This is a genomic window from Ensifer adhaerens (genome assembly GCF_028993555.1).
Lineage (GTDB): Bacteria > Pseudomonadota > Alphaproteobacteria > Rhizobiales > Rhizobiaceae > Ensifer > Ensifer adhaerens_I.
The window spans coordinates 1,124,151-1,239,493 of the sequence record NZ_CP118611.1 but is presented as its reverse complement, the minus strand read 5'-3'; the positions used below and the strand labels follow the sequence as shown (position 1 = coordinate 1,239,493).

Sequence of the window (115,343 nt, the reverse complement as noted above, 5' to 3'; positions counted from 1 at the left end):
CGTGATTGAGCTTCATAGCTGGGGCACGAAGCGCGAGCGGCTTGAAAAGCCGGACCGCATCGTCTTCGATCTCGATCCCGGCCAAGGCATCGCCTGGCGCGATGTGGTCGAGGCAGCCGTCCATATCCGTGGCGAGCTGGAAGCGCTCGGCCTCGTCCCCTTCGTCAAGACGTCCGGCGGCAGCGGCATCCATGTGGTCGTACCGGTGACGCCGAAACTCGACTGGAAGAAGACGCACCAGGCGACGGGCGCGATCGCGACGCAACTGGCGGCTAGCGCACCGCAGACCTTCACCACCACGATGGGCAAGGAAAACCGCATCAAGCGGATCTTCATCGACTTCCACCGCAATGCCCGCAGCCATACGGCGGCCGCGCCCTATTCGCTGCGTGCATTCACAAATCTGCCCGCCTCGACGCCGCTCAACTGGGCGGATCTGGAGACTATCGACGCTCCTGAGGATTTGAACTATTCTTCGCTGCCTGGACTTCTGGATACTTTCGGCGATCCCTGGGCGGATATCGACGACTTTGCCAAGGATTTGCCGCTTCTGTCCGAAACGAGGACGTAATGCGTTTGGCCGCGTAGGAGACAATCATGGCGCCCAGGGCAAGTTGGAAAGGTTATCTCAAACTCAGTCTCGTCAGTTGCCCCGTCAGGCTCTATCCGGCGACCAGCTCGAGCGAACGCATCAGCTTCAATCAGCTTCACAAGGACACCCACAACCGGATCAACATGAAGCCGGTCGACCCGGAGCTCGGCCTCGTCGAGCGCTCCGATCTGGTCAAGGGTTACGAATACGAAGACAAGAAATACATCATCATCGAGGACGCTGACCTCGAAAGCGTCAGGATCGAATCCAACCACACCATGAACATCGAAGCTTTCGTCGATGAAGGCTCCGTCGACGTGATCTACCAGGATGCGCCCTATTATCTGGCGCCCGATGGCGCGATGGCGGAGGAAACCTTCGTTGTCCTGCGCGAGGCGCTGAAGAAGAGCGGCAAGCTGGCGATCGCGCGGCTGGTGCTTTCGAGCCGCGAGCGAGTGGTGACGATCGGTTCGCGGGAAACAGGGATGTTCGTGTGTACTCTCAGGAACCCGAGCGAAGTGCGCGGGACCGCCGAGTATTTCGGCAATATCCCGCTCGGTCATCCCGACCCGGAAATGCTGCAGCTTGCCGAAGCGCTGATCCAGCAGAAGATGACGGTGTTTGATCCGAAGAACTATGAGGACCGTTACGAGATCGCGCTGATGAAGATGATCCGCGAGAAGCTTAAAGGTCATAAGCCGATCATTGCGGCAGCACCGGAGCGCGGCAACGTCATCAATCTCATGGATGCTTTGAAGGCAAGCCTGTCGCAATCCAAGCCACCGGCAAAGAGCAAGTCCAAAGCCGAGCCGGCTGTGAAGGAAACGGCCAAGGCAGCAACCCCGGCTGCGGCCAAGCGGACGGCGGCAAAACCGACGGCGAAGAAGAAAGCCTGATGGCGGTTGCAGGCCAGACATTCGGCATTGTTGGGGGGCTCTCGGCCTTCCCGCGGCGACTTGTGGCGCGGGAAGTGGAGCGACAGTTCGGCCACTTGCGGCGCGGCGTTACGCGCCAGACGACATATCTGGTGTTTGGCCGAGGCCTGCTTGCAAAGTCGAGCGAAGCTGAAATCGAGGCACGTTTCGACGCCGAACATGCGGCCGGACGATGGCTCGTAAGTGAGAACGGTTTCCTTCGCCTTCTCGGCCTCATGTCGGTGCCCGCGGCATCCGCACTCACGCGTCAGTCGCTGATCGATCAGGCCAGGCTTTCTCCTCGAACCTTCGATCTCCTGTCGCTGTTCGATGCTTTTGAGCATGACAGCGAGCCTTATTCGTTCCGTGACCTGATCCTCGCTAGAAAATATGCGGAACTGATTGGCAGCGGGGCGAGCTGGAGCGCCATCGCCCGGTCCGTTCATCGTTCCGGAGAGGTCGCCTCGTTGACGGCACTCTCTCTCCTACACGGCGGTACCGATACGATCTACGCCCGGAGCGCTGAGGGACTGAGCGAGCTGAACGGGCAACTGCTCTTCGATCTCGACACGCCCGATGATGCTGCCTTGGAAGACCTCTTCGATCTGGCGGAGGAGGCGGAGGCGAATGGCGACCACGAGGAGGCTGCCGCTTTCTATCAGCGCTATCTCGCCATGGATCGAACGGACTCTGTCGCGGCCTTCAACCGTGCCAATTGCCTGAAGGCCGCGGGGCGGGAGCTGGATGCGGCGCATGATTACGCCCGCGCCATCAAGCTCGATCCATCTTTCGTCGAGGCCTGGTTCAACCTCGCCGGGCTGATGAGCGAGCGAGGGCGGATCGATGCCGCGCGCCGGCATCTCGAGAAGGCAATCGAGCTCGACGGCGATTACGCCGACGCCGTCTTCAATCTCGCAAAGCTCGAATTCGATGCAGGCGACCTCGTTGAAGCCAGGCGCTGGTGGTGCCGCTATCTCGAACTCGATAGCGATAGCGAATGGGCGCGAACGGCAGAACGCGGCGTGCAATATGTCGATCTCCAGGGCCGCCCGAGGACAGCAGGCTGACATGAGTGAAAAATTCCTTTTCGACGGACCTGACGATGCGGCCGTCACAATTCTTCTTGCCCATGGCGCCGGCGCGCCGATGGATTCCGCATCAATGAGTGCGACGGCCAAGGCGCTTGCTGCCGCCGGTTTCCGCGTCGCCCGCTTCGAGTTCGGATACATGGCGGCGCGGCGAACGTCGGATGGGCGCAAACCCCCACCGCGCGCCGAGACGCTCAATCCGGAATACCTGGCCGCTATCGAGGCGCTCGGCGCGAAGGGACCGCTCATCATCGGCGGCAAATCGATGGGCGGGCGGGTTGCGAGCATGGTCGCCGACCAGCTGCACGCGGCTGGCAAGATCGTCGGCCTGCTCTGCCTCGGCTATCCCTTCCACCCGCCGGCAAAGCCCGAGCAGTTGCGCACCAAGCATCTGGCCGGGCTGAAGACGCCAACCCTGATTTGCCAGGGCACCCGCGACGAGTTCGGCACGCGTGAGGAGGTTCCGGGTTATGCCCTTTCCGACGCCATCGAAGTCTTGTGGCTCGAGGACGGCGATCATGACCTCAAGCCGCGCAAGAGCATTTCCGGCTTTTCGACGGCCGATCATTTGAAGACGGTGGCCGATGCGGTGGCAGCCCGGGCCGCCCGGCTGACGCGCTGATCTGTTCGCAGGGATGAAGATCGCCACCTACAACATCAACGGCATCAACAAGCGGCTCGAAAACCTGATCGCCTGGCTGGAGGAAACCACGCCAGATATCGTCTGCCTGCAGGAACTGAAAGCCACCGACCGGCAGTTTCCGCGTTCGGCGATCGAGGCCGCCGGCTATGGCGCTGTCTGGCAGGGACAATCCGCCTGGAATGGTGTGGCGATCCTCGCGCGCGACAACGAGCCGGTCCTGACCCGAGCCGGGCTCGACGGTGATCCCTCGGATAACCAGGCTCGCTACATAGAGGCTGCCGTCAGCGGCATTCTGATCGCCTGCCTCTATGCTCCCAACGGCAACCCGCGGCCCGGCCCCAAGTTTACCTACAAGCTTGCCTGGCACGAGCGCCTGGCCAAACACGCGGCCGAACTCTACGCCCTCGATCTGCCTGTAGTGCTTGCAGGCGACTACAACATCGTGCCGGAACCGCGCGACATCTACCCGACAGGTTCCTACGACGACAACGCTCTGGTTCAGCCGGAAAGTCGGGCCGCGTTCCGTACGCTTCTTGACCAGGGCTGGCTCGATGCGCTGCGCAAGGTCCATCCGAAGGGACAAATCTTCACCTTCTGGGACTATCGCCGGAACCGGTGGCAGCGCGACGCGGGGCTCCGGCTCGATCATATGCTGCTCAGCCGCAAGCTTTCCCGCAAACTTACCGGTGCTGGCATAAACCGCGAAGTGCGCGGCGTAGACGGTGCGAGCGATCACGCTCCGGTGTGGATCACGTTGCGGGATTGATCGCCTCAAATTGCGGCAACGAGGCTGCTAACCTATGCCCAGCGATGATACCGTTTCGCATCGCCCCCGGCTATTCGCGCCCCGCATCCGGGTTACACCCCGGTCCGGCAGATGGATGCGGCCAACCGTAACGTCCAAGCCGACCAAAACCAAGGAGGTGACATGAAAGAGGTCGCCCGCGGAGAGAACGGATCACTGAGATGCAGGTGATGATCGAGGGACAGTCACGCTTCCAGCCTTTCGGCTTATCCTGTTGGGGTTTTCGAGATCTCAACACGGGAGTTGGAAGCATGACTGCGTCCTATGAATACCATATCGGCGTCGACTACCACAAATCCTACAGCCACCTGGTGGTGCAGGATTCGGGCGGCAAGACGCTCAGATCCGGCCGGGTGAAGAACGACCGCCAGTCGCTGGGCAGCTTTCTCGAACGCTATCGCGAGAACAGCCATGCGGTTGTCGAGGCGACGCGCAACTGGATGGTGATCTACGACTGGCTCGACGACATATGTGATGATGTCGTTCTCGCCCATCCGTTGAAGGTCAAGGCGATCGCCGACGCCAAGATCAAGACCGACAAGATCGACGCCACCGTGCTGGCACACCTGCTCAGGGCCGACCTGGTGCCACAGGCCTGGGCACCGAGCGACAAGGCCCGCGAGTTGCGTGTCGCGCTGCGCGAGCGGATGTTTTACGTGCGGCTGCGCACGATGACGAAGAACCGCATAGTCACGGTGTTTGATCGTTATCCGGAACAGACGGCGCAGTTGAAGACGCTTGGGGACCTGTTTGGCAAGGCCGGCCGCAGCCAGCTGGCGCAGATTGAGGTCTCAGCGATCGACCGTATCCAGATCGACCGTGGCCTCGCCTTCATCGGCGACATTGACGTGCGGATCAAGCAGGCGGAAGCAACGATCCGGGCGATGACCAAGGGCAATGGCAATGTCAGGCTGTTGAAGACGATCCCCGGCATCGGCGAGTTCTTCGCCCGGCTGATCGATGCGGAGATCGACGATATCAGCCGGTTCCGCACCCCGAAGAAGCTGGCCGCCTATGCCGGCCTCGTGCCATCGACCTATTCCTCCGGCGGCAAGACCTACCACGGCAAGATCATCAAGCAGGGCAATAAATGGTTGCGCTGGGCGTTCGTCGAGGCGGTCACCCCCGCCATCGCCAGCGATCCTGAGCTGCGCGCCCAGTACGACCACTTGAAGTTCAGAGGAGTGAACAAGGCGCGTGTGGCGATCGCACGCAAGCTTTTGACGATCGCCTTCCAGATCCTGCGTGACCAGCGCGCCTACGAGCGGCGCGACACCAGCCCCATGGAAGGCGCGTCGACGATATCCCAGCTGTCCTGATCAGGTTCTAGCGAGCCCGGCAGGTCCGGGCTGCGCTCCTCAAGGAGAATGGGAAGCCGGGAGCCGAACGTCACTCTGTGACCGAAGCCAACGCATCAGGTCACGCATTGGAGATTGGTTCGAGAACCGAACGGCAGATGCCTGTCGCGCGGAAGGAAGACATTTAGCCGATCGGCGAAAATGCCGATCAATAACCAACCGAACCCAAGGAAAAGCCGCCAAATGGAGGTGTTTTGCCCCTTGCGTTCTTTCATTGGAGAACCGCATGAAAATCAGCGCACGCAATCGCCTCAAGGGCAGATCGTCGAAGTGATCAAGGGCGCAACCACCGCCCACGTTCGTATCGACGTCGGCGGCTCGATCGTGACCGCAGCAATCACCAACGAGTCGGTCGACGAGTTGGGTTTGAAGGTCGGCAGCGAGGCCTACGCGGTCATCAAGGCTTCTGATGTCATGGTCGGGATTGACTGACACGTCGACCGGAAGGGCGCGCGGATTTCCGTCGCGCCCATCCAACTCACGATCGTATCACGCTTTCTGGCAATGATGCGGGCCGCTGTCGCCGGTCTCGAAATCGCCGCGCTGCGGTGGCGCGATCGGCTTGAAGAGGGTTCGGTCCGGCTTGAGGTCGATGAGTGGCGTACCGTCGAGGCAGTCGAGACCGCGCACAAGCAGGGTCGAGCCTTCCACCGCTTCAAGCTTGACGATCGACGTGCCAATCGGATTGGGTCGCACTGGCGAGCGCAACGAAAACGTCCCATGCACTTCACCGTTGCTGGCGGGGCTTTGCAGCACCAGGTCGCGGCGTGAGCGGTCGAGCCAATAGAGGATCTCCAGGCGCTCGAAGACTTCCACACCCTTCAGGGCGAGAACCCAGGGAGCGAAGATTTCGATGCGGCAGACGGGACCGTCATGGCGGCCTTGACGCGGCGTTTCCATGCGCGAGGTCCAGGGTGTGGAGATGCGGCCGATGAAGACAAGGCCGGCATCGGTTGCCACTGGCGGCTCCACTGCCACCTCGTTCTCACGGATTTCGTTCTGGCGGACCATGGCCTGCTCCTTTGCTTGCAGAGGGGATGGCAAAGCGCGGCGCACACAGGCGGGCCGCACTGCCGTCGATCGAACCGATCACCACATCGATGTCGTAGAGTTGTTTCAGCGCCGCGGGCGTCAACACATCCTTGGGCGAACCGAGCGCGATGAGCTTGGAGGCATGGAGGAGGGCGACGCGATCGGCGACCAGAAAGGCATGATCCGGATTGTGCGTCGAGAGCACGACCGAGAGCCCGCGCGCCGCCAGTACCCTGATGTTAGAGAGCGCCCGCATCTGGTTCCCGTAATCGAGATTGGCAGTCGGTTCGTCCATGACGAGGATGGAGGGTTCCTGGGCAAGGGCGCGAGCAATCAGCGCCATCTGGCGCTCGCCGCCGCTGATCTCGGTATAGGGCTGCATCGCGAGGTGCGCCATGCCAAGGCCGGCCAGCGCCTCCATCGCGATCCGACGATCGCGGGAGCCAGGCGACGAGAACGGTGCGAGGTGAGGGGCTCGCCCCATCAGCACCACCTCCAGCACGGTGAACGGGAAAAGCGCCGCATGTGCCTGCGGCACATAAGCGATGTGCCTGGCGCGCTGGCGCCGCGACCAGACAGATAACGGTTTCTGGTCCAGAAGTATGTCGCCGGCCCTGACCGGTAGGAGACCAAGAACGGTCTTGAACAATGTGGTCTTGCCTGCGCCATTGGGACCAAGCAGCGCCAAGACCTCTCCGGCCGCAAGCGATAGGGAAATGTTCTCGCCCACAGTGCGCGCGCCATAACCAAAGGCGAGGCTCCGGATTTCCAGCGTCATTGCCAGGCCCTCCGGCCGGAGGCGAGCAGCCACAGAAAGAAAGGCGCGCCGACGGCAGCGGTCAGGATGCCGAGCGGCACTTCGATGAGGGCGATGCTGCGCGCCAGCATGTCGACGATCCGGAGATACGCGCCTCCGAAAATCATCGAGGCCGGCAGCAGACGGCGAAAGTCCGGACCGACCAGCATGCGCGCGATATGCGGTATCACGAGGCCAATCCAGCCGATGATCCCGCTAACGGAGACGACGGCCGCCGTGATCAGGGTTGCCGCAGCGATAAGCACTGCGCGGGTGAGGCGGGTGTCGATGCCCAAGGTCTGGGCTTCCTCGTCACCGAGCGTCATCAGGTTCATGCGTCAGCGATAAAGCACAAGCGGCACCAGCCCGATCAGCAGCGCCGGCAGGATAGACATCACGTCGAGACGGGTGATCGCGGTGAGGCTGCCGAGCAGCCAGTAAGTGATTGCCGGGAGCTGGTCGTAGGGATCGGCAAGAATCTTGACGAGCGATATGCCTGAGCCGACAAGGGCGCCGATGGCGATCCCCGCCAGCACCAGTGTCAGCGTCGGGTCGCGCCCGCGGATCGCCACCCCCACGGCATAGACCGCGGCGACTGCCAGCAGTCCTCCGACAAAACTCATCGCCTGGATTGCGAGGACCGGCAGGGAGAGAAAGATGCCAACGACTGCGCCGAGGCTCGCGCCGCCGGAAACGCCGAGAATATCGGGCGAGACGAGGGGATTGCGGAACAGTCCCTGATAGGTGGCACCGGCAGCGGCGAGCGCAGCGCCGATGAGCACTGCAGCCGCCACGCGCGGCAGACGGACGTTCCACAGCACAGTCGAAAGAACGGGATCGCCTGCTTCGCCGGAGACGGCCGCCCGCAGCGCATGCCAAATCTCCGACGGGCCGGCATATTTGCCGACCGACAGCGACGCCAAGGCGAGCAGGAAGAGAGCGCCGACGAGTAGCCAGAGCCGGCCCTTGCGCTCGGCCGCCATCAATTCCGGCGTTTCCTGTCTCCTGTTCATTTCGAAGGGGGCACCGCCCCGTTCAGGAGCGTGGCCACTTGTTCGTCCGTCAGATCGACCTGGTAGAACAGCCTGTAGAAATTGCGGGCCTCGGCAGCGAGATCACCATTAAAGCTAGCGGGATAGAACAGCTTCTGGAGCCATACCACTCCAATCAGTCGGTTGATGGCGGGCGGCGAATCGAACCAGCCGTAGGGTAGCGACGGCGCGGTGAAGACCCGGCCGTTGGTGACCGCCTTCACATCGGCCCAGAGCGGGTCCTTTCTTACCGAGGCCGCGAACTTTCCGCTTGCGGCGATGATGAAGTCCGGGTTCCAGGACAGGATCTGTTCTAGCGACACTTGGGTCAGGCTGCCCTTGCCGGCGGCAGCCGCCACGTTCGCGGCGCCGACGGCTTCGAGGATCTCGACATTGATGGACCCGGAAAGTCCCGTTTCCAACCCTTCCGGGCCGCGGCCATAATAGACGCGCGGCCGCTGATCCCTTGGGATCTTTGCAAGATTGTCGTTCAGATCCTTGATCCGCCGATCGGCGTAAGTCGCGAGTGTCTCGGCGCGTTCGGTCACGCCAAGCAGGGCGCCGACATCGCGCAGCGCCTTGCCGCTGTCGGCGAAGCGCCCGTCGATCAGGACGTAGGGGACGCCGGTCTGCGCCTGTACCTTGTCGGCAAGCGAGCGGTAGGTGTCGTTGACGGTGCCGACATCGAGAATGATATCGGGCTTTGCGGCAAGCACCGCCTCGACATTGGCGCTGCCTCCCTTGCCTGTGAGTTGGCCATAGGTCGGGAGATCACGGACTGACGGCACCAGATATGCCTTTTGCTCATCCGTCGGCTCGCGCACCCAACCGGCGAGCTTGTCCGGTGCCAGAACATAGGTCAGCACCGAAGCTGGCGGGCCGGCGGCAAGCACGCGCGTGATGGTATCGGGAACCTCGACCGTTCGCCCGGCGGCATCGATGATGGTACGCGCCTCGGCAGCGGCAGAAGCAAGGCCGAGCACGGCTGAGACGATTATCGCAAGAGATTTCAACATGGAGGCCACGATAGCGAGAGGGATCGGTCGGCGCGCACTATGGCACCACGTTATATCTCGTGGAATATATTGCCTGAAAAATCGCGGCGAACGAACGGAATGAAGCGGCGCAAGCGGTGCGCACCGCCGTATCCCCGCAAGCGAAGGGTGGTCGCCGCCATCCTCTTCTTTTCCCATCTCTTTTTGAGATGGCGCGATCGAATAAGTCTATTTGTCAAATCGGCGGACCATCGACATTGTCCCGGTCGAGGAGAAACTCTTTTAGGACATCGCCGTGGAATACAATCGCTTTGGCCAGACCGGCCTGAAGACGTCATCCCTTTGCCTTGGCACCATGGGTCTCGGTTCTTCCAAGTGGAAGGGCTGGGTTCTCGACGAAGGCCGCTCCGTGCCGGTCTTGAAGGCCGCGCTGGATGCGGGCATCAACTTCTTCGACATGGCCGACTGGTACTCGACCGGGCTCAACGAGCGCGTCGTCAGCCGCACGCTCCTGTCGTTGACCAGCCGCGAAAACCTGGTGCTCACCACCAAAGCCTTCTATCCGATGAGCGACAGCCCGAACGACAAGGGCCTTTCGCGCAAGCACCTGATGAAGTCGATCGACCGCTCGTTGGAGCAGATGGGCACCGACTACGTCGACATCTACATGATCCACGCTTTCGATCCGGAAACGCCGATCGAAGAGACCATGTCGGCGCTCCACGACATCGTCAAATCCGGCAAGGCCCGCTATCTTGGCGCATCGACGATGTATGCCTGGCAGTTCGCGAAGATGAACCACATCGCCGAAAAGAACGGCTGGACCCCCTTCATCAACATGCAATGCCAGTACTCGCTGCTCTACCGCGAGGAAGAGCGCGAGATGATGCCCTACTGCAAAGACGAGGGCATCGCAGTCACGACCTTTTCGCCGCTGGCGCGCGGCTATCTCGCAGGCGGTGGCTCAGCCCCGCGCATCGCGCATGATCTTTACCTCGATTGGTTTGGCGACGAGATCGACCAGGAGATCGCCCACCGGGTGAACGAGATCGCACGCAAATACGGCAAGACCGCCAGCCAGATCGCCCAGGCCTGGGTCATCGGTTCCGGCAACAGCACGGTGCCGATTTTCGGGGCCGAAAGTGCCGAGCAGGTCGAAGCAGCGCTCGAAGCGGCAAAGATCGAACTCGACGCCGGCGATCGTGCCTATCTCGAAGAACCCTACCGGCCACGTGACATGATCAACGATTACAACCCGGTCCGCCGCCCGCGCTCGCTTTCCGCGCCGGCTGCGCCCCTGGCCGTGGCGTCCTGATCGACTTCCTCATTCTGGAGAATACCCGTGCTTTATATCGGTGAAGGCTTCGAGGGCTCCGGCCCGAATGCTGCGCATATCAATCTCTACCTCGGTCCGAAGGATGGTCCGATCGCCGGTGCGCTGGCGACGGCGGCGGCCAGCCCCGGTCCCGGCCACTTGCCCTTCCAGGCAATCCTGAAACCGAACCTGCCGGCAAAGCCGGTGACGCTGTTCATCGCCAAGGCGGTGCTGCAGCCGGGTACGCATGAGACCATGACCTGGGGGCCGGCCCAGGCGGGCGTCGCCGCCGGCATCACCGAAGCGCTGCTCGATGGTACGCTGCCGGCTGAGGCCGAGGATGACTGGCTGGCGATCGCCGCGGTATGGGTCAACCCGACGGCCGATGATGCCGAAGCGGTTTACGCCCACAACAGGACGGCGACGCACATGGCAGCTAAGCGTGCGCTGACCCGCAACTGGCCGTCGCGTGACGAGTTGAAGCAGGGTCTACAGACCGTCGGCAATCCGTTCTTCACGCCGAAGGCTGCCTGATCCATGCAGCTTGTAGAACGCCAGGCCCTGGTGGGCGGAGAGTGGAAAGACGCCGCCTACGAGAAGCGCTTCTCCGTCCTTAATCCAGCCGATGGGAGCGAAATCACCCGCGTTGCCGATTGCGGTGCCACGGAAGCCCAACAAGCGCTCGATGCCGCGGAGCTCGCCTTTCGGAGCTGGCGGCAGACCACGGCCGCGCAGCGCTCCGAGGTGCTGCGGCGCTGGGCCGGGCTGATGCTCGCGAAGCAGGAGGAGCTTGCGCGGCTTCTCACTGCCGAGCAGGGCAAGCCGCTGGCGGAAGCCCGTGGTGAGGTCGCCTATGCCGCCGGGTTCCTGACCTGGTTTGCGGAGGAAGGCCGTCGCTCACATGGCGGCGTCGTGCCGCCGCACCGGAGCGACGCCCGTATCGTCGTGATGAAGGAGCCGGTTGGTGTCGTTGCGGCGGTCACGCCCTGGAATTTCCCGCTGGCGATGATCACCCGCAAGATTGGCCCGGCGCTTGCAGCCGGCTGTACGATCGTCATCAAGCCCGCCGAGGACACACCGCTGTCGGCACTGGCGCTCGCCCGCCTCGGCGAGGAGGCCGGCGTGCCAGCCGGCGTTGTGAGCATCGTTACGACGAAGTCTCCGGCTGACGTCGTCGGCGTCTGGATGGCGAGCCCGGTCGTTCGGAAGTTTTCCTTCACTGGCTCGACGGCGACCGGCAAGCTGCTGATGCGGCAGTGTGCAGACACGGTGAAGCGCGTCAGCCTCGAGCTCGGCGGCAACGCGCCTCTGATCGTGTTCGACGATGCCGACATAGAATTGGCGGTTCGCGGCACGATTGCCTCGAAGTTCCGCAACACTGGACAGACCTGCGTCTGCGCCAACCGCATCCTTGTCGAGGACGGCATCTACGACCGTTATGCGGCCGCCCTCAGCGAGGCGGTGTCTGCGCTCAAGGTGGCGGCTGGCGTGGAAGATGGCGCGGCCCAGGGGCCGCTCATCAATGCTGCGGCCCTGACCAAGGTCGAGCGGCACGTTGCCGATGCGATTTCGAAGGGCGCGAGCGTCCTGACGGGGGGCGCACGCCACGACCGCGGTGGGCTGTTTTACGCGCCGACGGTCCTCAAGGACGTCACGCCGGACATGGCGCTGGCGCAGGAAGAGACCTTCGGGCCTGTGGCAGGCCTCTTCCGCTTCCGTGGCGAAGACGAGGCGATCGCGCTTGCCAACGCCACGGAAACGGGTCTGTCCGCCTACTTCTTCACGCGCGATATCGGCCGCGCCTGGCGCGTTGCCGGGGCGCTCGAAGCGGGCATGGTGGGCATCAACGAAGGGGTGATTTCAACCGAAGTCGCACCCTTTGGCGGGATCAAGCAATCGGGTCTCGGTCGTGAAGGCGCGAGCGAAGGGCTCGATGAGTATTTGGAAAGCAAATACGTGCTCTTCGGAGGGCTCTCCGTACAATAAGAGACCGCCCCCGCCCCGAACAGAAAGGATCCGACCATGGATCGCCGTCGCCTTCCTCTCAATGCCCTGCGCGCCTTCGAAGCCGTGGCGCACTACAACAGCTTCACCGACGCTGCGAATGCTCTCAACATTTCGCAAAGCGCGCTCTCGCGTCATGTCATCGGGCTGGAGGAATCGATCGGCCACAAGCTGTTCGAGCGGGGCCACAAGTCGATCGCGCTGACGGTCGAAGGCCGGGCGCTACTGTCAGGCGTGGCCAAGGGTTTCGACCGGATCGAGCAGGCGCTCAGGGAGGTAGGGCAAAAGGACGGGCAGAAGCGCAAGCTGCGCATCAATCTGCCGCCGAGTTTCGCCATGAAGCTCACGGTGCCGCTGCTCACCGATTTCCGCCGCAGCTTCCCGGAGGTTTTGTTCGAAGTGTCGACGCCTTACGGCGGGCCGAACAGCGAGTTCGACCTCGCTGTCGTCTATTCGCGGCCGACGGTCGATGAATGGATCACCGACCTTCTTTGGGAGGAGCGCCCGACGATCCTTTGCCATCCGGACCTGGTGCGTAACGGCTTGCCCGAAATCGCCGCCTTCATCGCCGAGAACGAGATCGTTCATATCAAGATCGTCGATCTCGATCCGCACCATATGTGGCAGCGGTTCGTGCTGCAGAACGGTATCTCCGATGTCTCGACCGGTCGCGGCGTGACGTTCGACAGCGCCAGCCTCGCCGTCCAGTACGTGCTTTCTGGACACGGCATGGTGCTCGTCGATCCGGTGCTTTTCCGCGAAGAACTCGAAAGCGGTCGGCTCGTGACGCCCTTCGACGCCGACTACTACGAGGGCTTTGGCTACTACCTGAAAATCGATGCCGATGGACTGGCGGATCCGCTCATCGCCGGCTTCCGCTCGTGGCTTATCAGCCGCTTCAGAAACAATGGTCGGCCGAATGGCCACCGCAGAGGCCTGCGCGTGATCGGCGGGACCGACAGCGCCTGAAAACCAAACATAATCGAGGAGGAGGAAACATGAAGGATCTAAAGACAAACAGCGGTCAGCCGCTCCATTCGTCCGTCAAGGACCTGGTTGAGCAAGTCCGCTCCGGTGCGATCGACCGCCGCTCGTTCCTGCGCGCCAGCGCCTGGCTTGGCGTTTCCGTCGCATCCGCCAGCGCTTTTGCCGGCATGACGGGGAAGGCGCTCGCCCAGACAGAGACGCCCGTCGACGGCGGCAAGCTGCGGTTTGCCTGCCAGATCCAGGAACTGACCGATCCGATGCTTTCGAGCTGGATCGAGGCTTCCAACCTCTATCGCAACTGCCTCGAATTTCTGACCTACGTCGATGCCGACAACATCACCCATCCTTACCTTGCCAAGAGCTGGACGCCGTCCGAGGACCTGAAGGTCTGGGACTTTGAGCTGGATGAGCGCGCCAAGTGGTCGAATGGCGATGCTTTCACGCCCGAGGACGTGATCTTCAACATCGAGCGCTGGATCGCGCCGGACGCGCAATCGTCGAACAAGACGGCATTTTCCGCTGTGGAGAAGGTTGAGAAGACGGGTGATCACAGCGTGCGCATCACGCTGTCGCGCGGCGTGTCCTCGCTGCCAGAGCAGCTCTATTCCTACACCTGCCCGATGGTGCACCACAATTTCGTCAAGGACGGCAGCAATTGGCCGGCAAACCCGATCGGAACCGGTCCGTTCAAGCTCGCAAGCTTCGAGGTCGGCCGTCAGGCTGTGTTCACCAAGCGTGCGGACTATTGGGGAACGCCGGCGCATCTCGACGAGATCCACTACATCGATATGGGCACGGATGTGACGACGCATCTGGCGGCTCTCGCAAGCGGGCAGATCGACGTCATCTATCGCGCCAGCATCGCCGAATACGACCTGATGAAGTCGCTGCCGAACATCCAGGTGCTGAAGGCCAATCCGGCGCATACGCTGGTCATGCGCATGCAGGTGGACGCAAAGCCGTTCGACGATATCCGCGTTCGCAAGGCTATCCAGCTTGCCGCCGACAACAAGCAGATGCTCGACGTCGCCTATCGTGGCGAAGGTGTCATTGGCGCGAACGTGCATGTTTCGCCGACGCAGCCGGACTACTTCCCGCTGGAGCCTGTCACCCGTGATGTCGAGAAGGCCAAGGCCCTGCTTGCCGAGGCCGGCTACAAGGACGGCCTCGATATCGAGATCACGCTCGGCAACACTCAAGGCAAATGGGAACAGGACACCGTCCAGGTGCTGCAGCAGAACCTGGCGGAAGCCGGTATCCGGCTGAAGCTCAACGTGCTCCCCGCCTCGCAATACTGGCCGGTCTGGGACAAGGTTCCCTTTGGCCTGACCTATTGGGCGCACCGTCCACTCGGCTCGATGACGCTGGATCTTGCCTATCGTTCCGGCGGCGCCTGGAACGAGAGCCATTTCGCCAGCAAGGAGTTCGACGCAGCCCTCGACAAGGCGATGGCGGTGGTCGATCCGGCCAAGCGCAGCGAGGCGATGAAAGAGGTCGAACAGATCCTTCAGGACAATGCCGTCATGGTGCAGGCCTACTGGCCGAGCCGCTTCTGCGCAACATCCATGAAGGTCAGAAATTACAAGCTGCACCCGGCGGATTACTTCCGCATGGACGGCATCTGGCTCGCCCAGGCGTAATTTCACAAGGGGCCGCACATCCTGCGGCCCTATACCCACCCGGCAAGGAGTGGTTCCCCGTGACCCTGATCCTTTTTATCGTGCGCAAGCTCGGCGGCGCGGCGGTCGCCATGCTGACCGTGTCTTTCCTCGTGTACCTGGCGCTTGAGGTCAACGTTGAGGACGTTGCCGTCAAGGTGCTCGGCCAGTTCTCGACGGACGCTCAGCGCGCCGCCTGGCTGACGGCCAACGGCTATGACGATCCATTCTTCATCCGCTATGGCCGCTGGCTATGGTCCTTCGTGTCAGGAAACTGGGGTGAATCGACCTACTACCGTGCACCGGTGATCGATCTCGTTCCCGACCGGCTGGTCGCTTCCGGCCTGCTCGCCGGCGGGGCTTTGCTGGTCATGGTTCCAGTCGGTCTGCTCGCTGGTATCCTCGCCGGCATGCGGCCGGGCTCGCTCATCGATAGGGCCGTATCGCTGCTATCGATCGTTACCACATCGATCCCGGATTTCGCTTCGGCGGTGTTTCTTTCGGCGGTCTTCGTCTTCTGGCTCAATTGGCTTCCGGGAGCGAGCACGATGCTCTCGGGCTTCTCGCTGAGTGAAATGGTCCTGCCGGTCCTGGTGCTCGCCTTCTATTCGACCGGCTATCTTGCGCGGGTCACGCGGGCCTCGATGGTCGAAGTCATGGGCACGCACTACATCCGGACCGCCCGCCTGAAGGGCGCGAGCCCGGCCCGCATCGTCTGGCGCCATGCGCTCAGAAATGCGCTGATTACGCCCGTCACCGTCATCATGTTGCAACTGCCGTGGCTCTTGTCGGGCGTTATCGTCGTCGAGGTCTTCTATGCCTACAAGGGCTTCGGCACGCTGCTCTACGACGCCGCGCTCAACAGTGACATCCGCCTCGTCGAAGCCTGCGCCATGGTCAGCGTTCTCGTGGTGGTCGCCACCCAGATCCTTTCCGACATCGCATATGGCTGGCTCAATCCCCGCGTATCGCTTCTCGAAGCGGCGATGGGCAGCAAATAGGTCACCGACATGCGCAAATTTCTGTTTCCCTATCTTTCGAGCCCGATCACCGTCGTCGGCGGCCTGCTCAGTCTCGGCTGGCTGCTAACCGCGCTGCTGGCGCCGGTTCTCGCCCCCTTTGATCCGATCAAGACGCTGATGCCGCTCGCCAAACCCGGCGCGCTCAATCCGGCAGGCGGCACCTTCTGGCTCGGTACCGACATGCTCGGTCGCGACATCCTCTCGCGGCTGATCTATGGCGCCCGCACGGTCGTGGTCTTTGCGACGCTTGCGACGTTGACGGCCTATTTCGTCGGCGTGACGCTAGGTCTTGCCGCCGGCTACTGGCGCGGCCGCTTCGACGCGGTTTTGTCCTACTTCGCCAACGTCGTGCTCTCATTTCCGGTGCTGGTGCTCTACATCGTCATCATCGTGGTGATCGGCTCATCGCCGTTCAACATCATCCTGGCGGTGACCTTCGGCAGTGCGCCGGCGATCTTTCGTATCGTGCGTGGCATCACCATCGATGTGGCGAGCCGCGACTACGTTTCGGCTGCAATTACACAGGGCGAGAGCGCCTGGCGCATCATGCTTTTCGACATCCTGCCCAATGCCAGTGGCCCTCTCGCCGTCGATTTCTGTCTTCGTCTTGGCTACACCGCCATCACCATCGGCACGCTCGGCTTCCTCGGCCTGGGCCTGCCGCCGCCAACGCCCGACTGGGGCACCATGGTCAATGAGGGCCGCGGCATGGCGATTGCCTTTCCGCATCTCGTGATCTTTCCCTGTCTTGCAATCTCGTCACTGATGCTGGGCCTCAGCCTGCTTGCGGATGGATTGCGGGAAGTATCCGACGCACAAGGACGGCGCGCATGAGAACGGATGAAAGACAACCGATCCTCAAGGTCGAAAACCTGAGCGTCGCCTTGCCTAAGGGCGCCGATCGCCCGTTTGCGGTCAATGATGTCAGCTTTGATTTGAGGCCCGGCGAGATCCTCTGCGTCGTCGGCGAGTCCGGTTCAGGCAAGTCGGTACTGTCGAGTGCGCTGATGGGCGCAGTACCGGAGGGGCTGAAGCTTAGCGGCGGGCAGGTTCTACTTGAGGGCAAGGACCTGACGCGCCTGTCGGAGAAGGCGTTTCGTGCCATTCGCGGCCGTGACATCGCGATGATCTTCCAGGAGCCAATGGCCTCGCTCAATCCGGCAATGACGGTCGCGGCGCAGATCGAGGAAGTCTTCCTCCTTCATTCGGACTTCGATGCCGGCGAAAGGGCAAAACGGGCGCGGGCACTGGTGGAGGCGATGCGGCTCCCCAATCCGGACCGCATCCTCAAGGCCTATCCGCATCAGCTCTCCGGCGGTCAGTGCCAGCGCGTGGTGATCGCCATGGCGCTTGCCATGAACCCGCGCGTGCTCATTGCCGACGAGCCGACGACTGCGCTCGACGTGACCACCCAGGCACAGGTCCTGAAGCTGATCGGCGAACTCAGAGACGTCCATGGCCACGGCATCGTCTTCATCACCCATGATTTCGGCGTCGTCGCCGATATCGCTGACCGGGTCGCGGTGATGAAGCATGGCGAGATCGTCGAGATCGGCGTGGCGAAGCAGGTGCTGACAGCACCGCAACATCCCTATACCCAAGCTTTGATCGCAGCGGTTCCAAGCCTTAATCCGCACGATCGTCCGGCCGCGGCACAAGCGGACCCAGTGCTTGCCGTCCGCGGCTTGCAGCACTCCTATGGCGCGTTGGCCGTGTTGAGGGACATCGATCTCAGCCTTGCACCCGGACGGGTCGTCTCCATCGTCGGAGAATCCGGTTGCGGAAAGTCGACGCTTGCCAAGGCGATGATCCGGCTGATCGAGGCGAAGGGCGGGCGTGTCGAGGTGGCGGGCACCGACATTCTGGCCCTGCCGGGCAAGAAGCTCGAGAAGTATCGACGCACGATCCAGATGATCTTTCAGGATCCCTTCGGCTCGCTTAATCCGCGCCGCAGGGTCGGCCCGATGATCGCGCGCGCTGCACGCCTTGCGGGCGCAAATTCCACTGAGGCGCGGCGGCGGACGGAGGAGCTTCTCGATCTCGTTGGCCTGCACAAGGGCGCCTATTGGCGCAAGCCCGGCGCTTTTTCCGGCGGCCAGCGGCAGCGCATCGGCATTGCCCGGGCGCTTGCCATGCAGCCGGATGTGCTGATCGCCGACGAAAGCGTCTCGGCGCTTGATGTCTCGGTCCAGGCGCAGGTGCTGGCGCTGCTTCGCGATTTGCAGGAGAGGCTACAGCTCGCCATCGTGTTCATCACCCACGACCTGCGGGTCGCAGCCCAGATCAGCGATGAGATCGTGGTGATGCAGAAGGGCGAGATCGTCGAACGGGGGACGGCTGCAATGGTGCTGCAGGCGCCAAGCCATCCCTATACGAGAACCTTGCTGGAGGCTGCTCCGGGGCGAAGCACGTTCTGAGCTGATAGCATACGCTGCCTATCAATCGAGGCCGGGCCCGTCCTGGCCTCCTTTGTTTTGGTCCCTAGTGCCCGCCGGTTCGAGCGAACAACTGGCCGTAAGCGTGTATCGCGACGTGCCGCCACCCCGCAAGCACCGCGGCTGTTGCACTGAGATACAATTCTCCATCGATCGGAAACATCCGCGATACGCCACGATGGTCCTCTGCCGCACATATCAAGTGATCACTGCCTCGGGCATTGATCCAGTGCGGAGAGACGATGATGATCCTCTTTGTTGTAGCCTATCTTGCGGGCGTGCTGACCATCGTCAGTCCCTGTATCCTGCCGGTCTTGCCATTCGTGTTTGCCCGCGCCGGCCAACCCTTTTCCACCAGCATTCTTCCAATGCTACTTGCCAAGATCGTGACCTTTGCGGCGATCGCCTCGCTTGCAGCACTCGGCGGCAATTGGGCGGTTCAGGCGAACGCGTTTGGCCGCTATGCCGCGATCGCGCTGCTCGCCGTCTTCGGCGTAACGCTGCTCTCAACGCGGGCCTCGGCTTTCGTGACCGGCCCGCTCGTCGCACTCGGCAATCGGCTGTCGAGAAAGGCCACGACCGGGGAGAAGGGCAGCATCGGTGGGGCTATCCTGCTCGGTGTGGCGACCGGACTGCTCTGGGCGCCCTGCGCCGGGCCGGTGCTCGGCCTGGTGCTGACCGGCGCGGCGCTTAACGGTGCGAACGTGCAGACGACGCTGCTGCTTGTCGCCTATGCTGCCGGTGCCGCGACCTCGCTGGCGCTGGCCGTTCTTGCCGGCGCACGGGTGTTTGCGGCGATGAAGCGTTTCCTCGGCATCGGCGACCGGATCAGGCAGGGCCTTGGGATCGCAGTCCTTGCCGGCGTCGCGGCCATCGCCCTTGGCCTCGACACAGGCCTGCTGGCGCAGCTTTCCTATGCGAGTACGTCGGGCTTCGAACAGTCGATTCTCGATCGCCTGCGCAGCGATGCGTCACCTGTGGACGTCGCCAGCACGCGCATGACCGTTGCCGCGAAGGATACGCGACAGGCGGACTATCGCAGCGATCTGCCGGTCGAAGGGTCGTTCCCGTCGCTCGACGGCGCCGTTCAGTGGCTGAATTCCAAGCCGCTGACGCCGGCCGAGCTTCGCGGCAAGGTCGTCCTTGTCGATTTCTGGACCTACTCCTGCATCAACTGCATCCGCACCATCCCCTATGTCCGGGCCTGGGCGGAGAAGTACCGGGACCAGGGCCTGGTCGTGATCGGGGTGCACGCGCCGGAGTTTGCCTTCGAGAAGCAGATCGGCAACGTCGAGAAGGCGGTGCGGGACTTCAAGATCACCTACCCGGTGGCGATCGACAACGACTTCGCCATCTGGCGCGCCTTCTCCAACAGCTACTGGCCGGCCCACTACTTCATCGATGCCGAGGGGCAGATCCGCTACACGCATTTCGGCGAAGGCGACTATGAGGGTTCCGAGCGGGTGATCCAGGATTTGCTGGCGGAGGCCGCGGGAAAGCGGAAGGCCGAAGAAAACTACGTCAAACCGGATGCGAAAGGCGCAGAAGCCGCGCCCGACCTTTCCCGCCTCGGATCGAGCGAGACCTATGTCGGGTATGAGAGGGCCGCGAATTTCGTGTCTCCGGAAGGCGTCTCCGCAGACAGCGCCAAGCGGTACACGATCGATAGCCCGCGTCTCAACGAGTGGGGCCTCACCGGCAACTGGACAGTCGGAGCCCAGCAGGCGCGTGTCAACGAAGCGGGCGGCGGTATCACCTACCGGTTTCGCGCCCGCGATCTGCACTTGGTTCTGGGGCCTGGCGCCGGCGGCAAACCGATCCGGTTTCAGGTGACGGTGGATGGCGCGCCGCCCGCAGCAGACCGTGGCTCGGATATCGACGCGTCCGGAAGGGGGACGGTCACGGAGACGCGCCTCTATCAGCTTGTGCGCCAATCAGGCGCGGCGCGGGAACGGACGTTCGAGATCCGCTTTCTCGAGCCCGGCGCAGAAGCCTTCGTTTTCACATTTGGATGAGAGTTGAGAGATGGCCGACAAACAACAGCAGCACGGGCGCCGCATGCCCGCCCTTGGCCGACGTCTGCTCGTCGCACTGGCAATAGTCGGCGGCGGGCTGATCCTCGCCTTGGACGAGCAGACGGCGGCGCAGCAGGTCAAACCCATTCCCAAGGCGCTCCATGATGTCGCTTCAACGGAGGCAACGCAGACGGCCGTGCTCGCAGGCGGTTGCTTCTGGGGTGTGCAAGCCGTGTTTCAGCATGTGGTCGGCGTCACGGGCGTCAGGTCCGGTTATGCCGGCGGCAGCGCGGAGACGGCAACCTATGAACTGACGGAAACCGGAACCACCGGCCACGCCGAAGCGGTGGAGATCACTTTCGATCCCAAGAAGATCAGTTATGGGCGACTGCTCGAGATCTACTTCTCGGTCGCACATGATCCGACACAGGTCGACGGGCAGGGGCCGGACAGCGGACCGCAATACCGATCGGCGATCTTCCCGCGCGATGAAGCGCAGGCGAAGGTCGCCTCCGACTATATTGCGCAACTGACCGCGGCGGCCGTCTTTGCTCGGCCGCTTGCGACGACGGTCGAACCTGGAAAGGCTTTCTATCAAGCGGAGGCCTATCACCAGGATTACGTCTACAACAATCCAGGCCAGCCCTATGTGGTCATCTACGAGCAACCGAAGATCGGAGCGCTGCACCATCTGTTCCCGGACTTCTATCGCGAGAAGCCGGTGCTTGTCGCAGGCAGCGCGTCGTAGCTGGTCGCGAGCTTGCGGGAATCCTTAAGAACGACAGGGTGCGTCGACGAGCGCGTGCGCTGCACACGCGTATCGGGAGGGGCCGAGCCAGTCAGCCTTCTACATAAGGATACAGTTTCGCGGCTGCCTGCACACATCCGCGATACGCCCAAGGGACACTCTGTCTGCGAGCAAGGCTCGGGTCCTCGGTAACGGGCGAGCCGCAGCAGTCATGATCAACGGAAGGAGCCATCATGCGTATCTTCGCAACAGCTTTCGCCATCGCCGTCCTCGCGGCCGCACCATGCGCTTGGGATAGCGATCCGGGAGAGCCTTCGCTTCTTGCCGCGCTCGTCGCCGGTTCGACGTCCGCAACGGCCACCGTTCGGCCGCAGGTGGCCGCGTTTGAGGACGGAGGATTGCTGCAGGAAGCGCCGCATGAGGAGCATTCCAGCCCGTTCCTCGATTGACGATCACGCCGTGAAGACCGGCGGCACCAACCCTTGAAACCAATCAACACGGAGGAAAGTCACATGCTTGAGAAAGCAGGAGAGCGCCATACCGTCGCTGCTCGGACGGTATTCGTCAACGAGTTGACCAACGGGATACTCGACCCGGCGGAGCCGATGCTCGGCCCCGTCGCCGATGGCGGTGTCATTATCGCGAACACGGCGCCGGGATGTTGGGGGCCAATGATCACACCCGAAATCCGCGGCGGACATGAGGTCACGCGGCCGGTGGCCGTTGCGGGCGCCGAGGTCGGCGATGCGATCGCCATCCGGATCCGATCGCTGGTCGTCACCTCGGCGGCGACGGCCTCCGGAAACGACGAGGTGGTGGTGGGCCGCTTCAATGGTGATCCCTTCTGTGCCGCCGTTTGCCCGGGCTGCGGCACGCAATGGCCGCGCACGAGGGTGGAGGGCATCGGCCAGGCCGCGATCCGCTGCGAAAACTGCGGTGCGGACGCGACGCCGTTCATCTTCACCAATGGCTACACGATCGCCTTCGACGATGAGCGCCGGGTCGGCCTCACCGTCGGGAAATCCGTCGCGGAGGCCTTCGCCACAGATGCGGATCGCCTGATGGCCTTGCCTGACAGCTCGATCCAGCATCCGATCCTGACCTTCGCGCCGGCCGATCTCGTCGGTGTTGCCACACGGCTGCGGCCCTTCCTAGGCCAATTGGGCACCACGCCCTCGAAGGCGATGCCGGACTCACACAATGCCGGCGATTTCGGCCAGTTCCTGACCGATGCTCCGCATGCCTATTCCCTCACGGCGGAGGAACTCACCAAGCACAAGACCGACGGCCATCTGGACGTGAACACGGTGCGGGAAGGGGCGATCCTGATATGCCCGGTCAAAGTTCCGGGTGGCGGCGTCTATATGGGCGACATGCACGCAATGCAGGGAGACGGCGAAATCGCTGGCCATACCTGTGATGTCTCCGGGACAGTGACGCTGGAGGTTCACGTCATCAAGGGGCTCAAGATCGACGGACCGATCCTGCTGCCGGTTCTGGACGACGTGCCGTTTCTGGCGCGTCCGCTCGACGATGCAGAACGCACCCGGGTGGAAGCGCTTGCGCGTAAGCATGGTGTTCGCGACATCGAGGCCGATGCCCCGGTCACCTTCATCGGCACCGGTGCGAACCTGAATGAAGCAACCGAAAACGGGCTGGAACGCGCTGCGGAGCTCTTTGGTATCAGCGTTCCGGAAGTGATGAACCGCGCGACCATTGCCGGGGCCATCGAAATCGGCCGCCACCCGGGTGTGGCCCGTGTGACTTTCCGTGCTCCGCTCAGCCTCCTCGACGAAATAGGCATCGGCGCGTTTGCGCGCAGCCTCTACAATCTCTGACCCGTCGGTCCGCTGTGTTTTCCAGCGAAGCCGATCGGCGTGTGGATGTTCTGGAGCGGGGTCGACACTGCGTCGGCCCCGTTCGCTTTTGCAGACTCGCAAGGTGCCGCCGCGGAACCCCTGAGCATTGCGTATCGGTCTGCAGTCGCGCTCGCCCTTTTGAACATTGAGATACACAGACGCCGCTCCCGAACACATCTCGGATACACCGCGCACGCATGGTCACGGCGAAATTTGGTTCGCATCCGGCCCCATGCGGTCGTAGAAAGCCGGTGCGGGCGCAATGGCGTAAAGTGCTGGAATTATGACATTTGAGACGTCGACGTTTCACCCTAACATCGAGGCTCCAACCAAGGCAAAGGAGCTTGAAATGAGCAGAAATTCCAAAGGTACGGCACTCATCACCGGCGCATCATCCGGTATCGGTGCAATCTATGCCGATCGCCTGGCCCGCCGCGGCCTCGATCTGATCCTCGTTGCCCGCAACCGCGAGCGATTGAATGATCTCGCCAGCCGCCTGGCGGACGAGACGGGACGCGCCATCGAAGTCGTCGCTGCGGATCTCGGCAACAAGGACGATGTCCGGCGGGTCGAGAACATCCTCAAAAGTGACGCGAGCATCACGGTGCTGATCAACAACGCCGGGGTTGGTGCTACTGCGCCGCTGCTCGCGTCCGATGTCGACAAGATGGAGGAGATGATCACGCTCAATGTCAGCGCGCTGACGCGCCTGACCTATGCGGCCGCGCCCGGATTTGCTGCACGTGGCGCCGCCACGATCATCAACATCGCCTCGATCGTCGGCGTTGCGCCGGAGCTTCTGAACGGCGTCTACGGTGGCACGAAGGCCTTCGTGCTGGCCTTCACCTTGTCGCTTCAGAAGGAACTTGCCGACAAGAACATCCGCATCCAGGCCGTGCTGCCGGGGGCGACTGCGACCGATTTCTGGGGCATTGCCGGCACTCCGCTCGAACATGTTCCAAGCGAGATCGTCATGCGGGCCGAAGACATGGTTGATGCCGCACTTGCCGGTCTCGACCAAGGCGAGGTGATCACGATCCCGGCGCTGCCGGATGCCGCAGATTGGGCAACCTATGAGGCGGCCCGCCAAAAACTCATGCCGAACCTTTCCAGGAGCGCACCCGCCGCTCGCTACAACATCGGGGGATAGCCCCCGATCTGCTTCCGGGCTCCTCCCATCCCGGAATTACCTGGCGATGCCTCTGGCATCGCCTCAACTCGAACCAGGAGAATGATGATGTCCAGACGCTATTTGCCAACTGCCAAGAGCAGTCGCTTGGCCGCCTTCGCGCTGTCCGGAGCGATCGCGATCCTGCTTCCGCCGTTCGCCGCCCATGCCGCAGATGCCTCCTCGGTGGGCGGTGCCCAGATCACCGCTGCCGCAAAGCCTGCGGCAGACGAATCCATCCGCCCATTCCAGTTTCATGCCAGCGATGCGGCGCTTTCCGACCTTAAGCAGCGCATTCAGGCGACCAAGTGGCCCGACCGCGAATTGGTCAACGATGGCACCCAGGGCGTGCAACTCGCTACCATGCAAAAGCTCGCCGACTATTGGGCCACCAAGTACGATTGGCGCAGGGTCGAGAAGAAGCTCAACGGCCTGCCGCAGTTCGTGACCAACATCGACGGCGTCGACATCCATTTCATCCACGTGCGGTCGAAGCACAAGAACGCGATGCCTCTTATCGTGACCCATGGCTGGCCGGGCTCGATCATCGAACAGCTGAAAATCATCGATCCTCTCGTGAACCCGACGGCGCACGGCGGCAGCGAAGCCGATGCCTTCGACGTGGTCATTCCCTCGCTCCCGGGCTACGGCTTCTCCGGCAAGCCCACCGAACGCGGCTGGGATCCGGTGCGGATCGCGCGGGCCTGGGCGATCCTGATGCAACGGCTGGGTTATACCCACTATATCGCGCAGGGCGGTGACTGGGGCGATGCCGTCACGGAACAGATGGCCCTGCAGCAGCCGGCCGGATTGCTGGGCATCCACACAAACATGCCGGCGACCGTCCCGGCCGAGATCCAGAAGAGCCTCGACGCCGGTGGTCCAGCGCCATCCAATCTCTCGGCCGACGAGCGCCGTGCCTATGACCAGCTCGATTTCTTCTACAAGAACGGCCTGTCCTATGCGCAGGAGATGAGCAAGCGTCCGCAGACGCTTTATGGCATCGAGGACTCGCCGATCGGGCTTGCCAGCTGGATGCTGGACCATGACGCTCGTAGCTACGAACTGATCGCCCGCGTCTTCGACGGTCAGTCGGAGGGCCTGAGCCGCGATGATGTGCTCGACAACATCACGCTCTATTGGCTGACCAATACTGCCGTGTCATCGGCGCGTCTCTACTGGGAGAACAAGCTCGCGTTCTTCCAGCCGAAGGGCATCCAGATTCCCGTGGCTGTCAGCGCCTTCCCGGACGAACTTTATCAGGCGCCGAAGTCCTGGGCGGAGAAGGCGTTCCCGAAGCTTATCCATTATAATCGTCTCGCCAAGGGCGGACATTTTGCAGCCTGGGAACAGCCGGAAGCCCTGGTCGATGAATTGAGAGCTTCCTTCAAGTCACTGCGTCAACCGAGCTGACAGAAAGGGGCGTGCGAGAGCGCGCCCCGCTGTTGCAAGAAAGGAGAAGTGTCATGACAAGTGCAGGTAGCGAAAAGAGAGCGCAAACCGTCGACTTTAAGTTCGAAGTCGCGCTCATACCCGTTTCGGATGTTGACCGCGCCAGGGCCTTTTACGCCAATCTTGGTTGGCGGCTCGATGCGGATTTCCCGGTCGGCGATACGTTTCGGGTCGTCCAGTTCACGCCGCCCGGCTCGCCGGCGTCCATCCACTTCGGCACGGGGTTGACCTCGGCCCCTCCTGGATCGGCGAGCGGCCTCTATCTGGTCGTCTCTGATATCGAGGCGGCTCGTTCGCAACTCATCAAGGGCGGTGCGGAGGTCAGCGAAATCTTCCATCGCGAAGGTCCTGGGAAACCGGCGATCAGCGGCCGTGATCCGGCCCGTAGCAGCTACCGCTCCTATGCGACCTTCAGCGATCCCGATGGGAACGGCTGGCTGCTGCAGGAAGTGACCGAGCGCCTGCCTGGCCGCGTGGACGCCGATGCCACGGAATTCGCTTCGGTGGCCGATCTTGCGGCGGCGCTGCGTCGCGCCGCCGCCGCGCACGGCGAACACGAGAAGCGCCACGGTGGACAACACGACCACAACTGGCCGGATTGGTATGCCGCCCACATGGTCGCAGAGCATGCCGGAAAACCGTTGCCCGAATGAGGCAGTCCCAAGGCCGCCACATTCCCTTCATGGCGCAAATCTGCTATAAGCGATCATTCCGGACAGGAGTGGTATGACATGCACAGGATTGGCTACGTTGTCTTTCCAGGATTTCAGCTCATGGGGTTTGCGGCGGTCACTGCCTTCGAGGTCGCCAATCTGACGCTTGGGGAACAGGTCTACGAGATCGAATTGCTGTCCGAGGTCGGCGGCGAGATCAAGTCGTCCGCCGGTTTCGGCGTGCTGACGAAGGCCTTCGACTATACCGCCTACGAGACCGTCATGTTTGGAGCGGGCACCGAGATCGAACCGGTAACGTCAGGGTTGGTCGCGTTCGCGCGTCAGGCGCTCAAGGCCTCGCGGCGGGTGGCTGCGCCTTGTACCGGTGCATTCATCCTCGCTGAGTCCGGATTGCTGGACGGGCGCCGCGCCACGACTCATTGGGTGTTTGCGCGCCAGTTGCGGGAGCGTTTCCCGGAGGTGCGGGTCGAGGAGGATCGCATCTTCATCGTCGATGGCAGCGTGTGGACCTCGGCAGGCATGACGGCCAGCATCGATCTGGCGCTGGCGATGATCGAGAAGGACCATGGCGAGGATGTCGCGCGCCAGGTGGCGCGCAAGCTTGTCGTCTATCATCGGCGCGCCGGCGGCCAGTCACAGTTTTCCGCATTGCTCGAACTCGATCCGAAGTCGGACCGCATCCAGAAGTCGGTCAACTATGCCAAGGCGAACCTGCGCAGCGTCTTGTCGGTCGAGGAGCTCGCGGACGCCGCAGGCCTGAGTGCGCGGCAGTTCAGCCGTGCCTTCCGCTCGGAAACCGGGCAGTCGCCGGCGAAAGCGGTCGAGCATCTGCGCGTGGAAGCGGCGCGCCTGTTGATGGAGCAGGGACGCCACTCGATGGACGTGATTGCCGAGGAGACCGGTTTTGCCGACAGCGACCGCATGCGTCGGGCTTTTCTGCGCACGCTCGGACAGCCGCCACAGACGATCCGACGCAATGCGCGCGAAGGCATCGCCTGAACGGCACAGCGATTGGTCTCCTTCTGCCGAAATTTGTATCGCCGTGTATCCGCCGCTTGGTACTCTACACTTGCTTGCAATAGGAGCCGCAAAGCACACGACCGCGTTACACAGGTGCTCCATCTCTGATGACAGCTCAGTTCACCGGAGGCAGCCAATGTCGGACGAAATCAATCACCCACGCCGTCGTTTCCTCGGCGCACTCGCACTCTCGCTTGCGGCGACGCAGTTCGCATCAGTGAGCGTCGCGAGGGCGCAAGCAGCAAACGGCGAGGCGCCGCGCCTTCCGACCGTCACTCCCGGGACGAACAAATCCTTCGCGAGCCTCAAGCAGATCGATGCTGGCGTCTTGAACGTCGGCTACGCCGAACTTGGCGCAAGCGATGCGCCGGTCGTGATCCTGCTGCACGGCTGGCCCTATGACATCCACACCTATGTGGATGTGGCGCCGCTCCTGGCCGATGCCGGCTATCGTGTCATCGTTCCTTATCTGCGCGGCTACGGCACGACCCGGTTCCTCTCCGCCGACACACCGCGCAACGGCCAACAGGCGGCAATTGCCGCGGACATCATTGCCATGATGGATGCGCTCAAGATCGAGCAGGCGGTCATCGGCGGCTGCGACTGGGGTGCGCGCACCGCCAACATCATCGCCGCACTCTGGCCCGAGCGTTGCAAGGCGATGGTCTCGGTCAGCGGCTACCTGATCGGCAGCCAGGAGGTGAACAGGAAGCCGTTGTCACCGCAGGCCGAGCTTGCCTGGTGGTATCAGTTCTACTTCGCCACCGAGCGGGGGTATGAGGGCTACAAGCAGAACCACAAGGAGTTCGCCAGACTGATCTGGAAGCTCGCTTCGCCCAAGTGGGATTTCGACGATGCCACCTTCGACAGGAGCGCCGAGGCGCTCGAAAACCCTGATCATGTCGATGTCTCGATCCACAATTACCGCTGGCGGCTCAGTCTCGCCGAGGGCGAAGCAAAGTTTGACGATCTCGAAAGGCGGCTCGCGCAGTTCCCGACCATTACGGTGCCGACCATTACACTCGAGGGCGACGCCAACGGTGCTCCGCATCCGGACCCCGCAGCCTATGCCAAGCGCTTCTCCGGCAAGTACGAGCATCGGCTGGCCACCGGCGGCATCGGCCACAACCTGCCGCAGGAGGCGCCGTCCGCCTTCGCCCAAGCGATCATCGACGTCGACCGCTTCTAGTTTTTCTCCCGCTGATTGCGTGGAGGCGCGGGTTCCGGTTCACCGGGCCCGCGCTTTTTTGCGTGCCGATGCATATTGAAAACTGCCCGGCACGGAAAGACGCCGGGCCGAGCGCGTTTCACGCGCGCCGATCCGCATGCACCAGATGGCCGCCTTCGTATCAGCGTGTATCAGCTCCGGTACTTGGCAGACTTCCACACATTTCCGCTTGTCGCTGAAACATCCCATACACCTGTCGCGCGCCATCTGTGTCTCGACAGTCGCACGGGGCAATCGGGCCCGAAAGGAACACCTGTCGAAAGGAAGAGCACGATGAGTGAAGCTGAAAAGATACTCTACACCGGCAAGACCCACACAACCGGCGGCCGCGACGGCGCCTCCCAGAGCGACGACGGGCGTCTGGACGTCAAGCTCTCGACGCCCGGCAGCGCACGGCCAGGGACGAACCCGGAGCAGCTTTTCGCCGCCGGCTGGTCGGCTTGCTTCATCGGTGCAATCGGACTGGCGGCTGGCCAACGGAAGGTCGCGCTTCCGGCCGACCTTGCCGTCGATGCCGAGGTGGACCTGCGTAACCGCGACGGAGGCTATTTCCTGCAGGCGCGGCTGAATGTCAGCCTGCCGGGGATCGACGCCGATGTTGCGCGCCAGTTGGTCGATGCCGCGCACCAGACGTGCCCCTATTCCAAGGCGACGCGCGGCAACATCGATGTGACGATCAATCTCATCTAACGGGGATGCTGGTTGCGGCAACCTTCAGTAGCTTGATCCACGAAGGCGGCGGCCGATGAGGCCGCCGCTTTTTTTATTGGAGGATTGGTCGTTCCGAGAGCGGCTGAGGCGCAGGCATGTGAAGTCACCGCGCCTTGTTGTGCCTCATGCCGGAAGGCGACGAATGGCGAGTTCTGCAACCAATCCACCGCCGTCGCGGTTGGTCAGCTTCAGTGAGGCATCGATGGAGGCCGCAAGCTGTTGGGCAATGGCAAGGCCGAGGCCGGTTCCGCCGGTGTCGCGGTTGCGGGAATCCTCCAGCCGGACGAAGGGTTTGAGTACGGCATCCAGCTGGTCAGTGGGAATGCCGGGTCCGCGGTCGAGCACCTTGATGGTCACCGTGTCGTCCGCCAGCCGCCTGACTTCGATCTCCGCGCTGCCACCAAACTTGAGTGCGTTGTCGACCAGGTTGGTAAGGATGCGTCTCAGCGCCTGGGGCCGGGTGGTGATCGCGCCGCCATCGCCATCGTTTGTGCTAACCGCCTTGCCGGTGTCCTGATAGTCATAGACAAGGCTTTCGACAAAGGAGGCAAGATCGATGCGTGTCGCCTTTTCGACATTGCCGTGGGCGCTTCGAGCATAGGCGACACCTTCCTTGACCAGACTTTCGATCTGGCCGAGATCCTGGATCAGCTTCTCCCGGTCGGCGAAATCATCCGCCATTTCGGCGCGCAGCTTCATGCGTGTAATCGGCGTCTGCAGATCGTGGGAAATCGCAGCGAGGATCTGAACCCGCTCTTCGAGATACTGGGCAATGCGGTCGCGCATGGCATTGAACGCAGTCGCCGCGTAGGCGACCTCGGTGGGTCCGGTTTCGCTGAGGCGCGGCGTATTCCGGTTCGGGTCCAGCGTATCGGCAGCCGCGGCAAGGTTGACGAGCGGGCGCACCGCCTGACGCATGGCGAACCAACTGCACAGGAGCAGAAGCACGAGTTGGGCCACGAGCACGAAGGGCAACCAGTTTGCCAATGGCATGACACCCTTGGGAAAGACGTCGATCGTCAGCGGCGAACCGTCGCTCAATGTCAGATGCGCCTGCAGATGGCGACGTTCGCCCGGGATAGTTTCGACTTTGACCGGAAATTGAAGGCCGGTCGCCCGCTCGATCTTCGTCGCGATCTCCGTGGCGGCCGGGTCGAGCGACGGATTGCCCGCAACGCCAGGTCCGAGAAGGAAGCCGTAATTATCGCGGTCCAGGCGAGGGAGCCACGAGGCACGCTCGGGCGCGGGCAGACGATCGAGTATGGCGATAGACGTGGCGATTTCGTTTTCGAGCGTATCGAACATGACCGATCTCGCGGCCATGTAGCGCTCGAAGAACAGCACGGTGAACGACATGACATGCGCGATAGTCAGACCGGCCAGCAGGATAACAAAGAGCCGCGCCCTGAGCGTGCGCGGCCACAGTCGAATGCTTCCTGGGTTTGCGCTCGTCGTCATTCGCGCGCCTCCACGATTTCTATCGGGACCGAAAAGACATAACCTTCACTGCGCACCGTCTTGATGTAGGTCGGCTCGCGGGCATCATCGCCGAGCCGTTGGCGAACACGGCTGACGAGCAGATCGATCGAGCGATCGAAGAGATCGGCCTCGCGACCCTGGGTGAGGTTGAGAAGCTGGTCGCGGTTGAGCACGCGCTGGGGGTGATCGATGAAGACCTTCAGCAGCCGATATTCAGCGCCGCTCAGCGCAATTACCGTGCCGTCTGCATCGATCAGATGCCGGGCGGTCGTATCGAGTTTCCACTGACCGAAGCGCAGCAGTTGCCCAGCCTCCGAGATCTGGAGGTTTGGCGGCAGCATGCGCGCACGCCGGAGCACCGCCTTGATGCGGGCAAGCAGCTCGCGCGCGGAGAACGGCTTGGAGAGATAGTCATCGGCCCCCATCTCGAGCCCCAGGATCCGGTCCATCTCGTCGCTGCGGGCCGTCAGCATGATGATCGGGATCGCCTTGTGCTTGCCGGCCCGCAGCTCGCGGCTGAGCACGAGCCCGTCGTCGCCCGGCATCATCACGTCGAGCACGATGAGATCGACGGTATCGCCCTCGAGGAAGCTGCGCATCTGTCGCCCATCGGCGACGGCGGTTGCGCGCAGCCCGTTCTTCTTGAGGTAACCAGACACGAGTTCGCGGATCTCACGGTCGTCATCGACAATCAGCACATGGTCGATATGCTCCATCGAGCAAACTCCTCAAATCCGTTCTGGTCTTCGCGTCCTTGCGGCACCACCTGGGCAGGGCCGGGGAACATCCGCTCAGTCTCATTGGCGCCCAGGATATGTCCTCGGTGTGTTCGCGACATCCAGACTTGCATGCGAATGTAATGCAAGCACCTTCGGATACATTTCGACACAATTTCGCAAACGAAACCCGCCGCTTGCGGACAAGCGGCGGGTTGCAGGAACGTCTGATCGGCGGTGTCAGGCCTTTGCTTGAGCGGCCAGCAGGGCGCGATATTGCGCGGTCGGCAGACCGCCCCAGCCCCAATTGTCGAGCTCGACTTCCTCGATGACAACGTAGGTGGATTCCAGCGGCTTGTTGAGCACGTCGAGCAGGACCTGGCTCACGCCCTTGATGATTTCGGCCTTTTCCTCGGCCGTGACCGACTTGCGGTCTTGAGTGGTGCCTTCGCGGGTCACCTGAACTGTAACGATCGGCATTGCCGTCTCCTCTTCAGATCTGGATGTTGCCGGCACCATCAGGTGCCGTATCGTCTGCATTGTAAGGGGAGGGGGGAGCGGCCAGGATTAGGCAATGGTCGCTCCCGGACATCCCCTATGCTGTTACCAGCGCCCTGCGTTCTGACCGCCATCGACGTGCAGAATCTCACCCGTCACGAAACCGGCGTTCTCCAGATAAAGGACGGCGTCGACGATATCGCGGATATCGCCCATGCGGCCGACGGGGTGCAGCGTCGAGAGTGCCGCGTGCGTTTCCGGCGGGTGCATCGGGGTCTTGATGATGCCCGGCGAGACCGCGTTGACGCGGATGCCGGACTGGGCGAATTCGATCGCGAGCGCCTGGGTCACGGAATTCAGACCACCCTTGGTGATCGATGCCAGAGCAGCCGGAACACCGGCAATCGGCTGGTTCACGAGGCTGGTCGTGATGCTGACGATGTGACCGGAGCCCTGCTTCAGCATCTCGCGGGCGGCGTGCTGGGTGATATGGAAGAAACCGGCGACGTTGACCCCGAGGTTCAAATCATAGTCTTCCTGGGTGAACTCGGTGAACGGCTTGGCGGTGAAGACACCGGCGTTGTTGACCAGCGTGTCGATCCTGCCGAACCGTTCCAGAGCCTGGCGAATGACCCGCTCTGCGGTCTCCGGCTTGCTGATATCGCCGGCTACACTGAGAACGCCGGCATCCGAACTTTCCTGGATGGACCGGGACGTGGCGACGACACGATAGTTGCGATCGCGGTAGGCCTGGACCAGGGCGGCGCCGATACCCTGCGATGCACCGGTGATGATGGCGACCTTCTGTTCGTTGCTCATGGATATGATCCTTCTTCGATTGCAACGGGCGCTCTGTGCGGCCCGCCCTCCGCCCTCGGCGTTGGTGCAATCAGATTTAGACCTATCCGATGATTGGGAGAATTAGCGGCGTTCGGTAGTCAATCAACCGATAATTGGCATAATCAGGCGAGAGTGCCGGCTTCCGTTGCCATCCGCGAGAACTCAGTCCGCAGACGCGGCAGCGCGAAATCGGCAAAGGCGCGAACCTTCGGAACCGACATGCGGCCCTGCGGCGCAAGAAGGTGGACCGGCATCGGCGAATGCTCGGCGTCGGCCAGCACGATTTTCAGCCGCCCATCGCTGACGTAGCGCGCGACGTGGTAGGAGTAGAGCCGGGTCAGGCCGGTACCCGCGGCGGCAGAATCGACTGCAGCACGCACGCTGTTGACGATGCACCGCGGCGTGAACTGTACCGTGCGGGGGATCAAGGAGCCCTCGACTGGCGTGAACGTCCAGGAATCGAGACCGAAGTTGGTGAAGGCCACGATCTGGTGTTTGGCGAGATCGGCTGGCTCGTCGATCCGCGGGTGGTTGGCCAGATAGCGAGGCGAGCCGACGACGACGCGCCGGACATCGCCGCCGATCCGTGTTGAAATCAGCGAAGAGTCCGCGAGATGGCCGATTCGGAGCGCGATATCGACACCTTCGTCGACAAGGTTCACGAAGCGGTCGAGCAGGAGAAGCCGGGCCGAAACTGCAGGATATTGGTGGAGGAAGTCGTCGAGGATCGGGCGCAGGACCTCTTCGCCAACGATCGGTGGCGCGGAGATCGTCAGCGTGCCGCGAGGGGCTGCACGTTCGCCACCTGCGAGCATGTCGGCCTCTTCGAGATCGATCAGCACCCGCCGGCAGGCGGCTGCATAGCGCTGGCCGGCTTCGCTGAGCTTCAGCGATCGCGTCGTTCGATGCAGCAACTCCACCCCGACATGGGCTTCGAGCAGGTTCAGGGCGCGGCTGACCGCCGTCGGTGATCGTTTCAGCCGCCGGGCTGCGGCCGCAAGGCTGCCTTCGTCGACTGCTGTCACGAACACCTTCATTGCGTCGATACGATCCATTCTGCCGACTTTCGCGATGATCATTGCCAATCGCCTAGCATTCACCCACGTTTTGGCGGAAGTAAAGGGGAAGGCTCTATCCTGTCGTCAACGGCTTCGGAGGCACATTTCGAGCAACGGGCGATCAGTCGGCAAACAGCTTTTCGATCAGGTTGGCAGCTGAGCCTTGCCAAAGCTCTCCCTTGCCGGTTCCAGCCCAAAGGGAGAGGAAGTCCGACGATCCCTTTGCTGCCGACGCGCCTCTGATATCGCGCGTGAACTTGTTCTGAGCCGGGAAAGGCATGACGGCGGCGGCGTCCACCTCGTTCATGAAGCGGTTCTCGATGCCACGCGCAAACCGGCCGGAGAAGGAGCGCGTTGTCCGCGTCGTGCGTTCTGCACCCCGCAGCGCTGTCCGGTAGGGCGCCGAGGTTCCGGCTTCGGTGGTGGCGAGGAAAGCCGTGCCCATCTGCACGGCACTGGCGCCCATGGAAAGCGACGACCGGATGTCCGCAGCCGTCATGATGCCGCCTGCCGCGATCAGTGGCACCTTGGCCTTCGGAAGGGTTCGGGTCAGCAGGTCCCGAAGCCCGATTTCACTGTCCTTGGCCTCGGGATCGAAGATGCCGCGATGGCCGCCGGCTTCAAAACCCTGGAGGGTAATCGCATCCACGCCGCTTTCTTCGAGCGCCTCTGCTTCCTCCGGTGTCGTCGCGGTGCCGACGATCAGCATCCCGGCCCCGCGCGCGGCTCGCGTGTGTTCGGCAGGAAGTACGCCAAACACGAAACTGAGGACATCCGGCTTCGCCTTCAGCACCGCCTCGAACTGCTGATCGAAATCCTCTTCATAGGGCGCGGCGAATTGCGGCGTAGGCAGATCCAGTTCGTCTCGGTACCTCGCCGTTGCCGCCAGGGCCCGTTCGACCGTGGTTGCGTCGATCTGCGGCTGCGGGTGCTGAATGAAGAGATTGATCGCAAAAGGGCGGTCGGTACGTGCACGAACTTTGTCGACGAACTCGGTGATGGCCGCCGGGCTCGAATAGGCAGCACCGATCGACCCCAATGCTCCCGATGCCGATGATGCGATGACGAGTTCCGGCGACGAGGGGCCACCGGCCATCGGCGCGACGATCAGCGGGTGCTTCAGGCCAAGTTTCGCCAGGGGATCCTGCATGTTCGATATCCTCGTTGAATGCGTGTTCTTGTCTGCCGGCGGGTGCGGGCTGATGTGAAAGTCGACGAGCGGTCGCACTGATCGCCGGATTATCCCGGACCATAAAGGAAACCCGGAGCGGCCGGAGGTCAACTGTCCAATGTCGCACGGTTCGACGACGACGATGCCGGCGAGCAGTTGCGGTGAGATCGATTGGCTGGCACTGTTATCGGTGACGAGCCGTTCCCATGAGGACCCTGATGTCGCAACAGACGGACGAGCAAGATCCACCTCCGAGCCTTGTCGAACACTATCGGCCAGTGCAGCTCAAGGCCGTGCTTGCCGCCTGCGCGGTGAAGCATCGCGAACCTCCACCGCCTCCGCCGGAGGAGCGCTTCTATGGATCGCAATTGCCGGAGGGATTCCACCTCCCGCAATCGGTCTACGACGACTAGGCGCAGCGTTTGCGATCAGTTCGTTGCCAGCGTCCAGGCCATGCCGGCAAGCGCGCAGGCAAGCAGCGTTGCGATGACCGAAGCGTTGAAGCGGAAGATAGCCACGCCGGCGGCAACCGTCAGCAGGAACGATGGCAGCACCAGCGACCGCAATACCGGTATGTCGAGCGCGAACGGCCCGAAACGCCAGCTTACGAGTTCCCCAAACAGCGTGTGCAGCCCGAACCAGACGGCAAGGTTGAGGATCACCCCCACGACGGCGGCCGTGATCGCCGACATGGCGCCCGTCAGCGCGGCATTGTTCCGCAGCCGCTCGATGAAGGGTGCGCCGAGGAAGATCCAGAGGAAGCACGGGACGAATGTGACCCAGGTGGTCAGCATCGCCGCCAAAGTCGCCGCGATCATCGGGTGGAACGTCCCCGGGTCGCGATAGGCGCCCATGAAGCCGACGAATTGGACGACCATGATCAGCGGTCCCGGCGTCGTCTCGGCCATGCCGAGGCCGTCGAGCATCTCGCCGGGCTTCAGCCAGCCGTAGTGTTGGACGGCTTCCTGGGCGACGTAGGCGAGTACGGCATAGGCGCCGCCGAAAGTAACGACCGCCATCTGGCTGAAGAACAGGCCGATCTGGCTGAAGACGTTGTTCCAGCCAAGGACGATGACGAGCAGTGCCAGGGGGGCAAGCCAGAGCACAAGCAGGACGCCGGAAATCCGCAGCGACCATGCCAGGTTCGGGCGCGCATGCGCGGGTATTTCTTCGCCGAGCGCAGAGTCCTCGTCCTTCAGGACCGCGCCCGTACCAGCCTTGTGTCCGCCGCCGATGCGAAAGAGCGGCGAGCCGAAGCGGGCGCCGACATAGCCAAGTACACCGGCTGCAAGGATGATCAGCGGGAAGGGGATACGGAAAAAGAAGATGGCGACGAAGGCGGCCGCCGCGATGCCGATCATCATCCGGTTCTTGAGTGCCCGGCCGCCAATACGGAAGACCGCCTGGACGACCACCGCGAGCACGGCGGCCTTGAGGCCGAAGAAGAGACCTTCGACGACGGTGACATTGCCGAAGGCGGCGTAGATGTAGCTGAGGCCGAGAATCGCGAGGAACCCCGGTAGCACGAAGAGAAGGCCGGCAACGAGGCCGCCGGCGGTGCGGTGGAGGAGCCAGCCGATATAGACGGCAAGCTGCTGTGCCTCGGGGCCAGGAAGCAGCATGCAGTAGTTCAGCGCATGCAGGAAACGATGCTCGCCGATCCAGCGCTTCTCGTCGACAAGGATGCGGTGCATCACCGCGATCTGCCCGGCGGGGCCGCCGAAGCTCAAAGCCGCAATCCGGGCCCAAACCCGCACTGCTTCGCCGAACGGGATGCCGTGGCTTGGCCGTTGCCGCGCCACATCGGGCGCGGCCCTGTCAGTAATGTCGGTCATCTCAGGCGTCCTTCTTGGGCGAGGGCCAATTGTGCGTCTCGTTGGTCGCATCCCGGCACCAGCGATAGAAGGCGTCGTAGAGCAGCATTCCGGCTTCCAGTTGCTCCAGGTCGTCGGCATACATGCGCGAGAGACCGAGCGAGGCGGCAAGCAAGCCGGGCGCCTCGGGCGCGAGCGCGAGGCGGGCGGTGTCGGCGCCACGCACGATGGTCGCAAGCCGCAGAAGCGGGGCGGTTGCAAGGCCGAATTGCTCGACCATGACATCGAATGTGCAGAGCTCGCCGCGGTGGCTCCAGCGGATCGGAGCATCAATATCGAAGGGCGTTGCGCCGAAGCGCTCGCCGACCATCTCTACTTCTGACGGCGCCACATACAGGAACACCGCTTTCGGGTCGACGAAGCGACGGATCAGCCAAGGGCAGGCAATGCGGTCGATCTTCGGACGCGCCCGCGTAACCCAGACGGTCCGTCCCCCGGCGTTCCGTTCAGGTATCGCGGATACTGGCACAGACGGATGGTGGCCCTCCACCCAGGCCTCGAACCCGCCTTCCAGCACGTCGGCCGCAACACCGGCATTGCGAAGCCAGGCCGCAACACCATGGCTGAGCTTCTTGCCCTGCTGGCAGATGATGATTGCCGATGCCCGGTCGACATCCCCCATCCAGTCCTGCACCTGGCGATAGTCACGCCGGTGGGAGCCGGGGATGAGGCGGGGATCGGTTTCGAAATCGTCGTCGATCCTGACATCGATCAGTTCGGGACAGTTCGGCGTGCCGATGAGGCGAGAGAGTTTTTCCGAGGAGATTTCGAGAAATGACGACATGACGCGTCCTCCGGATGAGCGGTTCTATGGACGCGATGCTTCGGCTGGCGCCTCATGGGGTGATCGCACCCCCATGCCTGAAGTTTTCCGCTCTTTGAGCGGGCTGTCAAGTCGAGGACTTGGAATGGAACAACATCGTCAATACACCGTCCTGAGTGCGGAAGGGCGCCGCACTCAGGACGCAGACGCTCGGCGTGTTCGGGCTATTTACCGGCGTCCTTGGCCGCGGTCTCGATGACCTTGGCGACCTTTTCCGCTTGCGAGGCAAAGACGGCGTGGCTCGCCTTGATTTCGCTTACCTGGCTGCCGGCGCGCTTCGCCATGCTTCGTTCAAGGTCCGGATTGATGGCACGGTCTTCGGTCGCCACGATCGCCCAGCTTTTCTTCGTCCGCCAGGCGGGCTCGTCGGCCTTGGCAGTGAAAACCTCCTTGGCGGCAAAGACTTGTGACTTCGCCGCAAAGGCAGTCTCCGCCTTGGGGAGGTCGGCGGCAAAATCGGCGGCAAACGCCAACGGGTCGAGATAGAGGTACTTGCCATCAGCGGTTTCCTTGATGCTCATCGCCGCCGGCGGTTTCGAGCCGGCAAGCGTTGCCAGGTCCTCGCCTTTGTCGGGCTGAAACGCTGCGACGTAGACCAATCCCTCGACCTTCTGGTGATGCCCGGCTTCGCTGATCACCATGCCGCCGTAACTGTGACCGACGAGCAAGGTCGGCCCATCCTGCAGGTCCAGAACGCGCTTCGTCGCCTCGATGTCGGCGGCAAGGGACGTCAGCGGCTCCTGCACGACTGTCACCTTGAAGCCACGCCGCTCCAGGATGTCGCTTGCCTGGCGCCAGCCCGAACCATCGGCGAAAGCGCCGTGCACGATGACGATGTTCTTGATGTCTGCCGCCTGGGCGGCGAAAGCAACCACGCTCGTCGCAAAGGCTAGGGCAAGAGTAGGGATAATTCGGGAGCGCATGCGATCGTTCCTTTTCGAGGCCGTTGAGGTGACGAGCGCAATCTGGTTCGGCGAGGTATCCCGGTTATGTCGGCCACAGCCGGTGAATGTACCGCAATGTACGGGGCCGGGCTCAGGCCGCAGCGAAGGACTGCGGGTCGGGCGGCTCCGCCGGTGACGTCTGTCGGGCCTCAGGGACCGAATACGGGGGGAGTGTTCCCTATGACTCGACCAGGATCACGATTGATTCCGGCACGACGCCATCAAAGACCATCGCATCGGCAGCGGCCTGGGTCTGCATGGCCTTCGACAGGGCGTCCAGATCGGGGACATCCATGAGAATGGCCACCCGGGTCTGGTCCTGGGGATCGACGAAGGTTCGGATGTTGGTCACGCCGAGCGTGCCAAATACCTCTTTGCGCTTTGGCGACTTCAGCCAGTGTTCCGCACCCTTGGTGATCTTATGGTGGGCGATGATGGTTGGCATTGCATCCTCCCTGCCGTGGCATGGACGTCGGATTGTCGCAACTTTTCCTGTGCATCTGCGTTCCCTCACGGAAGGCCCGCTGGGGCCGGCTGTCAATTAGCCCGTCGGGAGTAGGGCGCCGTCGCCACGAGGACGCTTTTGATGCCGAAATTCGTGACCATTGGATATGGGGACCGTGCAGGCTACGACCGCACAGCGACGGACGTCCGGGATGCGGCGCACGCGCATGATGCGGAACTTCGTGCAAGAGGGGCCCTGATGGGGATCGCCGGAGCGCCTGTCCAGGTACGCAACGCCAACGCTGCACATATCGAGAAGCGAAGCGGTCCGTTCATGTCGTCGTCGCTTCCTGTGGCCGGCTTCGCGGTGATCGAGGCCGAAGACCTGGCCGAAGCGATCGATATAGTGTCACGCACCCCGTGCGCGGTCGCTCACGGGGTGGTCGAGGTCTGGCCGCTCGAGGATCCTTAGATCCGAAAACCGACTCTCCTTAAGAGGCCTGGGCGACCAATGTTGGTTCCTGTATCTCGATCGCGCGGCTCTCGACCTTCGCCTCCGCGGCCACGGCCGGCTGCCTGTTGTCCCTGAAGAGTTTCCACTTTGTCGGTCGGAAGGCGATGCGGCTGTGGTCACCGGCCGCGGCGCGTTCGGGGGAGAGTTCGATCTCGACATGGGGATGGTTGCGGCCGAGGTCGAGTTCGAGATGGCGGGTGCCGGCGACGCGGCGGCTGGCGGTGACGAGGCCGGCGAGACAGCCGCCGCAGCCGTCGATCAGCTCGATGTCGTGCGGGCGGAAGTAGAGATTGGCCGGGCCGTCCGGCTCGGATGGCGCGCGCAGGCCGATCGGCCGGTCCTCGAACCAGATCTCGCCGTTCTGCAGCGTGACGGCGAGGCAGTTCGACTGGCCGATGAAGCCGAAGACGAAGGGCGAGACCGGATGGTCGTAGATCTCGTCGGGGGTGCCAACCTGCTCGATCGCCCCCTTGCTCATGACGACGACGCGGTCGGCCAGTTCCAGCGCCTCCTCCTGGTCGTGGGTGACGAAGATGGTGGTGTGGCCGGTGCGGTCATGGATCTCGCGCAGCCACTTGCGCAGCTCTTTGCGCACCTGGGCGTCGAGCGCGCCGAAGGGTTCGTCGAGCAGAAGCACGTTCGGCTCGACCGCCATGGCGCGGGCCAGCGCCACGCGCTGGCGCTGGCCGCCCGACAGCTGCGCCGGATAACGCTTGTCGAGGCCGGAGAGCTGCACGAGGTCGAGCAGATCGAGCGCCCGCTTGCGGATCTCGGCGGCCGGCGGCCGGCGGCTCGACGGGCGCACCTTCAGCCCGAAGGCGACGTTGTCGAGCACCGTCATGTGGCGGAAGAGGGCATAGTGCTGGAAGACGAAGCCGATGTTGCGCTGCTGCACCGTCTTTTGCGAGGCATCCTCGTCGCCGAAGAAGATGGTGCCGCCGGTCGGGCTTTCGAGCCCGGCAACCAGGCGCAGCAATGTCGTCTTGCCGGAGCCGGAGGGGCCGAGCAGCGCGATCAGCTCACCGGAGCGGATGTCGAGCGAGACGTCGTCGAGCGCCGGGAAGCGGCCGAATTCCTTGCGGATGTTGTGAACGCGCACGTCCATGGCGATACCTTTCAAATGCCTGCGGCAGCTGGTCGAATGCGGGCTTTCCCGGTCAATGCTTGCACGGCGGTCAATGTCTGCGGCTGGCGGCGATCTCGGCGCTGTAGCGGATCTCCAGCGCCGTCTTCAGGATCAGGGTGATCAGCGCCAGCAGCGCCAGCAACGCCGCCACCGCGAAGGCGGCGACGAAGTTGTACTCATTATAGAGGATTTCGACCTGCAACGGCATGGTGTTGGTCTCACCGCGAATATGGCCGGAGACCACCGAGACGGCGCCGAACTCGCCCATGGCCCGGGCGTTGCAGAGGAGCACGCCGTAGAGCAGCCCCCATTTGATGTTGGGCAGCGTCACATGCCAGAAGGTCTGCCAGCCCGATGCGCCCAAGGAGAGTGCGGCCTCCTCGTCGCTGGAACCCTGTTCCTGCATCAACGGGATCAGCTCGCGGGCAACGAAGGGGAAGGTGACGAAGACGGTGGCCAGCACCAGCCCGGGCACGGCAAACAGGATCTGGATGCCGTGGCTCTGCAGCCACGGACCGATCAGGCTGTGCGAGCCGAACAGCAGCACGAAGACGAGGCCGGAGATCACCGGCGAGACCGAGAACGGCAGGTCGATCAGCGTCGTCAGGAACGCCTTGCCCTTGAACTCGAACTTGGCGATCGCCCAGGCGGCGGCGACGCCGAAGACGAGGTTGAGCGGCACGGCGATGGCAGCGACGGTGAGCGTCAGGCGGATCGCCGAGAAGGTCTCGGCATCGCCGAGGGCTGCAACAAACTCGCCGATGCCCTTGCGCAGCGCCTCGGTAAAGACGGCGGCGAGCGGCAACAGCAGGAACAGCGCGACGAAGGCAAGCGCCGTGATCGTCAGCGTCAGCCGGGCAAAGCGGCTTTCCGAGGTGGCGGCGGCCAGTTCCGGCAAGGCGGGCTGCGGGCCGGACGCCGGCAGCGGGCCGGATGCGGGCAGGGGGCTGGCGGTCAGATCATGCGACATAGACATATCTCCGCCGGCTCCAGGCCTGGATCGAGTTGATGAGCAGCAGCATGGCAAAGGAGATCGCCAGCATGACCGCGGCAATGGCGGTGGCGGCAGCGTAGTTAAACTCTTCGAGCCGGATGACGATCAGAAGCGGCGCGATCTCGGAGACATAAGGCAGGTTGCCGGCGATGAAGATCACCGAGCCGTATTCGCCGACGCCGCGGGCAAAGGCGAGCGCAAAGCCGGTGAGGCCGGCCGGCAGCAGCCCCGGCAACAGCACCCGGCTGATCGTCTGGAAGCGGCTGGCGCCGAGCGTGGCGGCGGCCTCCTCCACTTCCTTGTCGATCTCCTCCATGATCGGCTGCACGGTCCTGACGACGAAGGGCAGGCCGACGAAGATCAGGGCGATGACGATGCCGGCGGGGGTAAAGGCGATCTTGAGCCCGAGCGGCTCGATGAACTGGCCGATCCAGCCGTTCGGGGCATAAAGCGTCGTCAGCGCGATGCCGGCAACCGCGGTCGGCAGCGCGAACGGCAGGTCGACCATGGCGTCGATCACCCGTTTGCCGGGGAAACGATAGCGCACCAGCACCCAGGCGAGGATGACGCCGAAGACGAGGTTGATGATCGCGGCGAGAAACGCCGTGCCGAACGAGATCTTCAGCGCATTGAGCGTGCGCGGATCCAGCGCCAGTTCAAAGAACTTGGCCCAGCCGAGCCCGCTGGCCCGAAACACCAGGCCCGACAGCGGGATCAACACGATCAGCACCAGCCAGCTCAGCGTGATCCCGAGCGACAGCCCAAACCCGGGCAAAACACTCGGCTGGCGAAACCGCCAGCGGTTCCCATTGCGTCGCTCCGTCAACTTTCGGTCACCTTTTCAGCCCTGCAACCGTAAACGGTTGCGCCATCCCCTCATCCAAACCGATCATCAAGTCGCCGGTTGGCCGGCTTGTCAGAGCGCCGGTGTATTCGGCGCCAAACTAACAATTTCGCGGGCTCCAACAACGCAAATTTTTGACGCTGGGACGGGTCACAAGGAAACTGATTTCGCTTTTGAGCCGCGTCGATGGAAACACTCTACTGCGAATATTGTTCCATGCCGGATTGTCGATCACGCGGACGTAACTTCCGGATAAGAAAATAAATACTATCGAATTTATAGATATTAGGTGTTCCGTGCTTCTCCGCAGTCTGCCGCTTGCGCATAGTCGATCCAGAACCGGACCTGTTTGCAACGGGTCGTTGCAAGGCCCGGATCGTCTTCGCAAGAGATTGATGTCATGGCAAAAACACTGATCATTCCTGGATTGTTCGGGTCCGACGAGGGGCACTGGCAGCGCCACTGGCTGCGGGATCATCCGGATGCGGTTCTGGTCGAACAAAACGATTGGAACCGGCCAAGACTCGCTGATTGGCGCGATGCTCTCGAGCGCGAAATCCTTCGGCACGGGGTCGTCGACCTGGTCGCCCACAGTCTCGGCTCGGTTCTCGTTGCCAATCTGGCGCGACGCCCCTTGGCAAGACATGTGCGCAGCGCGCTGCTTGTCGCGCCCTGCGACCTTGGGCCAACCGAGCGCCTGCATCCCGCTGCCATCGATTTTGGCCCGATGCCCGATCTGCCGTTGCCCTTTTCCAGCCTCGTCGTCGGCAGCCTCAACGATCCCTACATGCCTTTCGATCGCTTGCGGCACTTTTCGACACGATGGGGCAGCCGCCTCGTCGACCTTGGCCATGCCGGCCATATCAATATCGCCAGTGGCTTCGGTCGCTGGTCGCACGGCTATGATCTGTTGCGTGTTTTGAACGGCATCGCGCGGCGCGAACAACCGCGTGCGCAATCGATGGAACTTGAGGGGATGGACCGCTCACCCGTGCCAAACGGTCTGGCCTGAAGCCTTTTGGAGGGCCGGTCCACAGGCTGTTTCACACAGCACTTGATGTTCGGATCGTTTCGCGCTCTAATAGAGCACTAACTTTATAGAGTATGCCGTCTAGGGATGACCATGCGCCAAAGTGCCAGGCCAACCGGAACAACGGATACGGGCTCGACCGCTGCCGCGGCGGGCGCTATGTTTTCCCGACCCCTCGACTTTTGCGCAGATCGACAATTGAGTAAGGCGGTCGGCAATTTTTCACTATTCGGTCGGTATCCGCGTTTCGAACCGAAACAGCCATGCATTTCAGACTTTGCCGGGTAGAACCGGCCATGGGAGAGTGCACATGACTGTCCATGGATTGTTTGCGAAGGTCGCTCCGGAGGGAGCCGGTGCGCGAACCAAGCCGCACATCGCCATCATCGGCCGCGGCTTTTCCGGCGTGATGATGGCCATTGCGCTGATGAAATCGGTGCGGACGGCGTTCCACGTGCACCTCTTCGATCCGCAGCCGACGATCAGCGGCGGTCAGGTGCTGGCCGCCGCCCAGAGCGGGGAGATCCTCAACAGCCGGGTGCGCGACCTTTCAGTCGCCGCCGGCCAGCCGGAGGACTTCAACGATTGGCTGCTGGCGAATGCCGAATTTCGCGCGGCCGTCTCTGCCGCGATCCCCGGCTTTCAGCAGATCTTCGTGCCGAAGAGCATCTTCAGCGACTATGTCTATCAGCGTTTTTCCGAAGCGCTGACGCGCCGGCCTGACATTTCGATGCAACTCTCCTGCCAGGCGGTCTTGGGGCTGCGCAAGCAAGCCAACGGCCGCTTCCTGGTGGTGCAGGAGGAAGCAACGGTGGAGTGCGATGCCGTCGTGCTGGCGACCGGCTTCGGCCTTCGCCATGGCGAGATGCAGATTGCCAAAGAGGAGAGGCCGCTGGTGCGCGCCCGCCGTCTGGTCGTCCCGCGCCATACGGTCCTGCTCGGCAGCGGCGTCAGGGTGGTCGACCGCCTGCTGCAGTTGCGCGACAATGGCTTTGCTGGCGAGATCACCATTCTTTCCCGACACGGCTTCCTGCCGCAGCCGCACACACGCCTTGCGGCCGCGCCAACCTTTCCGGTCGAACCGATGCCGACCCGGCTCGGCGATATCGTCCGCTTCGTCCGGCAGGCCTGTGCCCAGGCGGAAGCGGCCGGCCTTGGCTGGCAAGCGGCCATGAACGGTCTGCGCCGGCGCGCACGTTCCCTCTGGCAATCTTTGCCCGAAGAGGAAAAGCGTCGGTTCAACCGGCACCTGCGGTCGATCTATGACAGCCACCGCAACCGTTTGCCGGCGCCGCTCCATTTGCGTCTCCAGCAGGAGTTGGCCGGCGGGCAGACCAGCATCCGGAAGGGCTGGGCGGGTAAGCGCCGGCCCGACGGGTTGATGGTGCGCTGGGCGGCCGAAAGCGAGGAGACTCTGCTTTCGGCCGATCAGGTGATCGACTGTCGTTGTTCGGCGCCGGACCTTCGGGCGCAACTGATGCAGAGCCTCTTTGCCGGCGGCCTGGCCGAGCCGGACGAACTCAATCTCGGCATTGCCGTCAGCCCGGCTGGCGAAGTTCTGGCCGGCGGGCAAGCGACCCGCAATCTCTACGCGATCGGACCGCTCGGTGTCGGCAGTCTGCCGGACATTGACCTGGTACCTGAAATCGTGACGCAGACCTACGCGGCGGCACGATTGATCGCTACGCGGCATCGCGTGACGCTGAAGACCGGGTGACGGTCTATCCGATCCCCCGGGGCGTCAGCGTCGTGTCGCCCACGGTACCAGCCATCGTTCTAGCAGGCGTGCCGTCATCTCGAAGACGAAAGCAACGGCCGCAATGACGACGATGCCAGCAATCACCACATCGGTCACCAGAAACTGGGCTGCAGACTGGATCATGAAGCCGAGGCCGCGCGTTGCCGCCACCAGTTCGGCGGCCACCAGGGTCGACCAGCCCGCTCCGAGCGCGATCCGGGTTCCGGTCAAGACCGAAGGCAGGGCGCTTGGCAGGATGACGTGGCGCAAGACCTGTAGACGCGACGCGCCAAAGGAGCGGGCCGCGTTGATGTGATCGGTCGCGGTGGATTTGACGCCGGTCGCCGTCGACAGAATTATCGGCGGCAACATTGCAAGCGCAATGACCGCGATCTTGGAAGCCTCGCCGATGCCCAGCCAGATGATCACCAGTGGAAGATAGGCAAGCGGCGGCAAGGGGCGCAAAAACTCTACGATCGGATCGAGGATGCCTTTGCCGAGCCGGCTCGTGCCGATGGCAATTCCAGCCGGCACACCGAGGAGGATGGCGACTGCGAGCGCGCCGAAAATCCGCAGGAGGCTCGCGCCCACATGCTGGGCGAGGGTCGCGTCGACGAAACCGGTAACGGCGAGACTCTGTAGAGCCTGATAGACGGCGAGTGGCGAAGGCAGGAACAGCGGCGAGACCAGACCATAGCTTGAGGCGAGGATCCAAAGAACGAGCAACACAGCGATTGTCGTTAGGGATATCCAGGCGAGCGGTAGCGGCGACCTTGTCTTGCCCGTTCCCGGCTGTTCGACGATGCCATGCGGCCGACGCGTCGTCGACGGCGCGTTTTCGATCGAGAGGCTCATGCCGCGATCCCTTCGTCTTCGGCGTGGATGAGGTCGGTCAATTCGTCATGCAGGCGCCGGAACGCCGGCGAACTGCGGATTTCGGAAAGCGGTACGCCGGCCAGAAGGTCGCGACCAAATGTGGTCGTCATATCGCTGGCGACGCGCCCGGGATTGGGCGCGAGCACGATGATCCGGGTCGCAAGCAGAAGTGCTTCCTCGATGCTGTGGGTGATCAACAGCGCACCGACGCCGCTCTTCTGCCAGACATCGAGAAGAAAGCCCTGCATGCGACTGCGCGTGAGTGCATCGAGCGCGCCAAGCGGTTCATCCATGAGCAGGAACTTCGGATCGGAAGCGAGTGCTCTGGCGATGCCAACCCTCTGGCGCATGCCACCGGAAAGTTCCCAGACATGGCGGCTCGCCGCGTCGGGCAGGCCGACCCGGTCAAGGAGACCCCTTGCCTTTTCCACGCGCTCCGATCTGGAAATGCCGCGCAGATGAAGCGGAAAGGCGACGTTGTCGAGAGTGGTCAGCCACGGATAGAGCGCATCGTCCTGGAAAACGACGGCCCGATCTGAGCCCGGAACCGTTACTGGCCGACCATCGATGCCGACATGGCCGCTGCTTGCCGCCACGAAACCGGCGGCGAGATTGAGAAGGCTGGTCTTGCCCGAGCCGGAACGGCCGATGACGACGACGAATTCGTCGCGGGCGATCTTCAGGTTGATGGAAGCGAGAACCGGGGCGGTCCTGCTGTCAGAGGCTGGATAGCGCAGCGTGACATTTTCGAGGGAGAGAACGGACATCCTGCTGCTCCAGCCTGGGTGGCACGTCGACATGTTTGCCGGGCGCTCTGTGCCCGGCAAACATGCGAACCGCGCTGGTCTCAGAACGAGAGTTTCGCCGCTTCCTGCGCCCAGCGGGCGGAGACGTAGGGCGCGTAATCCGGAAGCACCGCGGGGATCTTGCCCTGTTCGAGCAGGAAGGCCGAGGTCTGCGCGATTGCCTTGGCCGTCGCCCCGCCGAGAAGATCGGCGCCTGCCTGCTCTTCAAGCGAAGGGAAGTAATAGCCCTTGAGCAGGGTCGGCACGTCCTCGGTCTTTGCGCCGGTCAGGCGGGCGATCTTCTCCACCTCAGGCGAACCCACGTTCCAGTTTTCCGGCTTTGCGCGGTAATCCGCATAGGCGTCGCCAGTCACCTTGACGAAGCCGGTCACGATATCCGGATGTTCCTCGGCAAACTTCTTGCTGACGATCCAGGCGTCGAACGTCGGACCGCCCCATTTCGCCACGTCGCTCGAGGTCGCAAGCACCGTCGCGGTCTTCTTGATTTCGGAGAGCACTGGATCCCAGACATAGGCGCCGTCGATATCGCCGCGCTGCCAGGCCGCCGCGATTTCCGGCGGCCGGAGGTTGAGGATCTCGACGGATTTCGGGTCGAGGTTCCAGTGTTTCAGGGCCGTGAGCAGGCTGTAGTGCGCCGTCGAAACGAAGGGCGTTGCGATCTTCTTGCCGGCAAGCTGCTCCGGCTTATCGATGCCCTTGACGGCGAGTGCCTCGGCTTCGCTGATCAGTCCGACGACGAAGATGGTTTCGAGGGGGATTTGCCGGCTGGCAGCAGCGGCGAGCGGCGACGAGCCGACATAGCCGATGTCGATCGACCCTGAAGCGAGCGCGGCGATCACGTCGGCGCCGCCATCAAACTTCTGCCAGGTGATCTTGGCTCCGGTGGCCTTTTCGTAGGTGCCATCCGCCTGCGGCACGCGTGACGGCTCGACGATCGGTTGGTAGCCGATCGTCAGCGTTGTCTCGGCAGCGAGAGCGGGGGAGGCGGCCTGGCTGGCCAGAAGCATTGCCGCACTTGCGGCGAGAAGGGTGCGTCTGCGGATCGTCATTGTGTGCTCCTCAACGGTTGGGTCCTGGCCCCGCTGTGGAGCCTCATCACAATGCTGATTAAAAAGATGTATTTTATATAGATAATTTATTCCGCATTTCGCTGGCCCGCAGTGGGTCCATTCCAAAGTTGAGCCGTTTCGGCGCAGCTTCGTGCGCCCGAGGCTTCACCGCGAGACTAGAGACTAAGACCGCCATAACGGCCGTGGTGGTAGACGATCGGCTCGCCAGAGCCCGCGGTGATGGCGACTACCCGGCCGAGGATGATCGCGTGGCTGTGGCGCTCGATGATTTCCTCGACCTCGCAGTCGATCGCGGCCAATGCCCCGCTCAATGCTGACGCGCCGCTTGCCAGCCGAACCCAGTCGGCGCCCTCATAGCGGGCAGGGCCCTTTGCTCCATCAACGCCGGAGAAGCGCTCCGCCACCCTCTGATGCTCTCGCGCGAGGACGTTGACGCAGAAATGCCGGTAGCGCTGGATGATCGGCCAGGTCGAAGACGTTCGGTTGATGTTGACGATCATGGTCGGCGGGTCCACCGACAGCGCCGTCGCCGAGGTGACTGTGGCACCCGTCCGGTCGTCCCCGATGCCGGCCGTGATCACGGATACGCCCCCTGAGAAATTGCGCATCGCCGCCTTGAGGGCCGGCGCCGTGATCGGTGCGTAGCCGTTTCCGGTTGGAATGCTTGCGTCGAATGCTGGAGATGCGGCGAGCGCGATCGTCATGGCCAGTCCCTCGAAAATTTTGCCTAATTCCCGATCGCAATCCGGCGATACGAGAAAAATTTTTCCTCTCATCAAAAATGATAGCCTCAAAATTGATTGTCAATAAATTTTATAGAGTTTATGTTTTTCGCTTCGGCAAGGCGATCATGGCTGCCGAAAACGAGCTTGCGAGGAGGCATTTGCCGATGAACACTGCGCCCGTAAAAGTCCCTGAAAAGATCAATGTTCTCTGGTTCCTTCCGACCCATGGTGACAGTCGCTATCTCGGCACCACGCGCGGCGGCCGCAATGTCGATATCAACTACCTGAAGCAAGTGGCGCAGGCCGCCGACTCGCTCGGCTATTACGGCGTGCTCATTCCGACGGGGCGCAGCTGCGAGGATAGCTGGGTGGTCGCCTCGGCGCTGGCGCCGCTGACCGAAAAACTGCGCTTCCTGATTGCAGTGCGACCCGGCCTTCTGTCGCCGACATTGGCAGCGCGCATGACTGCGACGCTCGATCGGCTCTCGAACGGACGACTGCTGATCAACGTCGTCACCGGCGGCGACCCGATCGAAAACAAGGGCGATGGTATCCACCTCTCGCACACCGAACGCTACGAGGTGACGGAGGAATTTCTGAACATCTACAAGGCGGTGCTTCGCGGCGAAGACGTCGATTTCAAGGGGAACCACTTCGATATCGAGGACGGGAAGCTTCTGTTCCAGCCTGTGCAGAAGCCGCATCCGCCGCTTTATTTCGGCGGTTCATCGGGCAAGGGCCAGGAAGTGGCGGCGCGCACCATCGACAAGTACCTGACCTGGGGAGAACCCGTCGAAGACGTTGCCAGGAAGATTGCCGAGGTTCGCGCGCTCGCAGATGCCGAGGGCAGGGATGTGACCTTCGGCATCCGCCTTCACGTGATCGTGCGCGAAACCGCCAAGGAGGCATGGCAGGCGGCCGACGAACTGATACAATATGTCGATGACGACACGATTGCCGCCGCACAGAAGGTGTTCGAGCGTATGGATTCGGTTGGGCAGAGCCGCATGAGCCGTCTGCATGGTGGCCTGCGCGACAAGCTTGAAGTCGCTCCGAACCTCTGGGCCGGGGTCGGCTTGGTGCGCGGCGGCGCGGGCACGGCCCTTGTCGGTGATCCTGATCAGGTGAAGGCCCGCATGGAGGAGTACCGGCAGGCGGGTATCGATAGTTTCATCCTGTCCGGCTATCCGCACCTTGAGGAGGCCTATCGGTTCGGTGAACTGGTGCTGCCGAACCTGCCACTTGCCCATGCCGTTCCGGCACGCGAAGCGTCGATCAACACCGGGCCGTTTGGCGAAACGATTGCTGGCGACCATCGTCCGAAGCTGAAGGTCTCCCAGTCGTGACAGGAACGGCGCGCCGAACCGTGATCGCAATCGTCGGCGGCGGCTTCACCGGGGCGGCGGTTGCTGCAAACCTGGCGCGAAACGCGGCAAGTGACGGCGCGGACATTGTTGTTTTCGAGCCGAGGGTGCGACTTGGCGCAGGCCTCGCCTATGACACGGACAATCCTGCGCACCGCATCAATGTGCCGGCCGCGCGCATGAGCCTCATTCCCGATGATCCCGACGATTTCCTCAACTGGATGGTGACAAGAGGTGAACCGCGCGATGATCCGGAGGCCCTGGCGGTCGACGGCAATCTCTATCCGCGCCGGGCAGTGTTCGGCCGCTATGTCGGCGAGTTCATCGCGCCCTTTCTGAAAAGTGGAAAGGTGGAGCATCGGCGCGAACGCGTCGAGCACATCGAGCGCCGCGGGAGCCGTTGGCGGCTGAGCAGTTCGGCCGGCACGGAACTGCTGGCCGATATCGTCGTTATCGCCACCACCCATCCGGCGCCGTGCGCCCCACGGCACCTGGATCAGGTCCTTCACGGCCACCCGCGCTATGTGCCTGATTCCACCGTTGCAGGTGCCTTGGCCTGCATCCGCGCCGATGACCACGTCCTTGTCGTCGGAAACGGGCTCACGGCAGCCGACGTGATTGCCTCGTTGGGTCTCGCCGATCATCGTGGGCCGATCGTTGCGTTGTCGCGCCGCGGCCTGCGGTCACGCGGCCATGCGGCCGTGCCCCAGGAGCCTTTCGGCGATTTTACCGGCGAACCGGCGCGAACCGCACTCGAACTGTTGAAGCGGGTCCGGCGTGCCTTGCTGGATGCGGCCGACATCGGTACGAGCTGGCATGGCGTTTTCGATGCGCTTCGCAGCCAAGGTGGCGAGATCTGGCGGGCCCTGCCGGTGACGGAGCGCCGCCGGCTCGTGCGCCATCTGCGTCCCTTCTGGGACGTTCACCGTTTTCGCGTTGCGCCACAGATCGATGGAGCGATCCTGCATGGGCTGGAGCAGGGGCGGCTCCGAATCCTCGGAGCTTCGATCGAGGAGGTCGAAAGACGCGGTCAGGTCATCGCCGTCGATATCCGCCACCGGCACACGGGCCACAGGGAGCGCCTGCTCTTCGATGCCTGCGTGGTGACGACCGGTCCGGCCCATACAGGAATACTTTCAAGCCAGGGTTGGCTTGCCGATCTCGCATCACAAGGGTGGTTGCGTTCGGATGACGTGGGTCTGGGGCTTGCCTGTGACGAGGTCAGCTGTGCGATCGGTGCGAACGGCATGGCCGAGCGATCGCTGATCGTCGCGGGGCCGCTGGCGCGCGGTACGTTTGGCGAACTCATGGGCCTGCCGCAAGTCAACGATCACGCAATATTCGTCGCCAACGAGGTTGCAGACATGTTGGTGAAGTCGAGACGAGATAGCCGGCGTGTTGCTACCGTCGCAAGAATGCAGCAAAGGCAGACAACGAAAGCGCGCGACGTCGCTAGCCGTTGACCGGCGTGGCTTCTCCGTCGAGACGTCGCGACCAATCCTCCACCGTGTGTGTTTGCAGGCGCTTGGCTGCATAATCCCGCCAGCTGGAAGGGAGTATTGCGAGATTCGCGATCTCTTCGAGAGCCTCCCGGTTGAGCGTGTCGACGTAGAGGAAGTGCCAGAGCCGGGCGATCGTCCACTCCGGATGGCGGCGCTCGACGAGGTGCATTCGGTCGCCAGCCGATAACAGTCCGCCCTCGACGACGCGATAATACCAGCCGGTGCGCCCGGATTGCTGAAGGCGCCGCGCCATGTCCGGCAAGTCGAAGCGGCGGTTCAGTTTCCAGCAGGGTTGCCTTCCCTGGCTTACTTCCAGAAGAGCGCCGCCGATGCGGAAGCGGTCGCCGACCGCGACATCTCTCTCCGTCAGCCCCAGGGTCGAGAGATTTTCACCAAATGCGCCCGGCAGTCGCAACAGCGGGATGGAACCGATCTCGTCCGCCCAGGCTCGGTAGTGATCCCGAGGATAGTGATGAACGGCCTTGTCGACACCGCCGTGCCTTTTCAGGTCACCCTGATGGTCGCCGGAAAAGCCGGTGGCACAGAGCAAAACGGCACCGTCGAGCGGATGCTTGTCAATGCCGCTCAGGGTCCCGCGATCGTCGATCGGCGCGAGGCCACCGACGAGCAGGGCGTCGAGCGTGATCGGCTGCCGGTCAATCATCAATCTGTTCCAGCCACTCGCCAATCATCGCTGTGGCAGCGCGCTTCAGGCTTGGGCCGAAGCGCTCCGCATCGGCACGAAGATCCGGCACGCTCAATCCTGCTGCCGCCAGTTCGCAGGCATGGCCGACCAACCAGCGTTCGAAGGCAGCACCCGTTTCCGTCTCAGGATGAAACTGCAAGCCCAGGATGTTGCGCCCGCGCATGAAAGCCTGCTGCACGATTTGTGGTGTCGACGCCAGCAAATCGGCTCCGGGCGGCAGGTCATAGGTGTCGCCATGCCAGTGCAATACGGAAATGTCCGCGAGATGACGGAGAGGTGAGGCGAGGCCTGAATATGAGAGGCCAAGCGGCGAAAAGCCGATCTCCTTGATGCCGGACGAATAGACGCGCGCGCCGAGTGCCCGAGCGATCAGTTGCGCGCCCAGGCAATTGCCAAGCGTTGGTCGATTTGCGGCAAGACGCGTCTGCAGCAGCGAGATCTCCTCCGCCACGAAAGGATAGGCCGTCTCCTCATAGACGCCGATTGGCCCGCCGAGCACGACGAGAAGATCCGGCTCGATTGGATCGAACGACAGATAGTCGGCATTGCCGACATCTCGATACTCGATGGCAAACCCCGCCGCGGCCAGCGCGTCCGCAAAGGTGCCAAGGTCTTCGAAATGCACGTGCCGCACGGCAACGGCCTTCATCGTGGTCATCATGCGTCTCCTCTAGCGGCGACCATTCTGGGTATCGGGGATCGTGCAGCCGTCGCTCGTACATCCGAGCGTTTCCGAAACTGCTGCGGAGAAGTCCGGGATCGGGGTAGCGAGCAGTGTCGCCAGGCGTGCGCCGACGACCATATCGTCTTCGATACCGAAGCGATGGTATTCAACGTGGCCGTCGCGGCCAATAATGATCGCAGTCGGTGTCCCGCGCATGCCGTAACGCTCCATTGTCTTCGGTATCGGCCCATCGTCGGATGGTTGATCGACGGCAATCGGGAAGGTCAGCCGGTATTCGTGGATGAAGGCCTTGAGTGCCTCCGGCGTCATGACCGCGTGATGCTCGAACACCGAATGCAGGCCGATGACCTGGAGGTCGGTCTCGCGAAAGATGTCCTGGGCGCGCTGCGCCTGCGGCAGTCCGTGCGAAACGCATGCGGGGCAGAGCATCTGGAAGGCATGGAGGAAAACGACCCGTCCGCGAAGTCGCTCGAGGCTGAGGGGTGTCGGGGCATTGAACCATTTCGAAACGGCGAGTTCCGGCGCCGCGATCCGATAGTTGCTGTTCATTGTCTTCTCCGGAGAAGGCCGGACGGGCGTGCCGCCCGGCCGCCTTGTCAGGCCGCTTCGCGTACGAGCTTCACGCCGGGAAAATCGACCGGCACGGCAAGCGCAACGTTGATGTAATTGGTGAAGAGGTTGAGGGCGACATGGGCGATGATCTCGACCACGTCCTGATCGTCGTAGCCGGCATCACGTAGCGCCCGTACGTCGGCGTCAGTGATCTGGCCGCGGGCATCGACGAGCTTTTGGGCGAACGTCAACGCGACCGCCGTCTTCGGGTCGGATGATTTGCCCCGTTGCGCGCTTACCATCTCCTCGGCGGTCGCGCCGGCCTTGCGGCCAAGTGCGGTGTGGGCGGCCAGGCAATAGTGGCAATCGTTGCGGTCGGCGACGGCAACGGCGATCTGCTCGCCGAGCTTGGCGCTGAGGCGGCCATTTCCGAGCGCGCCGAAAGAGCCCCACATGCTGGCAAGGGCAGCCGGCGAGTTGGCGACCGCCCGGAACATGTTGGGCGCGACCCCGAAGGCGGACCGGATCTCGCCAAGCAGTTCAGCACTGGCGCCGGTTGCGGAAATGGGGTCAACTAGATTAATTCTGCTCATGGTTTTCTCTTTCTGTTTGCGTGGAGGGAGAAAATTGCCGGTCCGCCGATGGCAGTCGTCGGACCGGCGCCAACATCATCGACGCCTGCTCGCAGTACTGAGACGGGTGCTCGTGGGCCCCGATGTTGAAGCTGGGCGAGAGCATGGTCGCGCTCGCGGTCTTGCCCCGGACTTGCCCCGGACTTGGTTGCCGGCGCTCGTGTTTCCTTTCATTCTCATTTCAGGCCGCGCCGCGGTTGAAAACCCGCCAGGCCGCGTCCCGATCCGCAGCGTCGGCGCTTTCAAATTCACCGCAGTCGACGCGCAACTCCGACGGCCCGAAGGCGGCATCGACGAAGGCGCAATGGTGCGGTGCTTTCGGATCGTCGTAGACATTGGGCCGGAAGTAGCGACAGTTGACGCACATGCGCTGTTCCGGGATCGCCCCGACCGACTGTAGGCGGCGGATGATCTTGATGAGGTGCATCAGCAGGTCCTGCTGCTCGAGTTTGGAGAGCGCTGCGATAGCATCTTCGGTCGCCGATGCCAGTTGACCAGCCTGGCGCACTGCGGCCTCGCCCTGCAACGTCGCCGCAACTTTAAGAGCACGTGCGTCGCTCGGGTCGGCCTGTTTCTCGACAAGCCCCTTGCGCAGGAGCGCATTGACCGAATCCGTCGTGGTCGGCTGGCTGACGCCGAGATAGGCGGCAATCTCTTTGACACGCATGCCGCTCCGTCCACGGGCGACGAGAAAGGTGAGGATCTGCAATTGCGTCGGATTGAGGCCGATCGCCTCGGCAGCCGTCCAGGCCTCGCTGCGCATGGCCGTTGCCACGCGCGATAGCCCGTCGCCGATCCGGTCGACCAAAGTGGGTGTGTTGCCAGGTTCGATACTCATGGCGAGCATAAATATAGGAATCCTATGTATTGTCAATCGGACGTTGGAAAAGCGCTGCGAATTTGACGCGCATCAAAGTAGAGGGGGCATCGGGGGCCTATTTCTCTGTTCGAACAACCCGAGCACGGGCTGGTCGCTCAAATGGAGAAGACGATGTTGAATGCAATCAAGAGCGGATTGGGTATCGCCATCGCGGCAATGCTTGTCGCAGCACCTGCAGCCGCCGCAGACTTCGAAGTGCACATGCTGAACAAGGGCAAGGAAGGCGCGATGGTGTTCGAGCCGGCGTCGCTGAAGGTTGCGCCCGGCGACACGGTCACCTTCATCCCGACCGATAAGGGGCACAATGTCGAAACCATCAAGGGCATGATCCCGGATGGTGCCGAGGCTTTCAAGAGCAAGATCAATGAGAACTACAAGGTGACCTTCACCGCACCCGGGGTCTACGCCGTCAAGTGCACGCCGCACTACGGTATGGGCATGGTCGGCGTCGTCCAGGTCGGAGACGCCCCTGCCAATCTCGATGCCGTGAAGGCTGCCAAGAACCCGAAGAAGGCGCAGGAGCGCCTGGATGCCGCCCTGGTGGCGCTTGGAAACTAAGCACCTGGCTACGCTTCGGAGCGGGGTGGGGACAGGCCGCTCCAGGCGTCCGCGCACTGGGTGAGGCGCGGCGCCATCATGCGGAACCAATGCGAAGGCTTCGCGTTGGTTCCGCATGGATCAGATCGCCGCCGAACTATTCCCGTCTTCACAGATTTCCTATCCCGTCATGTTTGCGCGCATTCTCGGCGCGCTATTTTTTGGTGCGATCATCGGCTTCGAGCGTGAAGCAAAGGCGCGACCAGCGGGCCTCAAGACCCATATGCTCGTCTGCCTTGCCGCGTGCACCTTCGGCATCATCTCACTCGAAAGCGTCCGTCTCGGAGGCTTCTTCGACGATCGCGTCCGCCTCGATCCGCTGCGGGTCGTGGAAGCGGTGACCGCGGGCGTTGCCTTTCTCGCCGCCGGCACCATCGTGCTTTCCAGGGGGGAAGTTCAGGGGATAACGACCGGTGCCAGCCTCTGGCTCGCGGGGGCCATCGGCCTTGCTGTGGGCTTCGGTCAATGGGTCGTCGCCGGCTTTGCAGTTGCTTCTGCCTTCTCTGTCCTCTTCGTCATCGGCTCCATCGAGGCGCGGGCCATGTGCTACGAAAAGCCTGATGTGGAACCGCGGGACGAGGCGAACGATACCAACGCCAAGCGTTAGGTTTGGCTTCCACGCGATGCGATCGAGCGCCGGCCATCTCGTCAAAACTCCATGCCGGCCGAGTGCCATGGAGGGAAAGTCTCTGGCGCGCCCGAAGCGTCCTGTTTACAGTCCGCAACGTTAAGATCAGGCTCGTTGCAAAACGGAATATGTCTATTCAAACAACCTATTGCGTGAACTCTTTCATCCAATTGCCTTTGCGGTAGCCGAAGCGGCGGCTCCACACATCGGCGGCTTGGGCATGCGGCGCTCTTTTTGCCGATCGCGGATCGCGCAAATCTGTTCGGCAATTTCTGTCGGAACCGCTAAGGTCGACAGACGCTGTATCAAGGAAGGTTCGATGGATTCTACCGGTTCCTTTGCTGCCAAATTGCTATCGGCGACCTTGCTGTTCGACCAGACGTCCTTGTCCGCATTGGAGGCCCTGGCCGCCAACTCCGATCGCAGGATCTTGCGCCGTGGTGAAATTCTCGTCCGTGAGGGAGACCGCTCGGACCGCTTCTTCGTCGTTTTGTCGGGCCGCTTCACGGTGCACCGGGAGGGTGTTGCGCAGCCCGTCGCCGAGATCGGCCAGGGCGAGCTCGTCGGCGAGGTGGGCTTCTTCGCCGCGCTGCCGCGCATTGCCACAGTGATTGCAGCGCGTGATTCCATCGTACTCGAGATTCGCGACGATCAGTTCGAGCGGGCCGCCAAGGCGTTGCCCAGTCTGCGCCAGTCGGTGACGACGTTTCTTGCGCGCCGGTTCGCCATGCAGTCGCCAGCGCAGGCGCAGACCAAGCAGCCCTGCAGGCTCCGGACGCTGGCAATCGTTCCTGCCGGCCGCAGTCGGATTTCACCTGATTTTATCGCACAGCTCCGCGCTGCATTTGCGCATAAGCGAGCCGTGTTCCTGACCCGAAGGGACCTCGAAGACCGCTTCGCCAGGCTTCCGATCGACGATCAGTCCGTGCTCGACTGGCTGAACCATCTCGAGATCAAGGCCGACATCATCATTTATGTCGCCGACGACGAGCCAAGCGAATGGACGCGTGTGTGTATCCGCCAGGCCGACAACGTCCTGCTGTTCGCCGACGCATCCGATCCACCCGGCCTCAGTTCCTGCGAAGCGCTGGCGCTCTCGGTCCACACGCCGTCCAACCTTCGGCTTGTGCTTGTCCACAGGACGCGCGCGGCAACGGTTTCCGGAACCGCCGCCTGGCTCGATGCACGGCCCGGCGTTCGCCAGCATCACCACGTTTCGCTGGAAGATCGGCAGGATGTCGAACGTCTGGTCCGGTTCATATCGGGTGAGGCGAGGGGCTTCGTTGCCGCCGGCGGCGGCTCGCTCGGCTGCGCGCATATCGGGGTCTATAAGGCATTCGTCGAGGCCGGAGCGTCCTTCGACTATCTCGGCGGCACCAGTTCCGGAGCCGCGATCATGGCCGGGTTCGCGAGAGGATTGGACGCCGACGCGATCGACCGGGGAACACACATCATCTTCGTCGAGAGCCGCGCCTTTCGTCGTCTCACCTTGCCGCAATATGCGCTGCTCGATCACAAGGTGCTCGACCGCACGCTGCAGGCGGAATATGGCGACGTTCTGATCGAGGACCTCTGGCTTCCGTTCTTTGCTCTGTCGACCAATCTCAGCAGCCGGCAGGCGCATGTCCACCGTCGGGGAAAGCTCTGGCAGGCTGTCAGGGCGTCGGGCTCGATCCCCGGCGTCCTGCCGCCGTACTTTACCGCCGAAGGCGATATGCTCGTCGATGGCGCCATCATGAACAATCTGCCGCTGGAGCAGATGAAAGACCTCAAGACGGGGCCCAATGTAGTCGCCAGTCTTGGGTCCGACGGACCAAGAAAACATCATATCGACTATGACAGCATCCCTGGGGCGTCCGAACTGGCGGTGCGGATGCTCACACCGTTCGGCCGTGCCAACCTGCCGAAGGTCCCGAGCGTAATCCAGGTGATTACGGCCAGCGTATTGGCACACAGGCCGGAAGAGCTCATGCTCGGTGAGCGCGATCTCCTCGTCTCCCCGCCGATGTCGAACGCAATCGGGTTCATGGACTGGAGCCGGCATTCCGAGCTCTACGCCGACGCTTACGACTGGACGAAGAGATGGATCGAGAACCGTCTCAGCGAGAGCGATCCGAAGCTCCTGCAGATACTCGGCATTCCGCCTGGACACGACCTGTCGCAGTCGATCGTGAATGGCCGGGACCGGTCCGCCCTGTAGCAGGCCCCACCCTCCGGTGATAGGAAACGTGGCGGTGAAACTGGAGTTCCGGATGAATTTGATCGCTCATTCCGAATTGTCACCGTCCTCTTGCGGTTGTAGTATTTTAGGATAGCCTTGTGGGGGATTAGCCCACATCGGCTATCCCGTTTGGTGGTGAGAAAGATCAATAAATAGAGAGCCCTCGGACAAGAAGCGGCTCATACTCGAAAGTGCTTCGTCCCCGAATTGGTATGCCGATCGGGTTCCCTTGGATGTACCTGCGGGACGTCTTTGGCATGCAGCGCACGGCAGGCGTGTGCCCCGCCACAGTGTTCCCATTTGCTTGAAGTGGATCGACGCGATGCCTGAGAAAAAAGATCTAGACCCAACCGCAAACCCCTTGAGCGCCCAGGACTTGAGAATGCAGATGCTGCAGCGCGAGATGGAGGAAATGGACAAGGAGCGGCGGCTGAAAGCCATCGAAGAGCAGAAACACGCCGACTTTGCCGCCGATTTTCTCAAGAAACATGTGACCGAAGAGGAAATTGGGATCGTACGCCGCCTTGTCACGAACGCCGTCAAGGCCGGAAAGTTTGAGGCGATGGTTTATAGCTTCCCCTCCGAGCTTTGCACGGATAGCGGACGCGCCATCAACAGCGGCGACCGCGACTGGCCCAACACGCTGCAAGGCAAGGCGAAAGAGTTTTTCGATCGCTATCAAACCTATGGCAAGCCGCAGGGCTACAAGCTGAAGGCGATGATCATCAATTTTCCGGGTGGTGTGCCCGGCGATGTCGGGTTCTTCCTGAACTGGGCTCCGGACAAGGCCTGAACGCGATCAAGCCAGGTGTTGGATGGCGCGCCGGCACCGGAAGCGCTATCAGGGAGCGCTCAATCGATGCTGTAGGCCGGCGCCGGAAGGCGCGGGCCTACCATTCTAGAAAACGTCAGGCACGTTTCTGCGAACGTGATCGTCCGCTACGAAGCCATCAGGTCGCTTCTGGCGCTTGCCGAGGTCCGGTTCGGAGAACTTCACGCGCTCGTAGGGGATCGAGGCGAGAATGTGCGAGATGCAATTGATCCGCGCCCGCTTCTTGTCGTCTGACGGCACGATCCACCAGGGGGCATATTCCGTGTCCGTCATGCGGATCATTTCGTTATAGGCCCGGGTATAGTCCCACCAGCGCTGATAGGATTCGACGTCCATGGGGCTGAGTTTCCACTGGCGCAACGGGTCTGCGATGCGTTGGCGGAACCGGCGCTCCTGTTCCTTTTCGCTGACGTCGAGGAAGTATTTCAGCAGGACGATGCCGCTTTCAACCATTGCCGCTTCGAAGCGCGGCGCGAGTTCAAGGAAACGCCTGGCGCTGTCATCCGTGCAGAAACCCATGACGCGTTCCACGCCCGGGCGGTTGTACCAGGACCGGTCGAAGATCACGACCTCGCCGGCTGCCGGCAAATGTTGAATGTAGCGCTGCATGTATATCTGCGACTTTTCCCGCTCCGTGGGTGCGGGCAGGGCCGTAACCCGGAAGACGCGAGGGCTGACGCGCTCGGTGAGCCGCCTGATCACGCCACCCTTGCCTGCGGCATCGCGTCCTTCGAAGACGATGACGATGCGGGCGCCGCTCTTCTTCACCCAGGCCTGCAGGTGTGCGATCTCCTCCTGCAATCGGGCGAGCTCCCCGTCGTAGTCCGCGGATGACCGTTCCTCTGGTGCTGCTGCTTCGGCAACCTTGTCGGCGCCGTTCTTGTCCTTATTCTTTTTCTTGCCTTCGTGCTTTCCCATCGTTCCCTCCCGTTTCGATACTGCGTGCTGTCTTCACGGCGTTGGAGTTCGCAGCGATTTCGCCGTCTGCCGCCTTGCCTTCGCCGTACCGGGCCTCGTAGGCGTCGAGCGCGTCCTCCATGCCCTCGAAGATCATGGTCGGCCCAATTCTTTCGAGGATGCCGGCCCGGTCGAGCAGGGCGCGGGCATCCGTGTGCAGTTCGGCCAGACCGAGCGCGATGTCGCTGGCCTTCAGTTCGTCGGCCAGATCCCCGAGCATCTCGGCGGCGGTGCTGTCGATCTGGGGGATCGCGCTGGCATCAATCACCAGCCAATGGGCCGGCCGCGGCAGTTCATCGGCAATGGCCGTCAGCCGCTCCCGCACATAGTCCGCATTGTAGAAAAGCAGGCTGTCCTGGATCATGCAGGCGCCGAAGCCCGGCACCGGACGGGCGTCCGGTGCGCGGTGCAGCTTGTAGAAGCCGTCCCGGCCAGGAATCCTGCCGAGCAGGGCGTCGTGCGGATACATGGTCTGCAGCAGCAGATAGATCAGCGTTGCGGCAATGGCGATGACCACGCCGTTCAAAACGCCGAGGCCGATCGGTCCCCACAGTGCAATCAGGGCAAAAACGAACTCGATCCGGTTGACGCGCCAGATCCGCCTGAGCCCCCCGATGTCGATCAAGCTGATTGCCGTTGCCGCGAGAATTGCACCCAGCGCTGCAATTGGCAGGACACGCAGTACGCCGCCGAGAAACACGAGCACCGCCATGAGGGTGGCGGCCGCGACCAGGCTTGCGATTTGCGAACGGCCACCGACAGCAAAGTTGACGGCGGTGCGGGAATCCGAAGCCGTGACCGGAAATGTCCCGAACAGGCCGGCGGCGAAGTTTGCCGCACCGAATCCCGTCAGTTCTTGATTCGGATCGACCCGATAACCGCCGAGCGTTGCGAAACTACGCGCGGTGATGACGCCGGCGCCGAAACTGACAAGGAAGATGGCGGCTCCGCCCGTCAGCAAGGCATCGATCGGCAGGTTCCCGATGCGCGGCAGGATGAGCGACGGCAGCCCTTGCGGTATATCGCCGACGACCGCCATTCCTTGGCCTTCGAAGTCAAAGAGAAAGGAAAGCAAGACCGCCACGAAAACGACGATTACAGGCCCCGGTATGGGCGAGCGATAGATGCGCGCCGCTTGCAAGAGGGCAAAGCAGGCCAAGGCGAAGGCCAGGGTCGGCCAATGGATCGAACCGGCTTGCCGCAGGAGTTCAAGAACAGGGGATACCAGTCCCTCGGACTCGATATTGACGCCGGTAACGCGCTTGATCTGCCCAACCAGGATCGACAGCGAGATGCCGGCGAAGAAGCCGGTCAGGATCGGGCGGGACAGAAAGGTAGCCAGCACCCCGAGCCGCACAAGGCGTGCAAGCAGACAAAGGATGCCGACGATCAGCGCGAGTAGGGCGGCCGCCGTCACCCGGTCGACTGTCGCGCCAGATGTAGCGAATACGGTTGTCAAAACCGCTGCCAACACGGTCATCGTCGCAGCGTCCGGTCCAACGATGAGCTGGCGCGATGGGCCGAAGAGCGCATAGGCGATGAGCGGCGTTATGCTGGCATAGAGGCCCGTTTCAGCGGGCAGTCCGGCTATAGCGGGGTAGGCGATGGCGCTTGGCAGCCCGACGGCGGCGATCGCAAGTCCGGCGGAGATATCGCTGCGCAGCCAGCCGACGCGATAACCATCGAGGTTCGCGAGCAACGGCAAGCGAGGCAGATTGAATGGCATGCTCGGGCCCCCGGACTATGCCTCCCCTGCCGGCAACGGGCTCTGCCGAGCGAGAGGGTCAAACCAATCGACCATAGCATTGGGTATATTAGGGATGCAAAACTTTTCGTTTTGCCTGACGATGCACGATGCGCAAAAGTTGCACGGTCCGCTCGGCAGAAGCCTCCACAACGTGTGTCGATCTTGAGTCGCCAGCGACGGGAGCCCCCGATTGTCACAGTTGGACGCGCGAACCCGCTCCGCCGGATGACTGAAGGGCGGTGACGGCGTGCCCTGACGCGTCAAGTATCCCGCGGCTGTCGCTGGTCCATATCTCCTCCGCTTCCATGACAAGGTACGTCGAAGATGCAATCCTCTGCCAGAAAGTGAGGCAGACATCACTCACTTCGCAGCGCGCACCACCCGTTATGGCCCTGGACGCTGCCGCTTACTCCGACGGCCTGCTCGAAGCCGCACGCCTGGACGATCCGCCGCGAATTCCTGCCTTGGTCGCAGGGGCGTTGGAAAGGCTGAAGGCCCGACGCAAACATTATTCAACATAGCGCTTGAGCAGCATGACGTCCCACCGACGAACGGCGCGCCGCAACGAAGCTGCCGCCGGATCGCCAGGCTTCCGTGACGGAGCGTTGAGCGCGCGACCGAGGCGCAAGACAGTTCGGCACGCCGGACGGCGCAGTCCATGGAAACACCGTCCGGGCGTCGTTGTTAAACCTTGGGCATCACGCCCTTGTTGACAAGCCATGTCTCGAAGGTGCCGGGGCATCCTTCGTTGAGCCATCTTCCCCGATAGGAGAAACCGGGGTTGGCGCGGCCGCCGCCGACGAAGCCATCGTCGTAACGACCGATCGCACCGACTGTCTTATGCATCTTTCCGGGATGTTTCTTCTTGGCCTTTGAGAATTTCACTGGATGCCCCCTACGCATTACAACCGAGAAGTCATAGCGTGTCACAGTGCACGCAGCCGTCAAGGATTAGACAAATGCGTAAATGGGGTTAGCGAATTGGCCGACATACGCTCGGCCGGTAGCCACATGCAAAACCTCCCGCGCCAACAGCCTACACGTCGCGCGCGGCTCAGAAGGGCTGCGGGCTACGGTTTGACCGTGGTGCGTAGCCGTGTCGTTGAATTCTTCCGAACTGCCTCCGGAAAGTCCGCAGCAGTTTGGTGCTACGGTCGGGGTGTCTCGACGACGTCTGCATCTTGCACGACCGTGCAATAGAACATGACGAGCGCAAGACTCAATTGCTTCGGATGCCGTGCAGAAAATACATGACGCTAATGTCAGCATCGCGATCTCCTTCGGCGTCTGGAACCCCAGGCACTCGCGCGGGGTGGTGTTGAGGCGCTCGCACAATGCACGGATCTCCCGAGTGGGCACATCTAGGACGCTGGTCTCTGGCGGCAGGTAGCGCCGTACACGCTTGTTGGTGTTCTCAACCGTGCCTTTTTGCCAGGGCGCTTGTGGGTCGCAGAACCAGACCGATGTTCCCATGCCTTTTTCCAGTTCGCGCCACGAGACGAACTCCAGGCCTCGATCAAACGTCAGGCTTTGCCGGGCGTGTGCGGGTAGGGCGCCTAGATGACGTATCAGCTGCCCCATAATCGGCTTCGAACGCCTGTCGTTGTTACGGAACAGAACCGTATAGCGGCTCTTGCGCTCCACGACGGTGGTGACGTTGGCCGATCCATGCTCCTTCCGGAAGATCATCAGATCTGCCTCCCAGTGGCCGAAGTCGCTGCGGGAGTTGACGTTGTCTGGCCGATGGCGCATTCGCTTGGAAAGACTAGGCTTCTCGGCTTTCGAGCATATCGGGGACGTCGCTTGCGCCGTCGTTCCGGCAAGTGACGCCCCAACTGTTGGTCCTGACCTTCCGGAGAATAAACGTACTGATAGATCGTCTCATGGCTCAGTCGCGCCGAGGACGCGCGGATAAGCCTCAGGCGTCCTGAGATCCGTTCCGGTGACCAGCCATCCTTCAGACGATCGATACCCGTGGCACAAAGGAGCGGGTCGTGCAAAAGCTTGCGGGAGCGTCGACGCCGATCCTCAGTCATCTGGTGCGCCGTCACGTGTCAGTAACCTTCCGCAGGGGGAACCTCACGGTCATGCCAGAAATTCCGCCGCAGCTCGCGGCAGATGGTCGAGCGGTCTCGGCGAAGCGTCCGCGCCGCCTGGCGATGGCCGATTTGTCTCTGTTGCATTTGAAAATGGAAGCCGCCCAGCCAAAGCACAATGTCACAGCTATTTAAAGCTGAGACAAAGTAATCAAATTAGAAACGCGACATGATCCTATCGTTTATTACTGCGGTTTCAAGTGAACATATTTGCATAATACGCAGACGCAAGCCGCCGTCCGGGTGGAGCTGGTCAGGGTTGCGCAGCCCGGGCGGCGGCGGATGGCTCTAGTGGCAAAATAAACTTTAGCTTTGACACCCCGATCACTCCGCCGCTTTCAGCTGCGCAAGGGCTTGCCGCCGCTTTGCGATAACCACAGGATCCTGGGTAAAATCGGTCTTCCGTCCTGGCTTGGTGCCACGCTTCTGATAGCCATTGCCTTGGCTGCCATCGCGAATGCCGAACATATGATCCGTTTGCCCAGTCCGACGCGGACCGGCTTTGCTGCGTTGTTGCTCTCGGCCGGCCTGCAGCTCAGCGACGATCGAAAGCATGTCATCCAGCCGTTTGTTCTCGACCACATCAGGGCGATGCACGGACCGTAACGTGTCGAACGTCCTGTAGGGCAGGGTGGCTTGCCCGTCTGTGATCTCCAGGCGTCCGTCGGGATAGTCGCAAACCACAACCTTCTTGCCAGCCAGCGCCGCTGCGCGATCTGTCGGATCGAGAATGAACATCACCTTGTCATAGCGCAGCGTCAACGAATTCGACAGCTTCCGAACCTCCTTGCGGCACATCGCACCATCGAGGTTCTCATGCGCGGCAACCGGCCGATGCATGTCCTTCGGATTGCGCGGCGCCTTGCCAAAGCGGCGATTGAAGTCGGCCATGAACTCCGGCGCATAGGCATTGGCCGCCGCGATCGTGTCGATGCCGCGCAGCCGCAATTCCTTCACCAGCCGATCCTGCAGCGTCTGGTTGGCGCGCTCCACACGGCCTTTCGCCTGAGGAGTGTTGGCGCAGATGATGTCGATGTTGAGCTCATAAAGCGCCCGACCGAATTGCGTCAGACCGCTCGTGCGGTCCTTCTCCGACGCATGCGTGCTGCGAAAAACGCCGTGCTTGTCGCTGTAGAACGCAATCGGCTTGCCCCATTGCTGCAAATAGGCCTTCGTCGCGTGCAGATAGTCAAAGGTGTTCTCTGAAGCCGCAAAGCGTAAGTGCAGAAGCTTGCCGGTCGCATCGTCGATATAGACGAGCAGGGCGCATTTGCGGCCACGGCCCTCGAACCACCAATGAAGCGAGCCGTCGATCTGAACCAGTTCGCCCAAACAATCGCGCCGCCGGCGCGGCTGGAAGACCCGTTTCTTACGCTCCCGGCGTGATAGCCAAAGTCCGGCTTCCATCATCCACTGACGCAGCGTCTCCTTGCTGACGGAAACCCGATGGCGTTCGATCAGCTTCTCGGCCGCCAAGGTCGGACCGAAATCCACGTAATGCTCACGCACCAGGTCGAGCACCAGGTTGCGGAAATCCTCGCTGTGGCGCCGGTTGCTCGGACGGCCGCGCTTCTTCGAGACCAGTCCGTCGCCGCCGGCCAGGTCATAGGCCCGCAACAGCCGGTGGACCTGACTGCGGCTAAGACGAAGCAACTCGGCCGCCTCGACGACACTCAGGCTGCCACCGCGAATCCGCTGAATGAGTTCAAGGCGATGCAATTCTTTCTGCGACATGACGATCAAACAAGACATGACGACTCCGAACACAGATGGCCTTGGCCATGATGCAAGTCGCGATCTTGCTCCCCAACGCTGACCTTCGACCAGCATCCCAAGAGGCGACGACTGTCGCATCTCTAACTGGCCTATGTGTCGCATTTCTAAAATGCCACTACACACAAAGATCACATAAGATAGATTATGGAACTTATTTACTTGCCGGAATACATAGATCGATGCCGACCGCATCGAACCGAGGCCCCATTGCCGACGGCACTCTGTCAGCGGTGCTGCAGGCGTTGAGATTGATGTTTTCATCGAGATCAACCAGTCAAAGGCCGGTGCGTCTATAGGCTCAACCGTAACTGCCGATTGCCCAGAACCGGGATCGACTATTCCTGTGAAATCGGTCTGCTTGAACCAGGGATGGGAAACAGAAGGAAAACACGGAGAAGCCTTTGGTGCTGATAGCGGCGACGGCTCTCGTGTCAGGCTTCACCTCCGTCATCAGCCCATTGCAGACACCCGAGTTCGATCGCGCAGCGGCGTGAAGCTGAAATTGCACACTCGGACCTCTGCGCTTTGGCGACGATGGGCGAAGCGGATCACGACGGGGCAACCTCGCTGCCAAGCCGCAATACTTCCGAGATGAGCAGGTTGAGGTCTTCCAAGCGGGTACGGTGGTTGCAGATCGCCGCACGCAGGCAATGCCTCCCTCGGATCGTTGTGTCGGAAAGTGCTGCCACACCGGTTTCCTGCAGACGCAACATGATCTCGACATTGATCTCTTTCAGCCGCTCCTCGCTTTGACCTTCCGGCGCATAGCGGAAGCAGACGATGTTGATTTCAGGCTCCGTGAGGAGTTCCAGCGGCGGATGCGAGCGCACGAGGTCCGCAAGGAAGGCCGCCTGTGCGATGTTCTGGTCGATCAGGCGGCCAAACTTGGCAACGCCGTGCTCCATCAGCGCCATCCAGACCTTGAGCGCCGCGAAGCCACGACTGGTCTGCAGGCCGAACTCGTGGAGCCACTCGCCGGAGGCGATGCCGCGCGACATGCCCTGGAGATATTCAGGCGAAACGGCGAACGCGTCCCGGTGCTTCACCCGGTCCCGCACGAGCGCGCAACCGACCTCGAACGGGGCATGAAGCCATTTGTGCGGGTCGAGCGCGACGGAATCCGCCCGCTCGATGCCCTTCACACGCCAGGCGTTCGCAGGCGAGATCGAAAGTAGCGCACCGATACAGCCGTCGACATGGAGCCAGAGATCTTGCTCTGCGGCGATCTCGGCCAAGGCGGCGAGATCGTCTACTGCACCGGAATTGACCGTACCGGCGGTGCCTATGACGCAGGCCGGCCTGAAACCGATCGCGCGATCCTCTTCGATCGCTGCGCGAAGGCTCGCAAGGTCGATCCGGTAGCGGCTATCGGTCGGGATCCGCCTGAGCGCCTTGTTGCCGAGGCCGAGCGTCTCGACCGCCTTGCGGTGGCAGGAATGGACCTGGTCGGAGGCATAGAAACGCAGGGGCTCCTTGAGGGCAGAAACCCCCTCCTCGCGCAGATCGATCCCTGCCATGGCGTTTCGGGCAACCGTCAACCCGACCAGATTAGCCACCGAACCACCGCTGACCAGCGTACCACTCGCTGTCTCGGGAAAGCCGATCATGTCGCGAAGCCAGCCGACGACCTGCTGATCGGTCAGCGCAGCGGCATGACGCCCTCCCCCGAGATTGGAACCCTGGATCGCGGCAAGGAAATCCCCGAGTGCCCCTGTGAAGTTGCCGGAGCCCATGTACCAGGACCAGAACCGCGGATGGATGTTGCCCATCGGATAGGCCAGCACCGTTTCCTTGACCAGTGCGTACACATCCTCGATCGGGGTCGGCTGTTCTGGAACCGGCGCCCGGAACAGCGCTTCGACCTCCGCAGGCAGCGGCCGCCAAACCGGACGCTCGCGCGCCCGGCCGACGTGGTCGACGGCATCGTCGACGATCCGACGGGCGAGCGCCGCGACGGACGACCAGTCCGGCGGATCGAGGGTTTCCGGAGGGATCAGGCGTTCCGGCTGATTGAGCGATTCCTCGCTCCGGTCCAGCGATTGCGCGTCCATCGCTCTCTTCCTTTACTCGGCTGCGAGTTGAAAGCCGGGTGTTGATCGCGACAGCTCCAACTCCTCGACATCCATGTCTGCAGGAATCGTTTCGAACAGTGGCGTCGACAGATAGCGCTCGCCGGTGTCGGGCAGCATGCAGAGGATCACCGAGCCCGCCGGTGCGCGTTCCGCGATCTGACGCGCGATGCCGAAAGTCGCGCCGCCCGAAACGCCTGTGAAGATGCCCTCCTTCTGCGCCAGCGCCTTTGCCCATTCCATCGCCTTCGGACCGGCAATCGGGATGAGTTCGTCGTAGTAGCGGTTGTCGATCGCTTCCTGCAGGACGTCCGGTATGAAGTCCGGTGTCCAGCCCTGGATCGGATGCGGCTCGAAGGCGGGATGGCTCGCGACCGGCGCACCACCCGTGCCGCGCTGCTGCACATGGCCGCTGCCGAGCAGTTGAGCGTTGGCGGGCTCGGCAAGGACGATCTTCGTCTCCGGCCGTTCACGACGCAGCACGCGAGATACGCCGACGAGCGTGCCGCCTGTGCCGTAGCCGGTGACGAAGTAATCGAGGCGGGAGCCAGCGAAGTCGTTGACGATCTCCTGGCCGGTCGTCGCTTCGTGGATCGCAGCGTTGGCTGTTGTCTCGAACTGTCGGGCGAGGAACCATCCGTTCTTCTCGGCGAGCTCCGCTGCCTTCCGATACATGCCGAGACCCTTCTCGGCGCGCGGCGTAAGCACAACCTTGGCTCCCAGCATGCGCATCAGCCGGCGACGCTCGACGGAGAAACTGTCGGCCATGGTGACGACGAGCGGGTAGCCTTTCTGCGCGCAGACCATCGCCAGCCCGATACCGGTATTGCCGCTGGTGGCCTCGACCACGGTCTGCCCGGGCTTCAGCTTACCGCTGCGTTCCGCGTCTTCGATGATCGCAACCGCCAGCCTGTCCTTCACCGACGAAGCCGGGTTGAAGAACTCCGCCTTTACATAAATGGTCGCATTGCCGACGCTGAGATTGTTGATGCGGATCGCCGGCGTATCGCCGATCGTCTCCAGCACGCTGTCAAAGAGCCGCCCGCGGCCGCTCGTGGTTCTCTGTCCTGAATTCGTGGGCATGGATCCTCTCACTCTTCCGGATGCTAGGTTACGCGAGGGATGCTAAACTGCCGGCGTGGGAGCCCGCGTGGGAGTGCGCATGGGAACGGATGGACCGGACGTGGTTTTTTCGGCGCGGGAGCTGGAACTGCGGCTCCTCGGACCGATGAAGCTCATGCGCCGCGGCGTGGCCATACCCCTGCCGCCGTCGCGCAAGGTCCGCGGGCTGCTCGCCTATCTGGCGCTCGCGCCCGGTTCCGTTCCCCGTGAGCGGCTCTGCGATCTGCTCTGGGGAGTGCCGAGCGACCCGCGCGGTGAATTGCGCTGGAGCTTGAGCAAAATCCGCTTGCTCATGGACACGGATGCTCGCCGGCGCGTGATCGCCACAGGCGACCGGATTTCGCTCGACCTCAACGACTGTGAGGTCGACGCGCTGCAGCTCATAGAGGCAAGGCGGCGCGGTGTCCGCAATCTCGATTTGTCGGAACTGCGGACGATCGCTGAGCGGAGCAGCGGCGATCTCCTTGAAGGCGCCGACATCGGCAATTGCCCCGCCTTCGAACACTGGCTGACATCGCTCAGGAGCGAGTTTCGGCTGTACAGTCTGGAGGTCGCGGCGGAAATCGGCAAGAAGACACCCATCGGCGGGGATGATGGCATGCCGGCAGCCCGGCAATGGCTCGACCTCGCACCGCTCGACGCCGGAGCGAACATCCGTTTCCTGGCGGAACTGTGCCACAGGCGGATGATCGACGCCGGCCACCGGCATCTCGATGCGGCGGCGCGCCTCTTTGCCGATGAGGGCGAGGATTTCGCACCGATCCGCGAGGCATGGGAGCGCCTCCGGCGCCCGCCCCGGCAATCGCCCGTGACGATCATCTCTGACAGCGTCGGCGAACCTGTCGAACCTGCACGCATGGTAGGCTCGCGCCGCGCCTCGATCGCGGTGATGCCGTTCCGTGAACTTGCGCCAGACCCGGGTGGACGGTCCGATCTCGGCGGCGCGATAGCACATGACGTCATCAGCAAACTGGCGCGCTTGCGCAGCCTCTTCGTCATCGCTCGCGGGTCCGTCTTTGCGATCGCCGGCGAAGGGCTCGAACTGCAGGAAATCGGCCGCCGGCTCGGCGTCGATTACATCGCGACCGGCTTCCTGGAACAACACGATCACGGGATCGGGGTCACCGTGGAGGTCGCCGAGGCTGCGACCGCACATATCGTCTGGACGGAGCGCTTCGAGGCACGCTCCGCCGAGCGCTTCGCCCTCCTCGACGAGGTCGGTAATAGCATCGTCTCGTCAATCGCCGCCGAAATTGAGAACGAAGAGCGTAACCGGGCAATCCTGAAGCATCCTGACTCGCTCGACGCCTGGGAGGCCTATCACCGCGGCCTCTGGCACATGTTTCGTTTCACCGCCGAGGAAAACGCGCGTGCCGCCGAGTTCTTCCGTCTCTCGACCCACCTCGATCCGACCTTCTCACGCGCCCATGCGGGGCTTTCCTTCACACACTGGCAAAAGGCGTTCCAGCGCTGGGGCGACCGCGACGCCGAAACCCGGGAGGCGTTCAAAGCCGCGGGGCAGAGCCTGTTGGTCGACGATCAGAATCCGGCCGCACACTGGTCTATGGGGCGCGCCCTTTGGCTGACCGGTGACCATGATCAGGCGGTGCGCGAACTGGAGCACTCCGTCCATCTCAGCCCGAACTTTGCGCTTGGGCACTACGCGCTCGCCTTTGTTCACTCGCAGTCAGGCGATCCCGCGGCGGCGATCGCCGCTTCCGATCATTCACGGCTCTTGAGCCCCTACGATCCGCTTCTCTTCGGTATGCTCGGCACCAGGGCGATCGCCCTCATTCGGTTGGGCGCCTTCGAGGAAGCCGCCAGCTGGGCGGTCAAGGCGGCCGCCCGCCCGAACGCACATGTCCACATCCTTGCGATCGCCGCCCACTGCCTCGCCCTTGCCGGGCGCCTCAGTGAGGCCCGCAACTACGCCGCCCGCATCCGCCACCAGAACCCGAACTATCGAACGGACAACTTCCTCGACACGTTCCATTTCACACCCGACGTCATCGCCCGATATCGCGAAGCGGCTGGCTTGATCGGGTTGGCGACCTGAATGATCGGACAGAATGGAGCAGAGCCGACGGCCTGGCCGCGTGCGATGCCAGCCGGATCGACATCTCGGTCAAACGACGGGTGGATGCCACCGAGTTCGTGAAGATTGCGCTCCGTTCCTTGCCTTGGGCCGGATGCGGCCTTTCCGGCCAGCGAGGTCTTTGCCGCAGACAACAACAGCGCGCCTGCCGGAACAGGCGCGCCAAGACCCAACGTGTGGGGTTATTCGTCGATATCAACCTTGTCGAAACGATGCGAACCCAAGGGTTCCATCACGTAGTTCTTCACCTTCTTCGACATCGGCAGTGCGACCGTGGAATGCGCAATCGGAACCCACGGGGCCTGATCGCTGATCAGGGCCTGCGCTTCTTCATACAGTTTGGTCCGTTCGCTCTGATCCGCGCTCATACGCGCCTTCTGGAACATCTCGTCGAGCGGCTTGTGGCACCAATTGGCATTGTTGCTGCCGCCGACACCGGAGCAACTGAAGAAGTAGCTGAGCAGGTTGTCCGGATCGCCGTTGTCGCTCGTGCCGCCGAGGATGACGGCGCCATCGCGTGCTTCGTCGCGCACCTTCTTCAGATATTCGCCCCATTCGTAAGAAACTATCTCGACACCGATGCCGACCTTGGCAAGGTCCGCCTGCATCAACTCCGCCGCGCGGCGGGCATTCGGCATATAAGGACGACTGACGGGCATCGCCCAGATTTTCATCTTCAGATCTTTGACACCGGCTTCGTCGAGGAGCTTCTTTGCCGCTTCCGGATCGTAGTTGTAGCCCTCAATGGTGCCGTTGTAGCCCCACATCGTCGGCGGAAGCACGCTTTTGGCGATCTGCCCCATGCCCTGATAGACGGAATCGACGATAGCCTTGCGGTCGATAGCCATGTTGATGGCGCGGCGCACTTCCAGCTTGTCGAAAGGCGCGACCAAGGTGTTCATCGCGAGATAGGAGACATTGAGACCCGGTTGTTCCAGGACGGTCAGATCCGGGTTTGCCTTCAGCCCGGCAACGTCGGCCGGCGCCGGATACGGTGCGACATGGCATTCGCCCGCCTGAAGCTTCTGCATGCGTGTGGTCGCATCGGTGGTGATCGCGAAGATGAGGGTGTCGATCTTCGGCGCACCGTCCCAATAGTCTGCATTCGCCGCAAAGCGGATCGCCGCGTCCTGCTGGTAATCGACAAAGCGGAACGGCCCGGTGCCGACGGGCTTGCGGTCGAGGTCCTCGCGCCGTCCTTCTGCCGCCAGCTTGTCGGCATATTCCTTCGACATGATCGAGCCGAAGTTCAGGGCAAGCTTGGACGGAAGTGACGCATCCGGCTGGTTCAGCACGAACTTGACGGTCCTGTCATCGACCTTGACGATATCCTTGATGGCCGCCGGCATCTCCATTGCGTTGAACATTTCCCAGTTGGCTCCTGGGAAATAACTGTTCCACGGATCGTCCTTGTCCAGTTGGCGATTGTAGGTGAAGAGCACGTCGTCGGCGTTGAAATCACGCGTCGGAGTGAAATCGTCCGTCGCCTGGAACTTCACGCCCGCGCGCAGTTTCAGCGTATATTCGAGATTGTCGTCGGAAATGGTCCAGCTTTCGGCGAGGCCAGGAACGACGTTGGTGGTACCGGGTTCGAATTCGGTGAGGCGGTCATAGATCGTCTCGGCCGAAGCATCCCACGTGCTGTTGGCCGAGTAGAGTGCGGCGTCGAAGCCTTCCGGCGAGCCTTCCGAGCAATAGACGAGCGTCTTCGCCATCGCGGGCGTCTACGCAACGCCCGAAAGCATCGTCGCTGCAAACAGGGAAACAAGGGTTTTGCGCGTCCGCGCGAATTTCATGTTCATTGGCGTGTCCTCCCTTGGGAATGGAATGTGCGATGTCCGGCGAATGTCTGCCCGGCTGAGGTCAATCGGCTTTGCCGGCCGTCGTGCCGAGGCCGCGGCCGGGCGTCCAGACCGGATCCGGCGCGGTCCAGAGCACGTCGTTGCGGATCAGCTTCACCAGTTCGCCCGCCTGCAGATCGAGGAAGCGTTCGCCCTTTTCCGCTGTTGCGCTGCGCGGATCACCCCAGGTTCCGGTGACCGGAGCGCGCTCCGCGAAGGAATAGAAGCGCGACACGTCCGCCGGCACGTCGACAGGATGCTGCTGGTTGCCGAAGGCCTGGCCGAACATTTCGGTTTTTACCGCGTCCGGAACGATCGCCAGCATGACCGACGCTTCGCCCTCGCAGGCATGATGGGCGCCGGTGTCGACCTCGAAAATCGTCTTGGCGTCCTCGGGAGCCAGCATCCATGGCGTTGTGGCGACAATCGGCATGGCAAACTCGACTGCCAGTTCGCGCACGGCAACCGCAAGCGGTTCCATGTTGCCGCCATGGCCGTTGACGATGAACAGGCGCGAAAAGCCGAGCGTCTTCAGCGAGCGGACGATGCAGCGGATGACACGGCTGAGCGTGTCGTAGTCGAGCGTGATGGTGCCGCCGAAAGGCAGGTGGTGCTCGCTCATGCCGAGCCATAGGCCAGGAAGAACTGCGATCGGAACATCATCGGCAACCAGACGTGCAGCGCGGATGGCGGCGGCCGATGCGCTGGCGGTGTCGGTAATGACCGGCAAGTGCGGCCCGTGTTGCTCCAGAGAGCCGATCGGCAGGACGGCAAGCGCCCCCGGCTTGCCGGCGAGTTCGCGCAGGCTGGGTGCGGTCATGCGCGCCCATTCAACTTCCTTCTTCATGCTAGGCCTCTTTCATCAGATCAAACTATTTTCGGGTCGCCGCGTGCGACCGCGTCCACCGCCATTGGGAAAGATACGGAAGCGGCAGTCGTCGGAGGGCGCCAACTGGTGTTGAGTCAGGTCAATGTCGTCTCCGGCAAGCGGCAGGTCGGTGCAGCGCTATCCGCTCCAAATATGCACAGCCGGAAACATCAATCAAATTATTTTTCCGATAAGAAAATTATCTTTCTTAAAATATCGGAACAGCGCATCAAATGACATTGAGCGGCTCCGCCGCCGCCCAAGTCACGGCCGGCGGAGCGCGTCTGCAGCTCTCGTCTGTGCTACCCCTGCGCCAGATGGCACCTTGCGCAGCGCGTGCCCTCGCCGAGGCGCTGGAGGAGCTGCGGCGCCTCGCAGCCGGCGGCAGCCTTGCCGCAGCGTTCCTTGTAGAAGCAACCGGTCGGCAGTCTCCGGTTGTTTGGAAGTTCACCGGTCCGCACCTCGGCAATGGTCGGCAAGGGACTTGCGAAACTCGGAGCCGCAGCCAGAAGCGTTTGCGTGTACGGGTGTCGAGGATGGCGTAGCACCTCGTCGGCCGGGCCCGATTCAACGATCTGGCCGAGATACATCACCGCAACATCGTCGCAGAAGTGGCGCACCAGTGCGACATCATGCGAAATCAAGAGATAGGTCAGCCCCCGCTCCCGCTGCAACTTCAAGAGCAGGTTGATGATCTGCGCCTGAACCGACACGTCGAGCGCCGATGTCGGTTCGTCGAGCACCATGAGGTCGGGATCCGTGCTGATTGCGCGGGCAATTGCGATGCGCTGGCGCTGGCCGCCGGAAAACTCGTGCGGCAGGCGATCGAGATGTTCCGGCCGAAGGCCGACGGCGGCAGCCAGTTGCTCTGCCTTCGCATGCAACTCAGCCTTGCTGTGTCCGCCGCGGATGTGCAGCGGCTCGCTGATGAGCCGCCAGACCGGCAGACGCCGATCGAGCGAGGCTTGCGGATCCTGGAAAACGATCTGCATCTTCTGCCGCAATTGGCGCTTCTCTCTCCCCTGCGCCGCCTGAAAGTCCTGACCGTCGATCGCCACCCTGCCCTGTTCGTAAGGCGCAAGCCCGATGATCGCCTGGGCGAGCGTGCTCTTGCCGCAGCCGGACTCGCCGACAATGCCAAGGCTTTTGCCTGCACGGACTCTAAGGGTGACGCCGTTGACGGCATGCACATGCGAGGTGGGCCGGCCGAGCCAGTCGCGGGACGCCGGGAAGCGGACATGGAGATCGGAAACCTCCAGAACCGGCCGCGCCATCGTTTCAACGCCTGCGATCATTGCCGACCCCCCTGCTCTGATTTTTCTGGCGCGACACCGCGTCGCCAGCATGCCACCTGTTGGCTGTCAGCCCCCGCCAATTGCGGAGACTGGGATCGACAGAGATCAACCGATTCCTTGCATCGCGGCTGGAAGTAGCAACCCGCCGGTGGGTGCAGAAGATTCGGCACCGCGCCCGGGATTGCTTCCAGCTCCTGTTTTGGCGCTACCCGCTCCGGCAGGCAGCGCAGCAGAGCCTGGGTATAGGGGTGCTGCGGCGTCTCGAGGACGGTGCGGGTCGCACCATGCTCAACGATCCGTCCGGCATACATCACGTAGAGCCGGTCGCAGAGCTGCGATACGACGGCAACATTGTGCGAGATGAAGATGACCGACGTCCCGGTGCGGCGGGCGCGGTTCTGGATCAGCCGCAGGATCACAGCCTGCACGGTGACATCGAGCGCCGTCGTCGGCTCGTCGGCGATTATGAGGCCGGGATTGCAGGAGAACGCCATGGCGATCAGCACTCGTTGCCGCATGCCGCCGGAAAGCTCGAACGGGTAGAGCTTCATGACCCGCTCGGGCTCGCCGATGAGCATGTCGGCGAGAATATCGCGCGCAATGCGCTTGGCATCCGCCAAGCTCGTCTCCTCGTGACGCATGATGACGTCAGTCAGTTGCTTGCCGATACGGATCGTGGGGTTCAGCGCGTTCATCGGCTCTTGAAAGATGGTCGAGACCACCTTGCCGCGCACATCCTGCAGTTGGCTGTCATCCATGGCGAGGGTGCTATGGCCAAAGAGCCTGACCGAGCCGCCGGTGATCCGGTAGCGTCCCCTGGGCAGCAGCCCGGTCGCGGCCATGGTCGTCACCGACTTGCCGCAGCCGGACTCGCCGACAATCCCGACGATCTCGGCCTTGCCGACACTGATCGACACATCGTCGAGTGCCTTGATCGCGCCGCTGAAGGTTGGAAACTCCAGTGACAGGTTCTGGATGGCCAGCGCCTGGCCGCGTAATTCTGCCGTTCCAGTCATCATCTGCCCCTCAAGCGCGGATCGAGCATGTCGCGGATGCCGTCACCAACGAGATTGCATCCCATCGCCGTGATCAGAATGGCGAGCCCCGGGAAGGTCGCGTACCACCACTGATCGAGCATGTAGCTGCGGCCACTGCTGACCAGCGCGCCCCATTCGGACGTCGGCGGCTGGGCGCCGAGGCCAATGAAGCTGAGGGCGGCTGCGATCAGCACGACGCCGCCAAGATCGAGCGTCGCCTGTACGATGATGGGCGACATCGCGTTCGGCAGGATATGCCAGCGGAGAATGTAAATCGGCGAAGCGCCGAAGGTGCGCGCCGCCTTCACGAAGACCTGCTCGCGCAAGGAAAGCGTTTGACCGCGAGCCAGGCGCACATAGGCGGGAATACGAACGATCGCCACGGCCAGCATGGAGTTGAAGAGGCTCGGACCAAGTGCTGCGGCCAGCGCCATGGCCAGCACCAGTGCCGGCAGAGCGAGAACGACATCCATGAGCCGCATGATGGCGGTGTCGACCCGCCCGCCAACCACGCCGGAAAAACACCCGATCAACACGCCGACTGCCGTTGAAATCAGGACGATCATGAAAGCGGCACCACAGGACGCCCTCGCTCCAAAGATCACGCGGGAGAACAGGTCACGGCCAACCTCGTCCGTGCCAAACCAATGCGCAGCGCTCGGCGGTAACAGGCGTGCTGTCAGCGAGACCTTGTCCGGATTGTACGGTGCGATCACCGGCGCGGCGATGATCATGATGAGAACGAGCAGGATGATGGCAGCGCCAACCAGGGTCAGTGGGCTGCGGCGGCTCAGGTACCAAAGATAGCGCAGCCGCTCGGAGATCGGCTTGGTCCTGCGCATCGCTGCACGTGCAGCAGGTTCTGTCGGCATGACGGCTGACATGATCAGACCTCCCTGATTTGCGGGTCGGCGAGCATGTAGGCGAGATCGACCAGGAGGTTGATCAGCACATAGCCGACGGATGCGACGATCGTGAACCCCATGATGGCGGGAAAATCGAGCGTCTGGATCGAGGTTACGACGTAGGTGCCCATGCCTGGCCAGGCGAAGATCGTCTCGGTCAGCACTGCGCCATAGAGAAGATCGCCGAGCGCCAGTCCCAACAGGGTGATCGATGGGATCAGTGCATTTCTGAGCGCATAGTTGAAGATGAACATGCCCTTACGCAGGCCGCTGGCGCGCGCGGTGCGGATATAGTCCTCCTGCAACACATCCAGCATCGAGGCGCGGATCTGGCGTGTGATCACACCCATATTGGCGAAGGCCAGCACGAAGCCCGGCAGGATGATGTGGTAGACGGCGCTGCGAAAGGCATCGAAGCGACCTTGCAGCAGCGAGTCGATCAGCAGGAACCCTGTGATGCGTTCGGGTGCGACGATGCCCATGGCCAGGCGTCCGCTGCCGGGCAAGATCTGGAACTTGGCGTAGAAGAGGTAGATCAGGATAAGGCCGAACCAGAACACCGGCATCGATATCCCGCAGACGGAAACCGTCCGTGCGATCTGGTCGATCGGACCGTCCTTGTAGACAGCCGACAGCACGCCAAGCGGCACGCCAACACAGATCGCGATGAACAGCGCGACCGTTCCGAGCTCCAGTGTCGCCGGCAGGAAGGTGCGGATATCGGCTGCAACCGGGCGGTTGGTCCGCAAGGACGTTCCCAGGTCACCCTGCAAGAGATTACCGATATAGATGGTGAACTGTTCGACGACCGGGCGATCCAGACCCAGGTTGCGCCTGACGTTCTCAAGCGTTTCGGCGCTTGCCCGGTCGCCCGCAATCATGCGCGCGGGATCGCCGGGGATGAGGTGAGAGATCGTGAAGGTGATGACGGCGACCCCCAGCACCACGAAAAGCAGAAGGATCAGACGAGGAAGAATGATGCGGGTGATTGCCATGGACGCCAGCCCTTTCGGCAGGGAAACCCTGACCTAGCTTTGGGAATGAGGAAAGCCTGCCGCCAAAGCCGTTGTGGCTCGCGGCAGGCGTTTCGTCGATGGGAGCTGCAAGGATCGGTTCGACCCGCGCAGTTCACTCCGTCTTCGACATCGTCCCAAAGTTGTAGACCTGGATCAGCATCGGGTTGTAGACATAGCCCTTAACCGCGGCGCGGCGGGCGAAGATGTCGTTCTTTTCCATAATGTAGAGATAGGGCGCGTCCTGCGTCGAAAGCTTCTGCGCTTCGACGTAGAGGGCCTTGCGCTTCGCCTCGTCGACGATCGATCCCGCCTCTTTCACGAGCGCGGTCACCTCAGTGTTGCGATAGAACGAACGGTTGCCCGGACCGCCCATTTTCTCGGCGTCGAACCAGTAGTTCATGAACATGTAGGGGTCGGCAAAATCGGGCGTCCAGGCGCCGGGCGACATGTCAAACTTGCCGTTGGCCACCAGTTCGCGTTTCGTCGTGTCGGCTACCGCCTGAAGATCGAGCTTGATGCCGATTTCGGCGAGCGAGGCCTGCAGCGCAAGGCCAACCGGTTCCCAGGCCGGATCGGCCTGAGAGAAGGTATAGGTCAGATGAATGTCGCTCTTGCCTGCTTCGGCGAGCAGCGCCTTCGCCTTCTCGATGTCGTAGGTGTACTGGAATCCCTGCGGGTCGTGGCCCCACATGCCGCTCGGCACCGCGCCGCGCATCTGCTTGGCCTGGCCGAGCATGATGCCGTCGATGATGCCTTGATAGTCGACCGCATAGGAAATCGCCTGGCGCACCTTGGCGTCGTCGAGCGGCGGCTGGCGGTTGTTCATGTATATGTAGTTCACATACATGCTGGGGTTGCTCTCGACCACGACGGAGGCATCCTTTTGCAGCGCCTCGGCCTGATCGAGCGGAATCTGTTCGATGATGTCGGCATCGCCGTTTGTCAGCTGAAGGCGGCGGGCCGACACGTCGCCGACGATGCGAATGACGACCTGCTTCAGCGCCGGTTGGCTGCCTGCGTAGTGCTCGTTTCGGTCGAGCACGATGCTCTGGTTTCGTTCCCAGGAGGTGATGCGGTATGGGCCGCTGCCCGCCGAGTGCTCGGCAAGCCAGGCCTTTGCCAAATCGCCGTCCTTCTCGTGTTCCATCACCTTGGGATTGATGATGGCCGCGCCGGAGACGGCAAGGGTGGAGATGAAGGGCGCAAATGGCGCCGTCAGGTGGAACCTCACCGTCTGCGGATCGACGACCTCCACCTCTTTCAGCACCGGGAACGCGTCGGACGGTCCGGCCTTCAGCTTAATCAGTCGATCAAAGCTGAATTTGACGGCTGCGGCATCGACCGGTGTGCCGTCGTCGAACTTGTGGCCGTTGGCGAGCTTGAAGGTCCAGACGAGACCGGCCGCGTCGGCGGTCCAGCTTTCGGCCAGTTCTGGCCCGACCTCCGTTGATGCGCCCTTGTAGGCGACGAGCCTCTCATAGGCAGCGTAAATCAGCGTGTATCCGCTGTTGCTGATTTCAACGCCGGGATCTGCGGTCGGCGGATCTTCCGCTCGCGCCAGCACCAGCACGTCCTGCGCTGCCATCACGCCGGAAAGAGGCGTCGACGCCAGAAGCAATGCAACGCCAATCGATTTCCACTTGGAACCATTCATCTCGTAGTCCTCCCCAGAACTGCGGCGCATGATGCCCTCCCGGCATTCACCGCAGCAGCAGACTAGGAAAGAAGTTTCCGAAGCGCAAGATTTTTTCCTATCGTACGCTATTTTTACAGGAGCTAATCCCTGTGTTTAATCGTCTGCGTGCTCTCAAGTGTGGAAACCAGCTCTGTTTCCGGGGTAGAGCAAACGCAGATGATCTGGGCTGGCTCGTCGCTCACACTGAGGTAAGCGTGGCCAGTCATGGCGTCAAAATAGGCGGAATCGCCCTTCTTGAGCCTTAGCGGTGCGTAGATTTCGGTGTGCAGTTCCAGCTCGCCTTCGAGAACATAGAAGAACTCCTCGCCTCGATGCCGAATAAGCGGCCCGAATTCCTCCAGCGTGCGCGCGCGCACCACCGCGAAGATGGGAACCATCGATTTCTTCGAAATCTCCGTGCAAAGGTAGAGATAGTCGTAGTTCCGGGTGATGATCGCCCGGCCATCGCCGGTTCTGGTGTATGTGCGACGCCCCAGCAAATTCTGAGTCTCGCCGGAGGCCGCGGGGGTGCCGAAAAGCTCGACGATGTCGACCTCAAGTCCCTGAGCAAGCTGGATCAGCCGGTCGTAGGTGAGCTGCATCTGATTGTTCTCGACCTTGGAGAGGGTCGACACCGCAAGCCCGGTCATGGAGCTCACCTCTGCCAGCGTCCAGCGATTGCGGTTACGAATATCCTTCAGGATATCACCGAGGCTGGATTTCGCGTCTGTCATCGTTGGCGTCTCCAATTTGCCTGCAGCCATCTGGCTTGCCTGCCAGGCCGCGCGCCCGAAAAACGGCAGAATCCGATTGGCATGATAGGAAAACCATTTCCTATAATACGAGGCCGAAATCAATATTTGCCTCGAAGGCAATCCGTTCTCCCGGCAGCGGCGCCCGCGGCCGCCATCGATCGAACCGCGCTCCTACTCCTGGAATGGGTCGGCGACCCTGGGCCAATAGGGGCGCTTCAGCTTGGTGAGCGCCAGTTCGGCGAATGAGGGCTGCAAGGCACCGGGCGCACTGACATAGAGAATGTCGCCTGCGATAGGCGCAAACCCCGCGCGGAAGTGGTTGCTGGATTTCACCACGACGATCTTCTTTTTCGCCGGGTCCAGGCCGAGCGCGGTCATGCATTCCGGGTGGAAGGTTTGGGTGCGCACGGTGTTCAGCACGATGTCGACGCTGCCGGCACTGACCCAGACGGCATCGCCGATGCCGAGCGGGGTCGGCCCGAAGCGCTGCGTGATACCAGAGGCGACGCGCCTGACCGTCACCGTCAAATCGAGCGGATCGCCGGAAGCAGGCCCGACTTTGCCGCCGATCCGCAGCGCCAGTGTGGCCCCCTCTCCCGCCTCGCGGCACATGCGCACCGCAATCGGGTCCCAGTAGAGGCAGGCGGCCACGTCCTCGATGCCGCGTTCGATGATTCGGCGCAGGATGAAGGTCGAGTCTCCAGGCGCTCCACCACCCGCGTTGTCGGAGACGTCGGCCAGTACGACCGGGCCGCTCTTCGCAGCGATGGCCCGATCCAGCGCGGCATCGATTCCGAGATAGTCTCCCCGCATGTCTTCGCGCGCATCGAATATCTCGCGGCCGAAGGACCGGGCGATCCGAGCAGCCCTTTCCGGGGCATTGTCGGTCACGACGAGCATCTTGGCTCCGACATCCTCGACGTCGCCCCAGGGAAAGCCGTGGCCGAAGGAGACCGAGAGTACATCATCTTGCCCCTCCATTGCTTTCATGCGGTCGACAATATCGCGCAAGGGCGCTCGGTGCGGATGGAATGTGTTGATCATGCGGCAGTCATGGACGCCCATGGTCGGTCGTACCTCACCAGCCAGGGTTCGCTCCATCAATCGGAACAATTGGGCGGCAACCTCCTCGATATCCGTGTGTGGATATTCCTTGTAGGTGGCGATCATGGTCGCATTGGCAAGCATGCGGTCGGTGATATGGCAATGCAGATCGAGTTCGGCGGCAACCGGCACATTTGGCCCTACCAGTTGACGCACATGTTCAAGCAGATCCCCCTCGACATCGTCATAACCATCGGCGACGCAGGCGCCATGCAGGGCAAGCATGATGGCGTCGACCGGCATGGCCGCCCTGAGGTCATCGAGGATGGTGGCGCGAAAGCTTTCATAGACCGCCCGCGTGGTTCTGCCGCCGGGTTCGGCCACGGCGCAGAGGCTTTCTACGACGTCCCAGCCCTTTGCCTCCGCAGCGCTGCGCCAGACGAACATCTGCGAGGAGCAGCAGTTGAGCGGTTTGGTGGTGGCGTCGCCGTAGGCGATCAGATTTTCCCGGAAGGCCTCGATGCCGGTTTGCATCGGCGAGAAGGTATTGGTCTCAGTGTCGAGCCCCGCGATGAACAGTTTCATTTTTTGCCTCTCGCCATTCAAGAAAGATATTTTCTAATCATAAAACTATGTTTATCGTCGGAAAGTCAAATGCATTATCCGCGCCATGGCGCGGCTGACCGGGGAGGCAGGAATGCGCCTATACATATCCGCAGATATCGAGGGGATCGTCGGGGTCGTAAGCCGCGACCAGCTGATGCCAGAAGGTTTCGAATATGAGAACGCCCGGCGCTGGATGACGGACACCGTGGTTCACGCCTGCGAGGCTGCGCATGAGGAGGGTGTGGGAGAGGTCATCCTCAGCGATTCCCACGGGAATGGCGAGAGCATCCTGATCGATCGCTTGCCCGATTATGTGCAGATCGTTCGCAGCTGGCCGCGCCCGCTGATGATGATGCAGGGCGTCGAGCTCGGCTCCTTCGTCGGCGCGATGCTTCTCGGCTATCACGCCGGCGCAAGCCATATCGGCGGTGTGCTGTCGCACACGATTGGCGGCTCAGCCTTTGCCGAAGTGAGGATCAATGGCACTGTCATGCCGGAGGCCGGGATCAACGCCGCCATCGCCGGGCATTTTGACGTGCCGGTGCTGCTCGCCTCGGGCGACAATGTGGCGTTGGAGGAGATAAACCAGGTCATCGGAGACATCGTTGCGGTACCGGTGAAGCAGGTCTACAGCACGCAGTCGGCGATCACGCTGACACCCGCCGTCGCCCATCGCCGCATCCGCGAGGGCGTCAAGAAGGCTTTGTCCAGGGCGGGTTCGGCCAAGCCGTTCAAACTGGAAAACCCTGTCCTGGAGATCGTGTTCCGAAATCGCCTGCCGGCCGAGTATCTCTCCTACCTCAAGGGCGTCGAGCGCACCGACGGCTATACGATCCGCTACCAGGGCGACGATATGGTCGACGTCTCGCGTTTCATCGAGTTCGTGGTCGGCTACAACTCGCGCCTCACCTTCTGACGAGCCCTTCTGCGGAATCAAACAATGACTATCTCTATCGTCCTCGGCGCCGGCATGGTCGGCGTCTCGACCGCGCTCGCATTGCAGGAAAACGGGCACCATGTAGTGCTCTTGGATCGCAAGGCGCCGGGGCGGGAAACCAGCTTCGGCAATGCCGGCATCATCCAGACCGAAGCCGTCGAACCCTACGCCTTCCCTCGCTCTGTGATCGACATCGCGAGGGTTGCGCTGAAGCGCGGCAACGACGTCGACTGGAGGCTGCGTGATATGCCGCGGCTGGCGGAGCCACTCTGGCGCTATTTCGCTCAGTCTGCGCCTGCGCCCTACGCGAGAACCATCGCCGCCTATTCGCAGTTGGCGTTGCGTGCGAGCGACGATCACGCGCGCTTCATCGAACCCGCCGGGGCTGGCGACCTGATTGCCCGCCAGGGCTGGCGCGCGGTCTATCGTTCGCCCGTGACATTCGATGCGGCAGCCATCGCCGCGGACCGGCTGAAGACTGTCTACGGTGTGCCGTCAGACGTGCTTGGGACAGACGAGCTCGCAGCAAGCGAGCCCGCGCTACAGCGCCGGCTCGCCGGTGCCGTCCATTGGACCTCACCCTGGACCTGCCGTGATCCGGGAGAGTTGGTTGCGCGCTACGCCGCACTCTTCGTCGCGCGCGGCGGTACGTTGGTCCGCGGTGACGCCATGACCTTGCGGCAAGATGGCGCCGCCTGGCGCGTATCGTCCGAGGATGGTGTGGTGTGCGCCGAAAACGCGGTCGTTGCCTTGGGGCCATGGTCGCCGACGCTCGCGAAGACCTTCGGTTATCGCATACCCATGGTGTTCAAGCGCGGCTACCACAGGCATTTTGCAGGCCATGACGGGCCGCGCGTGCCGATGTTGGATGTCGACAATGCCACGCTGGTTGCACCGATGAACGCGGGATGGCGGGTATTGACCGGTGCGCATATGGCACCGCCGGGCACTGCGCCTGCATCGCGACAGATACGGCACGCCGCCAATGCCGCGCGCGAACTTTTTGGCCTGCGCGAGCCTGTCGAAACCGCGCCGTGGTCGGGCACCCGCCCTTGCATGCCTGACATGCTGCCTGTCGTCGGTCCGACGCGTCATAAGGGCCTGTGGTTCCATTTTGGCCACGGCCACCAGGGCTTCACATTGGGTCCGACGACCGCGTTCCTCCTGGCGGAACAGATCGAGGGGAGACATGGCAATCCGCTCGCCCTGTCCCTGACGCCATCCGCTCGAGGCTGGGCGTAGGTCGTGCCCTTGGGCCATTCGGCTTGAACGCTGGATGGCCCAGCGCAAGCGCAGCATCTGCCGAATAGCGAGGCTTTGCTCGCTGAAGCGGTCCGGCTCGTGGGCAAACACCGGCAACACCTAAAGGGCGCTGCACCCTTACGCATTTTCTGCTCAAGAGACGATCCGATATACCGTCGTCCGCCGCAGCCTTCGTGCGGGTACGTCCCGGAGGGTGCCAGCTCGTCGCGACGCTTGTGGCTTCCGAAGCTGGAACCCCCTTGCCTGTCTACGCGCCGGCGACCTCGCTTTTCAATCACACGGTCCAAGCCTGCAGCGCGTTCAACACGAATATGCACAGGCGGAAATATTCGCCGATCGCCAGCTTGACTCTGTTTAGGCGTGTCACTATCAAGTTGTAGGCCTAACCCTACAATTGGATGCCATGCACCAGTCTCAGTCAAATCCAACGCCCGCGCTGTCGCTGACGGATCTTCCCGGTCCGGATGTCGCCATTCGCCGGCTGAACCACCCCGGACGCTGGATCAGCGGCGGTCTCGTCATCCTGCTGTTGGCCGTGATCGGACGTGCCTTTGCCGTCGGGCAAATCCAGTGGACGGTGGTCGGCGAGTTCCTGACCGCCGGCGTCATCATCACCGGCTTCGGCTGGACGCTTCTGATTTCGGCCTGCGCGCTGGTGCTCGGTGTCCTGCTCGGTTTCGCCTTCGGCATCATGCGGCTTTCGGAAAACCCGATCCTGCGCTTTGCCGCATGGCTATACGTCTGGGTTTTCCGCGGCACGCCGGTGCTGCTGCAGCTTCTCATCTGGTTCAACATCGCTCTGGTTTTCCCGCGCCTCTATATCCCCGGCCTCATTGATGCCCGCATGGTCGATGTGGTGACGCCCTTCGTCGCTGCCGTTCTCGGTCTCGGCGTGAACGAAGGCTCCTACCTGACGGAAGTGGTGCGCGGAGGTATCTCTTCGGTTGACAAGGGCCAGAAGGAAGCGGCCCACACGCTTGGCATGACGCCCGGACAGACCATGCGGCGCATCATCCTGCCGCAGACTTTGCGCCTGATCCTTCCCGTTCTTGGTAACAGCGCCATCGGCATGCTGAAGTTTTCCTCGCTCGCCGCCACCATTGCCATGGGCGAAATGCTGAACGCGGCGCAGCGCATCTACTTCATCAATGGCGCCGTCATCGAACTGCTGTTCGTCTGCGCCGTCTGGTACCTGGCGGGGACCACGGTTCTCTCCATCGGCCAATATTATCTCGAGCGTCATTTCGGCCGCGATGCCGTAACCGCAACCAGCGAGCGCCGCTGGTTCAAAGGATGGGCGCGTCGTCCCGCCACCACAGGTGCAGCATGAGCCTCGCAGTCAAGGCGGTCGGTATCCGCAAGAGTTTTGGCAGCCACGAGGTCCTGAAGGGTCTCGATCTGGAAGTTGCCTATGGCGAGGTGCTGTGCATTCTCGGACCCTCCGGCAGCGGCAAGAGCACCTTCCTGCGCTGCATCAACCATCTGGAAACGCCGAATGGCGGTTACGTCTGGGTCGATGGCGCGATCATGGGCTACGAGCTCAACCGCGGCGCGCTTCAGGAATTGCCGGTCAAGCGGCTGCGCGCCCAGCAGAGCCAGCTCGGCATGGTGTTCCAGCACTTCAATCTCTTTGCCCACCGCACCGTACTCGGCAATGTCATCGAAGGGCCGATGGTGGTGCGCGGCCTGAGCCGCACTGAGGCTGAGGCCAGTGCCATGGGCCTGCTGGAGCAGGTTGGCATGGCGGCCAAGGCGTCGAGCTATCCGTCGCAGCTTTCCGGCGGCCAGAAGCAGCGCGTGGCGATTGCCCGCGCGCTCGCCATGGAGCCGCGCGTCATGCTCTTCGACGAGCCGACCAGCGCGCTCGACCCGGAGCTTGTGGGCGAAGTGCTGGAAGTCATGCGCAGCCTCGCGCGTGGCGGCACGACGATGATCGTCGTGACACATGAGATCGGCTTTGCCCGCGAGGTCGCCGACCGTGTTGTGGTGATGATCGACGGCGAAATCCGCGAAATGGGCGTACCCGCGCAAGTTCTGAGCAACCCCGGCGACGCGCGCGTGCGGAGTTTCCTCAGCCGTGTGCTGGGCTGAAGACAAGAGTTCAAAAAGAGGGAGAACTGAAAATGAAACAACTGCTGCCAATGGTTCTGGGGCTCGCCTCCGCCACCTTTATCAGCCTTGCTGGCGGTGGCCTTGTGCACGCCGCCGACGAGAAGCTCGCGGCCGCTCTGCCGGACGCCGTGCGCGATACCGGCAAGCTGAACGTGACGATCAGCCTTGCCTATCCGCCAATGGAATACAGCGACGCCGGTTCTACCGAACTGAAGGGCTTCGACATCGATCTGGCCAAGGCGATCGCCGAGCGGCTCGGCTTGACCGCGGAGTTCCAGAACGTCGAGTTCCCGCAATTGATCCCGCAGGTCGTCACCGGCCGCTCCGATCTGATCATGACCGCCTTCTCCGACAAGGTGGAGCGCCAGACGCAGCTCGACTTCATCGACTACTTCAAGACCGGCAACGTCTTTTATACGACCGCCGATCACCAGGGCGAGATCAAGACCGAGGCCGACCTCTGCGGCAAGACCGTGGCGGTTGCGACCGGAACGAGCTGGGTCACCTGGGCAGAAAACCTCGGCAAGTCCATCTGCCCTGCCGACAAGCTGATCACCGTCATCCAGATCCCGACCCAGGCCGAACACATCATGCAGATCCGCCAGGGCCGCGCCCAGGCCTCAGTGATCGGCCTTGAAGGACTTCTCGACCTGATGAAGCAGGAGCCGAACAAGTTCTACCAGATCGGCGAGGTCGGCGAGATCAATCACTACGGCATCGCCTTCGCCAAGGCGAACGGGCAGCTGCGCGACGCGGTCAAGGGTGCCCTCGATGCGATGAAGGCTGACGGCACTTATGCACAGATCCTCGATCGCTACGGCTTGAAACAGGCTGGTGTCGAAGAGTTCAAGATAAACGGAGCCACGAAGTAACAGAACCGCGCCGGAGCCTGCCTTGACCCATCCTTCCATGCCAGACGCCTCCACCATCGCAGCAAACGGAAATCCGGACGACAGACTGTCCCGGCTGCGCCTCGATCTCTATTCGAGTGAGCAGCTCTACCGGCAGCTCTATCGGGCGCTGCGCGCCGCGATCCTGAGCGGTGATTTCTCCGAAGGCGAAGCCATTCCCTCGGAGAACCAGTTGCGCGACCAGTTCGGCATTGCCCGAACGACCGTGCGCAACGCGATGGCGCTTCTGGTTTCGGAGGGTTTGGTCCAGCAGGTTCGCGGCCGCGGGACGATCGTGTCGCACCGCCCGATCAGCCACAACATCTGGAACTTCGGCAGCTTCTCGGAACTCGCCCGCAGACAGGGACAGCGCCCGGTAACCCGGGTGCTCGAACATCGGGTGGAAAACGGCGAGCTGCTCCTGGTGCGCGCCCGTGGGCTTGCCAACGGCGACACTGTGACCTGGCTGAACGTCGACACATCGCAGCTCGATCTTTCCCTTTATCCGGGCATCGAGCGCTACGATTTCGCGGCGCAATCGCTCTATGAGGTCTTGCGCCGCGACTATGACCGCCACCCCTTGCGTTCGGAACTGCTGCTGACTGTCGTTCCGGCTTCCGAGCGCCTGCGGGAGGTCTTTGTCCCGGCACCTGAGGTGCCGGGCTATCTTTGCGCCAGCGGAGACGTACTCGACGCCGACGACCGGTTGGTCGAGCGCACGTCGATCGTCTACTCGCCGGCAGTCCAGATGAAATTCGCAACGCGCTGGGGGCGCGAGACCGCGCCGACTAGCGCGACGCAGGAGAACAAGACATGAGCCGCTTCGGCGAGACCTTCACGACACAGAAACCGATCCTCGGCATGCTGCACCTCGCCGGTGATGGCCCCGCGGCCAAGCTCGCCCAGGCCGAAGAAGAGGCCCGCATCATGGCCGGCGAAGGCGTGGACGGGGTCGTGGTCGAGAACTATTTCGGCGGTGCCGAAGACGTCGAGCGGGTGTTGGACCGGCTATTCGGGTTTGATCTCGGCACCCGCATCGGGGTCAATGTGCTGCGAGACGATGCGCGCGCTTTTGCACTCGCCAAACAATATCCCGTTTCCTTCATCCAGGTGGATTCCGTCGCCGGGCACCTGCCGCTAGATGCGGACGAACCCTTTGCGACCGAACTCGCGGCGCGCCGGGAGGACGTTTCGGCGTTGCTGCTCGGTGGCGTGCGTTTCAAGTACCAGCCGGTGCTGTCCGGTAGGCCGGAGTCGGAAGATGTCCGCATCGGTGCATCGCGCTGCGACGGTCTGGTCGTCACGTCGGACGCCACCGGCCAGCCGACCGACCTGGACAAGGTCGCGCGCTTCCGCGCAGCAACCGGCGGTGCGACGCCGCTTCTGATCGGCGCTGGCCTCACCGAAGCCAATGCCGCCAAGCAGTTGGCGAAGGCCGATGGCGCCGTCGTCGGCAGCTGGTTCAAGCACGACCACAAGGACACCGGCCGCGTTGAAGTAGCCCATGTCGCCGGGCTGATGCGTGTCGTGCGCGCAATCAGGAGCGACGCGTGAGCACCGCTGACACTGTTTTGGCTCGGCCAGTGACGGCCGAGAATTTTTCACGGTACGGCAGGCTCTACGACCTGACCGGCGACGCCGACCCCAAGGCGATCTGGACCGTCGGCGATGGCTGGCGCGATGGCTTCACGAGAACGCCGTTGATCGATGGCCACGGCCATCTCGGCGTCACCCGTGGCGGAAGCGCGCCCTGGAATTGCAGTGCGATGGAGCGGCACCCGCTGACCGAGGAGGCAATCTTCTGTCTCGCCCAACCCGTTGTTCTCGCGGTCGCGCCGGCCTCGGATGCCGACGCGCCGCATCGTGATGATATCGAAGCCTTCGTGGTCGGGCCCGGACAGGCCGTGGTGATGAACCGTAATGTCTGGCACGATGCCTGCCGGGGCGTCTCCGGTCCAACACCCTATTACTGGATGGCCGTTTGCGGCCTCGGCGAGAGCCCTTGGGTTCCGGTTGCCGGTGGTCCGAAGCGGGTGCAAGCCGCTCAAAGCGAAGGACCGGTGGCATGACAAGCTTCTTCATCGGCGACGTCGCGCTCGACGAGTATTACACCGCCGATCGCTGGCCGGGCCGGGCCGACAAGGGGATGGTCAAGGAGCTTCCAGCCGAAGCGGGCGGTTCCATCGCGAACGCCGCAGTCGTACATGCGGGGCTCGGCGGCAAGACACAGTTCATCTCGCTCCTCAACGACAGTCCCCTGTCGCAACGATTGATTGCCGATTTGAAGGAAAACGGCGTCGGCGTCGATCACATGCTGATCGATCCCGCCATTCCGGAATCGCGCAATCTCATCTTCCTCGTTGACGGCGAACATGTCGTTCTGACGGTCGAGATGGGCGAGCAGCCGATGTGGCTTGCCCCTGCTGCTCTCGATGAGCTGCGTCAACCAGGCTTTCTCTACACCACGCTATACCGTGTCCGTCGTCTCCATGCGCGAACGGATCAAGGCGTCGTCAAGCAGGCCAACCTTCTTGCCGATCTGCGCCAGCACGGCCGCCGCGTGATCTTCGATCTCGACGTCGGCGGCTGCACGCTGGAGGATATGCCGTATCTGACCGGTGCTGCGGTCGTTATCTTCAACCAGGTCGGCTTCCGTGCAGCTTTCGGCCACGACGAAATCATGATGATCGGCGACTGGATGCAGCAGCACGAGATCGACTGGGTCGTGCGCACCCTCGCCGCAGAGGGCGCCGAGGCCCGCAATGGCGACACGATCCTCCGCGTACCTGGGTTCCCGGTCGACGTCGTTGACGTCACCGGCGCCGGCGATACCTTCGGCGGCACGTTGACGTGGTGCCTGTCGCAAGGCCATACGATCGAAGAAGCACTGGACTTCTCCGTCGCGGCCGCCTCCCGCTCCGTCACCATTCACGGCCCACGGGCCGGCAAGGCAACCCCCGAAGAGATGCACCGCTGGCTCAAGGACGAGGGTCGGTCAAGGTCTCGGTGAACCGACGCACCGCGGCAGTAACTCACTTTGGGTGTAAGGTTATCGCTGTGGGGTTCCCGCACCATTTGAGTGGACGGCCGGACGTCTCGTCGCCAACCGCCCCTAACCGCGGGCGGCCTATCAAGAGCAGAGCGCGTTCGTACGACTTGCCGCCGACGAGGACAGTCAGATACCCAGCATGCGCCGGTTGGCCGCCTCGTCGGTGCCGCCACCGGCAAAGTCGTCAAAGGCTTTTTCGGTGACGCGGATGATGTGGTGCTTGACGAAGTCGGCACCCTCGCACGCACCATCTTCCGGATGTTTCAGCGCGCATTCCCACTCGACCACGGCCCAGCCGGAGAAATCATTGGCGGCCATCTTCGAGAACACCGCACCGAAATCCACCTGGCCATCACCCAATGACCGGAAGCGCCCGGCCCGGTTGACCCAGCCCTGGTAGCCGCCATAGACGCCCTGGCGCCCGGTCGGATTGAACTCGGCATCCTTGACGTGGAACATCCGGATGCGATCCTTGTAGATGTCGATGTTGTCGAGATAGTCGAGGCACTGCAGCACATAGTGCGAGGGGTCGTAGAGCATGCAGGCGCGGGCATGGTTGCCGGTGCGCTCCAGGAACATCTCGTAGGTGATGCCGTCGTGCAGGTCTTCGCCCGGATGGATTTCGTAGCAGATGTCGACGCCGTTCTCCTCGGCATGATCGAGGATCGGCTTCCAGCGCTTCGCCAGTTCGTCAAAGGCGGTCTCGACAAGGCCGGCCGGCCGCTGCGGCCAGGGATAGACGAAGGGCCAGGCAAGCGCGCCAGAGAAGCTCGCCATCGCGTTCAGCCCGAGGTTCTTCGAGGCGGTCAGCGCCAGCTTCACCTGCTCCACCGCCCAGGCCTGCCGCGCCTTGGGATTGCCGCGCACCTCGGGTGCCGCGAAACCATCGAAGGCTTCGTCATAGGCCGGATGCACGGCGACCAGCTGGCCCTGCAGATGGGTCGAAAGCTCGGTCACTTCGACGCCGTTGTCGCGCGCAGTACCCGCAAACTCATCGCAATAGGTCTTGGAGGTCGCGGCTTGTCTGAGATCGATCAGCCGTGCATCCCAGCTTGGAACCTGCACACCCTTGTAGCCGCAGTCGGCCGCCCATTTGGTGATCGCATCCCAGGAGTTGAACGGCGCCGCATCGCCGGCAAATTGCGCAAGAAAGAGCCCTGGCCCCTTGATCGTCTTCATGTCTCGTCTCCTCCATTGGAATGCTTTTCCGGACGATCGGAAGCCTTCGCCGGAGCCATCCGAGGCTCAGGACAACCAGGATTTCCGGGTGGGCCGGGCCAGGCTGCACGCACCTGGCGTTGATTGCGGCCCGCATCAGTTGCGGGCCGCACCTTGGCTTTACTTCCGGATCAGAACGGCGAATCCGGGAAGTAGAAGTCCTTGGCATTGTCCTTGGTCACCAGTGTCGCGTCGATCGTGTAGACGCCACGAACCGGAACCTGGCCGTAGAAGTTGGCCACGGTCATCTCGAGCGCCGTACCGACCATCGCCGGCGGATAGAGCACGTCGACCGGGATCATCTTGTCGCCGTCCATGACCTTCTTGATCATTTCCTTCGAGCCGGCGCCGGCAACGACATACTGAATGTCGGTGCGCTTGGCCTGCTCGATGGCCTGCAGCACGCCGACGGCCATATCGTCGTCCTGGCACCAGACCACATCGATCTTCGGGTACTTGGTCAGGTAGTCCTGCATGACCTTAAAGGCATCGTCACGGTTCCAGTTGCCGTACTGGCGGTCGAGAACCTTGACCTTCGAGCCTTCGATGCCCTTGTCGAAACCGTCCTGGCGTTGTTGATCGATCGGGATCGGCAGGCCGCGGATGACGACGACTTCGGCTTCCGGCGTGGTGGCCTTGATGTATTCGCCCGCGACCTGGCCGAGAGCCGGGTTGTTACCGGCGACGTAGAGATCGCGGACCGAGTTGTCGTTGACGCTCGGCGCACGGTCGACGAGAGCGACGAAGGTCCCCTTGCCCTTCACTTCCTTGATGGCGTTGACCAACGGATCCGGATCGGTCGGCAGGATGACGAGCGCGTCGATGCCCTGCGTCTCAAGGTCCTGCACGGCGTTGGCCTGACTTGCCGGATCGGGAGAGGTCTTGACGATGACGTTGAGGCCCGGATTGCGTTCCATCAGGATCTTGGCGACGCGCTCGGCATGGAAAACCACGCCGGCCGTCCAGCCATGGTCGGCTGCCGGGATCGAGACACCGATCGTCACTTTCTTTTCTTCCTGCGCGTGCGACACACCAGCAAGGGCGGTCATGGCCGCGAGGGTCAGGCCGAATAGCTTATTACGCATTAAGTTCCTCCCAAATATCAGGTCAGCCTGTTGCAGGCCGGGAGACCTGTGGACCCGGCCGTCTCACGATTTCCGCACCAGCGAACGCTGGACGAGCATCGCAATGATGATGATCGCACCCTGGATGGCGCCGATCAGGTATTCGCTGATGAAGTTGGAGAGCAGCATGATGTTGCCGACCAGTTCGAGAATGAACGCACCACAGATCGTGCCCCAGACACGGCCCGCGCCGCCCTTGAGCGCCGTGCCGCCGACGACCACGGCGGTGATCGCCTGCAGCTCCCACAGAATACCCGTTGTCGCCGAGGTGGAGCCGAGGCGCGGTACGTAGAGAAGAACGGCCGCCGCCACGCACAGACCCTGGATCACGAAGGCGACGGTGCGGACGCGGTTGACGGAGATGCCGGAGTAGCGCGCGACGTCACGATTGGAGCCGACGGCGACCACGTGCCGGCCGTAGCGCGTGCGATAGAGGATGAAGGCCGCCACGGCAGTCACCGCAAGGATGACGACGATCGGAACCGGCACGCCGAAGATGGTGCCGAAATAGGCGGGACGATAGATCTCTTGGAGTTCCGGTTCCTTGAGCGTGATCGCGCCGCCTTGCGAAAGCCAGGTCGTCAAGCCGCGATAGATGCCCATGGTGCCCAGCGTCGCGATGAAGGGCTCGATCTTGCCGACTGTGGTGATGAGGCCATTGGTGAGACCACAGAGTGCGCCGGCAACGATGGTGAACAGGATCGCAGCCAGGAGCATAAGCGCCGGATCTGCGATGACCCCGGAGTTCATGAAGAGGATCATCAGACTGGCGATGAAGGCAACCATGGCCCCGACGGACAGATCGAGATCGCCCGACGAAATCACGAAGGTGGCGCCGACCGCGATGATGGCGATGAAGGCGCTGCGGGTGGCGACGTTGGCGAGGTTGTTGATGCTGATGAAGTTGGGGTTGACCAGGGCGCCAACCAGCAGCAGCAACGCCAGCGCGACGAACGGCGCCACGGCCCTCAGATCGATGTCGCGCCAGCTGCGACGGCGAATTGCGCCCTGGCTGCCTTCCTCGTTTACGCTCATGTCCAATTGAACCTCCGTCCCAGCTCTCGGGAATCTTATTGTTCTCGGCATCTGCACAGGATGCGCCGGCCCTGCCTCAAGCCGCCGTTTTCTTCTTCAAGCCTGCGGCGTAGCGCATGATCTCCTGCTCGGAGATCTCGTCACCCTCAAGGATGCCGGCGATATGGCCCTCGCGCATGACCACCACCCGACTGCACAGGCCGATGACTTCGGGCATCTCCGACGAAACGACGATGATCGAGCGCCCGTCCCGGGCGAGCGCGGAGATGAAGTGGTAGATCTGCTGCTTGGTGCCGACGTCGATGCCGCGCGTGGGCTCGTCGATGATGATGATGCTCGGATCGGTCTCCATGACCTTGGCAAGCAGCAGTTTCTGCTGGTTGCCGCCCGACATGCGCCCGGCGACGACACTGTCATCCCTCACGCGAATATCAAACCGGCGGCGCGCCTTGACGAGTGCAGCTTCTTCACTTCCGGGATCGAGGTAACCAAGTCGGGTGTGCCGATCGAGCGATTGCAGTGTCAGGTTCGCCATCATGCCGGCATTGAGCAGCAGGCCCTTTGCCTTGCGATCCTTGGTCATGTAGGCGAGGCCGGCATTGTTGACCGCATGCACGTCACCGGATGCCACCGGCTGGCCACGAACGTGGACCTCACCGGCCAAACGCGCGCGCAACCCGACGATCGCCTCCATTAATTCCGTTCGGCCGGAACCGATCATCCCGGAAAAGCCGAGGATTTCGCCGCGACGGACCTCGAAGCTTGCATCCCGCACGTAGCCCGTAGAGACTGAACTGACGCGTAGCACGATTTCTTCGTCGACGTCGGGTTCGGTTTTGGCGGGATAGAGGCTTGAAAGCTCCCGGCCGACCATCAACTGGGCGATCGCCTCGCCGTCGAGGATGGAGGTCGGCGACGTCTTGATCCATTGGCCGTCGCGCAAAACCGTCACGCGATCGGTAAGTTCCATGACCTCGTCGAGCTTGTGCGACACGAAGACGAAGCTCGTTCCCTTGTCACGCAGCTTGCGCACCAACCGGAACAGGAAGTTCGTTTCCTCACGGGAAAGCACGGCGGTCGGCTCGTCCATGAAGACGACACGCGCATCACGGCTGATCGCCTTGGCAATCTCCACCATCTGCTTTTCGGCGATCGACAGTGAGCCGATCATCGCGTTCTCGTCGACATGAGAGCCGAGCAGATCGAGAACGCGGCGGGTTTCCGCGCGCATGAACTTGCGGTCGAGGACCCCGAACCGGGTCACCTCACGGCCGAGAAACAGGCTCTCGGTGACGGTGAGATGTTCGGTGAGATTGAATTCCTGGTGGATGATGACGATGCCGAGCGCTTCGGCCGCCCCGTTTGCCGGAAGCTTCACCGACTTTCCGTCGAGCAGGATGTCGCCCGAAGTCGGCTGCTCGAAGCCCGACAATATCTTGACGAGCGTGGATTTCCCGGCGCCGTTCTCGCCCATCAGTGCGTGAATCTCGCCCTGGCGCAACTCGAAATCGACGCTGAAAAGCACCTGAACGCCGCTGAATGACTTGCTGATGCGGCGCGCAGACAGCACGACGGGAGCCCCGTCGACAACCTCCGTGGTCATTTCCCCTCCCCGCGGCCTCCACCGCTTTTTCAATGATGTAAACCTTTACACTGAGCGATGTAAAGGTTTACATCATGCTTGTTCGACAATTTTTTCTGCTGGCGCGTTTGACCGTCAGGCAAGTCTGTGTAGTGTCTCGCAACAAAGCCCGAGGCCAACCGAGTGTCCGATTCCACCCCCGCAACCATCGAAGACGTCGCACGGATCGCCGAGGTGTCGATCGCGACGGTTTCGCGGGCTATCCACATGCCGGAGAAGGTTGCCAAGTCCACGCGACTGAAGGTCAACCAGGCCATTGCTTTGACGGGCTACACTACCAATGCGATGGCGCGCAGCCTGAGGCTTGGTCGGTCGAACATGATCCTCGTGGTCGCGCCCGATATCGGCGATCCGAACTTCTCCAGCATTCTGGTTGGCCTGGAAAACGAAGCGCGTGCCCATGGCTATGGGGTGCTGATCGGCCATACCCAGAACGATGCCCAACGCGGGTTGGAGTATCTCAAATTCTTCAATTCGAACCAGGCGGCCGGCCTGATCCTGTTTACGGGCATTCTTCCTCTCGGCCATCAGGAGGTGACGCCGCGCCTGCCGCCGACCGTCGGTGTGTTCGAGCCCGTCTTCAACGGAGGCATTCCCTATGTCGGCGTCGACGACGTCGAAGGCGCACGCAAGGCAGTCGATCTTCTCATTGCCGAAGGGCATCGGCGGATCGCCTTCATCGGGGACTCCCATACGCGGCTTGCCTATGGCCGTCGTCGGTCAGGCTACGAGGCGGGCCTGGCTGCGGCTGGCATTCCCCCGAACCGCCGTCTTGTCCTCGAGGGCGACGGAACGGTGGAAAGCGGCAGGCTGGCGCTGGAGCAGCTCTTCATGCGCGATGACCTTCCGACCGCCTTCATGTGTGTCAACGATCAGACGGCCCTTGGCGTCGCGCTTGGCTTGAAGGCGCGCGGCTACGAGATACCGGATCAGTTTTCTGTCACCGGCTTCGATGACGTCCCGCAAGCCAGCTTTATGACCCCTTCCCTGACCACGATCCGTCAGCCGCGCACCGCGATCGGCAAGCACGCGATGGCGCTGCTCCTCGAGATGCTTTCGGACCGCACACCCTCCGAAACGGAGATCCTGCTGAGACCCGACCTGGTGGTCCGCAACTCTGTTGGGCCGCCGCCGACGCGGCGGTGAACGCTTTAGACAAGATTACCGGCGCGCAGTCTGCGTAAACAGATACGGCGATACCGCACGTCTTGCGGGTTTTCGACAGGACGAGAAATTGCGATCGGCTCATCGCGGCTTTGCTCGGCGGCCCGATATCGCGTCTGAGGCGCGACGCGTGAAAGCCGACACCACTCAGGGGTTTCGGCGGGCCGAATCCGCTGGCGGGTGGCGCATCTGGAGCCGGGTTCCAATTCGGCACGCAGTTTTTTCAGATTTTTTTTCGTCGCGATGGATGAGAAGCTGCGTCCGCTCCGTATATGCGGGTATGGATTCGAAAAAGGGCGCCTTTGACGTGATTGGGCAACTGGCTGCGCTGAGGCGCTATGCCCGCTCGCTTGCGCGCAATTCGCCGGACGCCGAGGATCTCGTTCATGATGCGCTGGTGCGGGCCTATGAGCGGCGCTCGACATTCCGGTCGGGAGCGAGCCTTAGAAACTGGCTTTTCGCGATCGTTCGCAACACCCACATCGATCGCTTGCGATCCACGATCTCTCGCGGCCAGCGTGACGATCAGGCGGCGCAGGAGGCGGGTTCTTCTTATCCCGCCCACCAGGAACACAGCGTCCGGCTGGCTCAGGTCCGCGAGGCGTTCATGCTGCTGCCGCAGGAGCAGCGCGAGGCCTTGCATCTCGTGGCCGTCGAGGACCTCTCGTATCAAGAGGCCGCCGACATACTCGACATTCCCGTCGGGACGTTGATGTCGCGCGTCTCCCGCGCAAGAGCGACCCTGAGAGACTTCGAAAGCGGAACGAAAAAGCCCAACCACCTGAGGCTTGTCGGAGGCGACAATGACTGATGTCGGCGCGATTATCGATACCGATCTCGACGCCTATGTGGACAACCAGCTCGATGCGGCCGGTCGGTTGCGGGTTGAGACCTGGCTTGCCAGGAACCCGGATGCGGCTGCTCGCGTCATGGCCGATCTCGGAATGCGAACCACGCTCAAGCTGGCGATGACGTCGGATGTCGTTGCCGGACGCCCCGAGACGCGCGAGGCGGCGCGCCGCCTTTCGTCGGGACTGGCGAATGCCCGCGTGTGGAACGCGCTGCAGAAGGTGGCGGCGGTCGGCTTGATGGTTTCGGTGGGGTGGATTGCCCATTCGTCCGTCGGTCCGAGCGAAGTCAATGCGTCGGCCCATCCGCCGGCTTTCGTAGAGCACGCTATCCGTGCGCATCAGACCTCGCTGCTCAGGGCGGGTATGCCGTCACAGCCGGAAGTTCAGACCTACGACCGGGACGAAATTCGTGCGGCGACCGCCATCGTCATGCCGGAACTTCCGAAGGACTGGAACGTCGTCGACGTCCAGGTATTCCCCTCGGATTTCGGGCCAAGCGTCGAGACGAGCGTCAAGACCGATGCGGGCACACTCATTTCACTCTTCGCCGGCAGGCCAGGTCACTTCGCGGTGGAACCTGTGAAGGACCTCAACCTTTCCAATGCCGAGGCTGCCTGGTGGCAGGTTGGCGAGGTTGCCTATGCCGTCGTTTCAAGCACGCCGGGCGTCGGCCTCAGCGATGAGGCCGAGCTTCTCAAGAACTCACTTTACTGAGGAAACAATCATGTATTCGAACCAGAACCGCTTCGGCGGCATGAGCCAGGCCTCTGCCGCGGCCCTTGACGAGGGCCTTCGCCAGCACATGCTGCGCGTCTACAACTACATGGGCCTCGGCCTCGTTGTGACAGGCCTTGTGGCCTTCATCGTCGGCACCACACCGGCGCTTTACGTGCCGATCTTTTCCACGCCGCTGAAGTGGGTGGTGATGCTGGCGCCGCTCGCCTTCGTCTTCTTCTTTTCCTTCAAGATGCATACGATGTCGGCATCCTCGGCACAGATGACATTCTGGGCCTTCTGCGCGGTCATGGGACTGTCGCTCGCCTCCGTCTTCCTTGTCTTCACCGGAGCCAGCATCGCCCGCACCTTCTTCATCGCCGCCACCATGTTCGGTGCGACGAGCCTCTACGGCTATGTAACTAAGCGCGACCTGGCGAAATTCGGCTCGTTCCTGATCATGGGCCTGATCGGCGTAATGATCGCCTCGATCGTCAACATCTTCCTTGGTTCGAGCGCCCTTCAGTTTGCCGTCTCGGTGATCGGTATCGTCGTCTTCGTCGGCCTGACTGCCTGGGACACGCAGAACATCAAGGAACAGTATGCCGACAACTTCGACCAGGAATCCCAGCAGAAGCTCGCCGTCTTCGGCGCGTTGTCGCTCTATCTGAACTTCGTCAACATCTTCCAGCTGCTGCTGACTTTCACCGGCCAGCGTGAAGAGTAACACCCGCAGGAAGACATCTCATGGATCGCAGCGACCAGCAGGCCATTGACGGCCTGTTCTCCAAGCTTGCCCATGTCGAGCGCCAATCCGGCCCGCGTGACGCTCAATCCGATCGCTTCATCCAGGAGCGGATCGGCCAGCAGCCGGGTGCCCCCTATTACATGGCACAGACGATCGTCGTGCAAGAGCAGGCGCTGGAGGCGGCCCAACGCCGCATCGAGGAACTGGAGGCGCAGTCCGCGCAAAGCCAACAGCGCGGCGGTTTCTTCTCCTCGATGTTCGGCAGCAATGCCGCCCCTCAGCGCCCGGCGCCGCAACAGCCCGGATATGGCGGTACCGCTCCCGGCTCGCCGTGGGGCAACCAGAACCAGGCCTACGGCCAGCCGATGGCACAGCGGACCGGCGGCGGTTTCCTCGCCGGAGCCGCGCAGACAGCAATGGGCGTTGCCGGCGGTGTCCTGCTCGGCAATGCGATCGGGGGCATGTTTGGGGGAAACGAAGCGCAAGCCGCCGAGGCCAACGCTCCGGCTCCGCAGCCGGAGGAACCTGCGGACGACATGGATTTCGGCGGCGACGAAGACATTTGACGCCGCTTCTGGCTTCCGGGGATCATCCCCCTCCCCCGGAAGCCAATCCACTCAGAGCCAGCCTTTTCTCATGACCTCACCTGCGCCAAGCCCACTTTCTGCCTTCTGTCCGGTTGCAATGGTCCGACATGCTCTCGGATTTGAAGAGCACGCAGATTTCGGCCTGCTGCCTGCCGAATTTTCCCTGACCTTTTCGACAGAGCGGACCGAGCGGAATGCCTGACGACGCCGAACCTGACAGTTCACACAGTTGCGTTGTGACCGCACCGCCGTGCGGCCCAAGGTCGCCTGCCCTTCAGCTTGTGTCCGCCTATCGGGTGCCGGGCGAGGTTTGTATTCTCCGTTTAACAATAGAAGGATTGGCCTTGCCCTGAAGGCTGGCCTTTAAACTCAATGATGCTCGAATGGATGTCTGATCCGGCCGCCTGGGCGGGTCTCGCCACCCTTATCGTTCTCGAGATCGTGCTCGGTATCGACAACCTCGTCTTCATCGCCATCCTCGCGGACAAGCTTCCTGAGCATCAACGGGAAAAAGCCCGCCTGATCGGTCTTGGCCTGGCGCTTGGCATGCGTCTCATCCTGCTGGCGTCGATCGCCTGGATCGTGACGCTGACAACGCCCCTGTTCACCGTGCTCGGCTCCGAAATTTCCGGCCGGGATCTGATCCTGCTGTTCGGCGGCGTGTTCCTTCTGTTCAAGGGGACAATGGAGCTCCATGAGCGCCTTGAGGGCCACTCCGGTCACAAGGAGGGCAAGGTGGAGCATGCGGTGTTCTGGCAGGTCCTGGTGCAGATCGTCGTCCTTGACGCCGTCTTCTCGCTGGACAGTGTCATCACCGCCGTCGGCATGGTTCAGCATCTCTCCGTCATGATGATCGCGGTTATCGTCGCGGTCGGCGTGATGCTGCTCGCATCGAAGCCGCTGATGGCTTTCGTCTCGAAACACCCGACCGTGGTCATTCTCTGCCTCGGTTTCCTGATGATGATCGGCTTCTCGCTGATCGTCGAAGGTTTTGGCTTCCATATCCCCAAGGGCTATCTCTATGCGGCGATCGGCTTCTCGGTGCTGATTGAGGCTTTCAACCAGGTTGGGCGCCGAAACCGCGAGCGGTTCATGACCACAGGCGACTTGCGGGAACGCACTGCGAATGCCGTGCTTTCGCTGCTCGGCCGGCGCAAGAGCGAAACATCTCTCGGGGAGACGGCCGATGTTATTGCGGAACGGGCAACCGAGGACGAACTGTTTACGCCGGTCGAGCATGAAATGATCGAAAGCGTACTGACACTTGCAGACCGGTCCGCAAAGTCGGTCATGACCCCGAGGCTCGATGTCGAATGGCTGGACATCGAGGAGAGCGACGACGAATTGCGCCGCAAGATTATCGAAACCGGGCATTCGCGCTTCCCGATCGGGCGCGGCAATCTTGATGAGTTCCTCGGCGTTGCACTGGCGAAGGACCTTTTGAGAGACCTGCTCGAAACGGGCAAGATCGATTTCAACCGTTCCCTTCGCCAGCCCCTGGTCGTGCACGAAACCGTCAGTGCGCTCCGCCTGCTTGAACAGTTGCGCCAGTCTCCATTGCAAGTCGCGATCGTCCTTGACGAATATGGCTCGATGGAAGGCATGGTGACGCCAACCGATCTGCTTGAAGCGATCGCGGGCGATTTTGCGGACGATGACGACGACCAGTTGACGGTCGAACATGAAGAGGACGGTGCGCTGCTTGTCGACGGATGGATCGACATCCGGCATGTCTCGAAGCTGCTGGAAGTCGATCTCGTCGATGAGGCCGACCGCTACTCGACGCTGGCGGGCCTCATTCTTTGGCGGCTCGGACATCTGCCGAACCAGGGTGAAAGCGTGAGTTTCGGCGGCTTGTTCTACGAGGTTGTCGCGCTGGATGGCCGCAACATCGACAAGGTCAGGATCAGGGCGCTGGAAATGGCTGCTTGAGCATGTCAATGCTTGTCCATGCGTGGCCCGGGTCGCTCGCGGGCATGGCTGCAACAGGAAAGGCGCGGCAAGCCTGCGGATCGCCGCACGCCAGTCTGGGAAACGGGCTTTTTAGGTCAGCGCCCACTTCAGAACGAGCGTGGCGCCGGATCCATGAGTTTCACGCTCCCCGACGTCACCTGGTAGATCGCGCAGGTTCGCTCGACGGAACCGTTCTTCCCGAAGCGGAAGGCTGCTGCCGCGCCGATGAAGCCGTTTGGAGATCGAAGGCTCTCCTGCGTGATGGCGGTTTCGCCCTGGCTGCGCACAAGGCCGGCGGCAAGCGCGATCACGTCGAAGCCGTAGGCCGCATCGGTGCCCGCGGCCCTCTCGTATCGATCGAGATAGCGTGAGGTCATCCGCGAACCATTTTCAGGACCAAACAGACACAGATGGCTTCCTGAGAGCTCAGGGCGCTTGTAGGCGGTATTCGCCCATCCGGAACTTCCGACGACCATCGCGTTCGGTTTCAGGTAGCCGTTGGCCTTGAGTTGCGAAAGAGCGCCGACATCCGGATCTCCCGATCCGATCAGGAGCACGCCGTCCGTGTCTTTCAACGTGGTCTTGGAGGCGGCGTCGTCGGTAAATGCCGTGGTCCCCGTTACGGCGACGAGCGCCGGTTTGATGCCATAGCCGGCAAGTCCGCGATCGAGCCTTTGTCGCTCGGCGGCGGAGACGTCGGCCGGCAGGAGCACGACGAGCCGCTTGCGTCCGGACGCCACCGCATAGGACGCCCCCTCGACGGCGCTGTCGATACGATCGGAAACGAACGCGAAAGTGCCTGCCGGTCGCTCGGCGGCGTTGCCGCGCAGCGCCAAAAGCGGCGCCCGGGAAGAGCCGAGGCCCTGGCGCACGGTGGCGACAGGTACGTCGGCAACCGACAGTGCAACGAGCGCGACGTTCTGGCCGGCGAGCCGCTTTGCCGCTTCCTGGATCTGCTGTGGCGAACCGTCGGTGTTCTCGACCAGCAACGAGAGTTGGCCGCCGCCCACCTCATCAATGGCGAGCGCCGCGCCGTCCCGGATATCGCGTTCGCGTACCGTCTCTCCCGACGGTGCCATCAACGCGGTGATGAGCGCTATCCGCGTCGCACCGCTGCCGAAGGTCTCCTGCGGCTTCACAGCATGTTCGGCCGCGCGCCGGGCGTGCCGCGCCTGCGGCGATTCCACGTCGAGAACATCCTGGGGCGTAGGCGCGCCCTGGCAGCCTGTGAGTGTACCGAGCGCGAGGAGGCCAACGGCTAGCCACTGCCAACAGGACGACACCCGCCTTGCCGGTGAAACGACAGCGTACGACATGACGTTCAAACCGCCTGCGTCAATTCATGAAATTCCGCATCTTGGAATAGAAGCAATCGCACTTGGTGATGTAGTCCTCGTCGCGCCAGTTGGATTGCAGGTAGCCGTAGGCCTTGCCACAGGCGACCTTGGTCTCCGATGCCCAGACGAAGGTCGGCCGGGTCGACGAGATCCAATGCGGATCGTCGGCAACAGCGATCGCTTCGTCCATGCGCGATACGACCTCCTTGGTCAGGGTCGCGACATCCTGGTCAATGCTGAGCGAGGCCTGGCTGGCTTCGGCGCACTGCCGCGCAGTTGGCACGTAGTCGACGATGAGATCGGCCGCGAAACCTGTAACGGGCAAAAGAGCTACCATCGCCCCCACCAGCATGCTTCTGATCATGAAAAGGCTCCCCTTGGAAATGCGGTCCCCGGATGATTACCGAGAACCGCTGCACTGTCGAGATAAACGTAACGTTTATGAAACTATGAAACGTCCGGTGTCTTCGGCGCACCGTTTTCGGTGAAGAGGATCTTCACCACCTCGGTCGAAACCTGGAAGTCTTCCAGCACCGCGACTGTGTGCCACGCCGAAGCATTGCCGGCACTGCCGTCTGTGTCCACCTGCAGATTCGCATTCAGTCCGTCCTGGACCACCTGGACAAAGTTGCCGTCCAGGGTGGTTCCCGTGGGCAGATTGCCGAGCAGAGCGGTCAGATCGACCGTATCACCTTCAGCGTAGTTATAGTCGGTGATGACGTCATCGATGCCGATCTGCAGAGAGTCTGCGTCGATCACGAATGTGTCAGCCCCTGCACCACCACTCATGTGGTCGGAGCCGGTCCCACCATACAAGATGTCATCGCCCCCATTTCCATAAAGAAAATCCGTTCCGGCATTCCCATCGAGCGCGTTGTCAGATGAATTCCCGTTAAGTGTGTCGTCGAAATCCGAACCGATAATGTGCGGACTTGGTGACGTAGCGGTTGCAGTTTGCCCACTAGCAGCAAGCGAATAGTCTTGGATGCCCTGCCCAGCCGCTGTGAGCGTGACGTCTATGCTACTCGACGCCCTATCGCCGTCACCATCAACGACTTCGATCGGCACGTCAAAGGAGACTGGCTTGGTGGTTGGTACGGCAGCGCCGAATTGACCAAGTTTGAAGGGGTCCCCTGCGGCCCAAGTATATTCGACGCTATTGTAGCCGTTGGCAGTAAAAATACCGATCTGCGTTGACTTGCTATTGTCTCCGTACACGTTCCCGACGCTGACCGAACCGTCGAGATTTTCGCTAACCGTGAACGTGTGTCCGCCGACGGTGATCGTGTAGTTCTGCTGGAGCGCCGGCGTCAGGTCAACGATTTGGCTCGCGCCGTTGTAAGCTATGACAACGGCAGTGACAGCATCTTTACTGCCGTTACCTACTATCGTGTCCCCGTCGGGGTCGTCAAATGCGGTAATCTTGACCGTGCTGCCGTCTGAGATGAAGCTAGCGGTTGACCCGTTGACTGTGTAGTGACCATCGAAAACATGGTCACGCTTCAACAGAACATCGTAGTCGCCACCACCAGTGCCACTTGGATCTCCCCTTAGGTCAGTCACGAAGTCAATTCGGAATGTCTCGCCATTACCGACGCTTCCTCCCCCACTGACTCCCCCAGAGTTGGCCGAGGTGTTGATGGTGCCAGCCGGAAGACCGTTAATTGCGGGCGTGAGCAGCAGGTCCGGGCTGTTATTGTCAATTGGGTGCGAGACGGTCTCGCCCGCAGCGATGAAACCGGCCCACGGAGCGTTGCCACCGACGAAATCGTAACCGCTGCCGCTGAATGAAACATTTGTGGTGCTGTCAACTTTCCCGTTCATATCGACCGAGTAAGTGGCATTCGTCGGATTGAGATTGATAACAAAGATCGAGGTCGCACCTGCGAAGCCCGTGAGGGTGAGCCCATCTGGAGAGACGTGATACACAATCGGAACGCCATTAGACGTTAGGCCGCTAGCTTGGCTTCCAAGTGAACTGGGGAACCGCGCAGTACCAGTGCCGTCAGCGCCATAGTTGTTACTGAGCGTTCCGTCCTGATCCAATTCGAAGATAACGGGACTTCCTGCCGTATTTGTGACGATCGCATGGTCAGGTAAAACGGCCAAAGGTACGTCGTCGTTGAAGGCGACAGTCAGTGTGCCATTGGCAACCGAGTTGTCTGCGTCGGTGACGGTGTAGCCGAGACCGACCGAGACATTGTCCTCGCCGTTCGGACCGGCCGTGTGCAGCACGTTGTCCTTGAGCTCGACCGTATAGGCACCTGTAGCCGCATTCGTCACGGTCACCGTGAACAACACACCGCGTGGACCTGTTGCCGTCAGCGTGTTGCCGCTCCAGCTATAGTTCACTGTCTCTTGTCCGACCGTACCGCTCGTGCCATGCAAACCGGCAAACGAGAAGCCATTCGCACCCGCGCCGTCCGCACCGACACTGCCGCCGAGTGTACCGGAGAAGGTCGCCGCACCGGCAACCGGGGCCGGGTTGGCGCCGGTCAGGCCGTCGTCGTCGACATTCGCAGACGCCGTGCCACCGGTCGGCTTGTTGGCGTCCGTCACCGAGAAGCCGAAGTTTGCCGTCGACGTATCGCCGTCACCGTCCGTCACCGTGTAGGTGCCATTGACCGGTAGAGACGCTCCGACCGTCGGCGTGTCCGCCTGGAACTCGTAGCTGCCGTCTGCCTTGACCCGGATCGAGCCTGCACCGACATCGATCCATGCGGACCAACCGGAAACCGCATCGAAAGCGCCGACCGACGCGCCGTTGATCTGTGTCAGCGTTGCTCCATCCGCGCCAGCCGCAAAGTCGAACGAGCCACTGATCGTCGTGCCTTCCGAGACGTTCCCGCCGACTTCGATCGACGCCAAAGGTACGTCGTCGTTGAAGGCGACAGTCAGTGTGCCATTGGCAACCGAGTTGTCTGCGTCGGTGACGGTGTAGCCGAGACCGACCGAGACATTGTCCTCGCCGTTCGGACCGGCCGTGTGCAGCACGTTGTCCTTGAGCTCGACCGTATAGGCACCTGTAGCCGCATTCGTCACGGTCACCGTGAACAACACACCGCGTGGACCTGTTGCCGTCAGCGTGTTGCCGCTCCAGCTATAGTTCACTGTCTCTTGTCCGACCGTACCGCTCGTGCCATGCAAACCGGCAAACGAGAAGCCATTCGCACCCGCGCCGTCCGCACCGACACTGCCGCCGAGTGTACCGGAGAAGGTCGCCGCACCGGCAACCGGGGCCGGGTTGGCGCCGGTCAGGCCGTCGTCGTCGACATTCGCAGACGCCGTGCCACCGGTCGGCTTGTTGGCGTCCGTCACCGAGAAGCCGAAGTTTGCCGTCGACGTATCGCCGTCACCGTCCGTCACCGTGTAGGTGCCATTGACCGGTAGAGACGCTCCGACCGTCGGCGTGTCCGCCTGGAACTCGTAGCTGCCGTCTGCCTTGACCCGGATCGAGCCTGCACCGACATCGATCCATGCGGACCAACCGGAAACCGCATCGAAAGCGCCGACCGACGCGCCGTTGATCTGTGTCAGCGTTGCTCCATCCGCGCCAGCCGCAAAGTCGAACGAGCCACTGATCGTCGTGCCTTCCGAGACGTTCCCGCCGACTTCGATCGACGCCAAAGGTACGTCGTCGTTGAAGGCGACAGTCAGTGTGCCATTGGCAACCGAGTTGTCTGCGTCGGTGACGGTGTAGCCGAGACCGACCGAGACATTGTCCTCGCCGTTCGGACCGGCCGTGTGCAGCACGTTGTCCTTGAGCTCGACCGTATAGGCACCTGTAGCCGCATTCGTCACGGTCACCGTGAACAACACACCGCGTGGACCTGTTGCCGTCAGCGTGTTGCCGCTCCAGCTATAGTTCACTGTCTCTTGTCCGACCGTACCGCTCGTGCCATGCAAACCGGCAAACGAGAAGCCATTCGCACCCGCGCCGTCCGCACCGACACTGCCGCCGAGTGTACCGGAGAAGGTCGCCGCACCGGCAACCGGGGCCGGGTTGGCGCCGGTCAGGCCGTCGTCGTCGACATTCGCAGACGCCGTGCCACCGGTCGGCTTGTTGGCGTCCGTCACCGAGAAGCCGAAGTTTGCCGTCGACGTATCGCCGTCACCGTCCGTCACCGTGTAGGTGCCATTGACCGGTAGAGACGCTCCGACCGTCGGCGTGTCCGCCTGGAACTCGTAGCTGCCGTCTGCCTTGACCCGGATCGAGCCTGCACCGACATCGATCCATGCGGACCAACCGGAAACCGCATCGAAAGCGCCGACCGACGCGCCGTTGATCTGTGTCAGCGTTGCTCCATCCGCGCCAGCCGCAAAGTCGAACGAGCCACTGATCGTCGTGCCTTCCGAGACGTTCCCGCCGACTTCGATCGACGCCAAAGGTACGTCGTCGTTGAAGGCGACAGTCAGTGTGCCATTGGCAACCGAGTTGTCTGCGTCGGTGACGGTGTAGCCGAGACCGACCGAGACATTGTCCTCGCCGTTCGGACCGGCCGTGTGCAGCACGTTGTCCTTGAGCTCGACCGTATAGGCACCTGTAGCCGCATTCGTCACGGTCACCGTGAACAACACACCGCGTGGACCTGTTGCCGTCAGCGTGTTGCCGCTCCAGCTATAGTTCACTGTCTCTTGTCCGACCGTACCGCTCGTGCCATGCAAACCGGCAAACGAGAAGCCATTCGCACCCGCGCCGTCCGCACCGACACTGCCGCCGAGTGTACCGGAGAAGGTCGCCGCACCGGCAACCGGGGCCGGGTTGGCGCCGGTCAGGCCGTCGTCGTCGACATTCGCAGACGCCGTGCCACCGGTCGGCTTGTTGGCGTCCGTCACCGAGAAGCCGAAGTTTGCCGTCGACGTATCGCCGTCACCGTCCGTCACCGTGTAGGTGCCATTGACCGGTAGAGACGCTCCGACCGTCGGCGTGTCCGCCTGGAACTCGTAGCTGCCGTCTGCCTTGACCCGGATCGAGCCTGCACCGACATCGATCCATGCGGACCAACCGGAAACCGCATCGAAAGCGCCGACCGACGCGCCGTTGATCTGTGTCAGCGTTGCTCCATCCGCGCCAGCCGCAAAGTCGAACGAGCCACTGATCGTCGTGCCTTCCGAGACGTTCCCGCCGACTTCGATCGACGCCAAAGGTACGTCGTCGTTGAAGGCGACAGTCAGTGTGCCATTGGCAACCGAGTTGTCTGCGTCGGTGACGGTGTAGCCGAGACCGACCGAGACATTGTCCTCGCCGTTCGGACCGGCCGTGTGCAGCACGTTGTCCTTGAGCTCGACCGTATAGGCACCTGTAGCCGCATTCGTCACGGTCACCGTGAACAACACACCGCGTGGACCTGTTGCCGTCAGCGTGTTGCCGCTCCAGCTATAGTTCACTGTCTCTTGTCCGACCGTACCGCTCGTGCCATGCAAACCGGCAAACGAGAAGCCATTCGCACCCGCGCCGTCCGCACCGACACTGCCGCCGAGTGTACCGGAGAAGGTCGCCGCACCGGCAACCGGGGCCGGGTTGGCGCCGGTCAGGCCGTCGTCGTCGACATTCGCAGACGCCGTGCCACCGGTCGGCTTGTTGGCGTCCGTCACCGAGAAGCCGAAGTTTGCCGTCGACGTATCGCCGTCACCGTCCGTCACCGTGTAGGTGCCATTGACCGGTAGAGACGCTCCGACCGTCGGCGTGTCCGCCTGGAACTCGTAGCTGCCGTCTGCCTTGACCCGGATCGAGCCTGCACCGACATCGATCCATGCGGACCAACCGGAAACCGCATCGAAAGCGCCGACCGACGCGCCGTTGATCTGTGTCAGCGTTGCTCCATCCGCGCCAGCCGCAAAGTCGAACGAGCCACTGATCGTCGTGCCTTCCGAGACGTTCCCGCCGACTTCGATCGACGCCAAAGGTACGTCGTCGTTGAAGGCGACAGTCAGTGTGCCATTGGCAACCGAGTTGTCTGCGTCGGTGACGGTGTAGCCGAGACCGACCGAGACATTGTCCTCGCCGTTCGGACCGGCCGTGTGCAGCACGTTGTCCTTGAGCTCGACCGTATAGGCACCTGTAGCCGCATTCGTCACGGTCACCGTGAACAACACACCGCGTGGACCTGTTGCCGTCAGCGTGTTGCCGCTCCAGCTATAGTTCACTGTCTCTTGTCCGACCGTACCGCTCGTGCCATGCAAACCGGCAAACGAGAAGCCATTCGCACCCGCGCCGTCCGCACCGACACTGCCGCCGAGTGTACCGGAGAAGGTCGCCGCACCGGCAACCGGGGCCGGGTTGGCGCCGGTCAGGCCGTCGTCGTCGACATTCGCAGACGCCGTGCCACCGGTCGGCTTGTTGGCGTCCGTCACCGAGAAGCCGAAGTTTGCCGTCGACGTATCGCCGTCACCGTCCGTCACCGTGTAGGTGCCATTGACCGGTAGAGACGCTCCGACCGTCGGCGTGTCCGCCTGGAACTCGTAGCTGCCGTCTGCCTTGACCCGGATCGAGCCTGCACCGACATCGATCCATGCGGACCAACCGGAAACCGCATCGAAAGCGCCGACCGACGCGCCGTTGATCTGTGTCAGCGTTGCTCCATCCGCGCCAGCCGCAAAGTCGAACGAGCCACTGATCGTCGTGCCTTCCGAGACGTTCCCGCCGACTTCGATCGACGCCAAAGGTACGTCGTCGTTGAAGGCGACAGTCAGTGTGCCATTGGCAACCGAGTTGTCTGCGTCGGTGACGGTGTAGCCGAGACCGACCGAGACATTGTCCTCGCCGTTCGGACCGGCCGTGTGCAGCACGTTGTCCTTGAGCTCGACCGTATAGGCACCTGTAGCCGCATTCGTCACGGTCACCGTGAACAACACACCGCGTGGACCTGTTGCCGTCAGCGTGTTGCCGCTCCAGCTATAGTTCACTGTCTCTTGTCCGACCGTACCGCTCGTGCCATGCAAACCGGCAAACGAGAAGCCATTCGCACCCGCGCCGTCCGCACCGACACTGCCGCCGAGTGTACCGGAGAAGGTCGCCGCACCGGCAACCGGGGCCGGGTTGGCGCCGGTCAGGCCGTCGTCGTCGACATTCGCAGACGCCGTGCCACCGGTCGGCTTGTTGGCGTCCGTCACCGAGAAGCCGAAGTTTGCCGTCGACGTATCGCCGTCACCGTCCGTCACCGTGTAGGTGCCATTGACCGGTAGAGACGCTCCGACCGTCGGCGTGTCCGCCTGGAACTCGTAGCTGCCGTCTGCCTTGACCCGGATCGAGCCTGCACCGACATCGATCCATGCGGACCAACCGGAAACCGCATCGAAAGCGCCGACCGACGCGCCGTTGATCTGTGTCAGCGTTGCTCCATCCGCGCCAGCCGCAAAGTCGAACGAGCCACTGATCGTCGTGCCTTCCGAGACGTTCCCGCCGACTTCGATCGACGCCAAAGGTACGTCGTCGTTGAAGGCGACAGTCAGTGTGCCATTGGCAACCGAGTTGTCTGCGTCGGTGACGGTGTAGCCGAGACCGACCGAGACATTGTCCTCGCCGTTCGGACCGGCCGTGTGCAGCACGTTGTCCTTGAGCTCGACCGTATAGGCACCTGTAGCCGCATTCGTCACGGTCACCGTGAACAACACACCGCGTGGACCTGTTGCCGTCAGCGTGTTGCCGCTCCAGCTATAGTTCACTGTCTCTTGTCCGACCGTACCGCTCGTGCCATGCAAACCGGCAAACGAGAAGCCATTCGCACCCGCGCCGTCCGCACCGACACTGCCGCCGAGTGTACCGGAGAAGGTCGCCGCACCGGCAACCGGGGCCGGGTTGGCGCCGGTCAGGCCGTCGTCGTCGACATTCGCAGACGCCGTGCCACCGGTCGGCTTGTTGGCGTCCGTCACCGAGAAGCCGAAGTTTGCCGTCGACGTATCGCCGTCACCGTCCGTCACCGTGTAGGTGCCATTGACCGGTAGAGACGCTCCGACCGTCGGCGTGTCCGCCTGGAACTCGTAGCTGCCGTCTGCCTTGACCCGGATCGAGCCTGCACCGACATCGATCCATGCGGACCAACCGGAAACCGCATCGAAAGCGCCGACCGACGCGCCGTTGATCTGTGTCAGCGTTGCTCCATCCGCGCCAGCCGCAAAGTCGAACGAGCCACTGATCGTCGTGCCTTCCGAGACGTTCCCGCCGACTTCGATCGACGCCAAAGGTACGTCGTCAGAGACCGACAGGTTGATCGTGCCCTCAGCCGTGTCGCCGTCGGTGTCCGACGCGATCACCTTGACCGAGCCGAGGGTCGCGAGATCGTCGGCGTTGATGTCGGGATGGCTGGCGTAGTTGTCGTTGAGCGTTGCGGTGACCGTCGCGCTGTCACCGTTGCGAACCAGGTCGAGGGTGACGATCGCCACACCGCCGGCACGGCCGACGATCTGCGTGTCGGAGATGCGATCCCAGGTCAATGCCCCGGTCAGGCCGCTGGTGTTGCCGAACACGATCGTCGAGATCGCGTCCGAACCGGCGGTAAAGCCAATCATGCCGGAGTTCGTGTTCGAACCGGCCGGCGTCGAGCCGTCCGAGAGGTTCTGGTCATCGAGCGTCAGCCAGGCGCTTCCCCCCTCCGCCGCGATCGACGGACCGCTACCATCGGTGACGGTGATCGTCTGGCTGTCGCTGGTGGTGTCGCCCTCGGCGTCGGTTGCCGCCAGCGAGAAGGTGACGTTGACGCCACCGGCATTGTTGAGGTTGCTGGCCGCAGCAAACGACCAGGTCTTGTCGGCATTGACCGTCAGTGTGCCTTCAGCAAGGGCAAACACCACCTTCTGGCCGGTCGTCAGCGCCAGGGTTTGCGTGGTGTTGCCGACCGTGACGTTGACGGTGCTGACACCGTCAGCACCGGCCGAAAGCGTCCAGTTGCCGGCAAGCGACTGACCTTCGACCACGTTCGAAGAGGCCGGATCCGTGATGCCGATCACCGGCACGTCGTCGGAGACGGAAACCGAGACAGTGCCCTCGGCCGTGTCGCCATCGGTATCGGAGGCGATCACCTTGACCGAGCCAAGGCTCGCGAGATCGTCGGCATTGATGCCGGGGTGGTTGGCGTAGTTGTCGTTGAGCGTCGCCGTAACCGTGGCGCTGTCGCCGCTGCGCACCAGGTCGAGGGTAACGATCGCCACACCACCGGCACGGCCGACGATCTGCGTGTCGGAGACCCGCTCCCAGGTCAGCGAACCGCTCAGGCCGCTGGTGTCACCAAAGGCGATCTTCGCGATCGCGTCCGAACCGGGGTTGAAGCCGATCGTGCCGGAGCTCGTATCGGAACCGGCCGGCGTCGAGCCATCGGCAAGGTTCTGGTCATCGAGCGTCAGCGAGGCGGAGGCCGCGAGCGGATCGACGGTCGGGCCGGCACCATCAGTGACGGTGATCGTCTGGCTGTCGCCGGAGGTGTCGCCGTCGGCGTCGGTTGCCGCCAGCGAGAAGGTGACGTTGACGCCACCGGCATTGTTGAGGTTGCTGGCCGCAGCAAACGACCAGGTCTTGTCGGCATTGACAGTCAGCGCGCCTTCAGCAAGGGCAAACACCACCTTCTGGCCGGCCGTCAGCGCCAGGGTCTGCGTGGTGTTGCCGACCGTGACGTTGACCGTGCTGACACCGTCAGCACCGGCCGAAAGCGTCCAGTTGCCGGCAAGCGACTGACCTTCGACGACGTTCGAGGAGGCCGGATCCGTGATGCCGATCACCGGAATGTCGTCGACGACGTCGATGCGCAGCGTCGCCGTCCCCGTCGCGCCGTCACCGTCTGTGACTGTCAGATTGAAGGTGTCCCGGTCCTGTTCGACGTTTGCACCCGGGCCCGCACCGGCAACGGGGCTTGTCAGTTCATAGGTATATTGCGCCACGCCGGTGACCGGGTCGTACGCGGTGATGGTCAGCACGCCGAAGATGCCTGCGACCGACTGGCCGACAAAACCGCCGATTGCGAAAGTCTGGCCGTTGATCGTCAGGCTGGAGATATCGCCGAGGCCATCCGGGTCGGAAATCGTGAAGACGCCGCTGACGGAAGCGCTGCCATCGCCGGCGCGAGATCCGCTGGCGAGGCCGGCTTCATCGACCTGCCGATCACTGACGACGATGCCACTGGGATCGCTGCCGCCGCCATCGGGGATGATCGAGGGGTTGTCATTGGGGTCAAGTGTGAAGGGAAGAAGCTCGGTCGCCTCAAGCGTCGGGAACTGCAAGGACGTCGGTGGTAGAAGATCGATGACCGGGCCCGCGTGGCCGATGTCCGCGTTGGCGTCACCAAAGCCACCGCCGCTGCTCTGGTTTGATACGACGCTGATGGTCCCGTCCGGACCCGCTGCAACGTTGATGCCGTTTTCGCCGAGCACGGCCACGAGGGTTTCGCGCGGGATTTCAGCATCGCCGATGACGAAGGTCGGAACCTTCAATGCGGCGTTGTGAATGGTGATCGTAGAGCCGTCCGGCTGTTCCAAAACGATATCGGTACCGACGACCTTGATATTTTCGATCGACGCGCCTGCGGGTAGGTGCACCACGTTCGAAGCATCGGCAGTGACCGTCGTGGGCATGGGCGGCGTCTGCGGCGCAGTTTCAGCACCTTTCACAGGGGCTCCGGTCGCCGGGTCGATGAGCTGGGGCTCTCCCTCGGCTCCTGTCGCCGCCTGCGCCACCAGTCGGTCAGCCTTGCCATCCGGCGCGTTGCGGAACTCGATTGCCTCTGCCTGCGCAGCAACAGCTTCGTTGGAATTTACGGTGCCTTCGGTTGCCATAGAAATACCCCTCGACCTTTGCGGGCAAGAAAACACCAAGTTTTTTGGATCGCAATCGCTCCCGGAGAGATAAACGAAAAACAGCATAATATGTTATGCTAATACCCAAAATTGGTGAGCTTAGTACAATTTTAGTATTTCTAGTCATCGGTGCGAAACCATCTTACACACGGGCACGCGACGCTCGATGAAGTTGTCCCACAAATCGTGCGCCACCACATCTGAACCCTTCGATAGATTCGGCGTGCAGGCTTATCGAGGCGGGAGCATCAAGAAGAGCGGCGAGACATGCGGTCAAGATCGGCAATCCGCGGGTCATGCCGTCAACTATGCCTTTTCCGGCGCGCGCCCATAAAGTGGCTAGTGACGTGTTCTGAAAGAATACACAAGTATAAAATTTGAATAAAATTTTACGAAAAGCGTATTAAGTCGGGACATACTAAATAATACATACCGCTTTACCGGCGTTTTTCTTTTCATTCGTACAGTGTCCTCACGAAACCGAGAGACACGGCAATGAACAAGAACAGCTGGAAGCACTGCGGAAAATTCCTGAAGACTTCGGCGGTCGCGATCGGCCTGGTGTCGCTAACCGCGACGTCATCAGTTCAGGCAGGCCAATCCGGCATGCTCCACCCCGGTCTCTTCCTGCAGATGCTGAGCATGGCAAGCCCTCTGGCAGCGGTCGCGACGGAGACGATCAACACCTGGTCGAAGCAAGCTTCCGAAGCGCTGACGAGCCGGCAGGTGCAAAAGGTGGCGGTGAGCGTTCGCCCGAGCCTCGGCGGCCAGGCGGCGGCAGAGTCGGAACCCTCCGCCGTGTTTCATTCGGTCGCTTTCCGCGTCTCTTCAATCCCGGTGGCACGCAAATGGAAGACCGTCTATCCGGCGGTCGTGGCGGCGGACTTCAATCGCTGTGCACAAGAGAGCGGTTGTGCCGCCCGCGGCATTCTCGGCAAGGCGATCGAAAATGCCAGCGGCCTTGCATTCCGCCAGAAGCTCGGCGGCATCAACCGCACGGTCAACCGCATCGTGCGCTACCTGCCGGATACGGAGAACTACGGTTCAAAGGACTACTGGGCGACGCCGGATGAAATTCTCGCCCGCGGCAAGGGTGACTGCGAAGACTATGCCATCCTGAAGATGGCTGCCCTGAAAGCGGCTGGCCTGCCATCGGAGGCCATGTCGATCGTGGTCCTGCGCGATGTCCGGCGCAACCTCTATCACGCGGTGCTCGCAATCACGACCAGCCAGGGCCACTTCATTCTCGATAACCTGAGCGACGAGGTGAAGCTCGATCGCGCGCTTCCGAGCTATCAGGCGCTCTTTTCGGTC

98 protein-coding genes and 3 pseudogenes (2 of these 101 cut by a window edge) are annotated in these 115,343 nt (G+C 62.3%); 52 read left to right on the top strand and 49 right to left on the bottom strand.

Features of this window, described 5'->3' with window-relative positions; genetic code table 11:
* The 7 genes and pseudogenes from ligD to PWG15_RS25830 form a co-directional block, all read left to right on the top strand.
* Positions 1-571, top strand: partial view of a DNA ligase D gene (gene ligD, locus PWG15_RS25860; RefSeq protein WP_275026963.1) — the end only. Its footprint begins 1,892 nt before the window's first position; only the last 571 of its 2,463 coding nucleotides appear in the window; the start codon falls outside the window, past its left edge; it ends in the stop codon at positions 569-571.
* Between the two features lie 26 nt (positions 572-597).
* Positions 598-1,488, top strand: a complete 891-nt coding sequence (locus tag PWG15_RS25855) for a non-homologous end joining protein Ku (RefSeq protein ID WP_275026962.1) — start codon at positions 598-600, stop codon at positions 1,486-1,488.
* Positions 1,488-2,573: a tetratricopeptide repeat protein gene (locus tag PWG15_RS25850; RefSeq protein ID WP_275026961.1), complete on the top strand. Its 1,086-nt coding sequence runs from the start codon at positions 1,488-1,490 to the stop codon at positions 2,571-2,573. Before PWG15_RS25855 ends, PWG15_RS25850 begins: the two co-directional genes overlap by 1 nt.
* 1 nt (position 2,574) lies before the next feature.
* Positions 2,575-3,216 carry an alpha/beta hydrolase family protein gene (locus PWG15_RS25845; protein ID WP_275026960.1) on the top strand — a complete coding sequence of 214 codons (642 nt, stop codon included), beginning with the start codon at positions 2,575-2,577 and terminating at the stop codon, positions 3,214-3,216.
* A 13-nt stretch (positions 3,217-3,229) separates the two neighbouring features.
* A complete protein-coding gene (xth, locus tag PWG15_RS25840) occupies positions 3,230-4,003 on the top strand; it encodes an exodeoxyribonuclease III (RefSeq protein ID WP_275026958.1) in 774 nt (257 codons plus the stop codon).
* A 290-nt stretch (positions 4,004-4,293) separates the two neighbouring features.
* A complete protein-coding gene (locus PWG15_RS25835) occupies positions 4,294-5,361 on the top strand; it encodes an IS110 family RNA-guided transposase (RefSeq protein ID WP_275023278.1) in 1,068 nt (355 codons plus the stop codon).
* 265 nt (positions 5,362-5,626) lie between these two features.
* Positions 5,627-5,832: pseudogene (locus PWG15_RS25830) on the top strand (TOBE domain-containing protein).
* A 57-nt stretch (positions 5,833-5,889) separates the two neighbouring features.
* Here PWG15_RS25830 and tsaA read toward each other — a convergent pair.
* From tsaA to PWG15_RS25810, 4 genes and pseudogenes are all read right to left on the bottom strand, one after another.
* Positions 5,890-6,411, bottom strand: a complete 522-nt coding sequence (gene tsaA / locus PWG15_RS25825) for a tRNA (N6-threonylcarbamoyladenosine(37)-N6)-methyltransferase TrmO (RefSeq protein ID WP_275026957.1) — start codon at positions 6,409-6,411, stop codon at positions 5,890-5,892.
* A complete protein-coding gene (locus tag PWG15_RS25820) occupies positions 6,386-7,210 on the bottom strand; it encodes an ABC transporter ATP-binding protein (protein ID WP_275026955.1) in 825 nt (274 codons plus the stop codon). The genes tsaA and PWG15_RS25820 overlap by 26 nt, the downstream gene beginning before the upstream one ends.
* Positions 7,207-8,211, bottom strand: a pseudogene (locus PWG15_RS25815) (FecCD family ABC transporter permease). The gene PWG15_RS25820 and the pseudogene PWG15_RS25815 overlap by 4 nt, the downstream one beginning before the upstream one ends.
* A 26-nt stretch (positions 8,212-8,237) precedes the next feature.
* Positions 8,238-9,275, bottom strand: a complete 1,038-nt coding sequence (locus PWG15_RS25810; RefSeq protein ID WP_275026953.1) for an iron ABC transporter substrate-binding protein — start codon at positions 9,273-9,275, stop codon at positions 8,238-8,240.
* Between the two features lie 274 nt (positions 9,276-9,549).
* Here PWG15_RS25810 and PWG15_RS25805 point away from each other — a divergent pair, with 274 nt between their 5' ends.
* From PWG15_RS25805 to PWG15_RS25720, 18 genes are all read left to right on the top strand, one after another.
* On the top strand, positions 9,550-10,569 hold the full coding sequence (locus PWG15_RS25805) for an aldo/keto reductase (protein WP_275026952.1): 1,020 nt from the start codon (positions 9,550-9,552) through the stop codon (positions 10,567-10,569).
* 27 nt (positions 10,570-10,596) lie between these two features.
* A complete protein-coding gene (gene fae / locus PWG15_RS25800) occupies positions 10,597-11,103 on the top strand; it encodes a formaldehyde-activating enzyme (RefSeq protein ID WP_275026951.1) in 507 nt (168 codons plus the stop codon).
* A 3-nt stretch (positions 11,104-11,106) separates the two neighbouring features.
* Positions 11,107-12,555, top strand: a complete 1,449-nt coding sequence (locus PWG15_RS25795; RefSeq protein ID WP_275026949.1) for an NAD-dependent succinate-semialdehyde dehydrogenase — start codon at positions 11,107-11,109, stop codon at positions 12,553-12,555.
* A gap of 36 nt (positions 12,556-12,591) precedes the next feature.
* Positions 12,592-13,542 (top strand): LysR family transcriptional regulator, encoded by a 951-nt coding sequence (locus tag PWG15_RS25790; RefSeq protein ID WP_275026947.1) that lies wholly within the window; start codon positions 12,592-12,594, stop codon positions 13,540-13,542.
* A gap of 29 nt (positions 13,543-13,571) precedes the next feature.
* Positions 13,572-15,200, top strand: coding sequence for an ABC transporter substrate-binding protein (locus tag PWG15_RS25785; protein ID WP_275026946.1), 1,629 nt, complete (start codon positions 13,572-13,574; stop codon positions 15,198-15,200).
* Positions 15,201-15,265: 65 nt separating this feature from the next.
* Positions 15,266-16,219 (top strand): ABC transporter permease, encoded by a 954-nt coding sequence (locus PWG15_RS25780; protein ID WP_275027217.1) that lies wholly within the window; start codon positions 15,266-15,268, stop codon positions 16,217-16,219.
* A gap of 9 nt (positions 16,220-16,228) precedes the next feature.
* Entirely contained in the window at positions 16,229-17,074 is an 846-nt protein-coding gene (locus PWG15_RS25775; RefSeq protein WP_275026945.1) for an ABC transporter permease, read from the top strand.
* Complete coding sequence (locus PWG15_RS25770) at positions 17,071-18,657, top strand: dipeptide ABC transporter ATP-binding protein (RefSeq protein WP_275026943.1); 1,587 nt, start codon at positions 17,071-17,073, stop codon at positions 18,655-18,657. The genes PWG15_RS25775 and PWG15_RS25770 overlap by 4 nt, the downstream gene beginning before the upstream one ends.
* A 263-nt stretch (positions 18,658-18,920) precedes the next feature.
* Positions 18,921-20,690 (top strand): cytochrome c biogenesis protein DipZ, encoded by a 1,770-nt coding sequence (locus PWG15_RS25765; RefSeq protein WP_275026942.1) that lies wholly within the window; start codon positions 18,921-18,923, stop codon positions 20,688-20,690.
* A 10-nt stretch (positions 20,691-20,700) separates the two neighbouring features.
* Positions 20,701-21,438 carry a peptide-methionine (S)-S-oxide reductase MsrA gene (gene msrA, locus PWG15_RS25760; RefSeq protein ID WP_275026941.1) on the top strand — a complete coding sequence of 246 codons (738 nt, stop codon included), beginning with the start codon at positions 20,701-20,703 and terminating at the stop codon, positions 21,436-21,438.
* Between the two features lie 233 nt (positions 21,439-21,671).
* Positions 21,672-21,887: a hypothetical protein gene (locus PWG15_RS25755; RefSeq protein ID WP_275026940.1), complete on the top strand. Its 216-nt coding sequence runs from the start codon at positions 21,672-21,674 to the stop codon at positions 21,885-21,887.
* A 63-nt stretch (positions 21,888-21,950) separates the two neighbouring features.
* Entirely contained in the window at positions 21,951-23,276 is a 1,326-nt protein-coding gene (locus PWG15_RS25750; protein ID WP_275026939.1) for an acetamidase/formamidase family protein, read from the top strand.
* Between the two features lie 370 nt (positions 23,277-23,646).
* Entirely contained in the window at positions 23,647-24,447 is an 801-nt protein-coding gene (locus PWG15_RS25745) for an SDR family NAD(P)-dependent oxidoreductase (RefSeq protein ID WP_275026938.1), read from the top strand.
* Between the two features lie 87 nt (positions 24,448-24,534).
* The gene (locus tag PWG15_RS25740; protein ID WP_275026937.1) at positions 24,535-25,878 is read left to right on the top strand and encodes an epoxide hydrolase family protein; all 1,344 of its coding nucleotides are present in this window, start codon (positions 24,535-24,537) and stop codon (positions 25,876-25,878) included.
* Positions 25,879-25,931: 53 nt separating this feature from the next.
* Positions 25,932-26,570, top strand: coding sequence for a VOC family protein (locus PWG15_RS25735; protein ID WP_275026935.1), 639 nt, complete (start codon positions 25,932-25,934; stop codon positions 26,568-26,570).
* A 78-nt stretch (positions 26,571-26,648) separates the two neighbouring features.
* Positions 26,649-27,590, top strand: coding sequence for a GlxA family transcriptional regulator (locus tag PWG15_RS25730; RefSeq protein ID WP_275026934.1), 942 nt, complete (start codon positions 26,649-26,651; stop codon positions 27,588-27,590).
* A 157-nt stretch (positions 27,591-27,747) separates the two neighbouring features.
* Complete coding sequence (locus tag PWG15_RS25725) at positions 27,748-28,800, top strand: alpha/beta fold hydrolase (protein WP_275026933.1); 1,053 nt, start codon at positions 27,748-27,750, stop codon at positions 28,798-28,800.
* A 312-nt stretch (positions 28,801-29,112) separates the two neighbouring features.
* The gene (locus tag PWG15_RS25720; protein WP_275026932.1) at positions 29,113-29,529 is read left to right on the top strand and encodes an organic hydroperoxide resistance protein; all 417 of its coding nucleotides are present in this window, start codon (positions 29,113-29,115) and stop codon (positions 29,527-29,529) included.
* A 144-nt stretch (positions 29,530-29,673) separates the two neighbouring features.
* Here the strand turns inward: PWG15_RS25720 and PWG15_RS25715 are convergent, their stop codons facing one another.
* The 6 genes from PWG15_RS25715 to PWG15_RS25690 all read right to left on the bottom strand — a co-directional run bounded on the left by PWG15_RS25715 (position 29,674) and on the right by PWG15_RS25690 (position 35,291).
* Positions 29,674-31,008, bottom strand: coding sequence for an ATP-binding protein (locus tag PWG15_RS25715; protein ID WP_275026931.1), 1,335 nt, complete (start codon positions 31,006-31,008; stop codon positions 29,674-29,676).
* Positions 31,005-31,745: a response regulator gene (locus PWG15_RS25710; RefSeq protein WP_275026930.1), complete on the bottom strand. Its 741-nt coding sequence runs from the start codon at positions 31,743-31,745 to the stop codon at positions 31,005-31,007. The genes PWG15_RS25715 and PWG15_RS25710 overlap by 4 nt, the downstream gene beginning before the upstream one ends.
* Positions 31,746-31,985: 240 nt before the next feature.
* Positions 31,986-32,225, bottom strand: coding sequence for a tautomerase family protein (locus PWG15_RS25705; RefSeq protein ID WP_275026929.1), 240 nt, complete (start codon positions 32,223-32,225; stop codon positions 31,986-31,988).
* A gap of 123 nt (positions 32,226-32,348) precedes the next feature.
* Entirely contained in the window at positions 32,349-33,062 is a 714-nt protein-coding gene (locus PWG15_RS25700) for an SDR family NAD(P)-dependent oxidoreductase (RefSeq protein WP_275026928.1), read from the bottom strand.
* Positions 33,063-33,205: 143 nt separating this feature from the next.
* Positions 33,206-34,138 (bottom strand): LysR family transcriptional regulator, encoded by a 933-nt coding sequence (locus PWG15_RS25695; protein ID WP_275027216.1) that lies wholly within the window; start codon positions 34,136-34,138, stop codon positions 33,206-33,208.
* Positions 34,139-34,262: 124 nt separating this feature from the next.
* Positions 34,263-35,291 carry an NAD(P)H-dependent flavin oxidoreductase gene (locus PWG15_RS25690; protein ID WP_275026927.1) on the bottom strand — a complete coding sequence of 343 codons (1,029 nt, stop codon included), beginning with the start codon at positions 35,289-35,291 and terminating at the stop codon, positions 34,263-34,265.
* Between the two features lie 239 nt (positions 35,292-35,530).
* On the opposite strand from PWG15_RS25690, the gene PWG15_RS25685 reads away from it, so the two are divergent.
* Positions 35,531-35,725, top strand: coding sequence for a hypothetical protein (locus tag PWG15_RS25685; RefSeq protein ID WP_275026926.1), 195 nt, complete (start codon positions 35,531-35,533; stop codon positions 35,723-35,725).
* Between the two features lie 15 nt (positions 35,726-35,740).
* On the opposite strand, the gene chrA is transcribed toward PWG15_RS25685, so the two are convergent.
* The 4 genes from chrA to PWG15_RS25665 all read right to left on the bottom strand — a co-directional run bounded on the left by chrA (position 35,741) and on the right by PWG15_RS25665 (position 39,398).
* Complete coding sequence (gene chrA, locus PWG15_RS25680; RefSeq protein ID WP_275026925.1) at positions 35,741-37,147, bottom strand: chromate efflux transporter; 1,407 nt, start codon at positions 37,145-37,147, stop codon at positions 35,741-35,743.
* Between the two features lies 1 nt (position 37,148).
* Positions 37,149-37,970 carry a chromate resistance protein ChrB domain-containing protein gene (locus PWG15_RS25675; RefSeq protein WP_275026924.1) on the bottom strand — a complete coding sequence of 274 codons (822 nt, stop codon included), beginning with the start codon at positions 37,968-37,970 and terminating at the stop codon, positions 37,149-37,151.
* 203 nt (positions 37,971-38,173) lie between these two features.
* Entirely contained in the window at positions 38,174-38,932 is a 759-nt protein-coding gene (locus PWG15_RS25670) for an alpha/beta hydrolase (protein ID WP_275026922.1), read from the bottom strand.
* A gap of 199 nt (positions 38,933-39,131) precedes the next feature.
* Positions 39,132-39,398, bottom strand: coding sequence for a YciI family protein (locus PWG15_RS25665; RefSeq protein WP_275026921.1), 267 nt, complete (start codon positions 39,396-39,398; stop codon positions 39,132-39,134).
* Between the two features lie 141 nt (positions 39,399-39,539).
* On the opposite strand from PWG15_RS25665, the gene PWG15_RS25660 reads away from it, so the two are divergent.
* Positions 39,540-39,869, top strand: coding sequence for a YciI family protein (locus PWG15_RS25660; protein ID WP_275026920.1), 330 nt, complete (start codon positions 39,540-39,542; stop codon positions 39,867-39,869).
* 19 nt (positions 39,870-39,888) lie between these two features.
* Here the strand turns inward: PWG15_RS25660 and PWG15_RS25655 are convergent, their stop codons facing one another.
* The 3 genes from PWG15_RS25655 to cysT all read right to left on the bottom strand — a co-directional run bounded on the left by PWG15_RS25655 (position 39,889) and on the right by cysT (position 42,857).
* The gene (locus PWG15_RS25655; RefSeq protein ID WP_275026918.1) at positions 39,889-41,016 is read right to left on the bottom strand and encodes a sulfate/molybdate ABC transporter ATP-binding protein; all 1,128 of its coding nucleotides are present in this window, start codon (positions 41,014-41,016) and stop codon (positions 39,889-39,891) included.
* 70 nt (positions 41,017-41,086) lie between these two features.
* Complete coding sequence (gene cysW / locus PWG15_RS25650) at positions 41,087-42,007, bottom strand: sulfate ABC transporter permease subunit CysW (protein ID WP_275026917.1); 921 nt, start codon at positions 42,005-42,007, stop codon at positions 41,087-41,089.
* Positions 41,997-42,857: a sulfate ABC transporter permease subunit CysT gene (gene cysT / locus PWG15_RS25645; RefSeq protein WP_275026916.1), complete on the bottom strand. Its 861-nt coding sequence runs from the start codon at positions 42,855-42,857 to the stop codon at positions 41,997-41,999. Before cysT ends, cysW begins: the two co-directional genes overlap by 11 nt.
* A 418-nt stretch (positions 42,858-43,275) precedes the next feature.
* Here cysT and PWG15_RS25640 point away from each other — a divergent pair, with 418 nt between their 5' ends.
* Both PWG15_RS25640 and PWG15_RS25635 read left to right on the top strand, forming a co-directional pair.
* Positions 43,276-43,887: an RBBP9/YdeN family alpha/beta hydrolase gene (locus PWG15_RS25640; RefSeq protein WP_275026915.1), complete on the top strand. Its 612-nt coding sequence runs from the start codon at positions 43,276-43,278 to the stop codon at positions 43,885-43,887.
* A 328-nt stretch (positions 43,888-44,215) separates the two neighbouring features.
* Positions 44,216-45,622, top strand: coding sequence for an FAD/NAD(P)-binding protein (locus tag PWG15_RS25635; RefSeq protein WP_275026914.1), 1,407 nt, complete (start codon positions 44,216-44,218; stop codon positions 45,620-45,622).
* 24 nt (positions 45,623-45,646) lie between these two features.
* Here PWG15_RS25635 and PWG15_RS25630 read toward each other — a convergent pair whose 3' ends face one another.
* The 4 genes from PWG15_RS25630 to PWG15_RS25615 form a co-directional block, all read right to left on the bottom strand.
* A complete protein-coding gene (locus PWG15_RS25630; RefSeq protein WP_275026913.1) occupies positions 45,647-46,498 on the bottom strand; it encodes an ABC transporter permease subunit in 852 nt (283 codons plus the stop codon).
* Positions 46,495-47,286 carry a taurine ABC transporter ATP-binding protein gene (locus PWG15_RS25625; protein ID WP_275026912.1) on the bottom strand — a complete coding sequence of 264 codons (792 nt, stop codon included), beginning with the start codon at positions 47,284-47,286 and terminating at the stop codon, positions 46,495-46,497. Before PWG15_RS25625 ends, PWG15_RS25630 begins: the two co-directional genes overlap by 4 nt.
* A gap of 80 nt (positions 47,287-47,366) precedes the next feature.
* Positions 47,367-48,374 (bottom strand): taurine ABC transporter substrate-binding protein, encoded by a 1,008-nt coding sequence (gene tauA, locus PWG15_RS25620; protein ID WP_275026911.1) that lies wholly within the window; start codon positions 48,372-48,374, stop codon positions 47,367-47,369.
* A gap of 176 nt (positions 48,375-48,550) precedes the next feature.
* Positions 48,551-49,099, bottom strand: coding sequence for a flavin reductase family protein (locus PWG15_RS25615; protein ID WP_425536819.1), 549 nt, complete (start codon positions 49,097-49,099; stop codon positions 48,551-48,553).
* A 185-nt stretch (positions 49,100-49,284) separates the two neighbouring features.
* Here PWG15_RS25615 and ssuD point away from each other — a divergent pair, with 185 nt between their 5' ends.
* Together ssuD and PWG15_RS25605 are read left to right on the top strand one after the other, a co-directional pair.
* Positions 49,285-50,466 carry an FMNH2-dependent alkanesulfonate monooxygenase gene (ssuD, locus tag PWG15_RS25610; RefSeq protein WP_275026910.1) on the top strand — a complete coding sequence of 394 codons (1,182 nt, stop codon included), beginning with the start codon at positions 49,285-49,287 and terminating at the stop codon, positions 50,464-50,466.
* A 20-nt stretch (positions 50,467-50,486) separates the two neighbouring features.
* Entirely contained in the window at positions 50,487-51,947 is a 1,461-nt protein-coding gene (locus PWG15_RS25605; RefSeq protein ID WP_275026909.1) for an FAD/NAD(P)-binding protein, read from the top strand.
* Here the strand turns inward: PWG15_RS25605 and PWG15_RS25600 are convergent.
* The 5 genes from PWG15_RS25600 to PWG15_RS25580 all read right to left on the bottom strand — a co-directional run bounded on the left by PWG15_RS25600 (position 51,937) and on the right by PWG15_RS25580 (position 55,408).
* Positions 51,937-52,650, bottom strand: coding sequence for an MOSC domain-containing protein (locus PWG15_RS25600; RefSeq protein ID WP_275026908.1), 714 nt, complete (start codon positions 52,648-52,650; stop codon positions 51,937-51,939). The genes PWG15_RS25605 and PWG15_RS25600 overlap by 11 nt on opposite strands.
* Positions 52,643-53,350: a glutamine amidotransferase gene (locus PWG15_RS25595; RefSeq protein ID WP_425536818.1), complete on the bottom strand. Its 708-nt coding sequence runs from the start codon at positions 53,348-53,350 to the stop codon at positions 52,643-52,645. Before PWG15_RS25595 ends, PWG15_RS25600 begins: the two co-directional genes overlap by 8 nt.
* Before the next feature lie 12 nt (positions 53,351-53,362).
* Complete coding sequence (locus PWG15_RS25590; protein ID WP_275026907.1) at positions 53,363-53,926, bottom strand: peroxiredoxin family protein; 564 nt, start codon at positions 53,924-53,926, stop codon at positions 53,363-53,365.
* Between the two features lie 47 nt (positions 53,927-53,973).
* The gene (locus tag PWG15_RS25585; protein WP_275026906.1) at positions 53,974-54,522 is read right to left on the bottom strand and encodes a carboxymuconolactone decarboxylase family protein; all 549 of its coding nucleotides are present in this window, start codon (positions 54,520-54,522) and stop codon (positions 53,974-53,976) included.
* 220 nt (positions 54,523-54,742) lie between these two features.
* Positions 54,743-55,408 carry a MarR family winged helix-turn-helix transcriptional regulator gene (locus PWG15_RS25580; RefSeq protein ID WP_275026905.1) on the bottom strand — a complete coding sequence of 222 codons (666 nt, stop codon included), beginning with the start codon at positions 55,406-55,408 and terminating at the stop codon, positions 54,743-54,745.
* A gap of 144 nt (positions 55,409-55,552) precedes the next feature.
* Here PWG15_RS25580 and PWG15_RS25575 point away from each other — a divergent pair, with 144 nt between their 5' ends.
* From PWG15_RS25575 to PWG15_RS25560, 4 genes are all read left to right on the top strand, one after another.
* Positions 55,553-55,999, top strand: coding sequence for a pseudoazurin (locus PWG15_RS25575; RefSeq protein WP_425536817.1), 447 nt, complete (start codon positions 55,553-55,555; stop codon positions 55,997-55,999).
* A 115-nt stretch (positions 56,000-56,114) separates the two neighbouring features.
* Positions 56,115-56,645 (top strand): MgtC/SapB family protein, encoded by a 531-nt coding sequence (locus PWG15_RS25570; protein ID WP_275026904.1) that lies wholly within the window; start codon positions 56,115-56,117, stop codon positions 56,643-56,645.
* Positions 56,646-56,985: 340 nt separating this feature from the next.
* Positions 56,986-58,866, top strand: a complete 1,881-nt coding sequence (locus tag PWG15_RS25565; protein ID WP_275026903.1) for a patatin-like phospholipase family protein — start codon at positions 56,986-56,988, stop codon at positions 58,864-58,866.
* Positions 58,867-59,209: 343 nt separating this feature from the next.
* On the top strand, positions 59,210-59,680 hold the full coding sequence (locus PWG15_RS25560; protein ID WP_275027211.1) for a histidine kinase: 471 nt from the start codon (positions 59,210-59,212) through the stop codon (positions 59,678-59,680).
* Between the two features lie 105 nt (positions 59,681-59,785).
* Here PWG15_RS25560 and ppk2 read toward each other — a convergent pair whose 3' ends face one another.
* From ppk2 to PWG15_RS25525, 7 genes and pseudogenes are all read right to left on the bottom strand, one after another.
* On the bottom strand, positions 59,786-60,637 hold the full coding sequence (ppk2, locus tag PWG15_RS25555; RefSeq protein ID WP_275026902.1) for a polyphosphate kinase 2: 852 nt from the start codon (positions 60,635-60,637) through the stop codon (positions 59,786-59,788).
* Positions 60,606-62,402 (bottom strand): SulP family inorganic anion transporter, encoded by a 1,797-nt coding sequence (locus PWG15_RS25550; protein ID WP_275026901.1) that lies wholly within the window; start codon positions 62,400-62,402, stop codon positions 60,606-60,608. The genes ppk2 and PWG15_RS25550 overlap by 32 nt, the downstream gene beginning before the upstream one ends.
* Positions 62,403-63,107: 705 nt before the next feature.
* Positions 63,108-63,269, bottom strand: coding sequence for a hypothetical protein (locus tag PWG15_RS25545; RefSeq protein ID WP_275026900.1), 162 nt, complete (start codon positions 63,267-63,269; stop codon positions 63,108-63,110).
* Between the two features lie 411 nt (positions 63,270-63,680).
* Positions 63,681-64,606: pseudogene (locus PWG15_RS25540) on the bottom strand (IS30 family transposase); the annotation flags it as partial.
* A gap of 237 nt (positions 64,607-64,843) precedes the next feature.
* Positions 64,844-66,271, bottom strand: coding sequence for an ISNCY family transposase (locus PWG15_RS25535; RefSeq protein WP_275023789.1), 1,428 nt, complete (start codon positions 66,269-66,271; stop codon positions 64,844-64,846).
* Positions 66,272-66,843: 572 nt separating this feature from the next.
* On the bottom strand, positions 66,844-68,346 hold the full coding sequence (locus tag PWG15_RS25530) for a pyridoxal phosphate-dependent decarboxylase family protein (protein ID WP_275026899.1): 1,503 nt from the start codon (positions 68,344-68,346) through the stop codon (positions 66,844-66,846).
* A 12-nt stretch (positions 68,347-68,358) separates the two neighbouring features.
* The gene (locus tag PWG15_RS25525; protein WP_275026898.1) at positions 68,359-69,447 is read right to left on the bottom strand and encodes a PLP-dependent cysteine synthase family protein; all 1,089 of its coding nucleotides are present in this window, start codon (positions 69,445-69,447) and stop codon (positions 68,359-68,361) included.
* A gap of 79 nt (positions 69,448-69,526) precedes the next feature.
* On the opposite strand from PWG15_RS25525, the gene PWG15_RS25520 reads away from it, so the two are divergent.
* On the top strand, positions 69,527-71,542 hold the full coding sequence (locus PWG15_RS25520) for a transcriptional regulator (RefSeq protein WP_275026897.1): 2,016 nt from the start codon (positions 69,527-69,529) through the stop codon (positions 71,540-71,542).
* A 221-nt stretch (positions 71,543-71,763) separates the two neighbouring features.
* Here PWG15_RS25520 and PWG15_RS25515 read toward each other — a convergent pair whose 3' ends face one another.
* From PWG15_RS25515 to PWG15_RS25475, 9 genes are all read right to left on the bottom strand, one after another.
* Positions 71,764-73,296, bottom strand: a complete 1,533-nt coding sequence (locus tag PWG15_RS25515) for an ABC transporter substrate-binding protein (protein WP_275026896.1) — start codon at positions 73,294-73,296, stop codon at positions 71,764-71,766.
* A gap of 148 nt (positions 73,297-73,444) precedes the next feature.
* Entirely contained in the window at positions 73,445-74,269 is an 825-nt protein-coding gene (locus PWG15_RS25510; RefSeq protein WP_275026895.1) for a creatininase family protein, read from the bottom strand.
* Positions 74,270-74,592: 323 nt separating this feature from the next.
* On the bottom strand, positions 74,593-75,585 hold the full coding sequence (locus PWG15_RS25505; protein WP_275026894.1) for an ABC transporter ATP-binding protein: 993 nt from the start codon (positions 75,583-75,585) through the stop codon (positions 74,593-74,595).
* Complete coding sequence (locus PWG15_RS25500; protein WP_275026893.1) at positions 75,582-76,601, bottom strand: ABC transporter ATP-binding protein; 1,020 nt, start codon at positions 76,599-76,601, stop codon at positions 75,582-75,584. The genes PWG15_RS25505 and PWG15_RS25500 overlap by 4 nt, the downstream gene beginning before the upstream one ends.
* On the bottom strand, positions 76,601-77,506 hold the full coding sequence (gene ddpC, locus PWG15_RS25495) for a D,D-dipeptide ABC transporter permease (RefSeq protein WP_425536816.1): 906 nt from the start codon (positions 77,504-77,506) through the stop codon (positions 76,601-76,603). The genes PWG15_RS25500 and ddpC overlap by 1 nt, the downstream gene beginning before the upstream one ends.
* Before the next feature lie 2 nt (positions 77,507-77,508).
* Positions 77,509-78,522 (bottom strand): ABC transporter permease, encoded by a 1,014-nt coding sequence (locus tag PWG15_RS25490; protein ID WP_275026892.1) that lies wholly within the window; start codon positions 78,520-78,522, stop codon positions 77,509-77,511.
* Positions 78,523-78,655: 133 nt separating this feature from the next.
* Complete coding sequence (locus PWG15_RS25485; protein ID WP_275026891.1) at positions 78,656-80,227, bottom strand: ABC transporter substrate-binding protein; 1,572 nt, start codon at positions 80,225-80,227, stop codon at positions 78,656-78,658.
* Positions 80,228-80,319: 92 nt separating this feature from the next.
* Positions 80,320-80,952, bottom strand: a complete 633-nt coding sequence (locus tag PWG15_RS25480) for a helix-turn-helix domain-containing protein (RefSeq protein ID WP_275026890.1) — start codon at positions 80,950-80,952, stop codon at positions 80,320-80,322.
* Positions 80,953-81,144: 192 nt separating this feature from the next.
* Positions 81,145-82,602, bottom strand: coding sequence for a M81 family metallopeptidase (locus PWG15_RS25475; protein WP_275026889.1), 1,458 nt, complete (start codon positions 82,600-82,602; stop codon positions 81,145-81,147).
* A 112-nt stretch (positions 82,603-82,714) separates the two neighbouring features.
* On the opposite strand from PWG15_RS25475, the gene PWG15_RS25470 reads away from it, so the two are divergent.
* The 9 genes from PWG15_RS25470 to PWG15_RS25430 all read left to right on the top strand — a co-directional run bounded on the left by PWG15_RS25470 (position 82,715) and on the right by PWG15_RS25430 (position 90,835).
* Positions 82,715-83,539: a M55 family metallopeptidase gene (locus PWG15_RS25470; protein WP_275026888.1), complete on the top strand. Its 825-nt coding sequence runs from the start codon at positions 82,715-82,717 to the stop codon at positions 83,537-83,539.
* A gap of 24 nt (positions 83,540-83,563) precedes the next feature.
* Positions 83,564-84,802, top strand: a complete 1,239-nt coding sequence (locus PWG15_RS25465; protein ID WP_275026887.1) for an NAD(P)/FAD-dependent oxidoreductase — start codon at positions 83,564-83,566, stop codon at positions 84,800-84,802.
* A gap of 424 nt (positions 84,803-85,226) precedes the next feature.
* Positions 85,227-86,153: an amino acid ABC transporter permease gene (locus PWG15_RS25460; protein ID WP_275026886.1), complete on the top strand. Its 927-nt coding sequence runs from the start codon at positions 85,227-85,229 to the stop codon at positions 86,151-86,153.
* Entirely contained in the window at positions 86,150-86,914 is a 765-nt protein-coding gene (locus PWG15_RS25455; RefSeq protein WP_342457068.1) for an amino acid ABC transporter ATP-binding protein, read from the top strand. The genes PWG15_RS25460 and PWG15_RS25455 overlap by 4 nt, the downstream gene beginning before the upstream one ends.
* 32 nt (positions 86,915-86,946) lie before the next feature.
* A complete protein-coding gene (locus PWG15_RS25450; protein ID WP_275026884.1) occupies positions 86,947-87,807 on the top strand; it encodes an ABC transporter substrate-binding protein in 861 nt (286 codons plus the stop codon).
* Between the two features lie 22 nt (positions 87,808-87,829).
* The gene (locus tag PWG15_RS25445; RefSeq protein WP_275026883.1) at positions 87,830-88,642 is read left to right on the top strand and encodes a GntR family transcriptional regulator; all 813 of its coding nucleotides are present in this window, start codon (positions 87,830-87,832) and stop codon (positions 88,640-88,642) included.
* Positions 88,639-89,379: a BtpA/SgcQ family protein gene (locus tag PWG15_RS25440; protein WP_275026882.1), complete on the top strand. Its 741-nt coding sequence runs from the start codon at positions 88,639-88,641 to the stop codon at positions 89,377-89,379. Before PWG15_RS25445 ends, PWG15_RS25440 begins: the two co-directional genes overlap by 4 nt.
* A complete protein-coding gene (locus PWG15_RS25435; RefSeq protein ID WP_275026881.1) occupies positions 89,376-89,894 on the top strand; it encodes an ureidoglycolate lyase in 519 nt (172 codons plus the stop codon). Before PWG15_RS25440 ends, PWG15_RS25435 begins: the two co-directional genes overlap by 4 nt.
* On the top strand, positions 89,891-90,835 hold the full coding sequence (locus PWG15_RS25430) for a carbohydrate kinase family protein (RefSeq protein ID WP_275026880.1): 945 nt from the start codon (positions 89,891-89,893) through the stop codon (positions 90,833-90,835). The genes PWG15_RS25435 and PWG15_RS25430 overlap by 4 nt, the downstream gene beginning before the upstream one ends.
* Positions 90,836-91,000: 165 nt before the next feature.
* Here PWG15_RS25430 and PWG15_RS25425 read toward each other — a convergent pair whose 3' ends face one another.
* The 4 genes from PWG15_RS25425 to PWG15_RS25410 form a co-directional block, all read right to left on the bottom strand.
* The gene (locus tag PWG15_RS25425; RefSeq protein ID WP_275026879.1) at positions 91,001-92,053 is read right to left on the bottom strand and encodes a sugar phosphate isomerase/epimerase family protein; all 1,053 of its coding nucleotides are present in this window, start codon (positions 92,051-92,053) and stop codon (positions 91,001-91,003) included.
* 170 nt (positions 92,054-92,223) lie between these two features.
* On the bottom strand, positions 92,224-93,177 hold the full coding sequence (locus tag PWG15_RS25420; RefSeq protein ID WP_057249660.1) for a substrate-binding domain-containing protein: 954 nt from the start codon (positions 93,175-93,177) through the stop codon (positions 92,224-92,226).
* A 63-nt stretch (positions 93,178-93,240) separates the two neighbouring features.
* Positions 93,241-94,251, bottom strand: a complete 1,011-nt coding sequence (locus tag PWG15_RS25415) for an ABC transporter permease (protein ID WP_275026878.1) — start codon at positions 94,249-94,251, stop codon at positions 93,241-93,243.
* Between the two features lie 76 nt (positions 94,252-94,327).
* Complete coding sequence (locus PWG15_RS25410; RefSeq protein WP_275026877.1) at positions 94,328-95,854, bottom strand: sugar ABC transporter ATP-binding protein; 1,527 nt, start codon at positions 95,852-95,854, stop codon at positions 94,328-94,330.
* 162 nt (positions 95,855-96,016) lie between these two features.
* Here PWG15_RS25410 and PWG15_RS25405 point away from each other — a divergent pair, with 162 nt between their 5' ends.
* From PWG15_RS25405 to PWG15_RS25380, 6 genes are all read left to right on the top strand, one after another.
* Complete coding sequence (locus PWG15_RS25405; RefSeq protein WP_275026876.1) at positions 96,017-97,039, top strand: LacI family DNA-binding transcriptional regulator; 1,023 nt, start codon at positions 96,017-96,019, stop codon at positions 97,037-97,039.
* A gap of 298 nt (positions 97,040-97,337) precedes the next feature.
* Positions 97,338-97,868, top strand: a complete 531-nt coding sequence (locus PWG15_RS25400; RefSeq protein WP_275026875.1) for a sigma-70 family RNA polymerase sigma factor — start codon at positions 97,338-97,340, stop codon at positions 97,866-97,868.
* Complete coding sequence (locus PWG15_RS25395) at positions 97,861-98,622, top strand: anti-sigma factor family protein (RefSeq protein ID WP_275026874.1); 762 nt, start codon at positions 97,861-97,863, stop codon at positions 98,620-98,622. Before PWG15_RS25400 ends, PWG15_RS25395 begins: the two co-directional genes overlap by 8 nt.
* A gap of 10 nt (positions 98,623-98,632) precedes the next feature.
* Entirely contained in the window at positions 98,633-99,349 is a 717-nt protein-coding gene (locus PWG15_RS25390; RefSeq protein WP_275026872.1) for a Bax inhibitor-1/YccA family protein, read from the top strand.
* A gap of 20 nt (positions 99,350-99,369) precedes the next feature.
* Positions 99,370-99,936, top strand: coding sequence for a DUF2076 domain-containing protein (locus PWG15_RS25385; RefSeq protein WP_275026871.1), 567 nt, complete (start codon positions 99,370-99,372; stop codon positions 99,934-99,936).
* Positions 99,937-100,329: 393 nt separating this feature from the next.
* The gene (locus PWG15_RS25380; protein WP_275026870.1) at positions 100,330-101,889 is read left to right on the top strand and encodes a TerC family protein; all 1,560 of its coding nucleotides are present in this window, start codon (positions 100,330-100,332) and stop codon (positions 101,887-101,889) included.
* A gap of 128 nt (positions 101,890-102,017) precedes the next feature.
* Here PWG15_RS25380 and PWG15_RS25375 read toward each other — a convergent pair whose 3' ends face one another.
* From PWG15_RS25375 to PWG15_RS25365, 3 genes are all read right to left on the bottom strand, one after another.
* Positions 102,018-103,097, bottom strand: coding sequence for an ABC transporter substrate-binding protein (locus PWG15_RS25375; RefSeq protein ID WP_275026869.1), 1,080 nt, complete (start codon positions 103,095-103,097; stop codon positions 102,018-102,020).
* Positions 103,098-103,245: 148 nt separating this feature from the next.
* Positions 103,246-103,611 carry a hypothetical protein gene (locus tag PWG15_RS25370; RefSeq protein WP_275026867.1) on the bottom strand — a complete coding sequence of 122 codons (366 nt, stop codon included), beginning with the start codon at positions 103,609-103,611 and terminating at the stop codon, positions 103,246-103,248.
* Positions 103,612-103,694: 83 nt separating this feature from the next.
* Positions 103,695-114,008, bottom strand: a complete 10,314-nt coding sequence (locus PWG15_RS25365; RefSeq protein WP_275026866.1) for a type I secretion C-terminal target domain-containing protein — start codon at positions 114,006-114,008, stop codon at positions 103,695-103,697.
* A gap of 516 nt (positions 114,009-114,524) precedes the next feature.
* Between PWG15_RS25365 and PWG15_RS25360 the strand changes: the two genes are divergently transcribed.
* On the top strand, positions 114,525-115,343 hold the 5' portion of the coding sequence (locus PWG15_RS25360) for a transglutaminase-like cysteine peptidase (protein WP_275026865.1). It continues 108 nt past the right edge of the window; only the first 819 of its 927 coding nucleotides appear in the window; it begins with the start codon at positions 114,525-114,527; its stop codon lies off the right edge, out of view.

Bases quoted from the DNA above. Each gene is read 5' to 3' on its own strand.
- PWG15_RS25690 (WP_275026927.1), bottom strand. From the start codon at position 35,291: ATGCAGGATCCCCTGGCGAAACTTGGCCTGAAGCACCCGCTGATCGTC.
- PWG15_RS25720 (WP_275026932.1), top strand. From the start codon at position 29,113: ATGAGTGAAGCTGAAAAGATACTCTACACCGGCAAGACCCACACAACC.
- xth (WP_275026958.1), top strand. From the start codon at position 3,230: ATGAAGATCGCCACCTACAACATCAACGGCATCAACAAGCGGCTCGAA.
- PWG15_RS25370 (WP_275026867.1), bottom strand. From the start codon at position 103,611: ATGATCAGAAGCATGCTGGTGGGGGCGATGGTAGCTCTTTTGCCCGTT.
- PWG15_RS25855 (WP_275026962.1), top strand. From the start codon at position 598: ATGGCGCCCAGGGCAAGTTGGAAAGGTTATCTCAAACTCAGTCTCGTC.
- PWG15_RS25545 (WP_275026900.1), bottom strand. From the start codon at position 63,269: ATGCATAAGACAGTCGGTGCGATCGGTCGTTACGACGATGGCTTCGTC.
- PWG15_RS25670 (WP_275026922.1), bottom strand. From the start codon at position 38,932: ATGCGCTCCCGAATTATCCCTACTCTTGCCCTAGCCTTTGCGACGAGC.
- PWG15_RS25485 (WP_275026891.1), bottom strand. From the start codon at position 80,227: ATGCGCCGCAGTTCTGGGGAGGACTACGAGATGAATGGTTCCAAGTGG.
- PWG15_RS25565 (WP_275026903.1), top strand. From the start codon at position 56,986: ATGGATTCTACCGGTTCCTTTGCTGCCAAATTGCTATCGGCGACCTTG.
- PWG15_RS25755 (WP_275026940.1), top strand. From the start codon at position 21,672: ATGCGTATCTTCGCAACAGCTTTCGCCATCGCCGTCCTCGCGGCCGCA.
- PWG15_RS25810 (WP_275026953.1), bottom strand. From the start codon at position 9,275: ATGTTGAAATCTCTTGCGATAATCGTCTCAGCCGTGCTCGGCCTTGCT.
- PWG15_RS25695 (WP_275027216.1), bottom strand. From the start codon at position 34,138: ATGGATCGTATCGACGCAATGAAGGTGTTCGTGACAGCAGTCGACGAA.
- PWG15_RS25730 (WP_275026934.1), top strand. From the start codon at position 26,649: ATGCACAGGATTGGCTACGTTGTCTTTCCAGGATTTCAGCTCATGGGG.
- PWG15_RS25765 (WP_275026942.1), top strand. From the start codon at position 18,921: ATGATCCTCTTTGTTGTAGCCTATCTTGCGGGCGTGCTGACCATCGTC.
- PWG15_RS25420 (WP_057249660.1), bottom strand. From the start codon at position 93,177: ATGCGTAATAAGCTATTCGGCCTGACCCTCGCGGCCATGACCGCCCTT.
- PWG15_RS25715 (WP_275026931.1), bottom strand. From the start codon at position 31,008: ATGACGACGAGCGCAAACCCAGGAAGCATTCGACTGTGGCCGCGCACG.
- PWG15_RS25410 (WP_275026877.1), bottom strand. From the start codon at position 95,854: ATGACCACGGAGGTTGTCGACGGGGCTCCCGTCGTGCTGTCTGCGCGC.
- PWG15_RS25460 (WP_275026886.1), top strand. From the start codon at position 85,227: ATGCACCAGTCTCAGTCAAATCCAACGCCCGCGCTGTCGCTGACGGAT.
- PWG15_RS25785 (WP_275026946.1), top strand. From the start codon at position 13,572: ATGAAGGATCTAAAGACAAACAGCGGTCAGCCGCTCCATTCGTCCGTC.
- PWG15_RS25595 (WP_425536818.1), bottom strand. From the start codon at position 53,350: ATGACCACGATGAAGGCCGTTGCCGTGCGGCACGTGCATTTCGAAGAC.
- tsaA (WP_275026957.1), bottom strand. From the start codon at position 6,411: ATGGTCCGCCAGAACGAAATCCGTGAGAACGAGGTGGCAGTGGAGCCG.
- PWG15_RS25500 (WP_275026893.1), bottom strand. From the start codon at position 76,601: ATGACTGGAACGGCAGAATTACGCGGCCAGGCGCTGGCCATCCAGAAC.
- PWG15_RS25630 (WP_275026913.1), bottom strand. From the start codon at position 46,498: ATGAGCCTCTCGATCGAAAACGCGCCGTCGACGACGCGTCGGCCGCAT.
- PWG15_RS25685 (WP_275026926.1), top strand. From the start codon at position 35,531: ATGTCGCAACAGACGGACGAGCAAGATCCACCTCCGAGCCTTGTCGAA.
- PWG15_RS25795 (WP_275026949.1), top strand. From the start codon at position 11,107: ATGCAGCTTGTAGAACGCCAGGCCCTGGTGGGCGGAGAGTGGAAAGAC.
- cysW (WP_275026917.1), bottom strand. From the start codon at position 42,007: ATGTCGCATGATCTGACCGCCAGCCCCCTGCCCGCATCCGGCCCGCTG.
- PWG15_RS25395 (WP_275026874.1), top strand. From the start codon at position 97,861: ATGACTGATGTCGGCGCGATTATCGATACCGATCTCGACGCCTATGTG.
- PWG15_RS25550 (WP_275026901.1), bottom strand. From the start codon at position 62,402: ATGCCATTCAATCTGCCTCGCTTGCCGTTGCTCGCGAACCTCGATGGT.
- tauA (WP_275026911.1), bottom strand. From the start codon at position 48,374: ATGACGATCCGCAGACGCACCCTTCTCGCCGCAAGTGCGGCAATGCTT.
- PWG15_RS25570 (WP_275026904.1), top strand. From the start codon at position 56,115: ATGGATCAGATCGCCGCCGAACTATTCCCGTCTTCACAGATTTCCTAT.
- PWG15_RS25600 (WP_275026908.1), bottom strand. From the start codon at position 52,650: ATGATTGACCGGCAGCCGATCACGCTCGACGCCCTGCTCGTCGGTGGC.
- PWG15_RS25735 (WP_275026935.1), top strand. From the start codon at position 25,932: ATGACAAGTGCAGGTAGCGAAAAGAGAGCGCAAACCGTCGACTTTAAG.
- ppk2 (WP_275026902.1), bottom strand. From the start codon at position 60,637: ATGGGAAAGCACGAAGGCAAGAAAAAGAATAAGGACAAGAACGGCGCC.
- PWG15_RS25505 (WP_275026894.1), bottom strand. From the start codon at position 75,585: ATGATCGCAGGCGTTGAAACGATGGCGCGGCCGGTTCTGGAGGTTTCC.
- PWG15_RS25615 (WP_425536819.1), bottom strand. From the start codon at position 49,099: ATGACGATCGCGCTCGCCGCATCTCCAGCATTCGACGCAAGCATTCCA.
- PWG15_RS25705 (WP_275026929.1), bottom strand. From the start codon at position 32,225: ATGCCGATCGTTACAGTTCAGGTGACCCGCGAAGGCACCACTCAAGAC.
- PWG15_RS25535 (WP_275023789.1), bottom strand. From the start codon at position 66,271: ATGTCTTGTTTGATCGTCATGTCGCAGAAAGAATTGCATCGCCTTGAA.
- PWG15_RS25655 (WP_275026918.1), bottom strand. From the start codon at position 41,016: ATGGACGTGCGCGTTCACAACATCCGCAAGGAATTCGGCCGCTTCCCG.
- PWG15_RS25450 (WP_275026884.1), top strand. From the start codon at position 86,947: ATGAAACAACTGCTGCCAATGGTTCTGGGGCTCGCCTCCGCCACCTTT.
- PWG15_RS25515 (WP_275026896.1), bottom strand. From the start codon at position 73,296: ATGGCGAAGACGCTCGTCTATTGCTCGGAAGGCTCGCCGGAAGGCTTC.
- PWG15_RS25580 (WP_275026905.1), bottom strand. From the start codon at position 55,408: ATGCTCGCCATGAGTATCGAACCTGGCAACACACCCACTTTGGTCGAC.
- PWG15_RS25480 (WP_275026890.1), bottom strand. From the start codon at position 80,952: ATGACAGACGCGAAATCCAGCCTCGGTGATATCCTGAAGGATATTCGT.
- PWG15_RS25520 (WP_275026897.1), top strand. From the start codon at position 69,527: ATGGGAACGGATGGACCGGACGTGGTTTTTTCGGCGCGGGAGCTGGAA.
- PWG15_RS25470 (WP_275026888.1), top strand. From the start codon at position 82,715: ATGCGCCTATACATATCCGCAGATATCGAGGGGATCGTCGGGGTCGTA.
- PWG15_RS25415 (WP_275026878.1), bottom strand. From the start codon at position 94,251: ATGAGCGTAAACGAGGAAGGCAGCCAGGGCGCAATTCGCCGTCGCAGC.
- PWG15_RS25665 (WP_275026921.1), bottom strand. From the start codon at position 39,398: ATGCCAACCATCATCGCCCACCATAAGATCACCAAGGGTGCGGAACAC.
- msrA (WP_275026941.1), top strand. From the start codon at position 20,701: ATGGCCGACAAACAACAGCAGCACGGGCGCCGCATGCCCGCCCTTGGC.
- PWG15_RS25385 (WP_275026871.1), top strand. From the start codon at position 99,370: ATGGATCGCAGCGACCAGCAGGCCATTGACGGCCTGTTCTCCAAGCTT.
- PWG15_RS25820 (WP_275026955.1), bottom strand. From the start codon at position 7,210: ATGACGCTGGAAATCCGGAGCCTCGCCTTTGGTTATGGCGCGCGCACT.
- PWG15_RS25560 (WP_275027211.1), top strand. From the start codon at position 59,210: ATGCCTGAGAAAAAAGATCTAGACCCAACCGCAAACCCCTTGAGCGCC.
- PWG15_RS25475 (WP_275026889.1), bottom strand. From the start codon at position 82,602: ATGAAACTGTTCATCGCGGGGCTCGACACTGAGACCAATACCTTCTCG.
- PWG15_RS25660 (WP_275026920.1), top strand. From the start codon at position 39,540: ATGCCGAAATTCGTGACCATTGGATATGGGGACCGTGCAGGCTACGAC.
- ssuD (WP_275026910.1), top strand. From the start codon at position 49,285: ATGAACACTGCGCCCGTAAAAGTCCCTGAAAAGATCAATGTTCTCTGG.
- PWG15_RS25725 (WP_275026933.1), top strand. From the start codon at position 27,748: ATGTCGGACGAAATCAATCACCCACGCCGTCGTTTCCTCGGCGCACTC.
- PWG15_RS25380 (WP_275026870.1), top strand. From the start codon at position 100,330: ATGATGCTCGAATGGATGTCTGATCCGGCCGCCTGGGCGGGTCTCGCC.
- PWG15_RS25425 (WP_275026879.1), bottom strand. From the start codon at position 92,053: ATGAAGACGATCAAGGGGCCAGGGCTCTTTCTTGCGCAATTTGCCGGC.
- PWG15_RS25465 (WP_275026887.1), top strand. From the start codon at position 83,564: ATGACTATCTCTATCGTCCTCGGCGCCGGCATGGTCGGCGTCTCGACC.
- PWG15_RS25510 (WP_275026895.1), bottom strand. From the start codon at position 74,269: ATGAAGAAGGAAGTTGAATGGGCGCGCATGACCGCACCCAGCCTGCGC.
- PWG15_RS25745 (WP_275026938.1), top strand. From the start codon at position 23,647: ATGAGCAGAAATTCCAAAGGTACGGCACTCATCACCGGCGCATCATCC.
- PWG15_RS25575 (WP_425536817.1), top strand. From the start codon at position 55,553: ATGTTGAATGCAATCAAGAGCGGATTGGGTATCGCCATCGCGGCAATG.
- PWG15_RS25590 (WP_275026907.1), bottom strand. From the start codon at position 53,926: ATGAACAGCAACTATCGGATCGCGGCGCCGGAACTCGCCGTTTCGAAA.
- PWG15_RS25400 (WP_275026875.1), top strand. From the start codon at position 97,338: ATGGATTCGAAAAAGGGCGCCTTTGACGTGATTGGGCAACTGGCTGCG.
- PWG15_RS25490 (WP_275026892.1), bottom strand. From the start codon at position 78,522: ATGGCAATCACCCGCATCATTCTTCCTCGTCTGATCCTTCTGCTTTTC.
- PWG15_RS25455 (WP_342457068.1), top strand. From the start codon at position 86,150: ATGAGCCTCGCAGTCAAGGCGGTCGGTATCCGCAAGAGTTTTGGCAGC.
- PWG15_RS25835 (WP_275023278.1), top strand. From the start codon at position 4,294: ATGACTGCGTCCTATGAATACCATATCGGCGTCGACTACCACAAATCC.
- PWG15_RS25700 (WP_275026928.1), bottom strand. From the start codon at position 33,062: ATGAGCAACGAACAGAAGGTCGCCATCATCACCGGTGCATCGCAGGGT.
- PWG15_RS25710 (WP_275026930.1), bottom strand. From the start codon at position 31,745: ATGGAGCATATCGACCATGTGCTGATTGTCGATGACGACCGTGAGATC.
- PWG15_RS25750 (WP_275026939.1), top strand. From the start codon at position 21,951: ATGCTTGAGAAAGCAGGAGAGCGCCATACCGTCGCTGCTCGGACGGTA.
- PWG15_RS25530 (WP_275026899.1), bottom strand. From the start codon at position 68,346: ATGGACGCGCAATCGCTGGACCGGAGCGAGGAATCGCTCAATCAGCCG.
- PWG15_RS25365 (WP_275026866.1), bottom strand. From the start codon at position 114,008: ATGGCAACCGAAGGCACCGTAAATTCCAACGAAGCTGTTGCTGCGCAG.
- PWG15_RS25585 (WP_275026906.1), bottom strand. From the start codon at position 54,522: ATGAGCAGAATTAATCTAGTTGACCCCATTTCCGCAACCGGCGCCAGT.
- PWG15_RS25850 (WP_275026961.1), top strand. From the start codon at position 1,488: ATGGCGGTTGCAGGCCAGACATTCGGCATTGTTGGGGGGCTCTCGGCC.
- PWG15_RS25790 (WP_275026947.1), top strand. From the start codon at position 12,592: ATGGATCGCCGTCGCCTTCCTCTCAATGCCCTGCGCGCCTTCGAAGCC.
- PWG15_RS25770 (WP_275026943.1), top strand. From the start codon at position 17,071: ATGAGAACGGATGAAAGACAACCGATCCTCAAGGTCGAAAACCTGAGC.
- chrA (WP_275026925.1), bottom strand. From the start codon at position 37,147: ATGACCGACATTACTGACAGGGCCGCGCCCGATGTGGCGCGGCAACGG.
- PWG15_RS25430 (WP_275026880.1), top strand. From the start codon at position 89,891: ATGACAAGCTTCTTCATCGGCGACGTCGCGCTCGACGAGTATTACACC.
- PWG15_RS25525 (WP_275026898.1), bottom strand. From the start codon at position 69,447: ATGCCCACGAATTCAGGACAGAGAACCACGAGCGGCCGCGGGCGGCTC.
- PWG15_RS25390 (WP_275026872.1), top strand. From the start codon at position 98,633: ATGTATTCGAACCAGAACCGCTTCGGCGGCATGAGCCAGGCCTCTGCC.
- PWG15_RS25625 (WP_275026912.1), bottom strand. From the start codon at position 47,286: ATGTCCGTTCTCTCCCTCGAAAATGTCACGCTGCGCTATCCAGCCTCT.
- PWG15_RS25675 (WP_275026924.1), bottom strand. From the start codon at position 37,970: ATGTCGTCATTTCTCGAAATCTCCTCGGAAAAACTCTCTCGCCTCATC.
- PWG15_RS25635 (WP_275026914.1), top strand. From the start codon at position 44,216: ATGACTGTCCATGGATTGTTTGCGAAGGTCGCTCCGGAGGGAGCCGGT.
- PWG15_RS25775 (WP_275026945.1), top strand. From the start codon at position 16,229: ATGCGCAAATTTCTGTTTCCCTATCTTTCGAGCCCGATCACCGTCGTC.
- PWG15_RS25740 (WP_275026937.1), top strand. From the start codon at position 24,535: ATGTCCAGACGCTATTTGCCAACTGCCAAGAGCAGTCGCTTGGCCGCC.
- PWG15_RS25640 (WP_275026915.1), top strand. From the start codon at position 43,276: ATGGCAAAAACACTGATCATTCCTGGATTGTTCGGGTCCGACGAGGGG.
- ddpC (WP_425536816.1), bottom strand. From the start codon at position 77,506: ATGTCAGCCGTCATGCCGACAGAACCTGCTGCACGTGCAGCGATGCGC.
- PWG15_RS25845 (WP_275026960.1), top strand. From the start codon at position 2,575: ATGAGTGAAAAATTCCTTTTCGACGGACCTGACGATGCGGCCGTCACA.
- PWG15_RS25440 (WP_275026882.1), top strand. From the start codon at position 88,639: ATGAGCCGCTTCGGCGAGACCTTCACGACACAGAAACCGATCCTCGGC.